Annotated in this window: 104 protein-coding genes (2 of these 104 only partly in view); 43 read left to right on the forward strand and 61 right to left on the reverse strand. The window is 59.6% G+C overall.

Annotation, left to right across the window (positions count from 1 at the left end):
* Window positions 1-306, reverse strand: partial view of an isovaleryl-CoA dehydrogenase gene (locus tag Z945_RS0117125; protein WP_025053319.1) — the start only. Its footprint begins 858 nt before the window's first position; only the first 306 of its 1164 coding nucleotides appear in the window; it begins with the start codon at window positions 304-306; its stop codon lies beyond the left edge, outside the window.
* Between the two features lie 183 nt (window positions 307-489).
* Between Z945_RS0117125 and Z945_RS0117130 the strand changes: the two genes are divergently transcribed.
* On the forward strand, window positions 490-966 hold the full coding sequence (locus Z945_RS0117130) for a pyridoxamine 5'-phosphate oxidase family protein (RefSeq protein ID WP_025053320.1): 477 nt from the start codon (window positions 490-492) through the stop codon (window positions 964-966).
* Window positions 967-1008: 42 nt separating this feature from the next.
* Here Z945_RS0117130 and Z945_RS0117135 read toward each other — a convergent pair whose 3' ends face one another.
* Window positions 1009-2202, reverse strand: a complete 1194-nt coding sequence (locus Z945_RS0117135) for a DegT/DnrJ/EryC1/StrS family aminotransferase (protein WP_025053321.1) — start codon at window positions 2200-2202, stop codon at window positions 1009-1011.
* A complete protein-coding gene (locus Z945_RS0117140) occupies window positions 2199-2873 on the reverse strand; it encodes an HAD-IA family hydrolase (RefSeq protein WP_025053322.1) in 675 nt (224 codons plus the stop codon). Before Z945_RS0117140 ends, Z945_RS0117135 begins: the two co-directional genes overlap by 4 nt.
* Window positions 2874-3012: 139 nt before the next feature.
* Between Z945_RS0117140 and glmU the strand changes: the two genes are divergently transcribed.
* From glmU to Z945_RS0117160, 4 genes are read left to right on the forward strand one after another with little or no spacing between them, the layout of a single operon-like run.
* Window positions 3013-4365 carry a bifunctional UDP-N-acetylglucosamine diphosphorylase/glucosamine-1-phosphate N-acetyltransferase GlmU gene (gene glmU / locus Z945_RS0117145; protein WP_025053323.1) on the forward strand — a complete coding sequence of 451 codons (1353 nt, stop codon included), beginning with the start codon at window positions 3013-3015 and terminating at the stop codon, window positions 4363-4365.
* A gap of 2 nt (window positions 4366-4367) precedes the next feature.
* Entirely contained in the window at window positions 4368-6188 is a 1821-nt protein-coding gene (gene glmS, locus Z945_RS0117150) for a glutamine--fructose-6-phosphate transaminase (isomerizing) (RefSeq protein WP_025053324.1), read from the forward strand.
* A 21-nt stretch (window positions 6189-6209) separates the two neighbouring features.
* Window positions 6210-6764, forward strand: coding sequence for a pyridoxamine 5'-phosphate oxidase family protein (locus Z945_RS0117155; RefSeq protein ID WP_025053325.1), 555 nt, complete (start codon window positions 6210-6212; stop codon window positions 6762-6764).
* The gene (locus Z945_RS0117160; RefSeq protein ID WP_025053326.1) at window positions 6757-7443 is read left to right on the forward strand and encodes a DNA alkylation repair protein; all 687 of its coding nucleotides are present in this window, start codon (window positions 6757-6759) and stop codon (window positions 7441-7443) included. Before Z945_RS0117155 ends, Z945_RS0117160 begins: the two co-directional genes overlap by 8 nt.
* Window positions 7444-7453: 10 nt before the next feature.
* Here Z945_RS0117160 and Z945_RS0117165 read toward each other — a convergent pair whose 3' ends face one another.
* Window positions 7454-7993 carry a hypothetical protein gene (locus Z945_RS0117165; protein WP_241434521.1) on the reverse strand — a complete coding sequence of 180 codons (540 nt, stop codon included), beginning with the start codon at window positions 7991-7993 and terminating at the stop codon, window positions 7454-7456.
* 60 nt (window positions 7994-8053) lie between these two features.
* Complete coding sequence (locus tag Z945_RS20975) at window positions 8054-8185, reverse strand: hypothetical protein (protein WP_277618921.1); 132 nt, start codon at window positions 8183-8185, stop codon at window positions 8054-8056.
* A 106-nt stretch (window positions 8186-8291) separates the two neighbouring features.
* Here Z945_RS20975 and moaA point away from each other — a divergent pair, with 106 nt between their 5' ends.
* Genes moaA through Z945_RS0117185 form a run of 3 tightly spaced genes read left to right on the forward strand, consistent with a single transcriptional unit; the run spans window position 8292 to window position 11642 of the window.
* Window positions 8292-9296, forward strand: coding sequence for a GTP 3',8-cyclase MoaA (gene moaA, locus Z945_RS0117175; RefSeq protein ID WP_025053328.1), 1005 nt, complete (start codon window positions 8292-8294; stop codon window positions 9294-9296).
* A 10-nt stretch (window positions 9297-9306) separates the two neighbouring features.
* Complete coding sequence (locus tag Z945_RS0117180) at window positions 9307-10590, forward strand: 3-deoxy-D-manno-octulosonic acid transferase (protein ID WP_025053329.1); 1284 nt, start codon at window positions 9307-9309, stop codon at window positions 10588-10590.
* Window positions 10587-11642 (forward strand): glycosyltransferase family 4 protein, encoded by a 1056-nt coding sequence (locus Z945_RS0117185; protein WP_025053330.1) that lies wholly within the window; start codon window positions 10587-10589, stop codon window positions 11640-11642. The genes Z945_RS0117180 and Z945_RS0117185 overlap by 4 nt, the downstream gene beginning before the upstream one ends.
* On the opposite strand, the gene Z945_RS0117190 is transcribed toward Z945_RS0117185, so the two are convergent.
* The 10 genes from Z945_RS0117190 to Z945_RS0117240 form a co-directional block, all read right to left on the reverse strand.
* Complete coding sequence (locus tag Z945_RS0117190) at window positions 11639-12802, reverse strand: M20 aminoacylase family protein (RefSeq protein ID WP_025053331.1); 1164 nt, start codon at window positions 12800-12802, stop codon at window positions 11639-11641. The genes Z945_RS0117185 and Z945_RS0117190 overlap by 4 nt on opposite strands.
* Window positions 12803-13023: 221 nt before the next feature.
* Window positions 13024-13620, reverse strand: a complete 597-nt coding sequence (locus Z945_RS0117200) for a hypothetical protein (RefSeq protein WP_025053332.1) — start codon at window positions 13618-13620, stop codon at window positions 13024-13026.
* Window positions 13621-13625: 5 nt separating this feature from the next.
* Window positions 13626-14150 (reverse strand): SMI1/KNR4 family protein, encoded by a 525-nt coding sequence (locus tag Z945_RS0117205; RefSeq protein ID WP_025053333.1) that lies wholly within the window; start codon window positions 14148-14150, stop codon window positions 13626-13628.
* 14 nt (window positions 14151-14164) lie between these two features.
* On the reverse strand, window positions 14165-15031 hold the full coding sequence (locus tag Z945_RS0117210) for a hypothetical protein (RefSeq protein ID WP_025053334.1): 867 nt from the start codon (window positions 15029-15031) through the stop codon (window positions 14165-14167).
* Window positions 15024-15413, reverse strand: coding sequence for a hypothetical protein (locus tag Z945_RS0117215; protein ID WP_025053335.1), 390 nt, complete (start codon window positions 15411-15413; stop codon window positions 15024-15026). Before Z945_RS0117215 ends, Z945_RS0117210 begins: the two co-directional genes overlap by 8 nt.
* A 172-nt stretch (window positions 15414-15585) precedes the next feature.
* Window positions 15586-16755 (reverse strand): M20 aminoacylase family protein, encoded by a 1170-nt coding sequence (locus Z945_RS0117220; RefSeq protein ID WP_025053336.1) that lies wholly within the window; start codon window positions 16753-16755, stop codon window positions 15586-15588.
* A gap of 16 nt (window positions 16756-16771) precedes the next feature.
* A complete protein-coding gene (locus Z945_RS0117225; RefSeq protein WP_025053337.1) occupies window positions 16772-18118 on the reverse strand; it encodes an NAD(P)/FAD-dependent oxidoreductase in 1347 nt (448 codons plus the stop codon).
* A gap of 48 nt (window positions 18119-18166) precedes the next feature.
* Window positions 18167-19330 carry an acetylornithine deacetylase gene (argE, locus tag Z945_RS0117230; protein WP_025053338.1) on the reverse strand — a complete coding sequence of 388 codons (1164 nt, stop codon included), beginning with the start codon at window positions 19328-19330 and terminating at the stop codon, window positions 18167-18169.
* A complete protein-coding gene (locus tag Z945_RS0117235; RefSeq protein WP_025053339.1) occupies window positions 19327-20031 on the reverse strand; it encodes an SDR family NAD(P)-dependent oxidoreductase in 705 nt (234 codons plus the stop codon). Before Z945_RS0117235 ends, argE begins: the two co-directional genes overlap by 4 nt.
* A gap of 4 nt (window positions 20032-20035) precedes the next feature.
* Window positions 20036-21868: an ABC transporter ATP-binding protein gene (locus Z945_RS0117240; protein WP_025053340.1), complete on the reverse strand. Its 1833-nt coding sequence runs from the start codon at window positions 21866-21868 to the stop codon at window positions 20036-20038.
* Between the two features lie 318 nt (window positions 21869-22186).
* Here Z945_RS0117240 and Z945_RS0117245 point away from each other — a divergent pair, with 318 nt between their 5' ends.
* The 4 genes from Z945_RS0117245 (at window position 22187) to Z945_RS0117260 (ending at window position 27354) form a co-directional block, all read left to right on the forward strand.
* Complete coding sequence (locus tag Z945_RS0117245; protein WP_025053341.1) at window positions 22187-23908, forward strand: peptide ABC transporter substrate-binding protein; 1722 nt, start codon at window positions 22187-22189, stop codon at window positions 23906-23908.
* A gap of 108 nt (window positions 23909-24016) precedes the next feature.
* A complete protein-coding gene (locus tag Z945_RS0117250; protein WP_025053342.1) occupies window positions 24017-25054 on the forward strand; it encodes an ABC transporter permease in 1038 nt (345 codons plus the stop codon).
* Window positions 25047-26045 carry an ABC transporter permease gene (locus tag Z945_RS0117255; RefSeq protein ID WP_025053343.1) on the forward strand — a complete coding sequence of 333 codons (999 nt, stop codon included), beginning with the start codon at window positions 25047-25049 and terminating at the stop codon, window positions 26043-26045. Before Z945_RS0117250 ends, Z945_RS0117255 begins: the two co-directional genes overlap by 8 nt.
* Window positions 26046-26280: 235 nt before the next feature.
* The gene (locus Z945_RS0117260) at window positions 26281-27354 is read left to right on the forward strand and encodes a YeeE/YedE family protein (RefSeq protein ID WP_025053344.1); all 1074 of its coding nucleotides are present in this window, start codon (window positions 26281-26283) and stop codon (window positions 27352-27354) included.
* On the opposite strand, the gene Z945_RS0117265 is transcribed toward Z945_RS0117260, so the two are convergent.
* Window positions 27290-28573: a DUF3422 family protein gene (locus Z945_RS0117265; protein ID WP_025053345.1), complete on the reverse strand. Its 1284-nt coding sequence runs from the start codon at window positions 28571-28573 to the stop codon at window positions 27290-27292. The two genes, Z945_RS0117260 and Z945_RS0117265, sit on opposite strands and share 65 nt — an antisense overlap.
* Window positions 28574-28770: 197 nt before the next feature.
* On the opposite strand from Z945_RS0117265, the gene Z945_RS0117270 reads away from it, so the two are divergent.
* The gene (locus tag Z945_RS0117270; protein ID WP_025053346.1) at window positions 28771-30186 is read left to right on the forward strand and encodes an MATE family efflux transporter; all 1416 of its coding nucleotides are present in this window, start codon (window positions 28771-28773) and stop codon (window positions 30184-30186) included.
* 466 nt (window positions 30187-30652) lie between these two features.
* Here Z945_RS0117270 and Z945_RS0117275 read toward each other — a convergent pair whose 3' ends face one another.
* The 3 genes from Z945_RS0117275 to Z945_RS0117285 all read right to left on the reverse strand — a co-directional run bounded on the left by Z945_RS0117275 (window position 30653) and on the right by Z945_RS0117285 (window position 34423).
* The gene (locus Z945_RS0117275; RefSeq protein WP_025053347.1) at window positions 30653-32167 is read right to left on the reverse strand and encodes an NAD(P)(+) transhydrogenase (Re/Si-specific) subunit beta; all 1515 of its coding nucleotides are present in this window, start codon (window positions 32165-32167) and stop codon (window positions 30653-30655) included.
* 12 nt (window positions 32168-32179) lie between these two features.
* Window positions 32180-33763 (reverse strand): Re/Si-specific NAD(P)(+) transhydrogenase subunit alpha, encoded by a 1584-nt coding sequence (locus Z945_RS0117280; protein ID WP_025053348.1) that lies wholly within the window; start codon window positions 33761-33763, stop codon window positions 32180-32182.
* A 159-nt stretch (window positions 33764-33922) separates the two neighbouring features.
* Entirely contained in the window at window positions 33923-34423 is a 501-nt protein-coding gene (locus Z945_RS0117285) for a methyltransferase family protein (protein WP_081781019.1), read from the reverse strand.
* Between the two features lie 124 nt (window positions 34424-34547).
* On the opposite strand from Z945_RS0117285, the gene Z945_RS19820 reads away from it, so the two are divergent.
* Complete coding sequence (locus Z945_RS19820) at window positions 34548-35117, forward strand: REP-associated tyrosine transposase (protein WP_025053350.1); 570 nt, start codon at window positions 34548-34550, stop codon at window positions 35115-35117.
* 2 nt (window positions 35118-35119) lie between these two features.
* Here the strand turns inward: Z945_RS19820 and Z945_RS0117295 are convergent, their stop codons facing one another.
* The 5 genes from Z945_RS0117295 to Z945_RS20735 all read right to left on the reverse strand — a co-directional run bounded on the left by Z945_RS0117295 (window position 35120) and on the right by Z945_RS20735 (window position 39325).
* A complete protein-coding gene (locus Z945_RS0117295) occupies window positions 35120-35896 on the reverse strand; it encodes a gamma-glutamyl-gamma-aminobutyrate hydrolase family protein (RefSeq protein WP_025053351.1) in 777 nt (258 codons plus the stop codon).
* A gap of 140 nt (window positions 35897-36036) precedes the next feature.
* Entirely contained in the window at window positions 36037-36462 is a 426-nt protein-coding gene (locus Z945_RS0117300; protein WP_025053352.1) for a GlcG/HbpS family heme-binding protein, read from the reverse strand.
* Window positions 36463-36546: 84 nt separating this feature from the next.
* The gene (locus tag Z945_RS0117305) at window positions 36547-38766 is read right to left on the reverse strand and encodes a malate synthase G (protein WP_025053353.1); all 2220 of its coding nucleotides are present in this window, start codon (window positions 38764-38766) and stop codon (window positions 36547-36549) included.
* An 88-nt stretch (window positions 38767-38854) separates the two neighbouring features.
* Window positions 38855-39001: a DUF2256 domain-containing protein gene (locus tag Z945_RS20400; protein WP_081781020.1), complete on the reverse strand. Its 147-nt coding sequence runs from the start codon at window positions 38999-39001 to the stop codon at window positions 38855-38857.
* Window positions 39002-39073: 72 nt separating this feature from the next.
* Entirely contained in the window at window positions 39074-39325 is a 252-nt protein-coding gene (locus Z945_RS20735; RefSeq protein WP_025053354.1) for a hypothetical protein, read from the reverse strand.
* A 97-nt stretch (window positions 39326-39422) separates the two neighbouring features.
* Between Z945_RS20735 and pepN the strand changes: the two genes are divergently transcribed.
* Genes pepN through Z945_RS0117335 form a run of 4 tightly spaced genes read left to right on the forward strand, consistent with a single transcriptional unit; the run spans window position 39423 to window position 43659 of the window.
* Window positions 39423-41978: an aminopeptidase N gene (pepN, locus tag Z945_RS0117320; protein ID WP_025053355.1), complete on the forward strand. Its 2556-nt coding sequence runs from the start codon at window positions 39423-39425 to the stop codon at window positions 41976-41978.
* A gap of 3 nt (window positions 41979-41981) precedes the next feature.
* The gene (locus Z945_RS0117325) at window positions 41982-42494 is read left to right on the forward strand and encodes a hypothetical protein (protein WP_025053356.1); all 513 of its coding nucleotides are present in this window, start codon (window positions 41982-41984) and stop codon (window positions 42492-42494) included.
* Window positions 42491-43228, forward strand: coding sequence for an SDR family oxidoreductase (locus tag Z945_RS0117330; RefSeq protein WP_025053357.1), 738 nt, complete (start codon window positions 42491-42493; stop codon window positions 43226-43228). Before Z945_RS0117325 ends, Z945_RS0117330 begins: the two co-directional genes overlap by 4 nt.
* On the forward strand, window positions 43225-43659 hold the full coding sequence (locus Z945_RS0117335) for a hypothetical protein (protein ID WP_025053358.1): 435 nt from the start codon (window positions 43225-43227) through the stop codon (window positions 43657-43659). The genes Z945_RS0117330 and Z945_RS0117335 overlap by 4 nt, the downstream gene beginning before the upstream one ends.
* A gap of 17 nt (window positions 43660-43676) precedes the next feature.
* Here the strand turns inward: Z945_RS0117335 and Z945_RS19825 are convergent, their stop codons facing one another.
* Window positions 43677-44477 (reverse strand): transglycosylase SLT domain-containing protein, encoded by an 801-nt coding sequence (locus Z945_RS19825; protein WP_241434522.1) that lies wholly within the window; start codon window positions 44475-44477, stop codon window positions 43677-43679.
* A 214-nt stretch (window positions 44478-44691) separates the two neighbouring features.
* Between Z945_RS19825 and Z945_RS19830 the strand changes: the two genes are divergently transcribed.
* Both Z945_RS19830 and Z945_RS20165 read left to right on the forward strand, forming a co-directional pair.
* Window positions 44692-45990 (forward strand): hypothetical protein, encoded by a 1299-nt coding sequence (locus Z945_RS19830; protein WP_241434523.1) that lies wholly within the window; start codon window positions 44692-44694, stop codon window positions 45988-45990.
* Between the two features lie 159 nt (window positions 45991-46149).
* The gene (locus tag Z945_RS20165) at window positions 46150-46911 is read left to right on the forward strand and encodes a lysophospholipid acyltransferase family protein (RefSeq protein ID WP_025053361.1); all 762 of its coding nucleotides are present in this window, start codon (window positions 46150-46152) and stop codon (window positions 46909-46911) included.
* A 31-nt stretch (window positions 46912-46942) separates the two neighbouring features.
* Here the strand turns inward: Z945_RS20165 and Z945_RS0117355 are convergent, their stop codons facing one another.
* Entirely contained in the window at window positions 46943-47491 is a 549-nt protein-coding gene (locus Z945_RS0117355) for a hypothetical protein (protein WP_241434524.1), read from the reverse strand.
* 229 nt (window positions 47492-47720) lie between these two features.
* Between Z945_RS0117355 and gatB the strand changes: the two genes are divergently transcribed.
* The 3 genes from gatB to Z945_RS0117370 all read left to right on the forward strand — a co-directional run bounded on the left by gatB (window position 47721) and on the right by Z945_RS0117370 (window position 50479).
* Window positions 47721-49232: an Asp-tRNA(Asn)/Glu-tRNA(Gln) amidotransferase subunit GatB gene (gene gatB, locus Z945_RS0117360; protein WP_025053363.1), complete on the forward strand. Its 1512-nt coding sequence runs from the start codon at window positions 47721-47723 to the stop codon at window positions 49230-49232.
* 112 nt (window positions 49233-49344) lie between these two features.
* Window positions 49345-49815, forward strand: coding sequence for a thioesterase family protein (locus Z945_RS0117365; RefSeq protein ID WP_025053364.1), 471 nt, complete (start codon window positions 49345-49347; stop codon window positions 49813-49815).
* Between the two features lie 157 nt (window positions 49816-49972).
* Complete coding sequence (locus Z945_RS0117370) at window positions 49973-50479, forward strand: hypothetical protein (RefSeq protein WP_025053365.1); 507 nt, start codon at window positions 49973-49975, stop codon at window positions 50477-50479.
* Between the two features lie 9 nt (window positions 50480-50488).
* Here the strand turns inward: Z945_RS0117370 and Z945_RS0117375 are convergent, their stop codons facing one another.
* The gene (locus tag Z945_RS0117375) at window positions 50489-50746 is read right to left on the reverse strand and encodes a BolA family protein (protein ID WP_025053366.1); all 258 of its coding nucleotides are present in this window, start codon (window positions 50744-50746) and stop codon (window positions 50489-50491) included.
* A 76-nt stretch (window positions 50747-50822) separates the two neighbouring features.
* Between Z945_RS0117375 and Z945_RS0117380 the strand changes: the two genes are divergently transcribed.
* The 6 genes from Z945_RS0117380 to Z945_RS0117405 all read left to right on the forward strand — a co-directional run bounded on the left by Z945_RS0117380 (window position 50823) and on the right by Z945_RS0117405 (window position 58419).
* A complete protein-coding gene (locus Z945_RS0117380) occupies window positions 50823-51449 on the forward strand; it encodes a DnaJ domain-containing protein (RefSeq protein ID WP_025053367.1) in 627 nt (208 codons plus the stop codon).
* 36 nt (window positions 51450-51485) lie between these two features.
* Window positions 51486-53153, forward strand: a complete 1668-nt coding sequence (locus tag Z945_RS0117385) for a tetratricopeptide repeat protein (RefSeq protein WP_025053368.1) — start codon at window positions 51486-51488, stop codon at window positions 53151-53153.
* Between the two features lie 114 nt (window positions 53154-53267).
* Entirely contained in the window at window positions 53268-54254 is a 987-nt protein-coding gene (gene cobS, locus Z945_RS0117390; RefSeq protein ID WP_025053369.1) for a cobaltochelatase subunit CobS, read from the forward strand.
* A 74-nt stretch (window positions 54255-54328) separates the two neighbouring features.
* The gene (cobT, locus tag Z945_RS0117395; RefSeq protein ID WP_025053370.1) at window positions 54329-56206 is read left to right on the forward strand and encodes a cobaltochelatase subunit CobT; all 1878 of its coding nucleotides are present in this window, start codon (window positions 54329-54331) and stop codon (window positions 56204-56206) included.
* A gap of 43 nt (window positions 56207-56249) precedes the next feature.
* On the forward strand, window positions 56250-58040 hold the full coding sequence (locus Z945_RS0117400) for an aminopeptidase P family protein (RefSeq protein ID WP_025053371.1): 1791 nt from the start codon (window positions 56250-56252) through the stop codon (window positions 58038-58040).
* Window positions 58041-58074: 34 nt separating this feature from the next.
* On the forward strand, window positions 58075-58419 hold the full coding sequence (locus Z945_RS0117405) for a DUF427 domain-containing protein (protein ID WP_025053372.1): 345 nt from the start codon (window positions 58075-58077) through the stop codon (window positions 58417-58419).
* Between the two features lie 114 nt (window positions 58420-58533).
* Here Z945_RS0117405 and Z945_RS0117410 read toward each other — a convergent pair whose 3' ends face one another.
* The 18 genes from Z945_RS0117410 to Z945_RS0117500 all read right to left on the reverse strand — a co-directional run bounded on the left by Z945_RS0117410 (window position 58534) and on the right by Z945_RS0117500 (window position 78875).
* Complete coding sequence (locus Z945_RS0117410; RefSeq protein ID WP_025053373.1) at window positions 58534-60426, reverse strand: calcium-binding protein; 1893 nt, start codon at window positions 60424-60426, stop codon at window positions 58534-58536.
* Window positions 60427-60587: 161 nt separating this feature from the next.
* Entirely contained in the window at window positions 60588-62273 is a 1686-nt protein-coding gene (locus tag Z945_RS0117415; RefSeq protein WP_025053374.1) for a chloride channel protein, read from the reverse strand.
* A 22-nt stretch (window positions 62274-62295) separates the two neighbouring features.
* A complete protein-coding gene (recN, locus tag Z945_RS0117420) occupies window positions 62296-63945 on the reverse strand; it encodes a DNA repair protein RecN (RefSeq protein WP_025053375.1) in 1650 nt (549 codons plus the stop codon).
* A 36-nt stretch (window positions 63946-63981) separates the two neighbouring features.
* Window positions 63982-64854, reverse strand: a complete 873-nt coding sequence (locus Z945_RS0117425; RefSeq protein WP_025053376.1) for an outer membrane protein assembly factor BamD — start codon at window positions 64852-64854, stop codon at window positions 63982-63984.
* A gap of 226 nt (window positions 64855-65080) precedes the next feature.
* Window positions 65081-66004 (reverse strand): UDP-3-O-acyl-N-acetylglucosamine deacetylase, encoded by a 924-nt coding sequence (lpxC, locus tag Z945_RS0117430; protein WP_025053377.1) that lies wholly within the window; start codon window positions 66002-66004, stop codon window positions 65081-65083.
* 204 nt (window positions 66005-66208) lie between these two features.
* A complete protein-coding gene (gene ftsZ, locus Z945_RS0117435) occupies window positions 66209-67876 on the reverse strand; it encodes a cell division protein FtsZ (protein ID WP_025053378.1) in 1668 nt (555 codons plus the stop codon).
* A 373-nt stretch (window positions 67877-68249) separates the two neighbouring features.
* Window positions 68250-69179, reverse strand: a complete 930-nt coding sequence (locus tag Z945_RS0117440; RefSeq protein WP_025053379.1) for an LpxL/LpxP family acyltransferase — start codon at window positions 69177-69179, stop codon at window positions 68250-68252.
* Between the two features lie 35 nt (window positions 69180-69214).
* The gene (gene ftsA, locus Z945_RS0117445) at window positions 69215-70549 is read right to left on the reverse strand and encodes a cell division protein FtsA (RefSeq protein WP_025053380.1); all 1335 of its coding nucleotides are present in this window, start codon (window positions 70547-70549) and stop codon (window positions 69215-69217) included.
* Window positions 70550-70578: 29 nt separating this feature from the next.
* On the reverse strand, window positions 70579-71457 hold the full coding sequence (locus Z945_RS0117450) for a cell division protein FtsQ/DivIB (protein WP_025053381.1): 879 nt from the start codon (window positions 71455-71457) through the stop codon (window positions 70579-70581).
* Entirely contained in the window at window positions 71445-72326 is an 882-nt protein-coding gene (locus tag Z945_RS0117455; RefSeq protein ID WP_025053382.1) for a D-alanine--D-alanine ligase, read from the reverse strand. The genes Z945_RS0117450 and Z945_RS0117455 overlap by 13 nt, the downstream gene beginning before the upstream one ends.
* A 119-nt stretch (window positions 72327-72445) precedes the next feature.
* Complete coding sequence (gene murB, locus Z945_RS0117460; RefSeq protein WP_025053383.1) at window positions 72446-73378, reverse strand: UDP-N-acetylmuramate dehydrogenase; 933 nt, start codon at window positions 73376-73378, stop codon at window positions 72446-72448.
* Window positions 73379-73409: 31 nt separating this feature from the next.
* Entirely contained in the window at window positions 73410-73694 is a 285-nt protein-coding gene (locus tag Z945_RS0117465) for a hypothetical protein (RefSeq protein WP_025053384.1), read from the reverse strand.
* Entirely contained in the window at window positions 73694-73957 is a 264-nt protein-coding gene (locus tag Z945_RS0117470) for a DUF2484 family protein (RefSeq protein ID WP_025053385.1), read from the reverse strand. Before Z945_RS0117470 ends, Z945_RS0117465 begins: the two co-directional genes overlap by 1 nt.
* Window positions 73954-74205 carry a DUF2484 family protein gene (locus tag Z945_RS0117475; protein ID WP_025053386.1) on the reverse strand — a complete coding sequence of 84 codons (252 nt, stop codon included), beginning with the start codon at window positions 74203-74205 and terminating at the stop codon, window positions 73954-73956. The genes Z945_RS0117470 and Z945_RS0117475 overlap by 4 nt, the downstream gene beginning before the upstream one ends.
* Before the next feature lie 319 nt (window positions 74206-74524).
* Complete coding sequence (murC, locus tag Z945_RS0117485) at window positions 74525-75946, reverse strand: UDP-N-acetylmuramate--L-alanine ligase (RefSeq protein ID WP_025053388.1); 1422 nt, start codon at window positions 75944-75946, stop codon at window positions 74525-74527.
* The gene (locus Z945_RS0117490) at window positions 75943-77043 is read right to left on the reverse strand and encodes a UDP-N-acetylglucosamine--N-acetylmuramyl-(pentapeptide) pyrophosphoryl-undecaprenol N-acetylglucosamine transferase (RefSeq protein ID WP_025053389.1); all 1101 of its coding nucleotides are present in this window, start codon (window positions 77041-77043) and stop codon (window positions 75943-75945) included. The genes murC and Z945_RS0117490 overlap by 4 nt, the downstream gene beginning before the upstream one ends.
* Window positions 77040-78209, reverse strand: coding sequence for a putative lipid II flippase FtsW (gene ftsW, locus Z945_RS0117495; RefSeq protein WP_025053390.1), 1170 nt, complete (start codon window positions 78207-78209; stop codon window positions 77040-77042). The genes Z945_RS0117490 and ftsW overlap by 4 nt, the downstream gene beginning before the upstream one ends.
* 141 nt (window positions 78210-78350) lie before the next feature.
* Window positions 78351-78875, reverse strand: a complete 525-nt coding sequence (locus Z945_RS0117500; protein WP_025053391.1) for a redoxin domain-containing protein — start codon at window positions 78873-78875, stop codon at window positions 78351-78353.
* 108 nt (window positions 78876-78983) lie between these two features.
* Here Z945_RS0117500 and Z945_RS0117505 point away from each other — a divergent pair, with 108 nt between their 5' ends.
* Window positions 78984-80162: a BaiN/RdsA family NAD(P)/FAD-dependent oxidoreductase gene (locus Z945_RS0117505; protein ID WP_025053392.1), complete on the forward strand. Its 1179-nt coding sequence runs from the start codon at window positions 78984-78986 to the stop codon at window positions 80160-80162.
* Here Z945_RS0117505 and murD read toward each other — a convergent pair.
* The gene (gene murD / locus Z945_RS0117510; RefSeq protein ID WP_025053393.1) at window positions 80149-81549 is read right to left on the reverse strand and encodes a UDP-N-acetylmuramoyl-L-alanine--D-glutamate ligase; all 1401 of its coding nucleotides are present in this window, start codon (window positions 81547-81549) and stop codon (window positions 80149-80151) included. The two genes, Z945_RS0117505 and murD, sit on opposite strands and share 14 nt — an antisense overlap.
* A gap of 66 nt (window positions 81550-81615) precedes the next feature.
* Between murD and Z945_RS0117515 the strand changes: the two genes are divergently transcribed.
* Window positions 81616-82539 carry a glutaminase gene (locus Z945_RS0117515; protein WP_037971142.1) on the forward strand — a complete coding sequence of 308 codons (924 nt, stop codon included), beginning with the start codon at window positions 81616-81618 and terminating at the stop codon, window positions 82537-82539.
* 100 nt (window positions 82540-82639) lie between these two features.
* Here the strand turns inward: Z945_RS0117515 and mraY are convergent, their stop codons facing one another.
* The 7 genes from mraY to mraZ are packed head-to-tail and all read right to left on the reverse strand — an operon-like array spanning window position 82640 to window position 90326.
* On the reverse strand, window positions 82640-83722 hold the full coding sequence (gene mraY, locus Z945_RS0117520) for a phospho-N-acetylmuramoyl-pentapeptide-transferase (protein WP_025053395.1): 1083 nt from the start codon (window positions 83720-83722) through the stop codon (window positions 82640-82642).
* 42 nt (window positions 83723-83764) lie between these two features.
* A complete protein-coding gene (locus tag Z945_RS0117525) occupies window positions 83765-85192 on the reverse strand; it encodes a UDP-N-acetylmuramoyl-tripeptide--D-alanyl-D-alanine ligase (protein ID WP_025053396.1) in 1428 nt (475 codons plus the stop codon).
* On the reverse strand, window positions 85189-86670 hold the full coding sequence (locus tag Z945_RS0117530) for a UDP-N-acetylmuramoyl-L-alanyl-D-glutamate--2,6-diaminopimelate ligase (RefSeq protein ID WP_025053397.1): 1482 nt from the start codon (window positions 86668-86670) through the stop codon (window positions 85189-85191). Before Z945_RS0117530 ends, Z945_RS0117525 begins: the two co-directional genes overlap by 4 nt.
* Window positions 86671-86686: 16 nt before the next feature.
* Window positions 86687-88477, reverse strand: a complete 1791-nt coding sequence (locus Z945_RS0117535) for a peptidoglycan D,D-transpeptidase FtsI family protein (protein WP_025053398.1) — start codon at window positions 88475-88477, stop codon at window positions 86687-86689.
* Entirely contained in the window at window positions 88474-88827 is a 354-nt protein-coding gene (gene ftsL, locus Z945_RS0117540) for a cell division protein FtsL (protein WP_025053399.1), read from the reverse strand. The genes Z945_RS0117535 and ftsL overlap by 4 nt, the downstream gene beginning before the upstream one ends.
* Window positions 88828-89817, reverse strand: a complete 990-nt coding sequence (gene rsmH, locus Z945_RS0117545; RefSeq protein ID WP_025053400.1) for a 16S rRNA (cytosine(1402)-N(4))-methyltransferase RsmH — start codon at window positions 89815-89817, stop codon at window positions 88828-88830. It lies immediately after the preceding gene.
* Between the two features lie 5 nt (window positions 89818-89822).
* Window positions 89823-90326: a division/cell wall cluster transcriptional repressor MraZ gene (gene mraZ / locus Z945_RS0117550; RefSeq protein WP_081781021.1), complete on the reverse strand. Its 504-nt coding sequence runs from the start codon at window positions 90324-90326 to the stop codon at window positions 89823-89825.
* Window positions 90327-91155: 829 nt separating this feature from the next.
* On the opposite strand from mraZ, the gene Z945_RS20170 reads away from it, so the two are divergent.
* Both Z945_RS20170 and Z945_RS0117560 read left to right on the forward strand, forming a co-directional pair.
* The gene (locus Z945_RS20170) at window positions 91156-92265 is read left to right on the forward strand and encodes a CAP domain-containing protein (protein WP_025053402.1); all 1110 of its coding nucleotides are present in this window, start codon (window positions 91156-91158) and stop codon (window positions 92263-92265) included.
* Window positions 92266-92368: 103 nt separating this feature from the next.
* Window positions 92369-93151, forward strand: a complete 783-nt coding sequence (locus Z945_RS0117560) for a hypothetical protein (RefSeq protein WP_025053403.1) — start codon at window positions 92369-92371, stop codon at window positions 93149-93151.
* A 37-nt stretch (window positions 93152-93188) separates the two neighbouring features.
* Here the strand turns inward: Z945_RS0117560 and Z945_RS0117565 are convergent, their stop codons facing one another.
* A complete protein-coding gene (locus Z945_RS0117565; protein ID WP_025053404.1) occupies window positions 93189-94262 on the reverse strand; it encodes an Mrp/NBP35 family ATP-binding protein in 1074 nt (357 codons plus the stop codon).
* A 504-nt stretch (window positions 94263-94766) separates the two neighbouring features.
* Here Z945_RS0117565 and Z945_RS0117575 point away from each other — a divergent pair.
* Window positions 94767-94988 carry a DUF1127 domain-containing protein gene (locus tag Z945_RS0117575; protein WP_025053405.1) on the forward strand — a complete coding sequence of 74 codons (222 nt, stop codon included), beginning with the start codon at window positions 94767-94769 and terminating at the stop codon, window positions 94986-94988.
* 242 nt (window positions 94989-95230) lie between these two features.
* Here the strand turns inward: Z945_RS0117575 and Z945_RS0117580 are convergent, their stop codons facing one another.
* Entirely contained in the window at window positions 95231-97648 is a 2418-nt protein-coding gene (locus Z945_RS0117580; protein ID WP_025053406.1) for an ATP-dependent helicase, read from the reverse strand.
* Between the two features lie 170 nt (window positions 97649-97818).
* Between Z945_RS0117580 and Z945_RS19845 the strand changes: the two genes are divergently transcribed.
* Together Z945_RS19845 and Z945_RS0117590 are read left to right on the forward strand one after the other, a co-directional pair.
* The gene (locus tag Z945_RS19845) at window positions 97819-98958 is read left to right on the forward strand and encodes an alpha-hydroxy acid oxidase (protein WP_037971144.1); all 1140 of its coding nucleotides are present in this window, start codon (window positions 97819-97821) and stop codon (window positions 98956-98958) included.
* A gap of 114 nt (window positions 98959-99072) precedes the next feature.
* Window positions 99073-102513, forward strand: a complete 3441-nt coding sequence (locus Z945_RS0117590; RefSeq protein ID WP_025053407.1) for a pyruvate carboxylase — start codon at window positions 99073-99075, stop codon at window positions 102511-102513.
* A gap of 166 nt (window positions 102514-102679) precedes the next feature.
* Here Z945_RS0117590 and Z945_RS0117595 read toward each other — a convergent pair whose 3' ends face one another.
* On the reverse strand, window positions 102680-103963 hold the full coding sequence (locus Z945_RS0117595) for a serine hydrolase domain-containing protein (protein ID WP_025053408.1): 1284 nt from the start codon (window positions 103961-103963) through the stop codon (window positions 102680-102682).
* A 325-nt stretch (window positions 103964-104288) separates the two neighbouring features.
* Here Z945_RS0117595 and Z945_RS0117600 point away from each other — a divergent pair, with 325 nt between their 5' ends.
* Both Z945_RS0117600 and Z945_RS0117605 read left to right on the forward strand, forming a co-directional pair.
* On the forward strand, window positions 104289-104669 hold the full coding sequence (locus Z945_RS0117600; RefSeq protein ID WP_025053409.1) for a VOC family protein: 381 nt from the start codon (window positions 104289-104291) through the stop codon (window positions 104667-104669).
* A 68-nt stretch (window positions 104670-104737) separates the two neighbouring features.
* On the forward strand, window positions 104738-105226 hold the full coding sequence (locus Z945_RS0117605; RefSeq protein ID WP_025053410.1) for a DUF2244 domain-containing protein: 489 nt from the start codon (window positions 104738-104740) through the stop codon (window positions 105224-105226).
* Window positions 105227-105344: 118 nt separating this feature from the next.
* Here Z945_RS0117605 and Z945_RS0117610 read toward each other — a convergent pair whose 3' ends face one another.
* Entirely contained in the window at window positions 105345-105803 is a 459-nt protein-coding gene (locus tag Z945_RS0117610) for a GatB/YqeY domain-containing protein (RefSeq protein ID WP_025053411.1), read from the reverse strand.
* A gap of 192 nt (window positions 105804-105995) precedes the next feature.
* Between Z945_RS0117610 and carA the strand changes: the two genes are divergently transcribed.
* Both carA and Z945_RS0117620 read left to right on the forward strand, forming a co-directional pair.
* On the forward strand, window positions 105996-107168 hold the full coding sequence (gene carA / locus Z945_RS0117615) for a glutamine-hydrolyzing carbamoyl-phosphate synthase small subunit (protein WP_025053412.1): 1173 nt from the start codon (window positions 105996-105998) through the stop codon (window positions 107166-107168).
* Between the two features lie 113 nt (window positions 107169-107281).
* The gene (locus Z945_RS0117620) at window positions 107282-109225 is read left to right on the forward strand and encodes a glycosyltransferase family 2 protein (protein ID WP_025053413.1); all 1944 of its coding nucleotides are present in this window, start codon (window positions 107282-107284) and stop codon (window positions 109223-109225) included.
* Here Z945_RS0117620 and Z945_RS0117625 read toward each other — a convergent pair.
* Window positions 109179-109832, reverse strand: a complete 654-nt coding sequence (locus Z945_RS0117625; protein WP_025053414.1) for a GntR family transcriptional regulator — start codon at window positions 109830-109832, stop codon at window positions 109179-109181. The two genes, Z945_RS0117620 and Z945_RS0117625, sit on opposite strands and share 47 nt — an antisense overlap.
* 102 nt (window positions 109833-109934) lie before the next feature.
* Here Z945_RS0117625 and Z945_RS0117630 point away from each other — a divergent pair, with 102 nt between their 5' ends.
* Window positions 109935-110582 (forward strand): pyrimidine 5'-nucleotidase, encoded by a 648-nt coding sequence (locus Z945_RS0117630; RefSeq protein WP_025053415.1) that lies wholly within the window; start codon window positions 109935-109937, stop codon window positions 110580-110582.
* Between the two features lie 9 nt (window positions 110583-110591).
* Window positions 110592-111788, forward strand: a complete 1197-nt coding sequence (locus Z945_RS0117635; RefSeq protein ID WP_025053416.1) for a UbiH/UbiF family hydroxylase — start codon at window positions 110592-110594, stop codon at window positions 111786-111788.
* A gap of 134 nt (window positions 111789-111922) precedes the next feature.
* Here the strand turns inward: Z945_RS0117635 and Z945_RS0117640 are convergent, their stop codons facing one another.
* The 3 genes from Z945_RS0117640 to Z945_RS0117650 all read right to left on the reverse strand — a co-directional run bounded on the left by Z945_RS0117640 (window position 111923) and on the right by Z945_RS0117650 (window position 114061).
* Entirely contained in the window at window positions 111923-113047 is a 1125-nt protein-coding gene (locus Z945_RS0117640; protein ID WP_025053417.1) for an aminotransferase class V-fold PLP-dependent enzyme, read from the reverse strand.
* Window positions 113048-113141: 94 nt separating this feature from the next.
* Window positions 113142-113609 carry an Lrp/AsnC family transcriptional regulator gene (locus tag Z945_RS0117645; RefSeq protein WP_025053418.1) on the reverse strand — a complete coding sequence of 156 codons (468 nt, stop codon included), beginning with the start codon at window positions 113607-113609 and terminating at the stop codon, window positions 113142-113144.
* Complete coding sequence (locus Z945_RS0117650) at window positions 113606-114061, reverse strand: Lrp/AsnC family transcriptional regulator (RefSeq protein ID WP_025053419.1); 456 nt, start codon at window positions 114059-114061, stop codon at window positions 113606-113608. Before Z945_RS0117650 ends, Z945_RS0117645 begins: the two co-directional genes overlap by 4 nt.
* A 134-nt stretch (window positions 114062-114195) precedes the next feature.
* Here Z945_RS0117650 and ilvC point away from each other — a divergent pair, with 134 nt between their 5' ends.
* On the forward strand, window positions 114196-115061 hold the 5' portion of the coding sequence (gene ilvC, locus Z945_RS0117655; protein WP_025053420.1) for a ketol-acid reductoisomerase. Its footprint extends 157 nt past the window's final position; only the first 866 of its 1023 coding nucleotides appear in the window; its start codon is at window positions 114196-114198; the stop codon falls past the right edge of the window.

A 115061-nucleotide genomic window follows, 5' to 3' on the forward strand; every position in this document is an offset into this window, starting at 1 on the left:
CTGGTTCACGCAAAGGTTGGAATGCGCGCCATAGGAGAGCGAGACGGAGGCCGATGCCCGTGCGATCTCCTCAACCGCGACGGTGTGCGCGACATAGCCCATGCCAGAGCCGCCGAATTCTTCGTCCACTGTCATGCCCAACAGGCCCAATTCGCCCATCTCGGTCCAGAGTTCGGATGGAAAGTCGTTCTTGCTGTCGATCTCGGCGGCCATCGGCTTGACGCGCTCTTGCGCCCAGCGGTGGACCATCTCGCGCATGGCTTCAACGTCTTCGCCCAGATCGAATTTCATGCTTGCTGTGAACATCCAGTTTCTCCCCAGAACCGATTTAATGAACGCTTGTTCATATTCTTACCTTTGCCCAACTCACCCGTCAACAGGCACGGCCCTGTCGCCCGTGAAGGCGACCCCGTGCAAAGCCAACTTGGAACCGCATGATACGGGCCAGCGTTAAGCTGGCAACACATCTTACACACAAGGTAGACCATCATGACCGATCACATCAAAAAAGAATTTCTCGACCGTCTTGAAGACACCCGCGTCGGCATGTTGTCCGCCGGAAATGCACGCGCAGTCCCGATGAGCCATTATTTCGACGATGATGATCCCAAGGCGACCTTGTGGTTCATCACCGCCAAACAGACCGATCTGTCACAAGTTGCTGCGACGGGTGCCGAGGGCACGTTCATCGCCAGCAGCAATAACGAGTCTCTTTACGCCCGCGTGAATGGCACACTGAGCGTCTCGCAGGACAAAGCCAAGCTCGATGAAATCTGGAACAAGGTCGCTTCGGCTTGGTTTGAGGGCGACCAACGCGATCCCGACGTTCAATTGCTCCGCTTTGACCCAAGCGAGGCCGAGGTTTGGATCACAGGTGGCAGTCTTAAGTTCATCTACGAGATTGCCAAAGCCAATCTGACAGGCAGCAAGCCCGATATGGGCGATCATGCAGTGCTTAGGTTCTGAACAGTTCAAAGAAGGCCTCCGATGAATTCACGGGCCTTCCTTTTACGCGCTTTGAAAGATCGCACCGACCTCTGCTTTGATAATCCGCGCAATCAGCGCACATTCATCAAGGCTGAGGGTCAGTGGCACACGCATATCCATGATCCCTGCCAGCACTGCATCACTTGCAGGCATGGGCGGGGCATCAACATACCGCCAAGAATCGTAGCGACTGGTAAAGCCCACGGGCTCAGCTGCGCCGAACCATTTCAATTCTACCCCGCGTTTCAGGCACCGGGCCAACACATCCTGGACGGACGATGCGGTCCAACCTTTCAGCAAAAACTGGATAGAAGAGCCGACGATGGTCTCCTCGGCAGGGCGTTCAATCACAGTTAGCCCCGGCGTATCGCGCAGCCCCGCCTCAACCGCACGATACCGCCCATTCCAGCGCTCCCGCTGTGCGTCAAGATTTCGCAGCTGCGGCCGAAGGATGGCGGCCCGCAGATTGTCCATACGGCCCGAGATATTCGGGGTTACAAATCGGATTGCTTCGAATGCCTCTTTCGGCGGTCCGGCCAGATGCTTTTCATACATCATATAAGAGCCGGACAGCATGACGGCCCGTGCCGCCACCTCTGCATCATCCGTCACAAGAAGGCCGCCCTCGCCTGCGTTCACATGTTTGTAGGTCTGGCAGGAATAGCAGCCGACTTTCCCCTGCGTGCCAGAGGGCACATCCTTCCAAGCGGCCCCCATGGTATGGGCGCAATCCTCGATCACGGTAATGCCTGCGCTATCACACAGCGCCATCAATGCTTCCATATCTACCAGATGCCCCCGCATATGGCTGAGCAATAGAACATCCGCCTGGTTTGCCTTGGCCTTGAGGTCATCCAGATCAATCACCAGTTGGTCGGTCACGCCCACAAAAATCGGTTCAGCGCCGACTGCCGCAATGGCCCCCGGCACCGGGGCCAGCGTAAATGCATTGGTCAAAACCTTGTCGCCGGGCTTTACCCCAATCGCCCGCAGGGCCGTCGCCATCGCGTAGCCGCCTGAGGCCACTGCAAGGCAGTATCTGGCACCGACCTGCGCGGCGAACTCCTGCTCCAACAGTACGGTTTCGGCGATCTCTCCGGGCGCGGTATTGTAACGGTGCAACCGGCCCGAGCGCATCACCGCCACCGCAGCCTCGATACCCTCTTCGGGGATCGGCTCTTGCTGGGTGAAACTGCCGGTGAAGACCTCTGTCATGCTGCCTTCCCGATCAGCTGCGCCACAAGACCGTCAAGATCATTGTAGTGGTTCAACAAGCCTTCCGGAGCCAGAGCAGCCATATCGCCGCCGGCCGGACCGAAGGTGACCAACACACAAGGTACACCTGCGGCGCGGGCAGTCCTGCGGTCGGTATCCGTATCCCCCACCAGCAGGCATTGCGCCGGATCACCACCCGCCCGGCGCGCGGTCTCGAACAGATGTTCGGGGTCGGGTTTGCGGATCGCCAGCGTATCGGCACCCAGCATCGCATCAAACGCATGCCGCACACCGAGCCGTGTCAACAACGTTTCCGCCAGCCCTTCGGGCTTGTTGGTGCAGATCGCGACGAAATAGCCGTCGGCTTTCAACCGCTCCACCGCCGCCATCGCACCATCATAAAGCACCGTATGCGTGTCGATATCACGGGCATAAGCCTCCAGCAGCTTGGGATAATAGGCATCAATCGTCGCCACATCCTGCGCACGGTTCAGCCGCTCCATCCCCAGCCGCAACATCGCACGCCCCCCGCGCAAGGCAGTTGCCGCGTCGGTGGCCGCCGACAGTTGATCCCCTGCGCCCATCTCGCGGAAACAGGCATTGGCCGCCGCTATCAGATCACCACTGGTGTCGGCCAATGTCCCGTCCAGATCGAATACCACTGTCTTCAAAGCCCGGTCTCCCCTGCCCTTATGCGCGGAACACCGCCCGCTGATGTTGCAACACGCAACCTAGTTTGATCCGGCCCAGTCTTGCGCCTTTGTGTTAACCGCGTAAAGAGGGGCCAACAAACGGTAGTACGAGCATCATATGAAAACCGCCCTGATCATCCTTGCCGCGGGCAAAGGCACACGGATGAATTCGGACCTGCCCAAGGTTCTTCACCCCATCGCAGGCGAGCCGATGTTGATCCACGCGCTGGAAGCGGGCGCATTGCTTGAGCCCGAACGCTCTGTCGTGGTGGCGGGCCATGGTGCCGATATGGTGCGGGATGCCACGCTGGCCTATGACATGGCCATCAAAGTGGTGGAGCAAAGCGAACAACTCGGCACCGCCCACGCCGTCGCCCAAGCCCGCGACGCCCTGAGTGGTTTTGACGGCACGGCGCTGGTCCTCTACGGCGACACGCCCTTTATCCGGCCCGAAACGCTTGAGGCAATGCAAACGGCGCTTTCGGCCAATGATGTGGTTGTTCTGGGGTTCGAGTCCGCAGATCCCGCCCGCTATGGTCGGTTGGTGATGGACGGTCAGCAGTTGGACCGCATCGTTGAATACAAAGACGCGTCAGACGACGAGCGCACAATCACGCTGTGCAATTCCGGCGTTGTCGCCTGCAACTCCGACCTGCTGTTCGATCTGATCGATGCGGTGGACAACAACAACGCTTCCGAAGAATACTATCTGACCGATATTGTGGGCCTTGCCCGCGCGCGCGGTCTTTCGGCCACCGCTGTCACCTGCGACGAGTGGGAGACGATGGGGATCAATTCACGCAGCGAGCTGGCCCGCGCCGAGGCCGAATTCCAGAGCCGCGCCCGCGCCGCCCTGTTGGAAGACGGCGTGACCCTGACTTCGCCTGAAACCGTGTTTCTGGCCCGCGATACGGTGATTGGCCGCGATACGCTGGTGGAACCCAACGTGGTCTTTGGCCCCGGCGTGACGGTGGAAAGCGGTGCGACGATCCGGGCCTTTTCCCATCTTGAGGGCTGTCATGTTTCACGCGGCAGCGTTATCGGCCCCTATGCCCGTCTGCGCCCCGGTGCCGAACTGGCAGAGCATGTGCGCATCGGCAATTTTGTCGAGGTCAAGAACGCCCAAATCGCCGAAGGGGCCAAGGTCAATCACCTGAGCTATATCGGCGATGCCACCATCGGTGCTGCGGCCAACATCGGCGCGGGCACGATCACCTGTAACTATGACGGCGTGATGAAGCACCAGACCCAGATCGGTGCTGGTGCCTTCATCGGGTCCAACACCATGCTGGTGGCCCCGGTGTCCGTGGGCGCAGGCGCGATGACCGGCAGCGGTTCTGTGATCACTTCCGATGTGGAGCCAGAGGCGCTGGCGCTGGCCCGCGCACCACAGGTCGAGAAACCGGGTATGGCGCGCAAAATGTTCGAAATGTTAAAGGCCAAAAAGGCCAAACAGCAGCGAGGCAGCTGAAAATGTGTGGTATTGTTGGTGTCTTGGGCGATCACGAAGTCGCCCCTATCCTTGTAGAAGCCCTGAAACGGCTGGAATACCGTGGCTATGACAGCGCCGGGATCGCCACAGTCAATGACGGCCAACTAGCACGCCGCCGCGCGGTGGGCAAGCTGGTGAACCTCTCCGATCTGCTGGTCCATGAACCACTGGCGGGCAAATCCGGCATCGGCCACACCCGCTGGGCGACCCATGGTGCGCCGACTGTGACCAACGCCCACCCGCATCAGGCGGGCAAGGTGGCGGTTGTGCACAACGGCATCATCGAAAACTTCCGCGAACTGCGGGCCGAACTGGCAACGGCGGGCGTGGAGTTTGTCACGGAGACCGACACGGAAACCGTCGCCCTGCTGACTCATCACTACATGAATGATGGCATGGACCCAGTTGCGGCGGCCAGAGAAACGCTCTCGCGGCTCGAGGGCGCTTTTGCGCTCGCCTTCCTGTTTGACGGACACGACGATCTGATGATTGCCGCCCGCAAGGGATCGCCGCTGGCCATCGGCTATGGCACCGGCGAGATGTTTGTGGGCAGTGACGCCATTGCGCTGTCGCCAATGACAGACCGTATCAGCTATCTGGAAGAAGGCGACATCGCCGTCATCACCCGCACCTCCGTCGAGGTGACGGACGCCAATGGCAGCATCGCCAACCGCGCCATTCGTCAAATTCAGGTGGATGCGACCCGCATCGACAAGGGCGGGCACAAGCATTTCATGGCCAAGGAAATCGCCGAACAGCCCGGTGTGATCGGTCAGGCATTGTCGCATTACCTGAGCGATAAGGGCGAGATCATCCTGCCCGATGGCGGCATGGATTTCAGCACCATTGACCGGATCACAATGGTCGCCTGCGGCACCGCGTCCTATGCCTGTCTGACTGCGAAATACTGGTTCGAACAGATCGCCCGCCTGCCCGTCGAGGTCGATGTGGCTTCCGAATTCCGCTATCGCGAACCGCCAATCCCGGCCCGCACCTTGGCCCTGTTCGTCAGCCAATCGGGCGAGACTGCCGATACGCTGGCCGCGCTGCGCTATTGCGATGGCAAGGCGCAGTCGATCCTTTCAGTGGTAAACGTGCCTGAATCCTCCATCGCCCGCGAAAGTGATCTGGCCTTGCCGATCTACGCCGGTGTCGAAGTTGGCGTGGCCTCCACCAAGGCATTCACCTGCCAGCTGACGGTCTTGTTCCTGCTGGTGCTGAAAGCCGCACGCGATCGCGGCGTGTTGGACGAGGAGGCGATCGCGGACCACATCAGCGCCCTGCGCGGGTTGCCTTCGGTCATCAACACGGCACTTGAAGCCAACAGCGCCATGCGGGACGCCGCTTACAAGCTTTCTACTGCACGCGATGTTCTGTTTCTTGGGCGCGGCCACATGTTCCCCCTCGCCCTTGAAGGTGCGCTGAAACTAAAAGAAATCAGCTACATACACGCTGAAGCTTATGCATCAGGCGAACTGAAACACGGCCCCATTGCACTGGTAGACGATGAAGTGCCTGTGGTGGTCTTTGCCCCCCGCGATGCGTTGTTCGACAAGACTGTCAGCAATATGCAAGAGGTCATGGCGCGCAAGGGCAAGGTCATTTTGATCTCGGACACCGAAGGTGTGGCGGAAGCAAGCCACGGCACTTGGGCCACCATCCAGATGCCAAAGATTGCCGATGCGTTAGGTCCGATCCTCTATGCCATCCCGGCACAATTGCTCGCCTATCATACCGCCGTCGCCAAAGGCACCGATGTGGATCAGCCGCGCAATCTTGCGAAATCTGTTACGGTAGAGTGATACGCCCGCGAAGGACCCCGAATGGCCAAGCAGTTTGAGCAGATCAACGACACTCACCGCCGCTTTATCGAAGCACAGCATATGTTTTTTGTTGGCACCGCTGCGGATACGGGCACCGTAAATGTCTCGCCCAAGGGCATGGACAGTCTGCGTGTCATAGGGCCAAACCGGATCATCTGGCGCAACCTGACAGGCTCGGGCAATGAAACCGCAGCCCATCTGGCGCGCATCAACCGCATGACGCTGATGTGGTGCGGGTTTGAAAGACAGCCTATGATCATGCGCGCCTATGGCACCGCCCGCACGCTCCATCCCCGCGATGCAGACTTTGAAGCGCTGAACGCGGATTTCCCCTCAAGCGATGGTGCCCGCCAAATCTATGATATGACGGTAGAAATGCTGCAGACCTCATGTGGATACGCGGTGCCTTTCTATGACCATCAAGGCCCGCGTGACGTGCTTGAGAAATGGGCAGAGGATAAGGGAGCGGAGGGGATCACCACTTATTGGAAAGAGCGTAATCAGACCACCATCGACGGGTTGCCAACGCATATCCTGGGCGATCCCGATGCATGAGGCCTATCTGGCCCAATTGTCCGATTGCGCGGACCCGGCCCGCGCCGTCGGGATGCGCAAGTACCACAAGGTGGACCGCGTCTATCTCGGCCTTGCCAATCCACAAATCGACGCGCTGACGAAAGAGTGGCGCAAAGAGTTGGATACCCCCGCCCGCGTCGCTCTCTCGGACGCGCTTTGGCGGACCAATATATACGAGGGACGTCTCGCTGCCGCCAAACTGCTGACCCAAGCCCGTATCCGGCCCGATGACAGCGCCGCCTGGGCGCTTATCGCGTCATGGACGCGCGATTTTGACAGTTGGGCGATTGCCGATCACGCTTGTATGGCGGGGCAAAAGCGATTGGTGGCTGACCCATCGCGGCTGGACGAGGTCGAGACATGGGTCGCTTCCGACCACCTCTGGACCCGCCGCGCCGCCTTGGTCAGTACTCTGCCATGGACCAAACAAAACCACCCCAAACCTGCAGAACTCGAGGCCCGCGCCCGCATACTCGGTTGGATCGAGACGATGGTGCCGGATCATCAATGGTTCATTCAAAAAGCCATCGGATGGTGGCTGCGTGAGTTATCGAAACACGATGCGCAGCCTGTGCGAGATTTTGTGGAGACACACGGAGAGGACATGCGCCCTTTTGCCGCGAAAGAGGCGCTGCGTTATCTGCGCAAGAAGACCTAGACCATGAGCCTCAGCCCTCTGACGTCACTTCAACCGGCGTCAAATCGGTCAGGGACGCCCCAATCAAACGCAAAGCCGCCAGCGACATGCGGCTACCTGCGGTGGCGGGCCCGTCCAGCGGAATCAAGGTGACCAGCGATGACTTGCCGTTCGCGGGGTTGGTCACACGGCCCTGCCCTTCGGCCTTGACCAGCGGTGTCTTCAACCACAATCCCGGCTCTGTCGGGCTGCCCAATGACACTACCGTACTGCCCAGCGCGTTGCTACGGGCCTCGGGTGCGGCCGGGGCTGCCGCAGCGGCGCGTTGTTCAGGCGTTGTCGTATCCAGCGCCTCGACCGTCCGCGCAGCGGGTACCGGCGGTGGTGCCGCAGTGGCCGGGGCCAGCACAGCGGTATGAACGGGCGCTTCCGCAGGGACAGTTGTCTGCGGTTGGGCTACCTCTGCCGATTGCTCGCGCTTGAAACCATCCGGCACGAACCGATCCATGCCCGCACAGCCAGACACCGTCCCCGCCAGGACGCACACCACCAAGACCCGTTTTATACTCACACTCATTACTCCGTTTGGTTTGGCCTGACTGATCAGCGCGACCGCTGCTTCACTCCGGCGCTATGTAGCCAATGGCACGCTCAGCGGCACGATCTCCGGCCCTGTATCCTCCGGCACCTCGGCAGGCGGTTCGGGTTCGGTACACCCGACCAATGCCGCCAACAAAACACCTGCAATCAAAAACGGTTTCATCAAATCTCTCCTTTTCCAATGGGACAACCCTATTCGGTGGCGGGCCTTGCATCAATCACCCAAATGCTGCTTGCCTGCATCTGGGCGGACCATTACCTATACTTGCATGAATGCACCTTTGATCGATCCTTTCGCCCGCGCCATTACCTATCTGCGCGTCTCTGTCACGGACCGTTGTGACTTCCGCTGTGTCTATTGCATGTCCGAAAACATGACCTTTTTGCCGAAAAAGGAACTGCTGACGCTGGAAGAACTGGACCGCATGTGTTCGACCTTTGTAGGCCTCGGCGTTCAAAAGCTGCGCATCACCGGCGGAGAGCCGCTTGTGCGGCGGGACATCATGACATTCTTCAACGGTATGACCCGGCATCTGGAGAGCGGTGCGCTCAAAGAGCTCACCCTGACCACCAATGGCAGCCAGTTGGAACGCTTTGCCGATCAACTGTATGCCGCAGGCGTGCGCCGCGTGAATATCTCGCTTGATACGCTTGATGAGGGCAAATTCGCCGAAATCACCCGCTGGGGCCGTCTGGCACAGGTGCTGCGCGGTGTGGATGCAGCGCAAAAGGCGGGCCTGCGGGTCAAGATCAATGCCGTGGCGCTCAAGGGGTTCAACGAGGAAGAGCTTCCGACGATCACCGCGTGGTGTGCAGAACGGGACATGGACCTGACCTGGATCGAAGTAATGCCGATGGGCGATCTGGGCAACGAGGACCGGCTGGGCCAGTACTGGTCGCTGAAAGACGTGCGCGCCCGCTATGCTGATCACTATACCGTCACCGATCTGGCCGAGCGGACGGGCGGCCCTGCCCGCTATGTGCGGCTTGAGGAAACAGGCCAGAAGATCGGCTTTATCACGCCTCTGTCCCATAACTTCTGCGAAAGCTGTAACCGCGTGCGGCTGACCTGCACCGGAGAACTGTATCTTTGTCTCGGCCAAGAGGACATGGCCGATCTGCGGGCCCCACTGCGGGCCTCCGATGACAACGGACCATTGGAAGAGGCCATTCGCGCCGCCATCAACCTTAAGCCCAAAGGCCATGATTTCGACTATTCCCGCCAGCGGCTGGACGGCCAGATGCCCCGCCACATGAGCCACACCGGCGGCTGAGCGGCCCCGCATGGCTGCCCCCCTTCTTTACCGCGCCTGGGTCGGTACCAGCATGCTGCTGGTGCCGTTTTTCGCCCGCAGCGAAGTCCGCAAATTGCGCCGGGCGGGCTTTACCGTGGTCAGGGCGCATGAAAAGCTTGGCCATGCGACAGAGCCACGCAAACCAAACGCGCCGCTGGTCTGGTTTCACGGCGCCTCGGTCGGCGAAAGCCTGTCGGTGCTAGCGCTGATCACCCGCATGGGCGAAGTGCTGCCCGACGCGCAGTTCCTGATCACCTCCGGCACGGCGACCTCTGCCAACCTGCTGGCCCGGCGCCTGCCGCCGCGCACGGTGCACCAGTTTGCCCCGCTGGACGCGCCGGGCCCGCTCAAGCGGTTTTTGAAACACTGGCACCCCGATGCAGCGATCTTTGTCGAAAGCGAGCTTTGGCCGCAGATGCTGCGCCGGACCCATGCCAGCGGGGCCAAGCTGGCGCTGGTTAATGCCCGCCTTTCCGAGCGCTCGCAAGCAGGATGGGCCAAGCGGCCTGCGCTATCGCGGCATGTGCTCGAGGTCTTCTCTTTGATCCTGACACAGAACGATGCGATGGCCAAATCCATGATTGCCATGCACGCCCCGCCAGACCGCGTGGCCCGTGGCATTAACCTCAAATCCATGTCCGCCCCCCTGCCGGTGGACGAAGACACCCTGTTCGAGGCCCGCGCATCGCTGGGTCACCGCCCCGTCTGGGTCGCGTCTTCGACCCATGAGGGCGAAGAAAAGACGGTGCTGGACGCGCATAAGATCCTACTGACATCGCACCCCGATCTGCACCTGATCCTTGCCCCCCGCCACCCTGAACGCGGGCAAGAGGTGATGAATCTGATTGCCGGTGCCAGCCTGAGCCTGACACGGCGCACGCGCGGCGATGTGCCGGGCGCGGAGGTGTTTCTGGCCGATACGATGGGCGAGTTGGGCACATGGTACGCGCTCACCGATGTTGTCTTTCTGGGCGGCTCCCTGCGGCCTATCGGCGGGCACAACCCGTTCGAGGTTGCGCAATCGGGTGCGGCTGTGCTCTCAGGCACCCATGTGACCAACTTCGCCGAAACCTACGCCGAAATGGAGGCCGCTGGGGCTGCTCGTCTGGTCGCCGACGCCGAAGACCTTGCCGAAAAGGTCGACGCGCTTTTGTCCGATAAGAATACCCGCGACAAGGCTCAGGCTGCCGCCCGCCGCTTCTCCCAAGACCAAAGCGACCGGCTGGGCAGCATCGCCGACCGCCTGGTCGCCGCATTGGAGCTAAAGCCATGAGCCGCGTTGATATCCGCAAGGTGCAGGTCATCGCGCCTAACTTCAAACGCCGTCTGTCGGGCGTGACCGCGACGGTGATGCGTCTGGTGCCTGTGCAGTCCCGCGAGATCACCATCGCCGCCACTGGTCCGGTGATCCCGCCCCATGTGCCCCAGATCCCGCTCGGCTCTCTGATCACCATGCCGCGCAACGGCCCCGATGGTCCTCGCGTCTGGCACGCCCGCCGCAACGTCGAGATGATTGGCGGCTTGGCCCTGAAATATCTGCTGGGCAAGCGGCTGAAACTGGTCTTCACCTCAGCCTCCCAGCGCAAGCAATCGGGCCTCACGCGCTGGCTTATCCGCCGCATGGACGCGGTGGTTGCCACATCGGAACGCACCAACGCCTATCTTGAAAACCCCGCGCAGGTGATCATGCATGGCATCGACACCGAAAGCTATGCCCCCGCCTCCGACCGTGCCGCCCTGCGCAGCCAACTGGGTTTGCCCGAAGGTCTGCTGATCGGTTGCTATGGCCGCATCCGCGCGCAAAAAGGCACCGACGCCTTTGTCGAGGCGCTGATCCCCGTGCTGCATGCCACGCCGCAAGCCTATGGGCTGGTCATGGGCCGCGCCACCGACCCGCACCGCGCCTATGAACAAAACCTCAAGGACCGCGCCGCCGCCGAAGGGCTGAGCGACCGCGTCCTGTTCCTGCCCGAAGTCCCGGTGGAGGATATGGCCGACTGGTACCGTGTGCTGGATCTTTATGTCGCGCCGCAGCGCTGGGAAGGTTTTGGCCTTACGCCGATCGAGGCGATGGCCTGCGGTGTGCCTGTGGTCGCCACCCGCGTTGGCGCATTCGAGGCGTTGGTGGTGGAAGACAAGACAGGCACGCTGGTTGATCCGGATGATATTCCGTTGCTGTCAGAGGCTGTCATGGCGGCCGTCACGACCCCCGACAGGCTGAACACATGGTCCGCCAACAGCCGCCCCCATATTCTTGCGCATTTCTCGATAGAGCGCGAAGCAACCTCACTCGTCGCGCTCTACCGCCGCTTGCTTGCCAACTAAGCCGCAGGCATCCTCTGCTCCACGATCCCGGCCCACCATGAACAGCCCGCCGGGATGGCTTCATCGTTGAAGTTATACATCGGGTGATGCACCGCAGCGCCGTCCCCGTTGCCGACCAGAATGTAGGCACCGGGACGTTCTTCGAGCATAAAGGCGAAATCCTCGCCACCCATCACCAGCGGTGCCTCGTCACACTGCCCCGAAATGCCACGCGCAACCTCGGCAGCGAATTCGGTCTGTTCATCATGATTGATCATCACCGGATAGTTGCGGGTGTAATCCACCGTGGCCTTCGCCCCGAAGGTCGCGGCGATGCCTTCGCAAATCTCGGTCACACGCTTTTCCGCCAAATCGCGCAGTTCATTGGACAGGGTCCGCACTGTTCCCATCAGGTTCACCCGCTGCGGGATTACGTTGAACGCCTTGGACGAGCTTTCGATTGAGGTGATCGAGACGACAATATTGCCAATCGGGTCCGCATTGCGGCTCACGATTGTTTGCAGCGCCGTGATGATGTGCGCGGTGACAACCATGGTATCAATGGTCTCCTGCGGTTTGGCGGCATGACCGCCCAAGCCTTCAACCTCGATCTTAAGCAAATCCGTCGCGGCAAAGAACGGGCCAGTACGGATGCCAAAAGATCCCGTCGGCATGCCGGGCCAGTTGTGCATGCCGTAGACTTCCTGGATGCCCCACCGCTCCATCATGCCATCGTCGCACATTTCCTTGCCGCCACCGCCGCCTTCTTCGGCGGGCTGGAAGATGACCACGCAGGTACCATCGAAATTGCGTGTCTCAGCCAGATATTGCGCGGCCCCCAGAAGCATCGCCGTATGCCCGTCATGCCCGCAGGCATGCATTGCGTCAGGCACTGTAGAGGCATAGGGCAGCCCCGTCTGTTCGGGGATCGGCAAGGCATCCATATCGGCCCGCAAGCCGATGACTTTGCCCGAGGCCTGCGTCTTGCCCTTGATCACGCCAACAACGCCCGTGCGCCCGATCCCTTCGACCACCTCGTCACAGCCGAAAGCGCGCAGCTTTTCGGCCACCGTGGCTGCGGTGCGGTGTGTCTCGAAAAGGATTTCGGGGTGCTGATGTAGATCCCGACGCCACGCGGTGATGTCATCATGAAGTTCAGCGAAACGGTTTTTGACCGGCATGGGGCTAATCCTTTTAGCGAAGATGATTTTAGTTGTCGTTAGCATCGGCGCGCAGGACCGTGAAGTCCGCAGCGTCAGGGCGCGTTGCCTTCTGGACGCCCAAGGCGACACAGGGAAACAGCGGCATTCGTCTGTTACATGGGTCTCTTAAGACCACCGCAAATCGGGATCGTCAATTCAGATCGCACGGGAGGTGCCGCGAAGTTGCGCGAGGCCAGAGCTCAGGGCAACGTGCAGGTGATGGCAAGGTCCTTGGGTCCGCGCAACAACGCGCTTTTGGCCGGGTTCAATTCGATCAGCCGAAGATCGTCATTTGGCATAAGCGCCACATCCGCCCTGAAACGCCCGGCAGAAACATGCTCTCTCATGCCGGCCCCGAACGCCTCAAGCGACTGGCGCAACCCATCGGTCAATGGCTCGCTCCGCGCCCCCCGCCAGACATAGGCATCCAGCTGCACGCGGTCAGGTGTGATCGACAGTTTGAACTCCGATACCTGCGAGAAATCTGTCCAGCGGAACAGGTAAAGCGCCAGCAGTGCGCCTTGTTCTGCAACCAGCCCCACAACGGCCCGTGCATTTGGGGTCAATGTCTCGATCAAACCTGGCAAATGCCCCATATCGCGCAGCAAGCCGCGTGGCAGGGCCTTCGGTCCCAGCTTGGCGAAAATCGGCGGATCAAGCACCGGAATAGCCGCAGGATCAAACGCAATCGCCAGGCCTTCGTCGGTCAGCTCATAGTCCAGATCGACGCGGCCCAAAAGCTCCGAGACCCCCAGCGCCCGCAGCGCCGGCGGCCATTCACGGTATTCCAGAAACAAGGCGCTCAGTCCTCCGGCGCGGGCTCTAGCCCGTTGATGAAATCATACATGTTCGGCGCGACCTGCCCCAAACGCGTGTTGTCTCCTTCTCCGAAAGGGTCATACGCCTCTTTCCAGAAGAAAATTCGGTCGTTCTGTCCGCCAAGCTCCAGCAAAATATAATCCTCTCCCGCGCTGCCAGCGATCGGCAACAGGAAGACGGGCCAAAAGGACGGACCCGCTTCGCCGGTCATATTGCGGTGCACGGTGATCGCACGGTCCACATCCATGACATACGCCACATCCCCGCGGTGCCGCTCTGTTCCCGCGGCACTGTCCACGGAATACCAGAACACGCTCTGAGCGGGCGGCAGGAAACTGACAAAACCGTGGTTGGTAATAAATTCAATGTAGGGTTCCGAAAGCGCCGTCTGAAGATCGGGCAGCGTTTCAGCGATATAGGCCCGCAGTTTATCAACGTCTTCCGGCGTGGCCTTGGGTTTGGGATAGACCGCCCATCCCTCGCGCATCTCGTCGGTGATCTCGAACATGGCTCGCCTCTCGTTTAGAATACGTCGTTGTTGATGATCGACTGGCCGCCGGAATGCGACGCGCCCTGCTGGCCCCGGTCATGAATGGTGCGTGGCACATAGCCGACCTGACCGTCCTCGAAATGGTGCAGGACCCAATCCGCAGGATCGGGCCGCGCCAGATCGGGGTTTTGCTGGTGCAAGCGGGTGGCATCGGTGCTGGCCGAACCCGAGACATCCCACAAATCATGCGTACCGTTATAGGTATTGCCCCTGAAATTCGGGAACCCGTCCTCATAATCTACGGATGTAACCGTGACCTGCTGCCCGTTTGCGTCCGTATAGGTCCGCGGGTTGTCAAAAGTGAAAGTCGCATTGCCGTCGGCGGGGGGCAGTCCGTCCGGCGTGTTCCAGGTCCCGTTGCTGCGTGCCATCTGCAATTGGCCAATCTTGCGGCAGATGCGGCTGTTGGGGTTCTGCCGACAGCGCAACATCGCTTCGCGCACCCGCTCCGCCGCGCGCCGCCGCGCTGCTGCCACCTGATCAAGACTGAACAGGCTTTCCAGATCGGCCCTGCGCATTGCCGCAAATTCATCCGCCCGCGTCAAAAGTGCCCGCATCATCCGCGCGGTTTCAGGCGCATAGCGCGATACTTTGGCTATTTTGCCCAGATCACCTACGTAAGGAATATACCCCAGAATAGACAGACCGGCCCCGACAAAATCCCCTTGAGCCAGCGAAAGCCCCGCGCCGATGGTGTCCGAAATCGGGGTTGGATCAAAGATGCCCGCGACATCCGCCGAGAAGGTCGCATAATCCAGCGGACTCAACTCGGCAGTGGCGCGTTGCCACATGTTCTGCTCAAGCGATTCCGAGAGCACGTCGTTAAACTCCTCAGCCATCCGTTACCTGCGTCCCTGCCTCGGCCAGCCAATAGGCGGAGCCGTCAAGCGCCTCGGCGGCATCCCAGATGTCGTCAAACGCGGGCGTGGCCAAGCGGTCGAACTTTTGCCGGTCGGTCATGGATTTGCTGCTGAGTACGGCGGCAATGTCCGGATGCGTGAAATACCCCGAGGAAATGCGCCATCGCAGATCAACAAAGAGCTTCAGGTGGCCCAAATCGGACAGCCCGAACCGGCTTCGGGCGATATGCAGGCTGTGGTCTATCAGCGAGCATAGATGACCCCGTGGATAAGCCCGAAGCACCAGTGGCTGCTCTGACGCCAGATGCGCTTCGATGTCCGCGATCAACCTGTCTTGCTGCGCCGCAACCGGTAAACCCATCTGTTCTTTAGAAAGCTTGAAACTCACTGTCGGATGTACCGGTCTGTTGATGTCTACTTTTGATAGAATTCGCATGGCGGGGTGTCAATGTCGGCTTCCCCGTCAGCACGGATCACCCCCCACCGACGTGGCCTAAGCGCGTTTTCGCCGCGTCTGTGGCCGGCGCAAAAACTCATTCCGCCGCCAATCTGTTATCCACCAGCTCAGCAAACCACGAGCACCCCGCAGGGATGGCATCGTCGTTGAAATCATACATCGGGTGGTGAACCGTTGCGCCCTCCTCTCCGTTGCCGATCATCATGTAATTGCCAGGCCGCGCGTTCAGCATATAGGAGAAGTCCTCACCCGCCATGATGGGCGGTGTATCGCGCCAGACCCCGGGGCTGACTTTCTCGGCCATATCGGCGGCGAAATCGGTTTGGGCGTTGTGGTTTACGGTCACGGGATAGCCGCGCTCGTAGTCGATCTCGGCGGTGCAATGATGCGCTGCTGCGGTATGGGTCACGATCTCGTGCAGGCGGGCTTCGGCCAGATCGCGCACGTTCTCATCCAGCGTGCGGACCGTGCCGCGCAGCTTGACGGTTTGTGGTAATACGTTGTGGCTATCGGTGTCCGACCGCACGGTACAAACCGAAACGACCGCCTGTTTTACGGGGTCCACATTCCGGCTAGCGATGCTTTGCAATGCGATCAGCACATGGGCGGCCCCCAGATTGGTATCAATCGCCTCGTGCGGGGCGGCGGCGTGACCGCCTTTGCCTTCGATGATAATATCGAACTGATCGGCAGCAGCCAGCAAGGCCCCCTTGCAGGTCGCGAACTGGCCCACCGGGTAGAAGGGCATGTTGTGCATGCCGTAGACCTCTTCGATGCTCCAGCGGTCCATGAGCCCGTCTTTGACCATCTCGTTGCCGCCGCCGCCGCCCTCTTCGGCGGGTTGGAAAATGAGCACGCAGCGCCCGTCAAAATTACGCGTCTCGGCCAGATATTGCGCAGCCCCCAGCAGCATGGCGGTATGGCCGTCGTGGCCGCAGGCGTGCATTTTACCGGGTGTTTTGCTGGCATAAGGCAGTCCCGTCGCTTCCATAATCGGCAGCGCATCCATATCGGCCCGCAGACCGATGGCGCGACCCGAGGTATTGCTGCGCCCTTCGATCACCGCGACAACGCCGGTCTGGCCAATGCCGGTGGTGATGTCGGTAATGCCAAAGCTGCGCAGCTTGTCTTCGACAAATTTCGCGGTCTCATGCACGTCGAATTGAAGCTCGGGGTGCTCATGCAGGTGCCGCCGCCATGCGGTGATCTCGGCGTGGGTCTCGGCAAAGCGGTTCTTGATCGGCATGTTGGCGGTCCTTGGGTTAAAGCGCGGTGCCCCGGCGGCGTGCGCTGCCATCGGCAAATCGCTCCATCCGGAAAGCTGTCAGATCATGACCCACCGGCGCGCCCGTGACCAGTGCGGCCAGCATACGGCCCAGTGCCGGGCCGATGCCAAAGCCATGACCGGACATGCCCGTGCCCACCACCAGACCGGGGATCGCCGCGCAGTGATCCACGATCGGGACAACATCGGGCATCGTGTCGATCATTCCGGCCCATGCGGTTTTGATTTTTGGGCGCGGCACATCGGGATAGAGTGCTGCAAAGTCGCGCAGCAGGCGGGCAAGCTGGCGATGATTGGGTTCAGGGTTCAAGACCCGCATCCGCTCGAACGGTGTTTCGCTGTCGCCGGTCCACTGGCGCGGCGTGCGCCAACTGTCCGGGAAGCCCGCAGGCGCTGCCGGCAAATAGGTCTGGCCAAAGGGATCGGCCCGCAGCTGCGGCAGATATTTAGGCAAGGCGCGAAAGGCATCCGGCCCGATAAAGAGCTCTGCCACCCCTGATGGGGCCAAAGTATAGCCGCCATCCATGCGCCGCCGGAAGGCCAGCCGTGCGGTGACCGCGGCGCCCGCATGAACCTCGGGGAGCGGCCCCGTCGCCAGCACGTTTTCGCGTACGGAAAGCTGTGGGATGCTGATACCGTGGTTGCGCAAGAACAGTGATGACCATGCACCCCCCGCCAAAACCACGCTGGAAGTTTTTATAAGACCCCGCTCGGTGATGACCCCTGCCACTCGGCCTGTCGCCAGATCGAGCTGTCGCACCGCACAGTTTTCGATGATTTGCACACCTGCGTTTTTTGCGATTCCTGCAAGCGCGGGCACGGCCAGCCAGGGCTCTGCCCGCATGTCCGAGGGTGTGACCAACGCCCCTTCCTGTTTTCCGGTCACGCCGGGGAACATCCGCGCTGTATCGCGGGCGCTCAACAATGTGGTGTCGACACCAAAAGCCGCCGCCTCGTCCAGCCAGGCAGCATAGCGCGCCAGCTGTTTGTGGGAGGCGGCCAGATAGCTGACGCCTGTCTGCCGCAGGCCAATATCCACGTCTGTCTGGGCCGCCAGTTCCTGCCAGCGGCCGATCGCCTCCATCATGATCGGCAATTCGGCCAGGTCGCGCCCCTGTTGGCGGATCCATCCCCAGTTGCGCGAGGATTGCTCTCCTGCAATGCGACCCTTTTCCAGGAGAACGACCGAATGCCCGGCCTCGGCCAGACAGTGTGCGGTGCAGACCCCGATAACCCCGCCGCCGATCACCACAACATCTGCCTCGGTGGGCAAATGTGCCGTAAAGCTCACCGGCGAATTGTCAGTGATAGGAAAGCCCTGCATCTAGTTGCCCTGCGGCGCGTGCAATGGGAACATCCTATGCACTGGCGTTCAAAGGCTAAGACGGTCGACCAGCTTGCGCATAAAGTCATGCCCCGCCTCGAACTGCGAAATCTCGATGTACTCATTGGGCTGATGCGCCTGGGCGATATCTCCGGGGCCGCAGATCACAGCCGAGTAGCCCGCTTCCTGAAATTGACCGGCCTCGGTGCCATAGCTGACCTTGTGGCTGGCGTTATCGCCGGTAATCTGGCGCACCAATGTCTCGGCCTCGCCCCCTTCCTCGGGCTGCAAGGCGGGGACGTCAAACCGTGGTGTCACGTCGATGCGGGTTTCTGGCACCACCGCCTGCATCTGCGCCTCGACCGCGCGGACCTTTTCCATATAGTCCAGCGCCCACTTGTCCTTGTCCTCTCCCGGTACCACGCGGAAATCCATTGCGAATTTGCAGTCCTTGGCGGTGATATTATGCGCAGTGCCGCCTTCGATCATGCCCACATGACAGGTAGTGAAGGGCGGATCGAACATCGCGGCCAGCTCTGTCGGCTTGGCCGCCATGTTTTCGGTGTTCATCTCGTTGGCCCATTCAATAAGCTTGGCACCTGCCATAATGGCGTTGACGCCGGTATGCAGCAGCGAGGAATGGACCTCGAAGCCCACGACATGTGTGTTGAACCCGGTACCGCCCTTATGACCGGTCACCGCCTGCATCGTTGATGGCTCGCCAATGATCGCGGCCGCCCCTTTGGGCAGAACAGGCTGCATGGCCTTGATCATGGGTGGTGCGCCGGTGCAGCCAATCTCTTCGTCAAAGCTGAGCGCGATTTGCAAAGGGCGCTTCACGCCTGCGTATTTCGCCTCGACCAGCGCCCAAAGCGCCAGACCGTCGAACCCCTTCATGTCACAGGTGCCACGCCCGTAGTATTTGCCGTCTTTCTCGACCACGCTGAAGGGATCGGTATCCCAGGGCTGGCCATCTACCGGCACCACATCCGTATGCCCCGACAGCACGATGGCCCCTTCTTCCCAAGGGCCGACATGGGCGAACAGCGCATGTTTCGGCTGATCGGGATCGACATAGCGATGGCTCTCGATGCCGTGGCTGTCCAGATAGTCGGCCACCCAGTCGATCAGCGGAATGTTCGTATCGCGCGAGACGGTGGGGAAACTAATCAGCTTTTCCATCAACTCGAAGGGGGTCAGTCTGGTCGTCATAGCCGGTATCCTCCAGATACGGTCAGCACTTCTCCGGTGATGCTGCCTGCCGCCTGTCCTGCCAGAAAGCGGACCGCCTCTGCAATATCCTGCGCGGTGGCAAGACGCCCGAGCGCCGTCATTTCCACAAATATCTGTGTCAGTTCCGCGTCACGGGGCTCTTCGGCGATGTTGACGGCACCGGGGGCAACCGCATTGACGCGTATGCCGCGCGGTCCCAGCTCCTTGGCCATCGCACGGGTCCACAGATCAAGTGCGGCCTTGCTCGCGCCATAGATCGCGGCACCTTTGGGCGGCAGGATCGCATTCACAGAAGAGATGTTCACGATTGCGGCCCCCTCACCCAGATACGGCAGTGCAGCCGCCAAAATCCCGTGCGGTGCCAATACGTTCACATCCAGCATGGTACGCAGAATTTCCTGCGCGTAGTCCTCGGCGGCGGACATCCCGATGACGCCCGCGTTGTTCACGATGACGTCCAGCCGTCCGAAACGCTCGATTACCGCCTCGACAACGCGCGCGGGGGCCTCAGGCTCTGACAGTTCGGCCGCAACGGCCAATGCGCCCTCGGGCAAGGCCTGCGGCGCGGTCCGGTTGTAGGTGATCGCCAGATCATAATCCCGCGCCAGATCCGCCGCAATGACGCGACCGATGCCGCGCGCACCGCCTGTTACCAACGCCACTTTGCGGCCATCGGTCATGCGCTCAATACCCGCTGTCGGTGATCAACAAATGATGGCCGGGGTGCACTTCGACGTATTCGGAAGGCTCGGCGGTGTACCTTGCAGGGTGAATTGGGGAGGGGATCGGTTTGAAATTGAGATCCTTCTCGTCCTTGCGCTTGCGTGGGTCGGCGATGGGCACCGCCTTCATGAGCGCCTGCGTGTAACTGTGCAGAGGATTCTCGAACACCTGCTGGCGGCTGCCAATCTCGACGATCCGGCCCAGATACATCACACCGACCCGGTGGCTAACCCGTTCGACCACCGCCATATCGTGGCTGATGAACAGATAGCTCAGGCCCATTTCCTCCTGCAATTCCATCATCAGGTTCAACACCTGCGCCTGTACCGATACATCCAAAGCGCTGACCGCCTCGTCCGCGATGATCAGCTTGGGGTTCAGCGCAAGCGCCCGGGCAATCGCGACACGCTGGCGTTGACCGCCCGACAGCTCATGCGGGAAGCGGCGCATGAAACTGCGCGGCAATTCCACACGGTCAAACAGCATCTCGACGCGCTCGGTCACCGCCTTGCCCTTGAGCGTGCCGAAATTATGGATCGGTTCGGCCACCTGATCGGCCAGCTGCATCTGCGGGTTGAGCGAGGCAAAGGGATCCTGGAAGATCATCTGCATATCGAGCCGCGCGGTGCGCAGATCGCGCTGGTTCAGCGCCATGATGTCCTTGCCGCCCAGGGCTATCTCGCCGCGCAACGGCTCCACCAGCCGCAGGATCGACCGGCCGGCGGTGGATTTGCCACAGCCGCTCTCGCCCACAAGACTCAGCGTTTCGCCTTTGCGGATGTCAAAGGAGATGTCTTCGACTGCATGAACATTCGCCACAGTGCGGCGGAAAAAGCCGCCCTTGACCGCAAACCGCGTGGTCAGGTTGCGCACGCTTAGCAGGACTTCCTCCGCGCAGCGGATCGGTTTGATTTCCTGATCCTTCATCCCGAAAATCTTCATCTTTTCGGGGCATTCCTTTCCGGTCATTTCGCCCAGCTTGGGCACCGCCGCCAAAAGCGCCTTGGTATAGGCGTGCTGGGGATTCTCGAAAATCTCCTCGACCGTGCCCTCTTCGACCTTGTTGCCGCGGTACATCACCACAACGCGGTCGGCCATTTGTGCGACCACAGCCATGTCATGGGTGATGAACATCACAGCCGTGCCGGTCTCGCGCTTCAACCGGTCCATCAGCGCCAGAATTTCTGCCTGAATGGTCACATCCAGTGCCGTTGTCGGCTCGTCCGCGATCAGCAGACGCGGCTCGCAAGCCAGCGCCATCGCAATCACCACACGCTGGCGCATGCCGCCCGACAGTTCGTGGGGATACTGCTTTAGCCGCCGTTCCGGCTCGGGGATGCGCACCTGCGTCATCAACTCCAACGCCCGCTCTTCAGCGGCGCGTTTGCTCATGCCTTTGTGCAGGCGCAGGCCTTCGGTCAGCTGCTTGCCCACGGTGAAGACAGGGTTCAGCGCCGTCATCGGCTCCTGAAAGATCATCCCGATCTCGTTGCCCCGGATCCGGCGCATGTCAGCCGCACCGGTCTGGGCCAGATCAATCTGATCGCCGTTAGAGCGGTCAAAAAGCATCCGCCCGCCCGCAATTTCACCACCGCCGTATTCCACCAGGCGCATCAGCGACAGAGACGACACTGATTTACCAGACCCGGATTCGCCGACCACACAGACCGTTTCGCCTGGATTGATGTCAAAACTGACATCCTCGACTCCTACGACGGGGCCATCCTTGGTCTGGAATTCGACCCGAAGCCCTTGAATTTGCGCAATTGGTGCCGCGCTTGTCTGATCCAGCATTTTGTCCCCAGTATCTCGGCAGTCGCTTTTTTCAGCGGTGATCGCACAAAGCTACGGGGATTGCCGGAACAGGTCAAACACCACCCGACAATCTGCATGGTTTTTGTGCAAGTGCCATCTCTATGCTTGCAATTCCTGCAAAAACTGATGGTATTACGCCCATGCGCTCTGGGGGTGCGCGACGAACGAAGCATTTATACCTAACGTTTACGGCAGGTTACGATTCGTTCTTAAAGCACCTCCAGATCGATCATACCCGATGGGCTGAGACTGCCCCAAAACACAGCATCCCCAAAGGATGCCAACAAGGAGAGTACAATGAAACTGAGAACCCTTTTGATGGGTGCGATTGCGACGACGGCTTTTGCCCCGTTGGCTATGGCTGACGGCCATTCCGGCGAGCGCGGTCGCGATGGCGAGGTCAAGATCATCTATTGGCAAGCGCCTTCGATCATGAATCCCTATCTGTCCGGTGGTACGAAAGATCTCGAAGCCGCGTCCCTCGTTCTGGAACCGATGGGCCGCTATGACGAGACCGGCGCATTGGTGCCCTACCTCGCAGCCGAGATCCCCACGGTCGAAAACGGTGGCGTATCCGAAGATCTGACCTCCATCACATGGAAGATCGCAGACGGCATGCAGTGGTCTGACGGCTCGCCCCTAACCTCTGCCGACCTTGTCTTTACAGCTGAGTATTGCATGCACCCCGAAGGGGGCTGTGCACAGGCGTCCAAGTTTGATGGCGTGTCGAATGTCGAAGCGGTCGACGACATGACCGTCAAGGTGACCTTCTCCGAAGCGAAGCCAAACCCCTACGGTCCTTTCATGGGCGCGCAGTCACCGATCCTGCAAAAGGCGCAGTTCGCCGAGTGCCTCGGTGCCAAGGCCCCCGAGTGTACCGAAGCCAACTTCAATCCCATCGGAACGGGCCCGTTCACTGTCACTGAATTCCGTCCAAACGACGTGATCACGATGGCTGCGAATGACAACTTCCGTGACCCAAGCAAACCTGCTTTTGCCACGCTGACCTTCAAAGGCGGCGGTGACGCGGTTGCAGCGGGTCGTGCGGTTATGGAAACAGGCGAATACGACTACGCCTGGAACATGCAGCTTGCACCTGACGTTCTGGCCAAAATGGCCGAAGCAGGCAAAGGCAAACCGATTTCTGCCTTTGGTACCCTGGTCGAGCGGATCGAGATGAACATGACCGATCCATCCCCAGACCTGCCCGAAGGCGAGCGGTCCACCGTGGCGCATCCACACCCGATCCTATCGGACTTCAAAGTGCGCAAGGCGCTTTCTATGGCGATCGACCGCGAACTGCTGGTCGAAGTGGGTTATGGTCAGGCCGGTCGCGCAACCTGTAATCTGGTCCCTGCGCCTGCCCTCTATGCATCCGACAACACAGAATGCCTGACGCAGGACATCGACGGTGCCAAGGCTCTGCTTGAAGAAGCGGGCTGGACCGATACCGATGGTGACGGCGTGCGCGACAAGGACGGCAAGAAACTGTCCTTGTTGTACCAGACATCCACAAACGCCGTGCGTCAGGACTTCCAGGCCCTGATCAAGGATTGGTGGAGCCAGATCGGTGTTGAAACCGAGCTGCGCAACCTCGATGCGTCTGTGTTCTTTGGTGGTGACCCGGGCTCCCCCGACACCTTCCAGAAGTTCTATGCGGACGTTGAAATGTACGCGAACAACTTCGACGGCACAGACCCACAGGCCTATCTGTCGGCCTACCGTTGCGGCAACCAGCCACGGCCCGAAAGCCAGTGGCAGGGTGAAAACATCAACCGTTTCTGCGACGAAGAGTACGACAGCTTGCTGGACGAGTTGTCCCGCACAGGTGAGCTCGACAAGCGCGGCGAAATCGCCAAGCGTCTGAACGAGATCATCACCAAGGACACGATGACCATCGTGCCACTGGTTGACCGTGGTCGCGTCTCGGCAGCGTCCAACACTCTGGGTGGTGTCATTTTGAACACCTGGGACTCCGAGCTTTGGAACGTGGCCGACTGGTACCGTATGAAAGAATAACCGGCTTCGGGCGGGGTTTACCTCCGCCCGATCCGTCCTGTAGGGCGGGGAAACTGCGCCCTACATTCTTTACCGATTCAGACTGCTTAACAAAGGCGATGGCCACCTATGCTGACCTTCACGTTCCGCCGCTTGATCCTGTCAATTCCGACGCTTTTGTTCATCAGTTTCATCATCTTCGGCCTGTTGCAACTGGCCCCCGGCGATCCGATGGCGCAGGTGCCCCTGACAGTACCGCCCGAAGTGAAACAAAAGATGCGCGAGGCGCTTGGCCTCGGGGCACCCTGGTATGTGCAATACTACAAATGGCTGATCCAGTTCTTCTGGATCGAACCCAAAATCTTCATTGATTACCTGACCAACACCAGCTTCCTGCTGGGCTGGCTCCCCGACACATCGCTCTATAACGGAGAATTGCGTGTTCTATCCTGGCAGACCCGTTCGCCGGTAATGGACATCGTGATGCAGCGCATGCCACAGACGCTTTGGGTTGTCGGTCTCAGCTATGTCGTCGGCATCGTGATCGCCATTCCCATCGGAATTTATTCGGCCTACCGGCATTATTCGGTCTTTGATCAGGCGGGTACCTTCGTCACGATGATCGGCTTCTCGATCCCGCCATTCTTTACCGGCCCCCTCCTCATCGTCATCTTCTCGGTCTATCTGGGCTGGTTGCCCTCGATCTATGACACCACCCATGTGGTAACAGATTGGGAAAGCTTCAAAGTGCAGTTCTTCCAGATGATCATGCCCGTCATGGTGCTGGCCTTGCAGACCACCGCACAGATCAGCCGCTATATGCGCGGTGCCATGCTGGATAACCTCAACCAGGACTATGTGCGCACCGCCCGCGCCAAGGGCTTGCGCGAGGGCGTGGTCGTCCTGGTCCATGTCCTGCGCAACTCCATGATCCCGGTGGTCACAGTGATCGCGCTTGGGATGCCTGCGATCTTTGGCGGGGCGATCATCACCGAGAATGTCTTCAAGGTGAACGGTATTGGCCAACTGCTGTTGACCGCCCTCTTTGCAAATGACCTGCCGATGGTGATGACGCTGACATTCATCTTTGCCATTCTCATCGTGCTCTTCAACCTGATTGCCGATGTCCTCTACGGGCTGCTTGACCCAAGGATCCGCTATGACTGAACAAGCCATTCCCGCGTCCCCCGTCGAGGCCGACATCGAAGTCTTCGGTGCGCTTACCGACAAGGAACCGCAAAAGCCGCCGCGCAGCCAGTGGAAGGACGTTTGGGACCAGTTCCGCAAGCACAAGGGTGCTGTGTTCGGTGGTGGTTTCCTGATTTTCATCACACTGGGCGTCATTTTTGGGCCATGGCTTTGGGACATTGATCCAAAGACCCTCGACATCCGGAACAAGAACTGGCGACCGGTCTATACGCTGCTATGGGATGATACCGCCAAAGCAGGCTGGCTGCATCCGTTCGGCACCGACCAGTTGGGCCGTGATATTCTGGCCCAAATGATAGCGGGCGGCCGTGTGTCCATGGCCGTAGGCTGGCTTGCCATGGGTCTGGCGCTGCTGATCGGCACCGCCATCGGCGTGCTCTCGGGCTATTTCAAGCGGCTCGACTTTCTGTTGATGCGCTTTACGGATCTGGTGCTGTCGTTGCCAATTTTGCCGCTGACACTTCTGGCTGTGACCCTGTTCCGCCAGCCGCTCAACTCGCGCTTTGGCCCCGAAGGCGGCATGTTTATCCTGATTGTCGGCATCATCGGCCTGACCTCGTGGATGCAAACCGCCCGGATTGTGCGAGGTGATATTCTGGCGCTCAAAGAGCGTGAGTTCATCCTTGCGGCCCGCTCCATCGGGACAAAGTCGGGCAAGATCATCCGGCGTCACCTGCTGCCCAACGTCATCTCCCCCATCATGGTGTCGGCCACGCTTGGTTTGGCGACAGCCATCATCACCGAAAGCGCGCTCAGTTTCCTTGGTGTGGGGTTCCCGTCTGACTATCCGACATGGGGTAAACTGCTGGCCGATGCGGTGCAGCGGATGCAGGATTACCCCGAACGTGTGCTCCTTCCCGGCATCGCCATCTCGCTCACCGTGTTGAGCGTGAATTACCTTGGCGACGGTTTGCGCGACGCGCTCGATCCGCGCATTCGCGGCAGATAAGGCTCTAGGGGTAGGCAGATGGCTTACCCTAGGGCAAATAAGGATCGACGCCTCGTTCTTCAGGGCGGAGAAGGTCGTGTGTTTCACTGGCGGGAAGGCATTGGAACACTTGTCCGGAAAAACTCGCCTGGAAAGAACGATATCCCGCTTGCAACCGGTCGACACCTGCGTTTGCCCCTTGATCAGCCCCCTACACCGCTCCAGATGAGAAATACGTTCTGCAAGGAGACGGATTATGTACGAGACCTTCGGTTTTGAAAATCTGACCGCACCACAAGCCGCTGTCTATTTCGCATTGGCCATCGGTGTCGTTTTTGGCGTGCTGGCGCAGGTCACCAAATTCTGTTTCCGACGCGCTCTTGTTGGCGAAGATCGCCGTGCGGCTGCCGGTGTCTGGTTCACCGCGTTGGCCGTGGCCGTGGTCGGCACACAGGCTGCTGTTGCTGCAGAGCTGATCACATTTGCAGATCACCGCTTTATGATCTCTGACCTGCCTGTACTCGCCATCGCGGTCGGTGGTCTTCTGTTTGGTGCCGGCATGGTGCTGACCCGTGGCTGTATTTCTCGTCTGACTGTCCTGACCGGATCGGGCAATTTGCGGGCGGCTGTCGTCGTCCTGATCTTTGCAGTGGTGGCGCATATGACCTTAAAGGGTCTGCTGGCCCCCGTTCGTACTGCACTGGGGTCTGTCACCGTTGATCTGGGCGAGAACATCTCACTGGCGGCCCTGCCCGGCGGCGCGCTGCTTTGTACCGCTGTCATCGCCCTTGCCGCTTTGGCCATCGCCTATCGGTCTGGCAACAGCATCTGGATGTTGGGTCTTGCCGCTGCGATTGGACTGCTGGCGCCGCTGGCATGGGTCGGCACCGGCTATATCCTTTACGACGACTTTGATCCTGTTGCGATGGAAAGCCTGTCGTTTACCTCTCCGGCTGCGGACACTTTGTTCTGGAGCATTGCCAGCACCTCGATCTCGCCCGGCTTCGGCAGCGGTCTGTTGGGCGGAGTGATTGTGGGCGCGCTGGCGGCCAGCCTGATCTTTGGCGGCTTCACATGGCAAAGCTTCTCTTCCCCGCGCGAAATGGGCCGTTACGCTTCCGGCGCGGTTCTGATGGGAGTGGGCGGTGTACTGGCAGGCGGTTGTACCTTGGGCGCAGGCCTGTCGGGCGTGCCGACCCTCTCGGTTGCAGCCTTGCTGGCCATTGTGATGATCGCCGTGGGGGCCAAGGTGACCCATGCGCTGCTTAGCCAAGGTGCTTCTTCAGACTCCGCCCCATCGCCCACACGCCACCCACTACCGGCAGAGTAACCAAAGCCAGCATAGTGCCTTTGTTCACCGCAAAGGCCTCTGCCACCGGATAGAGCAGATATCCCGCGAGCGAGACCGCGTAATAGCTGATCGCGACAACCGACAGTCCTTCCACCGTTTTCTGCAGACGCAGCTGAAGATCAGCGCGTTTGTCCATGCTGGCAAGTATATCCTGATTTTGGGCCGAGCGTTCTACGTCTACCCTCGTACGCAGCAACTCCGACGCCCGGATCGCCCGTGCCGACAAGGTTTGTAGGCGGGTGCCGCTGGATTCGACCGTGCGCATCGCAGGCTCGTATCGGCGCATCATAAATTCGGCAAAACCCTGACGGCTGATAAACCGCTCCTCGCGCAGCGCCTCGATCCGCTGGTTGACGATGGCGCGATACGCCCCCGTTGCCCCGAACCGGAAGGCGGTTTTTACCGCAAGTGTTTCCAGTTCCACCGAGATGTCCAAGAGAGCATGCAGCGTATCTTCGGCTTTGGCCGCAGACCCGCGCATCTGCACCATCAGCTCTTCAAGCTTGGCATCCAGATCATTCAATTGTGGTGCCATCCAGCGCACCATCGAGAACCCCAGCATGGAAGCACATTTATAGGTTTCGATCTCGCACAGACGTTGCACGATCCGGCCTGTGCGCCGGTCGCCTGTCTTGGAATCCTTGAAAATCGCGATTCGCAAATGGCCCGCTGAATCGATCCGGAAGTCGGACGCAATAACCGCCGCGTCGTCCAGTACGGAGGCCACTGCGAGGCTTTCGGGTACAAACCAATCCGACAGCTTCGCTTCGATCACGGCATCATCCTGCGGACGCGGTATGAGCCGGAGTAGCGCCGAGGTGATCCGCCCACCTGGCGCATCCTCCAGCCAATAGTCCGGAAAGACGTCGAACTCTGACGGATCAAAGGCGCGTTCGCTTAGGTCGTCGCGGAACACGGTGTAGGTTACCAGCTCCGTATGCTGTTCCCACTTAAGCCAGTATTTCCCCATCTCGCCGTAGTAGTGCGTGGCACTGGGATCGGGCCGTGGGCCCCCGTAGTGATCCAGTAGCGCACTCAAATGGGCCAGATCAGCAGACTTGTCGCGATTGGCCGCATCATCAGGTTGTTTGATCGCCAGAAATACGGCTGTCGAGGGCGCTTTGAGTGACGGGAACGGCCGCGCGTGCAGCTCGCCTGTCAGCGCGTAGCGTTGCGGATAGTCTTTGATTGGAGCCATCTTTGGTTCTGCCTTGCCTTGGTCATGCTCCTATACATAGCGGTTCTGCGCCAATCAAAACAGAGAAAATATATACTTATCAAATAGTTGAGTGTGTACCTTGGTATACCGCGCTGGTCCAAACCGCCGCTGTCACTGGTAAATTGCATTCCGGGGGCTACCTCACGCCAGCACTTCATTCAGCCAAAGGTCACACCTTGCCAGATCAAGCCCACTCCGACAGCGACAACAAATCCAACCGCGATCTGACGCAAGGGCCGATTTGGCGGGCGCTGGCCAGTATGTCCGCGCCGATGAGCTTTGGTATCTTTGCGGTGCTCAGCGTCGGGCTGGCGGATGCCTATTTTCTGGGCCAGATCGGAGGCGCGGCACTGGCTGCGGTGGGATTTATCTATCCGGTCACGACCGCCATCACCTCGCTCTCAATCGGGCTAAGTGCGGGGGCCAACGCGGCCCTCAGCCAAGGGGTCGGGCGTGGCGATGGAGCGGATGCAACGCGCCGGCTGGGCCTGCATGCCATCGGCCTGGGCCTTGGCCTGTCGATCATCGTGGCGCTGCTTGTCTGGGCCACCTACCCTCTGGTCTTTGCCGCGCTTGGTGCGACAGGTAGCGTCGCCGATAACATTGCCGCTTACATCCCCGTCTGGGCGCTCAGCTTTCCGTTTCTGGTGGTCATGATGATCACCAACGCCGTGTTTCGCGCGCACGGGGACAGCTTGACCACAGCCGCCATCATGGTGCTGGCCGCCGTCATTAACGTAGGTCTCGATCCGCTGTTGATCTTTGGCCTTTGGGGATTGCCCGAACTTGGCATGACAGGTGCCGCATTGGCCACGCTGATCGGCAGGGTGGTCGCTGTCGCGCTGGCGCTTTATCTCGCGTGGCACCGGGGGCTTTTGGGTTGGGGTGGCAGCCTTTTTGACGGGCTATGGACATCCACCCGCAAGATCCTGAACGTCGGCCTGCCTGCCGCTTTCTCCAATGCCATCAACCCTGCAGGCATGGCTCTGGTTACCGCCGCTGTGGCCACCGTGGGCGAAGCTGCCGTGGCGGGCTTCGGGGCGGCGACGCGCATCCAGTCGATGGCACTGGTGCCCCTACTCGCCCTTTCGGCTGGCATCGGCCCGGTGATCGGGCAGAACTGGGGTGCGGACAAGCGCGACCGGGCGCAGGGGGCAACAGCCGCCGGTTTCTGGTTCTGCGTGGGCTATGGCACACTGCTGGCTTTGGTGCTCGGCTTTTTCGCAGAGCCGCTGGCGGCAATTTTTGCGTCGGGCGAGGAAGATGCCGCCTTTGCTGCCACCTATTTGCGCTACGTCGGCCTGTCGCTTTTTGGCTATGGCTTGGTAGTCACCGCCAACGCGGCCATGAATGCGCGGGACAAGGCGATCTGGTCGATGGGACTGAGCCTTGGTCGGATCTTTGCGCTGTACCTGCCCTTGGCATGGCTGGGCGCACTGACACTGGGCTTTCCCGGTATCGTCGCCGCCGCTGTTGCGGCCAATGTGATTGCGGGCTGGGCGGCGCTCGTCTCTGCAAGGGGGACCGGGCTTCTGAAGACTGATATTGCAGCGCTCACTACGCCGCTCAAGTCTTTCGGGAAAGCGGTCTGAGTTGCATCAAGATCGAGTTGGGATATGCACCTGTTCGGCTGTCCACTACCTGCCTTGAGGCGTGGTCTGACACATCGGTAGAGCCAGTATCGCGAAATGAGCCGCAGACGGCCGCAGTCCCTTTGGAAGAACGGGAAGCTCGACTTCGTATTTGGCGTATGATGAGCGCAACCACCTCTCAGGTGGGCACAAATCTGCGTAAAGGCAAGGGTCATCGACATCGGCACGCCATGGGCATTACCAGCGAGTTGAAGGGGTTGCTTCCAGAAGGTCAGACGGGTCGTTTCGTCCTTGGTCGCGCGCTTATGTAAATCATTGGTTTGTATGGGCGATATGCACTGCTCTGCCGCTGATCAATTACAAATGACACCCTCTCGAACGCGAAACGCCCCACCGTTGCCGGCAGGGCGTTTGATCTTTTGGGCTGAGACGTGAGGCGCAAGCCTCTGCGCCTCAAAGCGCCGGATCAGTCGATCATTGGCAGCAGTTTGTCCAGTGACGCTTTGGCATCGCCATAGAACATCCGCGTGTTGTCCTTGAAGAACAGCGGGTTCTCGATACCGGAGTAGCCTGTGCCCTGCCCGCGTTTGGAGACGAACACCTGCTTGGCCTTCCAGCATTCCAGCACCGGCATGCCGGCGATGGGGCTGTTGGGATCATCCTGTGCGGCAGGGTTCACAATGTCGTTCGAACCGATGACAATCGCCACATCCGTGGACGGGAAATCATCGTTGATCTCGTCCATCTCCATCACGATGTCATAGGGCACCTTGGCTTCGGCCAACAGCACGTTCATGTGCCCCGGCAAACGCCCCGCAACGGGGTGAATGGCGAAACGCACGTTCTTGCCCTTGGCGCGCAGCTTCTTGACCAACTCGGACACAGCGCCCTGCGCCTGTGCAACCGCCATACCATAACCCGGGATGATGATAACTGAATCAGCCTCGTTCAGCGCCGTGGCAACACCGTCCGCATCAATCGCGATCTGCTCGCCTTCTACGGCCATCTGCTCGCCTGCAGGGCCGCCAAAGCCGCCAAGGATCACGGATACAAAGGAGCGGTTCATCGCCTTACACATGATGTAGGACAGGATCGCACCCGAGGAACCGACCAGCGCGCCGACCACAATCAACAGATCGTTGCCAAGGCTGAAGCCGATCGCAGCCGCCGCCCAGCCGGAATAGCTGTTCAGCATGGACACGACGACGGGCATATCCGCCCCGCCGATCCCCATGATCAGGTGATAGCCGATGAACAGGCCTGCAATCGCCAGCAAGACCAGCGCCCAGGATCCGCCACCCGAGAGGTAGACGATCAACAGCAGTACCGACAGCGCCGCAGCACCCGCGTTCAACAAATGACCACCCGGCAACTTTTTCGCGCCTGTGTCGACCGCGAAAGGCAGCATCGAGGAAGAGCCTGCCAGTTTAGCATAGGCGATGACCGAACCCGTAAAGGTGACTGCACCGATCCAGATGCCCAGCACCAGTTCAACCCGTAGAATACCAATTTCGACGCTCGACTTCTTGGCAATCAGCTTACCAAAGGAAGACAGACCCTCGTAAATCTCCTTTGACAGGCCGATGACAACACCGTCGTCGCCGACCACACCCAGGACCTGCCCTTCGGTCGCGTAGATGTCGCTGATGTAATTGATCATGATATCGGCGTTGAACCCGACAAAGACCGCCGCCAGACCAACGAGGCTGTGCATGATGGCCACGAGCTCGGGCATCTGCGTCATCTCGACCTTGGTGGCCAGTTGATAACCGACAGCAGCGCCGCCCGCGATCAGGACAAGCGAGGCCAGCCACAGACCGGAACCCGGCCCGAACAGCGTGGCCAAGACGGCAATGGCCATGCCGACGATACCGTACCAAACAGCCCGCTTGGCGCTTTCCTGCCCCGAAAGACCGCCCAGCGACAGGATGAAAAGAATGGCTGCGACCACATAGGCCGCGATGGTGAATGCGTTTTCCATGTGTCCCGCTCCTTAAGATTTCTGGAACATGGCGAGCATGCGCCGTGTCACGAGGAAACCACCGAAAATATTGACGGAGGCCATGAAAATACCCAGACCCGCAAGGATCGTGATCAACGCGCTGGAGGATCCCACCTGAATGAGCGCCCCCAGAATGATGATGCTTGAAATCGCGTTCGTCACCGCCATCAGCGGCGTGTGCAGGCTGTGCGCCACGTTCCAGATGACCTGGAAACCGATGAACACACTCAGTACGAAGACGATGAAATGTTGCATAAAGCTCGCGGGCATGCCTGGGATAAGGCCCACGCCCAGCACCAGCGCACCCCCGGCAGCCAGCAATGTCATCTGGCTCTTGGTTTGTGCCTTGAACGCGGCCACTTCTGCGGCCCGCTTTTCTTCCGGCGTCAATTCTTTCGGCGCGGCAGGCTTGTTTTTCTGCTGCGCTATCGCGTTCACCTTGGGGGGTGGCGGCGGGAAGGTGACCTCATTGGCGTGGGCAATCGTGGCCCCGCGAATGACGTCGTCTTCCATGTTGTGATTGACCACACCGTCCTTTTCCGGCGTGAGGTCGGTCATCAGGTGGCGGATGTTGGTTGCATAAAGCGTCGAGGCCTGCGCCGCCATCCGGCTGGGGAAGTCGGTGTAGCCAATGATTGTGACACCGTTATCGGTGACAATCTTCTGATCCATCACGGTCAGTTTGCAGTTGCCGCCCTTTTCCGCTGCAAGATCGACGATGACAGAGCCTGGCTTCATCGCCGCAACCATGTCTTCGGTCCACAACTCGGGCGCTTCGCGGTTCGGGATCAGCGCGGTGGTGATGACGATATCAACCTCGGGGGCCAATTCACGGAACTTCGCCAGCTGTGCTTCGCGGAATTCGGGTGAGGAAACAGAGGCATAGCCTCCTGTGGCGGCACCGTCCTGCTGCTCTTCCTCGAAATCGAGGTAGACAAACTCGGCCCCCATGCTTTCGACCTGCTCGGCCACTTCGGGGCGTACATCAAAGGCCAGCGTGATCGCGCCAAGACTTGTCGATGTACCGATCGCGGCCAGACCGGCAACGCCAGCACCGACGACCAGAACCTTGGCCGGGGGCACCTTGCCCGCTGCTGTGATCTGGCCTGTAAAGAACCGGCCAAAGTTGTTGCCCGCCTCGATGACCGCGCGATAGCCCGCGATATTGGCCATCGACGACAGCGCATCCATCTTTTGCGCGCGCGAGATGCGCGGGATCATTTCCATCGCAATGACCGTGGCACCTTTGGTCGCCGCGGCTTTCATCTTGGCTTCATCGGCAACAGGGCTGAAGAACGAGATCAAGGTCTGCTCTGCCCGCAGCCTTTTCATCTCGTTTGCATCGGGCGCACGCACCTTGGCAACGATATCGGCCGCTTTCCACAGGGCAGCTGCGGTTTTGACCACTTCCACACCGGCAGCGGTATAATCTGCATCGGAGAAGCCGGCAGGCACACCTGCCCCGGTCTCGATCAAGCACTCATGCCCCAGCTTCTGAAGCTGCGTGGCAGACTCCGGCGTCAGCGCGACGCGGTTCTCCCCCTCAAAAATCTCTTTTGGCGTTCCGATCTTCACTCGGTCATCCCCCCTGTGTTGTCACCCGACAAACGCCACCCGTATTGGATCACGTTTCTTTGCGTTCGCCCGAAGTAGCGCGGTGGCACATTATCTACAAGCGCAGCTCAGTGTAAAAGACTGCAAGCCCATACAAAAAGGCCTTTTTCGCCGTTTATTTCAGATCCAACGTGGCGTTTTTTGTGCAAAGGCTGTGAAATCGGGGCCGAAATTTTCTTTCATGCATGCTTCTTCAGGCGCAATAAAGCGTCGCTTCAGAATTATGACGAACAAGGGAATCAGTGCAAACGATGGCACCGCACCAAACCAGACCACAGCCCCCAACAGCACCAACACATCGCCCAGATAGATCGGGTTGCGGCTTTGGGTAAACGGACCGGTCGTAATGATGTGCTGCGGCGTCTGGTGCGGCATCACCGGCGTTTGGTGCAATCTGAACACGGCAATCGTCCACAGCATCAACAGGATCCCCAGACAGATGATCACAGCACCCGTTGTCCGTGCCAGATCGAAATCAAAGGTCAGCAGTGGCAGATACCGCGCCTGCGCCCAGACGAGCATCAGGAATAGCGCCAGCCAGAGCGGAGGGACATCAATCATCTGGCGAACTGTCATGCGATCCGTGCCACGCCAAGTGTTCATCTGCATTTCCTCAGTCATGTGCGTTCCGATATCACTACCCTAGATTGCATATTCCCACGCTGAAAGACAAGATCACGCATCAGGTACGAATTAAATGCGAGGTTTAACCCGGCATTAACCTCGATTTGCCAGACAGAAAGGCATGTCACACAGCATTTGCCCCAAAGCGACCGGCACAACCCACTTTCTGACGATCAGACTGGCCGACCGGCAGAGCGATCTACTTGTGCGCAGGATCGATCAATTGCGCCAGGCTATGCGAGCCACCTTGGCAAAGCACCCATTCCGCATCGACGCGATTGCAATCCTGCCCAATACGATCCACGCGCTCTGGACCATGCCGGAAGGTGATCCGCGCTGTGACTGCCGCGTTGCTTTGCTGAAGTCCCGCTTTTCACGGATGCAGCCGGCACCTATGGGGCGCAATCTGGCAAAGGTCAAACGCGCCGATAAGGGCATCTGGCAACGATACTGTTGGGTGCACCCTATCAGTAACCGGGCAGATTTCGAACGGCACCGTAATCTGATCTACCTTAGTCCTGTGCAGTCAGGCCTTTGCGCGCAGCCTCAGGACTGGCCCCACAGTTCTCTCCACAGGGATCGGCAGCTTGGCCAAATGAAACCGCCGATGTTTGCGCCAGCGGCGGATCACCAGACGTCTGAACCAAAGACGCCCTATGCGTTTTCGCCTGCAGACGCGGTCCTATCTTAGGGTCAAACCGCTTTCAGTGCGGGCTGCCTGCGCTGTGCCGCCCAATCCCGAACCGCATCGCCAAAGCTGCTGAACAAGGGGCGGGACACAGGATCGGCTGCAGCGTTCCATTCGGGATGCCATTGCACTGCAAGAGTGTAACCGGGCGCACCTTGCACATAGATCGCTTCCGGCGTGCCGTCTTCGGCGTGTCCGTCGATGACAATCCTCGAACCGGCCTCTTTGATGCCTTGCCCATGCAGCGTATTGGTCCGCACCGATTGCTGGCCCATAACCCCATGGAAAACGCCACCTTCGGTAAAGGTAACGTCATGGCGCAACTCGAATTTCTCTTCCATCGTGCCGTCGGGCGGCATCCGATGGTTCATACGCCCCGGCAACTCGCGAATTTCGGGATAAAGCGTACCGCCCATGGCCACGTTGACCTCTTGGAAGCCCCGACAGATACCAAGGAAAGGTTGCCCCCGCTCCACACAGGCGCGCACCAGCCCGAGTGCCACAGCGTCGCGACCGCGGTCAAAGGCCCCATGCGCAGCCGTTTCAACCTCGCCGTATTCCTCGGGATGGACATTGGGCCGCCCCCCGGTCAGCAAAAAGCCGTCACAGATGTCCAGCAGCTCTGACACACTGACAAGGCCCGGATCGGTTGGAATGATCATCGGCAAACAGCCCGAAACCGACGCCACCGCCTCGGAGTTCATTTGACCTCCGGCGTGGACGGCATATTGTTCGTTGATCAAATAGGAATTGCCGATAATACCGACGACCGGACGGGCCATAACGCACCTGCACTTGCCTGAAGTTGCCCTCTTATAAGGCAGCATGCCCAAGGCCTCAAGCACCACACCCGGTATCAGGGGCCGCGCCGGTCCCAGAAGACCGGCACCGCCCAAAATTTAAGACAGGTCTGACAAGGCCGTTAGGCTTCCCCTGTCAAACCGGCCGCCTCGATGCCAGCCATCGCGGCGATCACATCATTATCAGAAGTATCGCCGGTGACGCCCACGGCACCGATCACGGCACCTTTTTTGTCACGCAGCAAAAGACCGCCCGGCACAGGGATCACCTGACCGCCGTAAACGCCGTTCACCGCCGCCATGAAATAGGCCTGATCTTCTGCGCGTTTCATCTGCGCCGTGCCCGCCATGCCCAACATCACCGAGCCGTAGGCCTTGCCATGTGCAATCGCAAAACGCCCCGGCGCTGCACCGTCATCCCGCTCGAAGGCCTGCACATGTCCACCCGCGTCCAGCACGACAGCCGATAGCGGTTTGAACCCCAATTCTCTTCCTTTTTCCAATGCCTTACGGATAATTGTCCGTGCTTTGCGCAATGATATTGTCATCGGTCCCTCTTTTCTCTTTTTGGCCTTATATACCGTAGTGCACCCTCGGCCGCCTGGGCCAAGGGATGCGTTCGTTCCTGCCCCTCAGCCAGCCGCTTTCAACTCCAGCCGCCGCCGGTGCAACACCGGCTCTGTATAGCCTGAAGGCTGCTCACGCCCCTCAAACACCAAATCACAAGCCGCTTGAAAGGCGATGCCGTCAAATCCCGGTGCCATCGGTGTATAGAGGGGGTCGCCAGCATTCTGACGGTCCACCACTGCGGCCATTTTTTGCATCGCGGCGCGTACCTGATCGGCGTTCACCACCCCGTGGTGCAGCCAGTTTGCCAACCCCTGCGCAGAGATACGACAGGTGGCGCGGTCTTCCATCAGGCCCACATCATTGATGTCCGGCACTTTGGAACATCCCACACCCTGATCCACCCAGCGCACTACATAGCCAAGGATGCCTTGCGCGTTGTTCTCAATCTCGCGAGTGATTTCTTCGTCTGACAGATTGCGGCCATCCAGCACGGGGATCGTCAGCAAATCTTCCAAGGTGCCGCGCGCGCCCCCTGCCTTGAGCTCATCCTGTCGCGCCAATACATCTACCTTGTGGTAATGCATCGCGTGCAATGTCGCTGCCGTGGGGGATGGCACCCAGGCGCAGGTTGCACCGGCCTGTGGATGGCCGATTTTGGTGGTCAGCATCTCTTCCATCCGGTCCGGCATCGCCCACATGCCCTTACCGATCTGCGCACGGCCTTTCAGACCACAGGCCAGACCGATATCGACATTGCGATCTTCATAGGCTGCAATCCATGCGGCATTCTTCATATCACCTTTCGGCACCATCGGCCCCGCTTCCATGGAGGTATGTATCTCGTCCCCCGTGCGGTCCAGAAAACCGGTGTTGATAAAGGCGACCCGCGACTTCGCTGCGCGGATACATTCCATCAGATTGACAGACGTCCGGCGCTCCTCGTCCATGATTCCGATCTTGACGGTGTTAGGGGCCAGCCCCAGGACCTTTTCGACATGTGTAAAAATCTCATCGGTAAAGGCCACCTCTTCCGGCCCGTGCATCTTGGGCTTCACGATATAGACAGATCCTTTTACGGAATTCCCGCCCTCGCGGGTAAGATCGTGCTTGGCGATCAGCGTGGTAATCATTGCGTCCATCAGCCCCTCGCCCACTTCCAAACCGTCGCGATCCAGCACGGCAGGGTTGGTCATCAGGTGACCAACGTTGCGGATCAACATGAGCGACCGCCCCTTCAGCCGAAGCTCTTTGCCGTCCGCGCCCATGAACACCTTGTCAGGGTTCATGGCCCGTGTGATCTCTACGCCACCCTTCTCAAAGGTTTCGGACAGATCACCCTTCATCAAGCCCAGCCAGTTGGCATAGGCCCCGACTTTGTCTTCAGCATCCACCGCCGCAACGCTGTCCTCGCAATCCATGATGGTGGACAACGCGGATTCGAGAATGACGTCAGAAACATGCGCCGGGTCGTCCTTGCCAATCGAATGGCCGGCATCGATCTGGACGATGATGTGCAGACCGTTGTTCTTGAAAACAACCGCAGTGGGGGCTTCGGATGTCCCCTGAAAACCGGCAAACTGTGATGGGTCGTCCAGTCCGATCCCGTTCAGCACTTCCGGCGTGACCCCTTTGGGGGCTGTTGTCGTTGGGGGTGTGTCGCGGTGGTCATTGCTGTTCAGCAAAACCCCTTCGAGGGCTCCGTCCACGATCCGGTACCCGACAAGTTGCGTATGGCTACCGGAAACAAGGGGCACAGCTTCATCCAGGAACGCCTTGGCCGCGGCCACGACACGCGCACCACGGGCCTTGTCATACCCGCCGCCCGCCGGCAGATCGCCCAGCGCATCGGTGCCATAATAGGCATCATAAAGGCTGCCCCACCGCGCATTTGCCGCGTTCAGCGCAAACCGGGCGTTGGTAATTGGCACAACAAGCTGCGGGCCGGGCATTTCGGCAATCTCTGGATCGACAGCGCCTGTTTCGATCTTGAAAGGCGCACCTTCGGGCACTAGATACCCAATCTCCTTCAGAAATTCGGTATAGGCCGCAGAATCATGGGACTGGCCAGCGCGTGCCTTGTGCCAATCGTCGATCATTCCCTGCAATGTCGCGCGCTCGTGAAGCAACTGGCGGTTTTTAGGGCCCATGTCATGCACCAGTGCCGAAAAACCGTCCCAGAATGCCTCGGGTGAAACCTCGGTCCCCGGAAGAGCTTCTTTCTCAATGAAATCTACGAGTTGGGGGGCAACCTGCAATCCGGCTTTGTCGATTTTCTGGGTCATGAGACGCTCCGCTAATGTTTCCTTTCGGAAACACTTAGAGCCTAAAGAGATCAGTCACAAGCAGCTTTGGTCAGGTTATATTACCAAATCAGCCGGCCTTTTCTCTACTGCATCGAGTAGAGCAATATTTCACTTCTTCCCAAACTCTGGCCCATTTCTTGCGCCAGATAAACGGCCGCCCACAGGTCACGCATGTCTTTTGGGGCAGATCGGTTTTCTTGCGCATCTTCGCCATGTTTGCCTTCACATAAAAAAGCGGCGGCGAAAAGTTCACCGCCGCATTCGGCTAGGTATAGGTGTATTGGTGTCAGTTGCTTTCGTTTGTGCCCGGTTCTACCGGATCGAGGGTCACCCCTGCTGCACCATTGTTCATCGCGCCGTCCGTTTGCTCTTCGTTCCCGATGACGGTGTCCTCGGTAGGCGTTTCCCCACGCATCACGGTAAAGATGACCATAAGGATTATCATCGCGGCACCGAACAACACGGCACCTTTGATCCCGAACAAAGATGGCTTGTGCTTGGCTTCCTGTCGTTCAACATTTGTGTCTGGCGCGGACATGTGGTTCTCCTGAAATAGTGTTGTCACCCCGTTGAGGGTCTTTCGTTGGAGAGATAACGTGGGACAACTTCATTTGTTCCCAACAAGAGGTGCTTCCATGCGCGATGCCGCTCCCAAGACGATCTATCTTGCTGATTACACACCTTATCCCTGGACCGTCGAAAGCGTGGATCTGCACTTCACACTTGCTCCGAATGCAACCCGTGTGCGTAGTGTGATCCGCTTTGCGCCCAACCCCAATGCCAGTGCCGAAGACGCGATGTTCCTGCATGGTGAAAAGCTCAAGCTGATCTCGGCGGCGATTGACGGTGCGCCCGTCACACCAGATTTGAGCGATGAGGGCCTGCAGGTCGCCGTTCCCTCGGGGGCTTTCACCTTTGAGGCGGAGGTCGAAATCGACCCCGCGAACAACACGGCGCTTGAAGGGCTTTATATGTCGAATGGCATGTATTGCACCCAATGCGAGGCTGAAGGCTTCCGCAAGATCACGTTCTACCCCGACCGTCCCGATGTGATGAGCGTCTTTACCGTGACCGTCGAAGGTCCGCATCCTGTGCTTCTGTCCAACGGCAACCCGGTGCTGACGCAAAACCACCTCGCTAAATGGCACGATCCCTGGCCCAAACCTGCGTATCTCTTTGCACTGGTCGCGGGCGATCTGGTCGCCCATTCAGATACATTCACCACCATGTCCGGCCGCCACGTCGACCTGAACCTTTACGTCCGGCCCGGTGACGAGGGCAAATGCGCCTTTGGCATGCAGGCGCTAAAGGCCTCGATGAAATGGGACGAAGAGGTTTACGGACGTGAATACGATCTGGACCTGTTCAACATCGTCGCTGTGGACGATTTCAACATGGGCGCGATGGAGAACAAGGGCTTGAACATCTTCAACTCCTCCGCCGTGCTGGCCTCGCCCGAGACCTCAACGGATATGAACTTCGAGCGGATCGAGGCGATCATCGCGCACGAGTATTTCCACAACTGGACCGGCAATCGCATCACCTGCCGCGACTGGTTCCAGCTGTGTCTCAAGGAAGGCTTGACCGTCTACCGCGACAGCCAGTTCACCTCCGACATGCGCTCGGCCCCCGTGAAACGCATTAGCGACGTGATCGACCTGCGCGGACGCCAGTTTGCCGAAGATCAAGGCCCGTTGGCGCATCCCGTAAGGCCTGAAAGCTTTCAGGAGATCAACAACTTCTACACGGCGACCGTCTACGAAAAAGGGGCCGAGGTCATCGGCATGCTCAAGACGCTGGTGGGGGATGAGGCTTATTATCAGGCGCTCGACCTTTATTTTGAACGTCACGACGGCGATGCGGCCACCATCGAGGATTGGTTGAAAGTGTTCGAGGACACCACGGGCCGCAATCTGACACAGTTCAAACGCTGGTATGCGCAGGCAGGCACACCGCGTGTGACGCTCGAGGAAAACTTTGAGCTGGACACACTGACGCTGACTTTCACCCAGCACACACCGCCCAGCGCTGCCACACCTGACCCACAGCCGCAGGTGATCCCCATCGCCGTGGGCCTGATCTATCCTGACGGAACCGAGGCGCTGGAAACCCGCGTGCTGGAGATGACCAAAGCCGAGCAAAGCTTCCGCTTCACCGGGTTGGAGGATGAACCCGTGGCATCCGTCCTACGAGGCTTCTCGGCCCCCGTTGTGCTAACTCAGAACCTGTCTGATACCGACCGCGCGCACCTTCTGGCCAACGACACCGACACTTTCAACCGCTGGGAACAGGGCCGCACATTGGCGCGGGGGTCCCTGTTGTCGATGATCCGTACAGGGGCCGCTCCCGATGCGAAATATCTGGCGGGCATACACGCTGTCGTGACCGACACCTCCCTTGACCCGGCGACCCGCGCGCTGATGCTAGGCCTGCCCAGCCAGTCTGACCTTGCCACAACGCTCCATGATGCAGGCGAGACACCGGACCCTGCCGCGATCTACGCCGCATCCGAGACTATGCGCGAAGCCTTGGCCGATACATTCTCATCCGATGCAGCGGGTCTTTATGCTGCCAACACCGTCACCGCGCCCTACGATCCGGGGGCGGAACAGGCGGGCAAGCGCAGCCTGTCGAACGCCATGCTCTCGCTCATCACCCGTCGCGATGGCGGGGCTGCCGCACAGGCGCAATATGATGCAGCTGACAACATGACCCAACAGCTCAGCGCCTTGGCCAACCTCATCCGGGCGGGCAAAGGCACGGCTTCGCTGACAGCCTTCTACGACCAGTGGAAAGACGACCGGTTGGTGATGGACAAATGGTTCGGCCTGCAAGTGATGGAGGCCGCTCCTGAGGATGCCGCCGCCACCGCGGAAGCCCTCACCCGGCATCCTGACTTCAACCACAAAAACCCCAACCGTTTCCGCGCGGTCTTTGGCGCGCTGGTCATGCATCATGCAGGCTTCCATCACGCCAGCGGTGCCGCCTACACGCTATTGGCCGATTGGCTGATCACCCTTGATCCGCTCAACCCGCAAACCACGGCGCGGATGTGCAGCGCCTTCCAGACATGGAAACGCTATGACGCCCACCGCCAGCGCATGATCCTGGCGCAGGTGGACCGCATCCTTGCCACCCCGAACCTCAGCCGCGACACGACAGAGATGCTGACCCGCATTAGAGGGGCCTGAGCCATGGAAGAGGAAGAAGTAAAAAGGCTCAAGTTGGAGTTAGCTAAATCAAACCATGAGCGGCTTGATAGGTTTATCTCAGAAAAAGCTGCCACAGTAGATGAAAAATCTTCTGCGGCGATCAAGTCAGTTTTTCTCTTGAACGGTGGTGCAAGTGCTGCAGTACTTGCTTTCGCTTCTGCATCGTTAACTAGTTCTTCAAAGCTCGCTCACACTTCTTTTGAAAGCCTCCTCTATTTTTCGGTAGGCCTAGTATTTGCTGTATTATGTGCCAGCTTTGCTTATCTGACCGAATACGGCTATATGTGCAATGGACACTTTAAAGAACGAAAATGGGAGCATCCATTTTTTACCGACAATCGCAAGTCAACTTTTTGGAAGTGGTTTGGCATCCTGTTCCATATCTTAGCTGTTCTTAGCCTAGTTATCTCTATTTCCTTATTTTTGTTCGGTGTTTGGTACATCAAAGACCAAGCACTAGAAATACTTGATCAAAATGGGGTAGCAGTAAAATGAAACATGTCTGCCTGATCACCGGTGCCTCGGCGGGCATCGGTGCCGCCTGCGCCCGCCTTGCCGCCCAGCGCGGTTATGATCTGGCGCTGACCTATAATTCCGATCCCAAAGGGGCCGAAGACGTGGCGCGAGCCGCGGATGAGGCCGGCGCGAAAACCCATATCATTCAATGCGATGTGGCCGATCCCGCCGCGATCGAGGCAATGTTTGCCGAAACCGACAGCCATTTTGGCCGCCTTGACGCGCTCATTAACAACGCGGGTATCGTCGATCAGGCCGCCCGCGTCACGCAGATGTCCCACGCCCGTCTGGCCCGCATGTTCGACGTGAACGTCATCGGGGCCATTCAGGTGGCACAGGGCGCTGTCAGCCGGATGGAGACCGCAGGCAAAGGCGTCATCATCAACATTTCCTCTGCTGCCGCCCGCCTCGGGTCTGCGGGTCAATACGTCGATTACGCCGCCTCCAAAGCGGCCATTGACACCTTTACCAAAGGGCTGTCCGACGAAGTGGCCGGCAAAGGCATCCGCGTCATGGGGGTGGCACCGGGGCTGATCGATACGGACATCCACGCCAAAGGCGGCGATCCCGACCGCGCTGCACGACTGGCGCATATGGTGCCGATGGGGCGTACCGGATCAGCGGATGAAGTCGCCAAGGCGGTGCTGTGGCTCATGTCAGACGAGGCTTCTTATATCACCGGATCGACCCTTAACGTCACTGGCGGCAGATGAGCGATAGCTTCAGCTATCACGCAGAGGGGCGCAAATGGGGCACGGGGCTGACGGTGCTGGGCATTTGGCTCGCGCTGCTGGGCATTTGGCTGGGACTTGAGGCACATCCGCTGATCGTCCTCTTTCTGGGGCTCTTCACCCTGCCCGCCTGCTCGGACTTTCTGCACAATCCGGTGAGCGGCCTGACCCTCACCCCCGACACTCTCACTTGGCACAGTGGCAAACGCCGCGCTGCCGTTTCACTGGACGAGATCGATACCGTGCACCTGGACACGCGGCTCGACTTCTCGGTCAAGGCGACGCTGGTGCTGCATACCGGTGCCAAAATCCGCCTGCCCTTTGAATGCACCCCGCCACATCAGCAATTTGAAGATACCCTGAATGCCCGCGGCCTGAAAACCCGCCGCACGCATTTTCAACTGATGCAATAGTCATTTAATTTAGGGACTTAAGGTCGCCCTTTGGGCCGTGTCGCGTTGATGGGCTTGCAGTAGGTCTGCCGCTTGAGCCACCTTGCCATATCGCGCCGTTTTGCGCTGGAATGCATCGGCCCCCAGTCCGCCGTGACGCCCTGTCCCCTGCGGCCCTTGTAGCCGTGAATCACCCCATCGCGGGGCACCGTATGCGCCATGATGCGCACCGCGCAGCTGAGGTTCGCGGCCCCGTTTTTAAGCGCCTCGCCCGTGCCCACGTTGCACTTGTACCCCCGCGCCGTGCTCGGCAGAATTTGCAGCAGCCCATACCATTTGCCACCGCCGCCCACGGCCCAGGGTTTGTAGGTGCTTTCATGCTTTGCCAGAGCGGACAGAAAGCCAACCCAGAAGGCCCGTCTTTCGGCATCATCGGCTTGCGGGTATTTCGGGCACCAATCGGTCACATCCGCGGGCACCAGATTGACCAAGGGCTGGCCATGGTCCTTGAGCGCTGCGAGGGCCGCACGGGTCCAGAGCGCATGGCCGCTCATGTGCTGCCATCTTGTGCGGGGCAAATTGCCACGTCGTGCCGGTGGGCGGAGGGCTGTGGTGAAGACAGCTTGCGCTGCATTGATCCGCGCTTCTCCGGTGCCCAGCGCTGCGGGGGCTTCCGACGTGCCACCAGCTTGCACCGTGTCGAGGGAAACAGCACGGGGCTGCGGCCGCAGAGGTTCCTCTGCATGCAGCCCAGAGCCAGCCCAAACCACTGACAGACCACAAAAAAGAGCCAGAATTTTCATCGACAGATTATGCAAACGAGTAGACCCGTTTTGCAAGTGTTTCGGCTTTCTTCCGCCAATCCAAGAAACAATGGTGACACGCGCCCCCATCCGTTCTCGCATCTATAACAGTATCCCCTTTATCGTTAACCATTGCGGCAATCACGCCCACTAGTTGTATTTTGAACGCGATATCTTCTTGGCGCTGCCACGCTTCGGCCCAATTGCGCAGACATATCTGAGCCTGGAAATCGAGCTGGGATCAAATTGCATGACATTGCTAGGCGCCTTCATTCAAAAGCACATTCTGCCCTTTGCCACGGGTCAAGGCGCCCCTGTCAGCGCCGAACAAGATACAATGCCGCCCCCTGAACCGCTGATCCGCCGCCGTGCGCCGCGCACGGTGATGCAAAACCTGCCGCAGGACGTTCTGCACATCGCCTGCCCCGATCCCACTGCCGAAGAAGCGATGCGCGACAAATATTTGAATGCGGCGCAGCATCTGGTCCGGCAAGAGCGGTGGGACGAATTGATCTCGGCCATCGAGGTCGCAGATGCCAAGCACCACATGACGCCCGGCACCATGCCAATTGCCGAGCTGATGTCATTCGGCGCACGTGCCGATGTAATCTACGCCGCCGAACATGCGCTGATGGATGGCCGCCCGGCCAAAGGCGCACCGATCCTCGCCGGGATCGAAGCGCTGGAACATGTTCTGGTCGAGTATCCTACCTCTTATGTGGTGGCCTGTGTCGTTGCACAGGCACATATGGATATCGCATGGGCCTGGCGCGGTACCGGATGGGACATTGAAATCCCGGGCCCGAATCGTGAAGCCTTCACCGCCCATTTCGACCGCGCTGTCGAGATTCTGGCCCCGTTCCAAAGCAATGACATAGGCTCCGCCCTTTTGGCCGCGACCGGTTGCGCCCTACTTGGCGGTGCTGCTGACAGCAAAAAGAAAATTGCCGACCGCTATGAAGCATTGATCGACCTGAACCCTGCTAATCCCCGCCCAATGCGGGCGATGGGCAACCATCTGCTGCCGCGCTGGTACGGCTCTTACGAAGCGCTCGAGCTTGAAGCGCGGCGCACCGCGTCCCGTACCCAGCCCATTTGGGGTGCAGGCGGCTATACCTGGGTGCAATTCGATGCAATCTCATGTGATGACGAAGCCTGCGCCCGGCTTGATCTGGGCTTCTTTGTTGAAGGTCTGCGGGATATTCTGAACCGCCGTCCCGATGCCTATACGGCAAACCTGCTGGCCGCCTATTGCTCCAATTCCATCGGTCAAAGCTTTTCCGGCAATGATCAGGCCGATCAGGTCCGCAGCCAGATCGCCAACTGCGCCCAGTGGATCGTGCGTGAGCATCTGACGGAATTGCACCCAATGATCTGGGCCCATGCAGCGCGCGGGTTCGACAACAATCTGCGCATCCATTCGCCAAGCCGCTTTGCGGCATCCGGGCGCGACGATGCCATGCGGATCATCACCTCGATGTTCAGCAGCGAAATCGCCGCAGGCAAGCGCATTGTCTTTACCGATGCAGGCCCGGTCGCTCAGGCCTGAGTCTGCTTCAGATCGCCCTGCCCCGGCGTCAACATAGGCGTTGAACATAGCGTGTGCATGCGTGATAGAGGAGCGTGGCCGGCAGCAGTCGTGTTGCGCTGCTTTACCCCCTACGCTTTTCATGGTGCCCGCCTGAAAAGGGCAATCTGATAGGACCCCATGGAAAACGGAAGCCCCGCAACCAGAGCCATTGATCCGCACCCGGTACAATGGTGCAAGCGCATCCTGCTCGTTCTGCTTGGGCCGATCTATTTCCTGCTTGTAGGTTTTGTTCCCCTCCTCTGTGCCCGCCGTCCCGGCTTTCGCGGATGGTACTGGCGGCTGGTCAAGCGCGCCTGCTCGCGGCTGTTGTGGCTGCTGAGCGTGCGGGCCGAGATGTCGGACGCCGATAAGGCCAGCCTTGCCGCAGATACTGGCAGCATCATCGTGATCAATCATCGCAGCCATCTGGACGGCTTTGCACTGATGCATGTCGTGCCGGATGAAAAGTGGTTCACCTTTGCGGCCAAGAAAGAACTTTGCGATGCGCGCTTGCTCAGCACCGGGTTTACCGGCGCGGGGCTGGTGCCGATCAACCGCGCCTCGGGCAAGGACGCTATGGCCACCCTGACGCAAGCCGTCCGCGACATGCCCGATCGCCGGTCGGTTGTGCTGTTTCCTGAAGGCACGCGCACCAAGACCGAAAGCCTTGGCGCGTTCAAAGCGGGCGCAGTCGTGGTCGCCCGCGAAACCGGGCGGCACATCCTGCCCATCGTCATTCACGACAGCGACCGATTGCTGCCACGGGACAGGTTTATGCCGAAAAGTGGCACGATCCGGATCGAAGTGCTTGCCCCGTTTCACTGCGACCCAAACGCCCCCGTTGAACACGACGTGCAGCGGTTGCGTGACGCGATGATTGCGGTTTTCGAGGGCTGTTAGACCTTTACCACCCTCTGTCGTTGTCAGGCCGTTATTCTGCCGTCAAAAACGTAGACACCTGCCGCCCGATTTCGCCGTTGCCAACGCTTTGATAATCAAGCTTCAGCCCACCTTCCGACAATGTCCGGTCAAACTGCTGGATTTCGTATCCCCCTTCGGCGGTCACAAACAGCGAATAGACCGTCATGGTATCGCCCAAAATCCGTGCCCATACGTATGGTTCGCCCTTCATCGGATCCAGCGGTACTTCTTTGCCAAAGACATTGCGCTGCATTTCGGCGCTGAACACCTGATCGCGCTCGGAAGGGGCGAAATCAATGGAATAGCTTTTGACATTCGAGGTGCCGTCAGCGCGACGGGTTGCGGTGGTCCAAGCTACGGTAAAGCCCTTCTTTCCTTCGGTGATTTGCACAGACATATCCCGCATCACAGGCGTGCCTTCATTGCCGATGATTTCGGCAGATCCGGTGTATTTCCCCACAAAATCGCTGATGTCGGCGGCCATCGCTCCTAGGCTGAGGGTGGCCCACAGGCCCAAGGCCGCAGTCAATCGTCCTGTCCATCGGGTTCCGGTCTGCATCTCTACGCGCTCCACATTGGCTGGGACTCGCCGGATGCTGTCGCTGTCATACCGGCAAGGACAACGGTAGGCTGTTTTGCAAGCGATGTTAAGCGGTTCCATCTGACGCGTGCGTGAACAATTGGCGGTTTTCCCACGCAGCACGATACGATCGGCGGCTTCACGCTCTTGCAGCACACCGCCCCCTGTCCTAAACCTCGGCCCAAGACACCCGCGCAGGAGCCGCCCCATGCTTGATCTGACTTATGAGACACCGAAACCCCGCGTGATTGCTGGCGCTCAGCACGATTGGGAGCTGGTCATCGGCATGGAGGTCCATGCGCAGGTCTCCTCGAATGCCAAGCTCTTTTCAGGCGCTTCCACCCAATTCGGCGCGGAACCCAACAGCAATGTCGCCTTTGTGGACGCCGCCATGCCCGGCATGCTGCCCGTCATCAACGAATACTGCGTCGAACAAGCGGTGCGCACGGGGCTTGGCCTGAAGGCCGAGATCAACCTTAAATCCGCCTTTGACCGTAAGAACTACTTCTACCCCGACCTGCCGCAGGGCTATCAGATCAGCCAGCTTTATCACCCCATCGTGGGCGAAGGCGAAGTGCTGGTGGAAATGGGCGACGGCACCGCACGCCTGGTCCGCATAGAACGCATCCACATGGAACAGGACGCAGGCAAAAGCATTCACGACATGGACCCCAATATGTCCTTCGTCGACCTGAACCGCACCGGTGTCTGCCTGATGGAGATTGTCAGCCGCCCTGACATTCGTGGCCCCGAAGAGGCCGCCGCCTATCTTGCAAAACTACGCCAGATCCTGCGCTATCTCGGCACCTGCAATGGCGACATGCAGTCCGGTGCCATGCGCGCCGATGTGAACGTGTCGATCTGCCGTGTCGGTCAGTACGAGAAATACGTCGAGACTCAGGATTTCGCTCACCTCGGCACGCGGTGCGAGATCAAGAACATGAACTCCATGCGCTTCATCCAGCAAGCGATCGAGGTCGAGGCGAAACGCCAGATCGCCATCGTTGAGGGCGGCGGCGAGGTCGTGCAGGAAACCCGCCTGTTCGACCCCGACAAACAGGAAACCCGCTCCATGCGCTCCAAGGAAGAAGCGCATGATTATCGGTATTTCCCCGACCCCGACCTGCTGCCGTTGGAGATAGAACAGGCTTGGGTTGACGAAATCGCCGCTAATCTGCCCGAACTGCCGGACGCCAAGAAAGCGCGATTTATCGCGGATTTTGGCCTGTCGGACTATGATGCCTCGGTGCTCACAGCCGATCTGGACAGTGCCGGATATTTTGAAGCCGCCGCCAAAGGCCGCGATGGCAAAGCCTCTGCCAACTGGGTGATCAACGAATTGTTCGGCCGTCTGAAGAAGGACGAAAAGGACATTTCCGAAAGTCCCGTCAGCCCCGAGCACCTTGGTGCCATCGTGGACCTGATCGCCTCTGATGCGATCTCTGGCAAAATTGCCAAGGACGTCTTCGAGATCAGCTACACCACAGGCCGCGACCCGGCCGAGATCGTCGAGACCGAAGGCATGAAACAGGTGACCGACACCGGTGCCATCGAAGCTGCGGTGGACGAGATTATCGCCGCCAACCCCGATCAGGTTGCCAAGGCGCAGGCCAACCCCAAGCTGGCAGGCTGGTTTGTCGGTCAGGTGATGAAAGCGACGGGCGGCAAGGCCAACCCCAAAGCGGTGAACCAGATTGTTGCAAAGAAGCTCGGCGCGTAAGCGTCCGCTATTTTGCTTTGATCATGGCGAGGCAGCGTATCCGCAGGATGCGCCCTCGCGCCCCTCTCAGAACAAGCGCGCCACGCGCCACTAGCCTAAAGGCCCTACCGACATGCAAATGCCCTTCCGCTCCAGCCTCATGACCGTGAAACCGGAATGGATCGACATCAACGGCCACCTCAACATGGCTTACTACAACGTGCTCTTCGATTCCTCGGTGGACGAACTCTACCCGCATATCGGCTTTGGCGAGGCCTATATCGCGGCAACAGGCTGCACCACATATGTCGCTGAATGGCACATCCGCTACCTGCGCGAACTGCACGAGGGCAACGAGGTCTACGCGCTGTTCTATCTGGTAGGTTTTGACGAGAAACGCTTTCACAGCTATTCGGAATTGTATCACAAAGACGGCTGGCTTGCCGCGACAGCAGAAGGCCTGACCCTGCATGTCGACCAGTCCGGGCCGAAAGTCGCACCCATGCCACAGAATATTCAAGACGCGCTGGGAGCCTACAAATCGGCGCAGATCGAGATGCCGGATGCCGCGAATATCGGGCGTAGGGTCGGGTTGAAGCGCTGACGCACAGCCATCCGCATTTAGCTGGTTTGCGCCTGCACACGCGGTGCAGATCCGGTCGACAGTATGCGACAATTCACCCTGCTCGGACCTATCACCCCGTTCCCTTTCGCAAAGTCATGCGCTAGAACGCCCTCGACCCAGAAGCCGGAACATCCACATGCCCCGTTACGAATATAAAGTCGTCCCTGCCCCGCAAAAGGGCCTTAAAGGAAAAGGTGTCAAAGGGGCTGAGGCGCGGTTTGCGCATGCTTTGCAGGAACTGATGAACGGGCTGGCGGGCTATGGCTGGGAATACCAGCGCGCAGAAACCCTGCCCTCTTTGGAACGCTCCGGTCTGACCTCTACAACAACCGAATGGCGCAATGTGCTGGTTTTTCGCCGCCTGCGTGAACATGACGCAGAAATCTTTGCGCCCGAACTGCTGCCGCCGCCCGAGGCCGTTGGTGATGAACCCGGCACTGCGGGGTCCGAAACAGCCGAAACGAAGATCAATACACAGGAAGATATCGATGATGCGGACGGCGATGCCGAACCCGCAGCGGCAGAGAAAATCAACGCTACAGACTTTGACAACGGCGTAGAGGATACTGACGATGTCGAGGGTATCGGATCGACACTTGAAAAACTGGCGGCGACCAGAAAGACAGACAAAACAACTGATTAAGGCGTGACCTTAAACGTCTAGATCAAGAGCCAAGGCGTGAATACGTCCCATCAGCTCTGGTCCGATCGCGCCATGCACCGCGCGGTGTCGCGCCAATCGGTTCATGCCCTTGAAAGCCTCCGCACGCAGTCGCACATTGAAATGGCTTTCGCCACCTTCCTGAAATCCCGCATGACCCCGGTGGCTTTCGCTGTCATCCACCACCTCGATCTCTCTCGGAGCCAGCGCTGCCCGCAGCCGCGCCTCAATCTCTTCTGCTTTCGACATATTTTTTCGCCCCGCCCCCTTCTATCTCGCCCCACAGCGTCTAAACTCACCTGCCTGAGTCGGAAAGGTCTAACCCATGAGCAAATCTGATCCCTTCGGTTTCGATATGTCCGTATCGTCTTCGAAAAAGAAAAACCCCCGTGGTCGTCGCGGCATGTCCGGCGCGTCCGAGACATCAACACGGGTCTGTGACCATGACGGCTGTGAAGAGGCAGGCAAGTACCGCGCGCCCAAGGCACCCGATGTACTCGACGATTATTTCTGGTTCTGCCAGCAGCATGTGCGTGAATATAACCTCAAGTGGAATTTCTTTGACGGCACTACCGAAGCCGAGATGAATGCGCAGTTGTCCGAGGATAAAGTGTGGGAGCGCAAGACCAAGCCGCTGGGTGATCCTGAAGCGCGGGCCTGGGCACGGCTGGGGATCGAAGACCCGCATCAGGTGCTTGGCAAAAACGCCACCCAGAACCCCGGCAAGGGGCCGCAAGCGGGCAAGCGCCTGCCCCCCACCGAGCGCCGCGCGGTCGAAATTCTGGAGGTCAAGGATAACATGACCAAGCCCGAGATCCGCAAGGCTTACAAGTCGCTGATCAAGGTGCTGCACCCCGATATGAATGGCGGCGACCGCAGTCAGGAAGACCAGTTGAACCTCGTCATGTGGGCCTGGGACCAGATCAAGGGCAGCCGCAGCTTCAAGGATTGATGCGCTGGATGAAAACGCCAGGGCAAGGTGGGCACGATGGACTATCCCTATGATCTTGGGGCATTTTCGCGAAAAGTGACCAGCGGGAACGCTGAGGCGCAGATGTGGTTTGATCGCGGGCTGAACTGGCTTTACGGATTCAACCACAAGGAAGCCATTGCCTGTTTCAAACGCGCCGCCGCTGCCGATCCTGCTTGCGCTATGGCCCATTGGGGCCATGCCTATGCGGCAGGTCCAAACTACAACATGCCTTGGGTACTCTACGATTCCAAAGGCCTCGGCGAGGCCTTGTCCGAGGCCTATGATGCCACCCAAGCGGCCCTTGCGCTGATAGACAAGACGTCAGCGCCGGAAGCCGCGCTGATCACAGCGCTTACCGTCCGCTATCCCCAGCGCGTTCCGGTTGAAGATATGGCCCCGTGGGATCACGCTTTTGCAGATGCCATGCGCGACCTCACAACCGCCCACCCCGATGACGCCGACATCGCCACCCTATTTGTCGATGCGCTGATGAACCTCACACCTTGGGCGATGTGGGATTTGCCCTCGGGCCAGGTCGCCAGCGGAGCCGCCACCCAGGAAGCCCGCGCAACGCTGGAACGGCACATGGACCTGCCCGGCGGCATGAGTCACCCCGGTTTGCTGCATCTCTACGTCCATCTGATGGAGATGTCGCCGTTTCCGGAAAAAGCCCTCAAGGCGGGCGACGTTCTACGAACACTCGTGCCGGATGCGGGCCATCTGGTGCATATGCCCAGCCATATTGACGTCCTTTGCGGGCACTACGAAAATGTCGTGCGCTGGAACGAACGCGCCATCACGGCGGACTTGAAGTACTATGAGGCCGAGGGCGCCTTCAACATCTACACCGGCTACCGCCAGCACAATTACCACTTCGTGATCTACGGCGCGTTGTTTCTGGGCCAGTTTGAACCTGCCATCCGTGCGGTGCGCGGCATGGATGCGACCACGCCTGATGCCATGCTCGAAATCAAATCCCCCCCGATGGCTGATTTTTTCGAGGCCTATCTCAGCATGGAGCCGCATGTGCTGATCCGTTTCGGCATGTGGGAAGAGATCCTCGAGATGCCACTGCCCGAGAACATCGAAATCCGCTGCACCAAAGTCGCCATGATCGAATACGCCAAGGCGCTGGCCCTCTCCGCATTGGGTCGCGTGCCGGAGGCGGAGGCACAATATGCTGTCTTCGCTGATGCCAAAGCACGCGTGCCCGACAGCCGCCTGTTGCATAATGTCCGCGTTGTCGATTTGCTGGAGATTGCAACCGCGATGCTGGATGGCGAACTGGCTTACCGCAAGGGCGACTATGGCACGGCCTTTGCCCGCCTGCGTGATGCTGTCGCACTGGATGATGCCCTGCCCTATGATGAACCCTGGGGCTGGATGCAGCCGACGCGCCATGCGCTTGGCGCGCTGCTTTTTGAACAAGGCCATCACTTTGAGGCCGAGAAAGTGTTCCGGCAGGACTTGGGTCTTGAGCCGGGTTTACCCCGCGCCTGCCAACACCCTGATAACGTTTGGGCGTTGCGCGGCCTTTATGACTGTCTGATCGCGCAGGGCAAAACAACTGATGCCCCTCATATCAAGCTGCGCCTTGATCTGGCAGAGGCCCGCGCCGACCGCCCCATAAAAGCGGCCTGTGGCTGCGCACAGGTTGCCATGAAATCGGGCCGCGCCATATAACTGGGCGTAACGGGGAATAAACCCACGGGCCCGCCCTTGCAGGGCCGGACGAATTGTAGCACCACTGGGCGGACTTTAGTCTCCTCACCGGAGCATGAATGAAAGGACGACCCTATGGCCGACGGCGCGCTGGATATTGACACACACCCGACGAAAGAAATCAGCGTGCGCGAGGTCTTTGGCATCGACACGGATATGGTCGTCAAAGGCTTCGAGCAGCGCACAGATCGTGTGCCGGAGATGGACAGCACCTACAAGTTTGATCCCGACACCACACTGGCGATCCTTGCGGGATTTAGCCACAACCGACGCGTTATGATCCAGGGCTATCACGGTACGGGTAAATCGACCCACATCGAACAGGTGGCATCGCTGTTGAACTGGCCCTGTGTGCGCGTCAACCTCGACAGCCACATCAGCCGGATCGACCTGATTGGGAAGGACGCGATCAAGCTGAAAGACGGTGTGCAGGTCACGGAATTCCAGGAGGGCATCCTGCCCTGGGCGCTGCGCAACCCCACGGCAATCGTGTTCGACGAATATGATGCGGGCCGCGCCGATGTGATGTTTGTCATCCAGCGTGTGCTGGAAGTGGACGGCAAGCTGACGCTTCTCGATCAGAACCAGGTGATCGAACCGCACCCCCACTTCCGCATTTTCGCCACCGCCAACACCGTGGGTCTGGGCGACACGACGGGGCTTTATCACGGCACCCAGCAGATCAACCAGGGCCAGATGGACCGCTGGTCGCTGGTGGCCACGCTGAACTATCTCAGCATTGATGCCGAAACCTCGATCGTTCTGTCCAAGAACCCGCATTACAACACCGAGAAGGGCCGCAAGACGGTCAAGCAGATGGTGACGGTCGCGGACCTGACGCGCACAGCCTTCATGAATGGCGAATTGTCGACCGTGATGAGCCCCCGCACCGTGATTGCATGGGCCCAAAACGCCGAGATTTTCCGCAACGTCGGCTACGCCTTCCGCCTGTCGTTCCTGAACAAGTGCGATGAATTGGAGCGCCAAACGGTTGCCGAATTCTATCAGCGTCTGTTTGACGAGGAACTGCCTGAGTCAGCGGCAAGTGTAAGCATGGGCTAAGGGCGCAAATTTCTGACAGAGAAATTTGGCAAAACCTTTGAAAGGTTTTGAACCAGCACCGGGGGAAGACTGAGTTGAGCAAACCATCCGACAATCCCGCAGATGCGTTCAAGAAAGCCTTGGCCGAGGCCTCCAAGGTCATGGCCAACGATCCCGAATTGAACGTCAGCTATTCCGTCGATCCTTCGGGACTGTCCGGCGACAGCATGCGGCTGCCGCAGGTGTCGCGCCGCATGACCCGCGAAGAGGTGCTGATGGCACGCGGCACAGCCGATGCATTGGCTCTGAACCGGCGCTATCACAACGGCCAGACCCACGCCCGCTATCAGCCGCAGGGCGAGATGGCCCGCGATCTTTATGAGGCGATGGAAACCGCCCGCTGCGAGGCGGTTGGCGCGCGAGACATGCCGGGTACCGCCACGAATATTGACGTCAAGATCAAGCACGAAGCCCTGCGCAAGGGCTATGATCAGGCCAAACAGGCCAGCGATGTGCCGCTGGCAACTGCAGCTGGCTATCTGGTGCGCCATCTTGCCACGGGCCGCGATCTGCCTGCGGGTGCCGAAAACGCGATGGAGTTGTGGCGCGGCTTTATCGAAGATCAGGCCGGAGGCACGCTGGACGACATGAACGAGATCCTTGACGATCAATCGGCCTTTGCCCGTTTTGCGCGGCAAATGATCACCGATCTGGGCTATGGCGATCAGTTGGGCGATGACCCCGATGCGCTGGATGAGGATATGGAGGACGATGCCGAAGAAGGCGCTGAGGAGGAGCAAGACCCCGATAGCACCGGCGAGGATGATCAGGACGAGGATGATGCCGAAGGCTCTGCCGAGCAGTCCCAAGAAGACCAGCAGGACAGCGCCGAGGCGCAGGTCAGCATGGACGACATGGCGGAGCAGGAACTGGGCGACGAGGCAGAAATGCCCGAAGGCGACGCCCCGATGGAGCCACCTGCCCCGCAGCCTGTCTCGGACGCCGACCCCAATTACTTGGTCTATCAGGACACACATGACGAGGTTATCGGTGCCGAAGACCTCGCCGATGCGGTCGAATTAGAACGCTTGCGCGCCTATCTCGATCAGCAGTTGGAGCCTTTGAAGGGCGCGGTCAGCCGTCTTGCGAACAAGTTGCAGCGCCGTTTGCAGGCACAGCAGAACCGCTCCTGGGAATTCGATCTGGAAGAAGGCACGCTGGATGCGGGCCGTCTGGCGCGGGTTGTTGCCAACCCCACCACGCCGCTGTCGTTCAAACAGGAAAAAGACACCGAGTTCCGCGACACCTGTGTGACGCTTTTGCTGGATAACTCCGGTTCCATGCGCGGGCGCCCCATCTCCATTGCCGCGATCTGTGCCGACGTACTGGCCCGCACGCTGGAACGGTGCAACGTCAAGGTCGAGATTCTTGGCTTTACCACCCGCGCCTGGAAAGGCGGACAGGCCCGCGAGGCCTGGCTGAACGAAGGCCGCCCGGTGCAGCCCGGTCGCCTGAACGATCTGCGCCACATCATCTATAAATCCGCCGACGCGCCTTGGCGGCGGACCCGTGATAATCTGGGTCTGATGATGAAAGAGGGTCTGCTGAAAGAAAACATCGACGGTGAGGCGCTGGAATGGGCGCACCGCCGCATGATGGCCCGGCACGAAGCGCGCAAGATCCTGATGGTGATCAGCGATGGTGCGCCGGTGGACGATTCCACCCTGTCGGTGAACCCTGCCAACTACTTGGAAAAGCACCTGCGTGACGTGATCGCGATGGTCGAAAAGCGCCGCGCGGTGGAACTGCTGGCCATCGGTATCGGGCACGATGTGACACGCTATTACGATCGTGCCGTGACGATCACTGATGTGGATCAACTGGCCGGGGCGATGACCGAACAGCTTGCAGCGCTATTCGACAGCGACCCACGGGCACGGGCGCGCGTCATGGGCATGCGTCGCGCAGGCTGACGGGACGGTGTCGGGTATTTGAAAAAGGGTGAAGGTGTTGGCGATGTTCCAGAGTTTCGAGGTAACCGCGAGGCCGGAACAGGGGCCGCCCCGCCTGCAAGCGCTGCGTACTGAATTGGCCGCAGAAGGATTAGACGGTTTTCTGATCCCCCGTGCAGATGCCTATCAAGGTGAATATGTGGCACCCCATGACGATCGGTTGGCGTGGCTTACAGGCTTTACCGGTTCGGCCGGATTTTGCTGTGCTTTGCGGGATGTATCGGGCGTGTTCATCGACGGGCGATACCGCACGCAAGTCAAAGCGCAAGTGGCGGCCGAATTTACGCCGGTGCCGTGGCCCGAAATCTCGCTCGCCACTTGGCTGTCAGAGCAATTGCCGCAGGACGGCACCGTGGGGTTTGACCCGTGGTTGCACACACCCGGCCAGATTGCCCAGACCGAAGCCGCATTGGCAGGTAGCGGCGTGGTGCTGAAACGCTGCGCCAATCTTGTGGACCGCATCTGGACCGATCAACCGCCCGCGCCGATGGAACCTGTCAAGATCCATCCGCTGGAATTTGCCGGCGAAAGCCACGCCGCGAAACGCGGGCGTCTGGCCCAAGGATTGAAAGATGCAGGCGAGAAAGCCGCAGTAATCACCCTGCCCGACAGCCACAACTGGCTATTGAACATTCGGGGTGCCGATATTCCGCGCAATCCTGTGGTACACGGGTTTGCCGTGCTGCACGACACAGGTGCGGTTGATCTGTTCATGTCGCGCCCGAAACTCGCCCCTGTTGCCGAGCATCTAGGACCCGAAGTTTCCACCTATGAACCTGACCAGTTCCTCAGCTTTCTCGAGGGGCTCGAAGGTCCGGTCCGGCTGGACAAGCAAAGCGTTCCCGTGATCGTAGCCGACACGCTAGGGGACCGCGCGAGCTGGGGCGAGGATCCCTGCTCCCTGCCCAAGGCTTGCAAGAACGAGGCCGAGATTGCAGGCTCCGTTGAGGCGCATCTGCGCGACGGGGCCGCCTTGTGTGAACTGCTCGCCTGGCTGGACGCGCAGGCACCGGACACAGTGACGGAAACCCAGGTGGTCAGCAAACTCGAAGGCTTCCGGCGCACCAGTAACGCGCTGCAGGACATCAGTTTCGATACCATCGCAGGCAGCGGCCCGAATGGTGCGATCATGCATTACCGGGTTACGACCGAGACCGACAGCGTCTTGGAGGACGGCCAGCTCTTGGTGCTCGATTCCGGTGGGCAATACCTTGACGGCACCACCGATATCACCCGCACCGTGGCCATCGGTGCCCCGCCCGCAGAGGCCTGTGCTGCCTTTACCCGCGTGCTTGCGGGCATGATCGCCATGAGCCGCCTACGCTGGCCTGCCGGGCTCGCGGGAAGTCATATCGAAGCAGTGGGCCGGATGCCGCTATGGCTTGCAGGACAGGACTTTGACCACGGGCTGGGCCACGGGGTTGGTGCCTATCTGAGTGTGCACGAAGGGCCGCAACGGTTAAGCAGGATCAGCACGGTGCCCCTGCGCCCCGGCATGATCCTGAGCAACGAACCGGGCTATTACCGCGAAGGAGCTTTCGGCATCCGCATCGAGAACCTGCTTGTGGTGCGCGACGCGCCTGCGCTGCCCGGCGGCGACGATCACCGCGCCATGCTGCACTGGGAAACCCTCAGCTTTGCTCCCATCGACAAACGTCTGATTGATCCCGCCTTGCTGGACCCCGCTGCACGCGACTGGCTCAATACTTATCACGCCGAGGTGGCACGGAAGATCGGCCCACGGGTATCGCCCGCCACAAAACTGTGGTTGGATGCGGCAACTGAACCACTGTAGGTTCGGAACAGCGTATTCGAGGGAGAGCAGACAGATGGCTAGTCATATCAAGGTGGCGAAAGCGCCGGGCACATGGACCGTTCGCGCAGGCGGGGCCGTATTGGGCGAAAGCAGCAATGCGCTGGAATTGACCGAAGGGGATTACCCGCCGGTCATCTATTTCCCGCGCGGCGATATTGCGATGGCGTTTCTTGATGACAGTGACGAGACCAGTCATTGTCCGCACAAAGGCGATGCGCGATATTTTTCTGTGGTCACCAAGAGCCGGACACTTACGAATGCGGTGTGGTCTTATGAAGACCCGAAAGACGACGTGGCCGAGATCAAGGATCACCTTGCGTTCTATGCGATGGAAGAGATCACCGTCGAACAAATTTAGGCAGGTAAGCCTTGGCGGCTGTCACTACATCGCAGTCACTAAAAAGCAAAAACCGGAGCCAACTGGCCCCGGTTTTTTCGTTATCGTCACCTGCTGACGGATCCGCAGGGTGCCTCAGGCGATTTCGCCGCGCGCATCCACCGGATCCACAGCCTCGGAAGCAGCCACTACCGGATCCACGGCGATCTCTGGCTCAGCAACCGGAATGACAGGCTCCACAACCGGCTCTACCGGAAGCGGCACTGCCTCGGCGAAGATCGGGTTGCCCAGCCATGCCCGGTCGGCCGACAATGCTGCGGTATCGGTGTTTTGCAGGATCGCCATCACCTGACCGTCATAGACGACTTCGGTTTCGTTTGCGTTGTCGCCGGCACGGATCACCAGATTATCCAGGTTCAATGAAGCAACTTCACCTGCGCCGTCACGCAGCAACAGCACGTCGTCGGCTGGATCAAAGTCAGTCACGGTGACCGCGTCCTGCCCCGCCAGCCCAAGGCCAACCACGCTGATGCTGTCATCGCCTGCGCCACCGGTGATCACGTCGCCATCATTGCCGGTGATTGTGTCGTTGTTGATCCCGCCATCCAGCGTATCGGCGGCGCTATCGGTTGAGCCAAGCGGCACGTTGTTGAGGCTGTCGTCATAGCCTGTGATGACATCGCGCCCGTCCTCGCCATTGGCGACATCAGCGCCGTCGCCGGTCTGCAAGACATCATTATCGTCGCCGCCGTTCAGCGTGTCATCGCCGTCACCGCCCAAAAGAGCGTCGATGCCGCGTCCACCGTTCAGCACGTCATTGCCCGGATCGCCGCGCATGACATCATTGCCGTCACCACCTTCAAGCGCGTCATCACCGCTGAGGCCCCAAAGCGTATCAGCACCTTCCTCGCCGAGCAGAGCATCATCATCCGCACCACCGATCAGGAAGTCATCACCCGTGCCGCCGCTTACCTTGTCGTTCGCACCAAAGCCGCGAATTTCGTCGTTGCCGTCGCCACCTGTGATCGCATCAGCGCCACCTGTGCCGGCAAGCGTATCATCGCCCGCTGTGCCATCAATCTCGGTAACTGGTGGCTCGCCCTCGATGTTTCCGAACCATGATGTGTCAGCCAGCAAGTCCGCCGCGCTGGTATTCTGCAATACGGCGATCAGGGTCTCTTCGAAAAAGACGTTCGTATCGGCTCCATTTGCATCCTGCACGATACTGATGCGCGGGTCATCCGCCTCAACAGTGGCATCAGGTCCGACGCTGGAGGCCATCAGCAGCACGTCTTCGGCTGGGTCAAAATCAGTGACCACAACACCGCCACCGTTTTCTTGGTCAAAGCCGATGGTGCGGATCAGGTCCGCGCCTTCCCCACCGGTGATGATGTCGCCCAGATTTCCGGTGATCGTGTCATCACCCGTCCCGCCGTTCAGTTCATCGGCAAGCAGATCATCTTCGCCCGCCAGGATGCCGTCGGCCACCGGAAGACGGTATCCAGTGATGCGGTCATCGCCATTGCCACCAAAGACAGTGTCTGCGCCATTGCCCGTTTCAATCAGATCATTACCGGAGTTGCCCAGCAAAGCGTCATCGCCCGGCCCGCCCAAGAGCGCGTCATCCCCGTTGCCACCGCGCAGCACGTCGTCGCCGTTGTCGCCGCGCATCGTGTCGTCGCCGTTGCCGCCATTCATACGGTCGTCGCCGTTGCGGCCCCAAAGCGTGTCGTCGCCATTGTTGCCCTGCATGGAATCGTCACCATCCCCGCCGACGGCAAAGTCATCGCCCGGTCCGCCAAGGATCGTATCGTCGCCGCCATAGCCGCGCAGTTCGTCGTTGCCTTCCAGCCCGCTCATCAAATCGCCGCCGCCCGTGCCGATCAAATTATCCGCACCATCTGTTCCCTCAAAATCCTCAGGTGGTGTCTCGGTTACCGGCTGGTTGTCATCGTCATTGTCATCGTCGTCAAATATGGCAGCGATCAATCCGAGGCCCAGCAAGGGCAAAAGTACATAGGCGAGCATGGCAGCACGGCTCCTTTTTGAAATTTACTGTTTCCAGCATATCCCCTTGCCTTTGAAATGCCACAGTTTCTCGGGCCGATTTCATCACCATTGGTGCGCTATGCGAAACAGTACTATGGCGGCCGGGTGGATTGCACAGCCGGTGGCAACACATCCCACTACTACGAGTGTTCTTCGGCCGCCGTTGCAGCCAGAGCGCGATTATACGCTTTGAGCGCATCCACATGAAAAAGTGCACCCAGAAGCTCGGGTGGCGCATCAGCCACTAAGGTCACCACGGGGATATACCGCGCACCGCTGCTGTCGAAAATCGGCATCGCTTGTTCAAGTGTGGCAGCGCTGTCGATGTAGGTGCCGGCGTTGATCAATTCCCAACAGGTATCAGCGTCAGCGGCCCTCGGGTCATCCGACGCGCGCATGATCCGCGCCACGGTGAACATCCCCAACAGATAGGCCTGCGGACCCGCAGCCAAGTGGATGCCCCGCCGTTCGATCTGGGTAAGGAAAAAGCTGCGATCGACGATCCGGCTGGACAAAGCGGTGGACATCGAAACCGCCACCATTACTGCCAATCCCGTTTGCCAGTCGCCTGTCAGTTCGAACACAATCAAAGTGGTCGAAATCGGCGCGCCCAGTACGGCTGCGGCCACGGCCCCCATGCCCGCCAGTGCATAAAGCGAGGAGGAACCCGAGACATCCGGCAAGAAACCCGTGGCGATCAAGCCGAACCCGAGCCCCGTCAAAGCGCCGATCATCAGCGAGGGCGAAAACACACCGCCCCCCATGCGCCCACCCAGCGTGATCGCCACCGCAGCGACCTTGAGCACTGCAAAGATCACGGCCTCGTGCAGGACCAGTTCCCCGGTGAGGGCCAGCGAAACGGTCTCGTAACCAACGCCGATGATATGCGGGAATTGCAGCGCGATGACGCCCAGCAAAGCGCCTGCAACCGCAGGGCGCAACCAGCGCGGCCAGCCCGTGCGGTTTTGCAGATAATTACCGAAATCCTCTGCCCAGAAAATGCTGCGCATCAGGGCTACGGCCACCAGACCACAGGTCAGTCCCAGCAGCAAAAATGCAGGCAATTCGACGTAAAATTGCAAATCTCCGTAGGTCGGCAAGGTAAATTCGGTGACGCCGCCAAACTCGATGCGGTTGATCACGGTCCCCGCAACGCTGGCGATGACAATGGGGGCAAAAGCATGGACGGCAAAATGGCGCAGCACCACTTCAAGCGCGAAAAGCGCACCGGCGATGGGGGCGTTAAAGCTGGCCGAAACGCCCGCCGCCACTGCGCAGCCCAAGAGGTCACGCCCGGTAATGCCATCCGCATTAATCCGCTCGCAAACCCAGGTCGAGATCACTCCCGCCAGATGGACCACCGGTCCTTCACGTCCCGAAGACCCCCCCGTGCTGAGGGTGATCATGGAAGCCAGTGTCGAAGCGAGACCGGCTTTGGTTTCCACCCGACCATCGTGCAGCGCCGCACCTGTGATGACATCCGCCACCGACCGCGCACGCGCATCCGGCGTGAAATGGTTCAGGATCAAACCAACGGTCAGCCCGCCCAATGTCGGGATCAAAACGATCCAGTACCACTCCAACCCCGACAGGAAACTATGCAGCGTGTTGACGTCTTCGGTGCCGTACAGCGTGGATTGTAACCAGTTGATGCCTTTGCGAAAAAACAGGGCCGCGAAGCCTGCCGAAATACCAATCAAAAGCGCTATAAACCAAAAGGTAACCTTGCCCGGTCCCTTGTGGCGCAGCACCTGCCAACCGGTCTTGCACGAGGTCAGCGCAAGGGTCATTTGCTGGTTCACGAAAGAGGGGTGCGGATCGTTCATCTTATGCCCTCCCGCGGCGCGATCATCCCGCCAGTAGCGCCTCGGCGGCAGCGCGGGCGGCGTCTGTCACCTGATCCCCCGCCAGCATCCGCGCAACCTCGTCTACCCGTTCGCCAGCATCAAGAGGCACGACGGTTGAGGTCGTCATGCCCTTGCTCACTGATTTCTGCACCCGCCAGTGATGGCCACCAAGGGCTGCGACCTGCGGGGAATGGGTCACCACCAATACCTGACCATCTGTGGCCAATGCCTGTAGCCTGCGGCCCACCGCATCGGCAGTGGCCCCGCCTACGCCCCGGTCGATTTCATCGAATATCATTGTCAGTCCGGTTTGGCCTTTGGTCAGACAGACCTTGAGCGCCAGCAAGAAGCGGCTGAGCTCCCCGCCAGACGCGATCTTGCCCAGTGGACCTGCGGGCGCACCGGGGTTTGTCGCCACTGTAAAGCTGACCGCATCCCGGCCATCCGGGCCGGGTGTTTCGGGGGTGATCTGGGTCTGGAATACCGCGCGATCCATCTTGAGCGGAGCAAGCTCTGCAGAGACAGCCTGGTCCAGCTTGCCCGCCGCCTTTTGCCGTGCTGCCGTCAAAGCTTCTGCGGCCATATCGTAGTCGGCCTGCGCATCGCGCACCGCTTTTTCGAGCCCGGCCTGTGCAGCCTCGCCCGCATCCAGCGCTTCCAGCTTGCCGCGCAACACGCTTGCAAAACCGGCCAGATCATCGGGGGCTACATCGTGTTTGCGGGCCAAGGCGCGGATCGCAAAGAGCCTTTCTTCCGCCTCTTCCAATTCCAGCGGATTAAATGACATTTGGTCAATGGCATCCGCCACACCAGACAGGGCATCGTCCAACTCCACCATCGCGCGGCCAAGAGCGGCCATCGGTGCTTCCAACGCGCCTTCGGCCGCGCCTGCGGCCCCGTCCAGCCAGCGCAATGCATCACTCATATGACGCTCTGCGCCGTTCTGGCCCATCATCTCGTAAGCGTTAACCACATCGCCGCGTATTTTCTCCGCCGATTGCATCATCCGGCGCTTGGTATCAAGGCTGGCTTCCTCGCCCTCCTTCGGATCAAGCTTGTCCAACTCGGCGACCGCGTGGCGCAAAAAGTCTTCTTCGGCCTTGATCGCCTCCCGCTCGGCCGCTGCTGCTGCCGCCGCCTTGCGGGCGGCACCCAGCGCCGACCATGCGCTGCGCACTTTGGCCTGCGCTGCTGCATTCCCGGCGAATTCGTCCAGAATTGCGCGATGCCCCTTGGGATTCAGCAAGCCGCGATCATCATGCTGGCCGTGCAATTCCACCAGCGTATCCGATAGCGCGCGCAACACTTCGCCCGAACATCGGCGGTTATTAACCCATGCAGTCTTGCGACCGTCGGCGCTGTTCACCCGGCGCAGGATCAACTCGTCCTCGACGGGCAGACCGGCCTCTTCCAGCACTTGCCGTGCCGGATGATCGAGGGTCAAATCGAACCACGCCGTGACCTCGCCCTGTGCCGCACCCTGCCGCACCAGATCGGCCCGACCACGCCAGCCCAGCACAAACCCCAGCGAATCCAGAAGGATAGATTTGCCCGCCCCGGTTTCACCAGTCAGCACGTTCAGACCCGGCTGGAACCCGAGTTCCAACCGGTCAATGATCAGCATGTCAGAGATATCGAGCCCGCGCAGCATCAGATCAGCCTGTCGGGTGGGGCATTACCCCACCTGTTAAATCCACTCGCCCTTGATCGTCTGGCGGTAAAGAGCGGCCAGCCAATTGTCCTTGAAGAACGCAGGCTCCAGCCCCTGCCCGGTCAACAGCTTATAGCTGTCTTCGTACCATTCGGTGGATTGGAAGTTGTGCCCCAGAATGGCCCCGGCGGTCTGCGCCTCGCGTGTAAGGCCCAGTGACAGATAGCTTTCCACCAGACGGTGCAGCGCCTCTGCGGTATGGGTCGTAGTCTGGAAATCCTCGACCACCACACGAAAGCGGTTGATCGCGGCGGTATAGTGGTCCCGCCGCAAGTAGTAGCGCCCGATTTCCATCTCCTTGCCCGCCAGATGATCGAAGGCGAGATCGAACTTCAGAATGGAGGACTTCGCATATTCGCTGTCGGGATAGGTCTCGATCACGGTGCGCAGCGATTGCAACGCCTGAAAGGTCAGCCCCTGATCGCGGCCCACTTCGTCGATCTGGTCATAATAGCTTAACGCCAGAAGATATTGCGCATAAGCGGCATCGTCATCTTCGGGATAGAAATCAATGAACCGCTGCGCTGAAGAGCGGCTATTTTCATAGTCCTGATCGCGGTGATAGGCAAAGGCCTGCATGATCAACGCCCGGCGCGCCCAGTCGGAATAGGGATACAGACGTTCAATCTCGGCAAAGAAAAACGCCCCTTCGCCCGGCTGATCACGGGACAGTTCGTATTCGCCCCGCTCGAATATCTGTTCGGCGGAATATGTCTCAAGCGGGATGTCCTGAGGGTTAAAGAAGCTCCCCCCCACAAGACCTGCGTTTCTGTTGCCACCACAGGCCGCAAGGCCGGACAATACAAGCACGGTACAGATCATCCGTACGGCTGAACCCCTGTCGCTCATCCCTGAACCTCTTGCATCTATACACCTTTGGTCTTGGCGACCCTTTGTTGTGCTCTTGCTAGCACATTATTCTGCAATGCAAAACGCCGATTGCCCCGAATTTCGCAGGGTAGCGAAAATGCGGATGCAGGTCAGTGCCTGAATGCTTTGACAAGAAATTACTACGGCGGGGAGAGAGGATCAATGGGGCCCGAAGCGTATCATCAGAGCGCCGCAAAACGGGCCCTCAGGCAACTTCGGGAATTTCATCCCAGACGAGACCGTATCCCGGCAAACGCTGCGCCATGTCGCGGTCACATTCCACCATGCGCACCGCACCGGGCGTGGCAAAAAGCTTGCGCAGCAGCGTGTTAGTCAATGAATGACCCGCACGCACGCCCGTGTAATGCCCCAGAAGCGGCGCACCGGCCAATGCCAGATCACCCAATGCATCCAGCATCTTGTGGCGCACAGGCTCATCTGCATAGCGCAGACCACCGGGGCTGACGACTTTGTCACCGTCAAAGACCACGGCGTTTTCGCCGGAATTGCCGCCCAAGGCCAGACCATTGGCCTGCATCGCGTCCACGTCCGCCTTGCGGCAGAAAGTGCGGCTGTCTGAGAGTTCGCGCGCGAAGGAGCCGTTGTTCATCACCAAAGATTTGCTCTGACGGCCAATGGCTTCGTCCACGAAATCAATTTCGAAATCAATCCGCAACGTGTCAGAAGGTGCCAGCGTCGCTGATGCGTCGCCTTCCGATACTGTAACCGTTTCCAGCACTTCGAATGCCATGACAGGCGCGGGCAGCACGCGGATGCCGCGCTGCATGAAGCCGCGCACGAATGGCACGGCGGATCCGTCAAGGATTGGCACTTCGGGACCATCAAGTTCGATCAGCGCATTATGGATGCCACACCCTGCAAGGGCCGCCATCAGATGCTCTACCGTAGACACCGATAGGCCCGCCGCGTTTTCAAGCTTTGTGCACAAAGGCGAGCGGTTCACCGCATCCCATCGCGCAGGGATCATACGATCGCCTACCATAACGTCCGTGCGTTTGAACCAAATGCCATGGTGCACGCCTGCCGGGCGCACGGTTACCGTTGCTGGCAAGCCGGAATGCAGGCCTTTGCCGTCGAAACTGATCGGTGTTTTGATCGTAGTCTGCACTTTGTTAACCTCGGGTTCATAGATCGCTGTCTAGATTGAGTGTGATCTAGGACGCGGGGTGGTGACACTCAACTCAATCTTTGCAACCGACTGAAACATGGCTGTAACAAAACGGCGCGATCATGCCTGCCCGGCCCTAAGGGTATGTGCCAAAACGAAAAAAGGCCGCCCGAAGGCGACCTCTTTTGTCACAAATGTGACTGATTAATTTGCCTGACGGCGCAGGAATGCCGGAATTTCGATGCGATCCTGGTCGGCATCCTGCTCTGGCTTTTGCTGCGGTGCAGCAGCAACACGGGGCTGCGGCGCAGCTGCGGGCTGCTGCTGAACCGGTGGTTGCTGGCGCGCCGGGCGCTGCTGTGGCTGAGCTTGGGCCTCGCCTTCTGCATGGCCTGTCATACGGTTGATCAGGGAGTTGATCCCGAAACGAGGCTTGTCGCCACCGGCCTGACCACCTTCAGCCGCAGGCTGGCGCTGCTGCGCGGGCTGGGCCTGTGTCGGGCTGGTTTTCTGCGCAGCGGCACGCAAACGGGCCAACGCCTCTGGCGATGGCGTGCCTGGTGCCGGCGCACGTGGCGCGACATAGGCTTCGGGCTGCGCTTCAAGGTCTTCCTCACGGCGTGGCTCGAACGCTGCGACCTCGGGCTGGTATGCCGGTGGCGGCAGATCATCGGCGGCATCTGCGGTTTCTTCCTCCGCAAAGATATCCTCGGCCTGTTCCTGTGCGGCGGTGCGCTGCACATCCATATCTTCGAACAAGGTTGGCGCGTTTGTCTCTTCTTGCTGCGGTGCCGCTGTTGCGGCTGTTGCAGATACTGCGGCGGCTGCTGCAGGTGCTTCAAACGACTGCTGCGGCAAAGGCTGGCTCATGGAGCGACGCGGTACCGGCATTTCGGTGTTCACATCCATCGCATCGATGCCTGTGGCCACAACGCTGACGCGCATGAGACCACCAAGACCTTCGTCCAGTGTCGAACCAACGATGATGTTGGCCTCCGGGTCCACTTCCTCGCGGATGCGGTTGGCCGCTTCGTCCAGTTCGAACAGCGTCAGATCGGCACCGCCAGTGATGTTGATCAGAACACCCTTCGCGCCACGCAGGCTGATTTCGTCCAGCAGCGGGTTCGCAATGGCCTTCTCGGCGGCCTGAATGGCGCGATCTTCGCCCTCGGCCTCGCCTGTCCCCATCATCGCCTTGCCCATCTCGTCCATCACGGCGCGGACATCAGCAAAGTCGAGGTTGATCAGGCCCGGACGGACCATCAGGTCGGTCACGCCTTTGACACCTTGATAAAGCACGTCATCCGCCATGGAGAATGCTTCGGTGAAAGTTGTCTTTTCGTTTGCCAGACGGAACAGGTTCTGGTTCGGAATGATAATCAGCGTATCGACAACCTTTTGCAGCGATTCAACGCCGTCCTCGGCCTGACGCATGCGCTTGGCACCTTCAAACTGGAAGGGCTTGGTCACAACACCAACGGTCAAAACACCCAGCTCGCGGGCGGCTTGCGCGATGATTGGCGCGGCCCCTGTCCCGGTGCCGCCGCCCATGCCGGCAGTGATAAAGCACATATGCGCACCAGCCAGATGATCGACAATCTGTTCGATTGATTCTTCAGCAGCGGCGGCACCCACGGAAGCCCGCGCACCCGCGCCAAGACCTTCGGTTACCTTGATACCCAGCTGGACGCGGTTTTCCGACTTGGCCTGCTGGAGTGCCTGCGCATCCGTGTTCGCCACGACAAACTCGACGCCATCCAGTTGTTTTTCGATCATATTGTTGACCGCATTACCACCGGCACCACCCACACCGAAAACGGTGATCCGTGGCTTGAGGTCTTCCTGACCGGGCATCGAAAGATTGAGTGTCATGTGCTGTCCGCCTGTTGTTAAGCCCACGTCCCATGAGCGCATTATCGTCAAATATTTATGCAACATTAACGGTACTGTCCCGCCACGTCACCTATAAATCACCGATTTCCTACCAAATATGGCGCAAACTTGGCAAGCAACACGCGAGATTTCGCCTAAACCGCCAAATCTGGTGAGAAATGTGAAACACACCACAAAACACGGCTCGGCCCGCACCCAACCAGGGCGGGAAAAACGACTCAATTCTGTTTAGGTCCTGCTCGACCCGCGCGTGTCTTTTGGTGTGGCTCTCAAACTGGCCTCGACACTTGTCTCATCATAGAACGGCGGGAGACGCTTGTCACCCAAATTCAGAGCGCCGCGGCCCCTTCCCTTACGTGCCTTGGTCCGTTCCACGCAGGGCTTTTGACCAATGCCGATCCAGCGCAAAGGTCCATTCGTCAGGATGCGCAATGTTCAGCTGCTCCAGTGCATCGACCCAGGCCTGCGTTGTGCCCAGAAGATCGGGGGTCGCGTCGACCGCCGGCCCCATCTCAAGCGTAATTGTTGAACTGCTCTGCACCACGGTGGCCGCGACAATCGGCACGCCTGCTTTCTCCGCAAAACGCGCAGGCCAGCTTGCAATGCCTACGGGTGCGCCAAACGACGTGACCCGCACCACGTCATTCGAGATATCTACAGGGTCGTCCGCTGGCGGCGTTGTGCGCAAACGATCGGCAATCGCGACCACCAACTGCCCTTTCTTCAGCGCAGTCAGCACCTGCCGGGCGACAACCGTCGGGTTTTCCAATTGGATATCAAGGAACTTGCAGCCGAGGTTCCGATAAAGCCCCAACTCTGATGCCGCGCGCCGTTTGTCTGCGGTGGACCGGACCAGCGCCAGATAGGGATAGTGCCGCGACAGCCCCCGTCCCATCGCCAGCGTGGCATGGGCATGGGGCACCAACAACAGCACCCCACCTTGGCTGAGCATCGCGTCCAACCGTTCTTGATCCGGAATACGCAGCATTGCGTCGATCGCATCGGTACGCCCATGCCGCACCTGTTCGATACGGTCAAACCCGCGCAAAAAACCGCGGACATAACGGTGAAACAGCCGCAAGGATGATGCCCAGCCGACATGGCGTCTCAGGGCGGCGAAGGTGGCCCGCACCTTGCTGCCCGGCACCAGATAGGCGATCCAAAGCACCACGCCAAAGACGCCGTATCCCAATTTGCGCACAGGCCGCGAACGCCGCGCCAGCCAAGAGGCGCCCGCATCATAGTAGACCCAGATGCGGTCCTTTGTGTCTTTGAAACTCATGAGGTCTGTCTAGCCGAAGCCGCAGCAAGCGCAAACTACCAGTTGTCCTTGAACCACTTCACCGCACGTTTCAGCGAACGTGCCGGGTATTTATCTGCCGGAATATCGAAGTCCCACCATTCATCCTGTGGATGTGCGGCAAAGAGCGATAGCCCCACGGCAGAGGCAAAGCCCGGCCCCGTCGCCGCCTGTGGCAATCCATGCACGCGAAGTGGCCGCCCCAGACGCACCTGTTGGCCCAGAATTTTGCTGGCCAACCCGTCAAGGCCGGGGATCTGGCTGCCGCCACCGGTGAGCACGATCTGTTGGCTGGGCAGATGGTCAAAGCCTGCCGCATCCAGACGCACGCGCACTTCTTCCAGGATTTCTTCGACCCGTGGTCGCATGATGCCGATCAGCTCCGCGCGGCTGGCGGTGCGGCGGTCATGTTCGTAGTCGCCGGTATCGCCGCCGATCTCGATCATTTCGCGGTCGTCCATGCCCGTGGCGTGCACGCCGCCATAAAAGGTCTTGATCCGTTCTGCATTCGCCGTTGGCACCTGAAGTCCCAGCGAGATATCCTGCGTGACGTGATCGCCCCCTATGCGCACGGTATCCGCATAGATCATGTGTTTCTTGATGAAGATCGACAGGCCGGTGGCACCGCCCCCCATGTCGATACAAGCGGCACCCAATTCCTGTTCGTCCTCGACCAACGTCGAGATGCCGGAGACATAGGCCGAAGATGCAATCCCCGCCAGTTCCAGATCACAGCGTTTGATGCAATGCGCCAGATGCTGCACGGCGGCGGCATCGACGGTCAGCATATGCATGTCCACTGAAAGCATCTGCCCCATCTGGCCCCGCGGATCGCTGAGACCGGAGCGGTGATCAAGCGCAAAGTTCACCGGCTGGGCATGGAGGACTTCGCGGTCCTCGCCATATTCGGGAACTTCACATTCGGCGAGCACACGAGCCACATCGTCTTCGGCCACGGTTTCCCCGTCCAGATCAATTTGCGCATCAAGCCCGTAGCTGCGCGGCTCGGCGCCGGAGAAACAGGCGATGACCTGATCAACGCGGATACCGGCCATTTTTTGCGCGGCTTGCAAAGCGGTGCGGATGGCGCGTTCGGTTTCGCCCATGGCGCAGATCTCGCCAAATTTCACGCCGCGCGAACGGGTCGTCGCGGCACCGATTACGCGAAAACCGCTTTGCCCCGCCAGCGAGCCGATCGTGCCCTCGTCATTCAGCGTATCACCACCGTCAAAGCGCAGAACCAGGCATGCGATCTTGGAACTGCCCACATCCAGAATGGCCACCACGCCCCGCTGCATGGCAATCTTGCGCATATGGCGCATGGATCTTTGGCTCTCGTATAGATCGTTCATTGCTGCTCTGCCTTTATTGTCCGGATCATTTATTGATCCTTGTCTTGTTTGATTTGCCACCAAGCCTCGGTCGCATCGGCGGTCATTCTGATGGTCGGCCGCTGGGCCAGCCGCATGTCGACCCGTGCCACATCGCGGGTCAGCACCTCTTGGGCGCGGTCCAGCGCGATCACGCGTTCCAGCGCGGGCAGCGGATTGGTTTCGGGCAGCATGATCCGCTGATCACGGTCCAGCACCACATCCCAGCGGCGGTTGCCCATGCGCACAAGGCCGCGCACCCGGCCGCCCAAAGCCTCGGCTACGTTCATCAGGGTCAAGGCTTCGGGCACATGCCGTGCCGCACCCTCCCCCGCAATCAAAGGCAGGTCGGCGTGGTCGCTGCGCGCCTCTACATCAGCCACCGAAGCGCCCCCCTCGTCCAGCAGCAACAAACCGTCATCATTGCGCCAGACCGCGACAGGTTTGCGTGGCGTGATATCGACATGCAGGATACCGCCCGGACGGATGCGCACATTCGCGGCACGCACACCGGGCAAGGCGATGATCTTTGATCGCAGAACCGGAAGATCAAGGTCAAAGGAGCTTTGGGGAAATTCAATGGCGACGGCGGTGCGGATGTCGGCGGCCAGCCGTCCTTCGGCACCATCCACGGCCATCAGCTTGACCATGAACTCGGGCCGTTCCTGAATGCTGGCACGTGCATCGGCCACCGCTTGAGTGATCGCACCGCGCCGCCCCTCGTCGCTCAGATAGATCGTGCCTGCCATCAACGTCAGGCAAAACGGCACGCCCGCCCGCAGCGCCAACCGAAAGCCCGGTGTCAGCATCAGGCGCTGCATCCGCCATGCCCAGCGCGATGGTGCCGGATCGGATTTGAGCGGCTTTTTGCGCGGGATCAACGATCGCATGAGGCGTCCTCCACCATCCAGGCACAAAAATCAGGAAAGGAGATGCCGCAGGCCTGTGCCTGTTCGGGCGACAGCGATGTGGCAGTCATGCCCGGTTGCGTGTTGGTTTCCAGCAAAATCAGCCCGGCGGCTCCCTTGCTTTCGTCCCAGCGGAAATCCGTGCGGCTGACACCACGACAGCCCAAAGCCTTATGCGCCGTCAGCGCGTATTCCATGCACAGATCGAAAATCTCTTGTGGAATGTCGGCGGGCACCACATGGCTTGATCCGCCTTCTTTGTATTTCGCATCGTAATCATACCAACCGGTGGTGATGATATCGGTCACGGTCAGGGCGCGGTCGCCCATCACCGTCGTCGTCATCTCGCGGCCCGGCGCAAAGGCTTCGACCATAACGGTCTCGGGCATCTGGTCATCCAGCTGCGGCGGACCCTTGGCCGCATCTTCCACCAGATAGACTCCGACACTTGATCCTTCGTTATTGGGCTTCACCACGTAAGGTGGCGGCATCACATGCCCGGCGATCACATCCGCTTTGGCGACAGTCATGCTTTGCATCACCGGCAATCCGTGCGCCTCGAACACTTCCTTGGTGCGCTGTTTGTCCATCGCGAGGGCCGAGGCCAGCACGCCCGAATGGCTATAGCGCAGCCCCATCCACTCCAGCATGCCCTGCACGCAGCCATCCTCGCCCCAACGGCCATGCAGACAATTCAGCACCGCGTCAGGTTTCAGGTCGCCCAGAACGGCACAAAGGTCGGGGCCTGCATCGACCTCGATCACGCTATAGCCTTGATGTTCCCGCAGGGCCTCGGCGCAGGCGCGCCCGGTTGACAGTGACACCTCGCGTTCCGCCGAGGGGCCACCCATAATCACCGCCACTGTCGGGGTTTGTCTGCTCGACGTACCCACTTAACTGCCTTTTTCCCGGACCTTTTGCGGTCCTTTTTGTTGGTCTTTGCCGATTTTTCCGGCTTGTTTTACGCGCTTCAGGCTCCGGTAACGTCACCAACGCGCATAATTTCCCACTTTAGTCTTATCCCGCAGGAATCGTAAACCTTTTTTCGCACCTCTTCGCCCAATCCTTCAAGGTCTGCAGCGGTGGCCGTGCCGGTGTTGATCAGGAAATTGGGATGTTTGGGCGACATTTGTGCGCCGCCAAGCGTAGCCCCGCGCAGGCCAGCCTCGTCGATAACCTTCCACGCCTTCAGGTCATGCACGTCATCCGCCTGCCCCGTCGATGAAAATCCGGCAGGATTGCGAAAGGTGCTGCCCGCGCTGCGGTCCTTGGTGGGCTGGGTCGCATCGCGTTTGGCCAGTTGATCGGTCATGCGGTTATGTAGAGCATCGGAATCTCCTGCAGGAGCTGCGAGCCGCACGGAGACGATCACCGCGCCTTCGGCCAGATCGCTTTGGCGGTAGGCGAAGTTCATATCCTCTGCCGTTAATGTTACTAGTGACCCGTCGCGCAGCACAGCTTGCGCCGAGACAAAATGATCGGCCAGATAGCTGCCATAGCAACCCGCGTTCATCCGCACCGCCCCACCGATGCTGCCGGGAATGGTGCGCAGGAAGGTCAGGTCCAACCCTGCATCCGCCGCCTTGCGGGCCACATGGGCATCAAGTGCTGCTGCACCAGCGGTGACATGGCCCTTTTCGATCTCGATCCGGTTGAAACCCCGGCCCAACCGGATCACGACTGCCCGCAACCCGCCATCCCGCACAATCAGATTGGAACCGACTCCCATCGGAAAGACCTGCACGTCCTGTGACAAAGCAGTCAGGAAATCTTGCAAATCCTCCAGATCCGCCGGCTGGAACACCCAATCTGCAGGCCCGCCAACGCGCAACCATGTCAGATCGCTGAGTGGTTTTTGTGGTGTCAGTGTGCCGCGTACGGGGGGAAGGGTCATATCCGTCATGGCCTCTGTGTCATCCGCATTGCAGCCGCCGTCAACCCAGCGGGTCAGACACGCGGCTGTCGCGCCAAGCCCGCGCAATGCGACCCGCAAAACCACCAATGAAAAAGGCGCAGACCCCATAGATCAGCGCCGCGGTCAGCGCCATTAATACATTTACCTCGAAAGGATGCGCCTGCAAGCCAAAGACCATCCACGACAAATTTAGTGCAAGTCCGGCCAAAAGCACGCTTAAGAAACGCAGATACCGCCGCGTGAAACCGCAGGCGGCACAGGCGAGCATCCAGACCACTAGGATGCCAAACAGCAGTAAACCCATTATTCCGCGGGTCCACGAAAAGGAGTCTTGGACCGTAGCCAGCGTCCCAGATAGATCACCGGCCAGCGCAGGATCGAACAGCCCCCCGCCAGCATCAGCAGCCCGATCCAGGGACCATGCTGCACCGTGACATACCCCAACAGCGGGATGCCAAAGGCGATCAGCACATAGGCATTGCGCCAGTGGTTGTCGCGACTGGGCGTCATCGCCAATAGATTGGCAATCACCGCCCAGAAACAAGCCAGTGTCAGAGATAGGCTCACTGAGGCACCTGCGGATTTTCACCGCGCAGCTTGGCCCAGATGAACATCAGCGGATTGCGGAACATCGACCCGAAAGCGGCCAACGCCAGAAGCGCCATGAACCAGCCCACTTGAAAAGCGATCAGCACGATCAGTACCGGTGCCGCCAGCAGCAGGAAGCTGCCCGGCAAGTACTGCTGTCGCATCGGTAGCATCGCCACCCCGGCGGATGCGAACACCCATAGAATGCAGATTAATAGAAGCGTCATGCCGTCTCCTTTCGAGAGTGGTCCCAAACTGCGCGTGATAGAGTCCCCACAACCAGTCCGACGAGAGACCATTGGAGGATAGGCCAGGCAATCGTCAGGATGGGCGGCGTTGTCACGGAGACAAGAGCGAACACAGGGCCGACCTCGTATCCTTCGACCACGGCCCGCAAGACGAAATAGACGTAGGGCAAACAAATCGCGAAAAGCGTTACGGTGACCAACAAGATCGCGGCCTTTGCAGGGCCTGCAAAGATCGAAACACACAAACTCATTATAGGAACCGCAACTAGCGCGACCGCGACTATGACCGCGACAAAATTCACGCCGCAGCGCCCTTGAGTGCCGCCAGTTTTTCGGGGAGGCCGTTGGCCCATGCGCTGATTGTACCGGCACCCAGACAAACAACCATGTCGCCCGGCCCCGCCTGTTCGCGGACCAGCCGCGCCAGATCGGCCTCATCGGTGACAGCGCGGGCATGGCGGTGGCCATGGCGGATTAACCCTGCCACCAGATCGTCGCGCGATGCGCCTTCGATCGGATCTTCGCCAGCGGCAAAGACCTCGGCAATGCCCACCACGTCGGCATCGTTGAAACAGGCGCAGAATTCGTCGAAGTGATGGCTTAGCCGCGAATAGCGGTGCGGCTGATGTACCGCAATCACACGACCTTCGGTAGCCTGCCGTGCGGCCTTGAGTACGGCGGCAATTTCAACCGGGTGGTGGCCGTAATCGTCGATGATGGTTACGCCTTCGACCTCGCCCACCCGGGTGAAACGGCGGTTGACCCCGCCAAAAGCCGCGAGGGCCGCTTTGATCTCTTCCAGCTTCATGCCCAGATGCCGTGAGACCGCCACAGCGGCCAAGGCATTCGATACGTTGTGATCGCCAGGCATCGGCAGGGCGCAGCCTTCGATCACTTTGTCTTCGGACTGTAGATGAATGTCGAAATGCGCGATGCCGTTTTTGTAGTGCAGGTCCTTGGCCCGCACATCTGCTTGCGCGTTAAAGCCGTACGTCATCACGCGGCGGTCGGTGATCTTGCCCACCAGCCGCTGCACCTCTTCGTGGTCGGTGTTGCACACGGCCAAACCGTAGAAAGGAATGTTGCTGACGAAATCCAGAAAGCCCTGTCGCAGTGTGTCAAAATCGCCCCAATGCTCCATATGCTCGGGGTCTATGTTGGTCACGATGGCGATGGTTGCGGGCAAGCGATTGAAGGTGCCGTCGCTCTCGTCGGCCTCGACCACCATCCATTCGCCCTGCCCCATCCGCGCGTTCGAGCCATAGGCGTGAATGATCCCGCCGTTCACCACCGTTGGGTCGATGCCGCCCGCCACCAGCAGTTCCGCGACGAGCGTCGTCGTCGTGGTCTTGCCGTGGGTGCCAGCGATCGCAATGTTCGACTTCAGGCGCATCAGCTCGGCCAGCATCTCGGCCCGGCGTACGATGGGCAGACCGGCCAGACGGGCGGCGTCCAGTTCTGCGTTACCGGGCTTGATCGCTGACGAAATGACGATCACCTCAGCACCTTCGATGTTCTCGGCCCGCTGACCTTCGAACACCGTGGCACCCAATTTCTTTAGCCGATCGGTGATCTTGCTTGCCTTCAAGTCGGACCCCTGAACCGTATAGCCGTGGTTCAGCAACACTTCGGCGATGCCCGACATGCCGATCCCGCCGATGCCGACGAAATGAATGGGGCCCACATCCGTGGGCAGTTTCGTGGCCGCCGCTGCGTTCATGTCGTCTTTCCTTTCTCTGCCAAAGCCTCGACCATGCTGGCCAAAGCCTCTGCCGCTTCGGGCTTGCCTACCGACAAAGCTGCATTTGCCATCTGCAACGCCCCTTTGGGATTGCTCAGTATCAATTCGATTTGTGCCGCCATCGCCTCTGGCGTAGCGGTATCCTCGGGCATCAGCACTGCGGCATTGGCATCTACCAGCCCGCGGGCATTCGCTGTTTGCTCATCCCGGATCGCAGCCGCCAGCGGGATCAGGATCGACGGGCGCCCGATGACCGACATATCAGCAACGGTGGAAGCCCCGGCCCGTGTTATGACCAGCTGCGCTTCTGACATGCGGCGCGGTACATCGTCAAAGAAGGGCTGCACCTCGGCGCGGATGCCATTTTCGTTGTAAAAGGCGGTCACACGTTCGGCGTCCTCATCGCGGGCCTGATGACTAACTTTGATGTTTTTCAGCATATCCATCGGCAAGGCGGCAATCGCAGGCGGCACCACATCGCTGAGGATACGCGCGCCCTGAGAGCCGCCCATCACCAACAGGTCCATCGGATAATCGCCCGGCGGAATATATCCGGCACCTGCCCGTTCCAGGATCGAACCGCGTACCGGGTTGCCCACATGAACGCCGTCGACACCGTCAGGCAAAGCCGTTGGCCAAGTGCCGCAGGCCACCTGATCGACGCGCTTGGCGAAAAGCTCGTTTACCCGGCCCAATACGCCGTTTTGCTCGTGGATCATGCGCGGGATGCGCAGCAGTGTTGCCGCCCCAAGCGCCGGGATCGAGGGGTAGCCGCCAAAGCCCACGACAACGCTGGGCTTGTCCCGCAGCATCCGCCAGATGGCCCCCAGTGTGCCCATTGCAATGCGCGGTGCGACCATCGCCTTGGCCAGCAATCCGCCCCGTGCAAAGGTCGCTGAATTCACTTCCACAATCTCGACTGCATCGGGGAAACTGCCAGTATAGCGCGCGCCTCGGGCATCCGTACTGAGCCGCACGCGCCAACCGCGCTGCAACATCACTTCGGCGAGCGCCTGAGCAGGGAACATGTGCCCGCCGGTGCCGCCTGCCGCGATGATCAAAAGAGGGGCTTTCATCTCATCCGTCCCCGACCGAGAAGATCCGAAATCTGACCTTGAGGCCGCGAGCGGGTAAAGGCCAGCAGCATGCCCACGGCAATGCCACTGGCAATCACAGAGGAGCCACCATAGCTGACGAATGGCAAGGTCATGCCCTTGGCTGGCAAAAGGCGCACGGCCACACCCATGTTGATCATCGCCTGCACACCGAACATGCAGGCAAGGCCGGTACCGGCCAGCCGGATAAAGGGATCACGCTCGCGCACCAGTCGAAGAAGCGACCGCACGACAACAGCTGTGTAAAGCGCGATGATGCAGATTACCAAAACCATGCCGTATTCCTCGGCGGCCACGGCGATGATGAAATCGGTATGCGCATCGGGCAAAGACCATTTCACTTCGCCTTCGCCCACGCCTACCCCGAACAAGCCGCCTTCGCGGATCGCGTTGGTGGCATAGCCAAGCTGTGTGGTCGGATCGACATCGGGCGAGAGAAAGCCGTCGATACGGCGGGCGAAGTGTTCGGAGTTGGCATAGGCAACCGTCCCTGCAACCACGACCAATGCCGCCATGCCCACAAGCAAAACCATCGGCGCGCCGGACACAAAATACATCACGCCCCAGCCAAAGAGCACAAGACAGGCCTGTCCGAAATCGGGCTGCAAGGCCAGCATCAACACAATGGCGATACACAGCGCAAAGGACCACGCCTTGCCAGGCGGGCCGTTGATCTCAAGACTGGCAGCCATCATCCAGCCCGCAGCCACGACAAAACCGGGTTTCAAAAATTCGGACGGTTGGATGGAGGCAAAGCCAAGCGAGTACCACCGCGTGGCCCCTTTGCCGAAATCAGTCCCGAAGAAGGGTAGCAAAGCCAAACCTACAAAGGCCACGAGGAAACCGATCACCGCCAAGCGGCGGACCACAACCGGCGACATCATCGAGGTCAGCAGCATCGCCATGATTGCAAGACCGCCAAAAACCGCCTGTCTTTGGACATAGTGAAACGGCTCAAAACCATTGCGCTCGGCCAAAGGCACAGAGGCCGCAAGCCCCAAAAGCAATCCGACGCTGAACAACATCAACACGCAGGACAACGCCCAACGGTCTACCGTCCGCCACCATTTTGGAAGAATAGGTTCACCGTCCTGTACCGGAACGGTGCCATGCGCCATCGCTGTCATGACTGATCTGCCTTACACTGCCTCGAATGCCCCAAAGGGCGCCCCCTTCTGGAGGTCTATCCGCGTAGCGTAGACGATTATTGGACCGCAATCCAGCGATTTCCGCCGCAGATCGGCACCTGCGGCGGACTGGCCTGCCGCCTATGCGGCCTGGTGTGTGCCCCGCACGGGGTAGTCATTGGCCCGAACGAACTTGATCCCGTTCGCAAGGCTTTGCAGATCGGGCCGCGCAAAAGGTGCGTTGGACACATCCAAAATCTGGATGTTGCCCTGCCCGTTCACGACAAACACCGCCGGTTCAGCAAACGGCCGATCTGTTTCCTTCGGGCTGCGCGGATCGCTAATGTAGAGGCCAAGCTGTCGCATCTGCGCGATGCTCAGATCATAACCCATCGCAAGCGACAGGTCTTTTTCCTCGGTCATCGCTTGCGCCTTGTCCTGCGGATCGCCCGAGACCACCACCACATCGACACCCTGATCGGTAAATTCTGATGTCATTCCATCGAGTTCTGCGAGGTACTTCTTGCAGATCGGACAGTGCAATCCACGGTATACAACTACCAATTGCCAGTCATGCCCGTTTTGAGGCACCCCCAAGGTGAGTGAGCCGCCGCCCAGCTTTGCGACTTCAATGCTCGGGAATGCTGAGCCTGCTGTGAGTGTCATGTCGATATCCTTTCTATTGCTTGTAAGGTACATGTGCCCCGCCACCCGCGGCAGCAAGTCCGCTCACGCCAACTTGACCCTCGTGTCAGGGCATGGGATGCCGCGCGGATGCAATATGATACCGTGATCATAGGGGCCGGTGCCGCCGGCATGATGTGTGCTGCCCATGCGAAAGGCCGCGTGCTTGTGGTGGATCACGCAAAGGCACCGGGCGAAAAGATCCGCATTTCCGGCGGTGGTCGGTGCAATTTCACCAACATGTATTGCGCGCCTGAAAATTTTCTCTCCGCCAACCCGCATTTCGCCAAATCCGCGCTGGCCCGCTACACCCAGTGGGATTTTATCGAACTGGTGGACCGCCACGGCATCCCCTGGCACGAAAAGACGCTGGGACAGCTTTTCTGCGACACCTCGGCCAAAGACATCATCGCCATGCTACGCCGCATGATGGAAGATGCGGGCGCAGAGCTGCGCCTCAACACTGGCGTGAACCGCATCGAAAAGCGCGCGGGCGGGTTTAGCATCGCACTGCAATCCGCTGATAACGTGCAAGAAGTCAAAGCAGTTAATCTTGTCATCGCAACGGGTGGCAAATCCATCCCCAAGATGGGCGCGACAGGCTTTGCCTATGACATCGCGCGTCAGTTCGACATCCCTGTGACCGACACCCGTGCCGCCCTCGTGCCGTTCACCTTCGCCGAAGGCCGCTTTGCCGAAATTTCCGGGACTGCTACTCCCGCCAAAGTCACCGCAGGCGGCACGACTTTTGAAGAGGCGCTGCTGTTCACTCATCGCGGCCTCTCCGGCCCGGCCGTCCTGCAAGCCTCGAGCTATTGGCGCGAAGGCGAAGCCGTAACGGTCAACCTCTGCCCCAAGGGCGATCTACTCGACAAATTGCGCGACCAACGCCAAACGGCAGGCCGCAAGAATTTCACCACCGAGCTGGCCCGCCACCTGCCCGCCCGACTGGTCGATCACCTGAGCACCCAAATGGACCTCAGCGGCAATCTGGCCGATTGGAGCGATACACGGCTGACTGCGCTGACCGATACACTCGCCGCATGGGAACTGCACCCCAGCGGCACCGAAGGATACCGCACCGCCGAAGTCACCCTTGGTGGCATTGACACCGATGCGCTATCGTCCAAAACGATGGAAAGCAAATCTGTCCCCGGCCTCTATTTCATTGGCGAAGCGGTTGATGTCACCGGCTGGCTTGGCGGGTTCAACTTTCAATGGGCGTGGTCATCGGGCGTGGCCACCGCCCGCGCGATCAACGGGCAGTAACCTTGGCCACCTGTGCGGCGAAATCTTCGCCGCGCCGCTCGAAACTGTCATATTGATCAAAGCTGGCCGCTGCGGGGGCCAGCAGTACCACATCCCCGGCCTCTGCCTCAGCCACCGCACGGGCGACAGCCTGCTCCATCGTGCCACATACCTCTGCCTCGACCTCCAGCTGCATGGCAAAGCCTGCGGCCTCGCGCCCGATCACATAGGCTTTGCGCACCGACCCTACGGCCCCTGCCAACCCTTCCAGCCCACCTTCTTTTTCCAGCCCGCCGCAAATCCAGCGGATGTTCTGGAATGCCGCCAGCGCTTTGGCGGCGCTATCCACATTGGTGGCCTTGCTGTCATTGACAAAGCGCACGCCACCCATCTCTGCAATGGTCTGCGAACGGTGCGGCAAACCGCCAAAACTGTGGAATGCCGCCTCGATCACTTTGGGCGCAAGCCCCAAGGTGCGGCAGGCCGCATAGGCGGCACAGGCGTTCTGGTGGTTGTGTGACCCCGGCAGCCCCGCGACGGTGCGCAGATCAATCGACGCAATCTGTTTGCCCTTGCGCACCTCGGCTAAAAACCCCTTGCGAGCATAAACCTGCCAGCCAGCCCCGGTCAATTTGCGATCAACAGAAACACGGATCACCCGGTCGTCCGCCGGTCCCTCGCTTAACTGACCGGCCAGAAAACGCCCCTCAGGCTCATCCACCCCGATGATGGCACGGTCCGGACCTCCCTCAGCAAATAACCTGCGCTTGGCAGCGAAATAGCCACCCAGCCCGTGGTGCCGGTCCAGATGATCGGGGCTGAGGTTGGTAAAGACTGCCACATCCGGCGTCAGGTTACGCGCCAGATCGGTTTGATAGGACGACAGCTCCAACACCACGACCTCGCCGTCGATGGCCGGGTCCAGATCCAGCACACCGCGCCCGATGTTGCCCGCCAGTTGGCATGGCCGCTGCACATGGCTGAGAATATGATGGATCAGCGCCGAAGTTGTGGATTTACCGTTTGACCCCGTGACCGCGACAACTCTTGGCATAGTCTCGAAACTGTTCCACGCCCCCGTGGCAAAGCTTTGAAAGAACAGGCCGATGTCATTGTCCACCGGTACACCAGCCTCCACTGCGGCGGCGACCACAGGGTTTGGTGCGGGATAGAGATGCGGAATACCGGGGCTCACGATCAAACGCGCGATCCCATCGAAATCCGCAGCAGAGCGGAACGGCATAGTGGTAAACCCTTCGGTTTCAGCCCGCGCCCGCGCCTCTGGGTTGTCATCCCAACACAGCGCCTCCGCGCCGCCTTCGCGCAGGGCCCGTGCCGAACTTAGCCCCGAACGGCCCAGCCCCAGAACAGCAACGCGGCTTCCTTGCAAACCCTGTACTGGAATCATCACGCACCCCCTGCTAAGTGTCCGGCGCACAATGGCGGCACAGGCCCCCCTTCACAAGGCACAGACATGGCAATTTCCGATCTTCAAGAGCGGCTTACCGATCTCGATGCCTTTCAGCGGGCCACCGGCGATTGGGGCATACCCGCCAATTATATCCCCGAACTGGCCAGTATCGACACCGAGCAGTTCGCCATCACCGTCGCCACAGCGGATGGCCAGATCTTTAGCGCAGGCGACGCAGACACCCGGTTTTCTGTTCAATCCATCACCAAGATTTTCACCCTCGCCATCGCATTGGGTCGGGTGGGCGATCAGTTGTGGAACCGGGTCGGGCGCGAACCCTCGGGTCGAGCCTTCAACTCCATTGTGCAGCTTGAGCAGGAACGCGAACAGGGCCGCCCGCGCAACCCTTTCATCAACGCAGGCGCCATCGTCACCACAGACGAGATCCTCTCGGGCCGCGCCCCCCGCGATGCGCTGGCCGAGATCGTGCAGTTCGTGCGCACCGCCGCCGAAGACGATGACATCCACATCAACAACATCGTCGCCGCCTCCGAAATCGAACACGGCCATCGGAACTTTGCGCTCGCGCACTTTCTCGCAAGTTGCAATAATCTCAAGAACCCGCCGGAAATGACGCTTGGCACCTACTTCCACCACTGCGCCATCGAAATGACCACCCAGCAGCTGGCCATGGCAGGCCGGTTCCTGATGGATGCCAACTGTGGGCCGCGCCTGCTGTCAACCGCACGCATCCGGCGGCTGAACGCCCTGATGCTGACTTGTGGGCACTACGACGGATCGGGCGATTTCGCCTACCGCGTGGGCATCCCCGGCAAATCCGGTGTGGGCGGCGGTATCCTGGCCATCGTGCCAGGGCAGGCCTCGATCGCCGTCTGGTCGCCGGGGTTGAACCGCTATGGCAACAGCCAACAAGGCACCGAAGCACTGGCCCGTCTGGCCAGTCAAATGAACTGGTCGATCTTCTAGGCGGCACCCTCGACAAGAAGCAAAAAGCTCCCTTTCTCTTTTTGGCCCTATATCCCGCGGAGGTCTGGAGGCAGAGCCTCCAGAGGCGCATCTGCGCCTGCTACCGCACTTTCAGCGTAGCCAGACCGATCATGGCGAGGATCAGCGAGATGATCCAGAACCGGATCACGATCTGCGGCTCTGCCCAGCCCTTTTTCTCATAGTGGTGATGGATCGGGGCCATCAGAAACACCCGCTTGCCGGTGCGCTTGAAATAGAGCACCTGAATGATCACGCTCAACGCTTCTACAACAAACAAACCGCCCACAATCGCCAGCACCAGTTCATGTTTGGTCGCCACGGCAATGGCCCCAAGCGCGCCGCCAAGCGCAAGTGAACCCGTGTCGCCCATGAACACAGCCGCAGGCGGTGCGTTGTACCACAGAAACCCGAGGCCCCCGCCAAAAAGGCCTGCGGTAAAGATCAGAATTTCACCCGTCCCCGGCACATAATGCACATCGAGGTATTCGGTAAAATCGACGCGCCCCACAGCATAGGAAATCACGCCCAGCGTACCCGCCGCGATCATCACCGGCATGATCGCCAATCCGTCCAGACCATCGGTCAGGTTCACCGCATTGGCAGACCCGACGATGACAATGACCGCAAACGGCACGAAGAAATATCCCATATTGATGAGTGTGTCTTTAAAGATCGGCAGCGCCAGCTGGTACTGCAAAGCCTCCGGATGATAGGCCGCGGCCCAGAACCCTGCTGTCGCTGCAATCAGAAAACCCAGCAAAAGCCGCAGCTTGGAGGAAACACCCGTGGTATTCTGTTTGCTGACCTTCGCATAGTCATCGGCAAAACCGATGGCTGCAAAGCTCATCGTCACAAAAAGCACCAGCCAAACAAAAGGGTTATCAAGCCGCGCCCAAAGCAGCGTCGAGGTCAAGAGCGCCCCGACGATAAGTAATCCGCCCATCGTAGGCGTGCCTGCCTTGACGAAATGCCCTTCTGGACCATCGTCACGAATGGGCTGACCCTTGCCCTGCCGCCGGCGCAACACAGCGATGAGCGGCTTGCCAAACAGAAACCCGAACACCAAAGCCGTCAGAAACGCACCGCCCGCCCGAAAGGTGATATAGCGGAAAAGGTTAAAAAAGTCGCCGCCATCCGACAGCAGGGTCAACCAATAGAGCATTCAATGCGCACCTTTACATCATCTTGTGGGCCGCACACCCATCTATCCATTCGCACTGCGATGGCCCATTTTGCGGATGGCGTCAACGATTGAGCCGAGTTTCATCGACAAAGACCCTTTTGCCAACACCACGTCGCCGCTGTCCAAATGCCCCCGCAAACCTTCGACCATCTCTTGCGAGGTTTCTGTCCAGCGCCCGCGTTGATGCTCTGGCAGCAGGTCATAGAGCGCCTGCATTTCCGGTCCGATGCAATGCACCACATCCAACGCCTTCAACGCATCAAGATGCGCCAAGCCCGCATGCAGGGCTTTAACTTCCGGTCCCAACTCTTTCATATCGCCGAGAAAAGCAATCCTGCGGCCCTTGCTGACACGCCCTATATCATGGGTCACGGCAGAGGCGGCCAGCACCTCAAGTGCGGCAGCCATCGAGGTGGGGTTGGCATTATAGCTGTCGTCAATCAGATCCAGCGTCAGATCGGTTTCAACCTCATCCAGAATGATCGTCTCGCGCACCCCGCGTCCCTGATAAGGCGACCAGCGGCCCAACGACCCTGCGGCCAGCGCCAGGTCACCGCCCAGTGCCTGCACCACGGCCAAGGCCCCCAGACCATTCATCGCGAAATGCCGCCCCGGTGTCGCGATTTTGAAAAGCAATGGCGTGCCATCCGCATCGGCCTGAACAACCGTTGCTTCCGCTTGAACATCTACACTCAACAGCTTGAAGTGAAAGCCATGTTCCCCAAACTCAATCTCGCGCAGGCGGCGGTCTACCGCCTTGGCCATCAGGATAGCGGCATGTTCGATATCGGCATTGATCACCGCGACACCGCCGGGGTTGACCCCCTCAAAGATCGAGGCTTTCTCGACAGCAATCCCCGCCACATTTTCAAACGCTTCCAGATGCGCCGCCGCCACAGTCGTGACCATAGCCACATCTGGTGCCGCCATCCGCGCCAGCGGGGCAATTTCGCCGGGATGGTTCATGCCGATCTCGATCACCGCATATTCGGTATCCGAAGGCATCCGCGCCAGCGTCAGCGGCACGCCCCAGTGATTATTGTAGCTGGCCACCGATGCGTGGGTCCGCCCTTGATCGCCCAGCATTGCCAGCAGCATTTCCTTGGTCGAGGTTTTGCCGACGCTGCCGGTCACCGCCGCCACTTTGGCCGATGTCCGCGCCCGCGCCGCCAGGCCCAAAGCTTCAAGCCCCGCCAGCACATCTTCGACAATCAACAAAGGCGCATCCGCCGGCACGCCATCGGGCACATACGCGACCAACGCCGCCCCTGCCCCTTTTGCCAATGCCTGAGCGACAAAATCATGCCCATCGCGCACGTCTTTCAAAGCCACGAACAAATCACCCGGTTCCAGCGTGCGCGTATCAATGGATACGCCATCACAAGTCCAGTCGCCCTGCGCCTGTCCGCCCGTAGCCTTCGCCGCCTCCGTATGAGTCCACAAGCTCATGCCAGTCTCCCGTCCAGCGCCGCCACCGCAACGCTTGCCTGTTCCACATCATCAAAAGGCAGCACATCATCCCCGATGGTCTGACCGGTTTCGTGCCCCTTGCCCGCCACCAACAACGCATCGCCCGGACCAATGGCATCAACCCCACGCAGGATCGCTTCGGCGCGATCGCCGACCTCCGTGGCGTCCGGCGCACCTTCCATTACGGCTGCACGGATCGTGGCAGGGTCTTCGGAGCGGGGGTTGTCATCCGTCACGATCACCAGATCGGCATGTTCAGCCGCAGCCGCCCCCATTAGAGGTCGCTTGCCTGCGTCCCTGTCACCGCCCGCACCGACAATCGCCACCAGCCTACCCATCACATGCGGCCGCATGGCTTGCAGCGCGGTGGCAACGGCATCCGGCGTATGGGCATAATCAACAAAGACCGCAGCCCCGTTGTCGCGGGTCGCGGCCAGTTGCATCCGGCCCCGTACCGTCACCAGATGCGGCAGTGTATCGAACACATGCGCCGGATCGGCACCGCAAGCGATCACCAGCCCGCAGGCCAGCAGCACATTCTCGGCCTGAAACCCACCAATCAGATCCAGCCGCTTTTGATAGTCCTTGCCACCATAGGAGAACCGCAGATCCTGCCCCGTCGCATCAAAGCGTTGGCCCTTAAGATGCAGATCACCGCCATCACGACCCACAGTCATCACCGCACAGCCCCTTGCGCGGGCAATCGCCGTCATGTCCACGCCTTTGGGATCGTCGATGTTGATGACGGCCGTGCCGTCTTCGGGCAAGACGCGGGCAAACAGCCCCGCCTTGGCATCAAAGTACGCCTCGAAGGTCGCGTGGTAATCCAGATGGTCTTGTGTGAAGTTCGTGAACCCGGCAGCTTTCAAGATCACGCCATCAAGCCGCCGCTGGTCGAGCCCGTGTGAGGAGGCCTCCATCGCGGCATGTGTGATGCCATTGCTCGCCGCTTCCGCCAAAGTCCGGTGCAGGGTGATCGGTTCGGGCGTGGTATGGGCCAGCGGCGCGGTCCATGCGCCCTCAACCCCGGTGGTGCCCAGATTGACCGCTGACACGCCCATCTCGATCCAGATTTGACGCACAAAGGTCGATACGGAGGTTTTGCCGTTAGTGCCTGTCACCGCCACCATCGTTGAAGGCTGCGCGCCAAACCACAAAGCGGCAGTGCGCGACAAAGCCTCGCGGGGGGTGTCGCTGATCACGACGGTGGTCCCTGCCTCGGCCATCACATCACGGGCAATCTCGGCCCCGGCTGCATCGGTCAGCACGGCCACCGCCCCCATGCGCACAGCATATTGAATGAACTCGGCCCCGTGCATACGACTGCCCGGCATGGCGGCAAAGAGAAACCCCGGCTTGACCGCACGGCTGTCCACCGCCAGCCCGGTGATCTGGGGATTCCCGCCGCCGCGACCCGTAAGCCCAAGCGAAGAAAGCGAAACGGAAGGGCTGCTCATGGGCGTTGTCTTTTTATCAGTTACTGCTGCTGGTCAGCGTTACCATAGTGGGGTTCACAGGTTCAACAGTCGGTCTGAGCCCCAAGAGCGGTGCCACCCGCCGGATCATCTCTGCCGCGACGGGCACTGCGGTCCAGCCTGCCGTGCGGCGCGGCTTGTCGCCCGAATTCTCGGAGGGCTCGTCGAGCGTGACAATCAGCACATATTTCGGGTCATGCGCCGGAAAGATCGAGGCGAAGGTCGCCAAGGTCTTGTCCTTGTAATACCCGCCGCGCGGCTTGGGCTTATCGGCTGTGCCGGTCTTGCCGCCCACGAAATACCCCGGCACGCGGGCAAAGCTGGCGGTGCCCTTGCTCACCACGGCCCGCAGCATGGCACGACCATCGCGCGCGGCCCGGTCCGACATCACCCGTGGGCCCTGGACAGGCGCGTCCTGCTTGAGCAGCGTCGGCGTCACCTTGAACCCCCCATTGGCAATCGCCGCATAGCCAGCGGCCAAATGCATCGGCGAGGTCGACAGCCCGTGGCCATAAGAAATCGTCACCGTTGACAGCTCCGTCCAGCGTTTCGGCAACAGCGGCTTGCCGCCTGATGCCTCGACAATCTCGAACGGGGTGACGTCGAGAAAGCCAAGCCCGCGCAGGAAGTCCTGCTGCCGCTTGGCCCCGATCTGAAGCGCCATGCGGCCGGTGCCGCGGTTCGAGGATTTGACGATGATGTCGCTGACCGACAGTGGCCCGTAGTTCTTGTTCCGGAATTCACCGATCTTGAACCCGCCGACCTTGAGCGGTCCCGCCGTGTTGATGACCGTGTTGGCATTCACCAGCCCCAGTTCGATCGCCTGTGCGGCCGTGAAAATCTTGAAGACCGAGCCAAGCTCGTAGACGCCCTGCACAGAACGGTTGAACAAGGGGCTGTCTGATGCGTCGCCCGTGGTTGCGGGGCGGGGGCGGTTGTTTGGATCGAAGGTCGGCAATGAGACAACCGAGATCACCTCGCCTGTTTTGACGTCCATCAGCACGCTGGTCGCACCTTTGGCGTTCATCAGCTTCATCCCACCCCAAAGCACCCGTTCAGCGGCGGCTTGGACCGTCAGATCAAGCGAGAGCTGCAACGGGTTGTTGCCATTGGCCGGATTACGCAGGTAGTCGTCGAAGTATTTCTCGACCCCCGCCACGCCGATAACTTCGGCCCCGTGTACGCCTTCCTTGCCAAAAGATGCACCGCCCATGACATGCGCGGCCAAAGAGCCGTTGGGATAGAGCCGCATGTCACGCGGCGCAAACAAGAGCCCGGGATCGCCGATATCATGCACGGCCTGCTGCTGCTCTGGGCTGATTTTCTTTTTGATCCATAGGAACTTACGTTTGCCGGTGAAATCCTTGACCAGTTTATCGCGATCCAGATCGGGAAAGACTTTGACCAGGCCATCAGCCGCCGCAACGGGGTCGACCATATGCCGCGGCTGCGCGTAAAGCGCGTGGGTTTCGAAATTTGTGGCCAGGATGTTGCCGTGGCGGTCCACGATATCGGCCCGGCTGGCGCTGATCACGGCACCCGGCGCATGGGCGCGTGGTTCCACCGGGTCGGTGGTCGCCAGCATCCCCATGCGTGCCCCTACAACAGCGAAGGCACAAAAGAAAAACGCGCCCAGCACCAGCAAGCGTCCTTCGGCCCGCAGGCGCGCCTGATCGCGCATCTGTTCGTGACGGATACGCTTGTTCTCGCGTTCGATCGCATCGGGGTTTTCACCTTTTTGGCGAGCCTCAAGGATACGGGCCAGCGGGCGCAGGGGGGTGCGGATCATAGCGGGTCCTCGTCATCTGCGGCGGATGACACATCCACCGGATTGGTGATCGGCAACAGCGGAGCTATCGGGAATGCAACCTCGTCCACGCGGCCAAATTGATCGGGGTGCAGAGGCAGCAATCCGAGCCGTTCAAAGTTGATCTCGGCCAGATCGCGCAGCCTGTCGGGCCGGTTCTGATAGGCCCACTCGGCCTTGAGCACCGCCAGCCGCGCATGGGCCGCGCGGATGTTCTGGTGCAATTTGTCGGCCTCGCTCAGCGCTTGCTGGGTCGCGTAGTTTTCGCGGTAGGCCCAGAATGCCAGACCTATCACCGCGATTGTTGTCAGAATATGAAGCACTGCGCGCATCTAAAGCCCCCTGACCATCGGCATCCCGATGGATTTTGCGTCAATCTCGCCCGACGGCGCATCGGTGCGGATCGCGACCCGCAGTTTGGCCGAGCGCGACCTTGGGTTTTCATCCAGTTCCTGCGCGTCCGGCCCTATGGCCTTGCGCTTTTTTACCTCGAATTGCGGGGCCTCGCGCTGGGCTTCGGGCGCAAAACGGTTGGCATTGCCACCGCCGCCGGACCGGGCAGTAAGGAAGCGTTTGACCATCCGGTCCTCGACCGAATGAAACGTCACAACGGCCAGCTGCCCGCCGGGTTTCAGCGCCCGCTCTGCGGCCATAAGACCTTGAAATAGCTCACCGTATTCATCATTCACCGCAATTCGCAGTGCCTGAAAACTGCGCGTGGCTGGATGGCTTTGCCCCGGCTTGGAACGCGGCAGACAGCTCTCGACCAGCCGTGCAAGTTCCAACGTCGTTGTGATGGGTGCCTCATCACGGGCGCGCCCGATGGCCTTGGCAATCCGTCGCGATGCCCGCTCTTCGCCGTATTGGTATAGGATTGAAGCGACCACATCTTCTTCGGCGTTGTTCACAATATCCGCTGCTGATGGCCCGTCCTGCGACATGCGCATATCAAGCGGCCCGTCGCGCATGAAGGAAAAGCCGCGTTCAGCCAGATCAAGCTGCATAGAAGACACGCCGAGGTCCAGCACCACCCCGTCAAGGTCGCTGGCATACCTGTCCATTTTGGAAAAGACGCCCTGTTGCATGGTGATCCGGTCGCCGTAGTCCGCGGCCCAATCCTCGGCCATCTCGAAAGCGAGCGGATCACGGTCAACAGCAATCACCCGTTCGGCACCGGCATCCAATAGCCCACGTGTGTAGCCGCCTGCCCCGAAAGTTCCGTCCAGCCAGACCCCTTCAACGGGCGAAACTGCGTCCAGCAAGGGGCGCAGCAGCACAGGCGTGTGGGGAGCAGAAGGAGTGGAGGGGGCCGCAGCAGCCATAGCGCCTATTCCCCCGGCGGGCCGTCAAGGAACGCCATCGGATCGAAATCCTCTGGCAGTTCGTCCAGCCATTCTTCTTCTCTGGCCCGCTCGACAGTGTCATACGTCTCGGGCTTCCAGATCTGGAATGTATCCCCTGCGGCGATGAAAAACGCCTCGTTCTCGAGGTCGATCTTCTGACGCAGCTTTGCCGGCAGGACCAGGCGACCTGTTTCATCAACGGTGGTGGGAAAGGACTGGCCGTGGAACAGGCGCTGCAACATCTTGCGCTCCATGCTGCCACGGGGAAGCGCGTCGATCTTGGCATCCACCTCGTCGATCGCGTTCATTGTATAGCATTCCAGATAGGACCGGCGGTGATCGCCATACACAATCACCAACTCCGGGTTTTCGCCGCTTTTCCAGTTCGGGTCGCCCGCCTCCAGCACACGCCGAAAAGAGGCCGGGATAGACACCCGCCCCTTCGTATCGACCTTGTGGTGGCTTTCGCCTCTGAACCTGCGGCTCACTGTACTTACGTCCTACTCGCAACCTTGCGTCTTGTTGTCCGTCCCACCGGAAAACCGGGTGTTAGATGTGGAAACGGCGGGTTTGATCTGCTGCCACTGATCAACCCGCCGTTTCTGTCCCGCTTTGCGGGGAAGTCCGACTGCGCGCGCCACCTGGGGGGATGTCTGCTCGCCCGCGCGCCGGATCTCTTGGTCTGATGAAAGCGAGGTGCCTGTATGAAACCTGCTAGGTTTTATTTTTATTTGGGGTCGTTTGGTGCCCCGTGTTCCCGTTCTCATCCGATGAACAATGAATGGCATGGGAATTCATGGGCGTCTACAAATTTTTTGGGAATTACCCCCAATATCTTGTTTTGCACAGGCCCTGAAAACAAGATGTAGCTACGAATTTCCTTAAGTTTTTAGCACTTCTCGCCGTTAAGGAAAAAAATACCACCATATATAGTGCATCAAAACGACCACCCAAAATCTCCCATGAATTCCCAAGTTTTTTCGCACACAGAGTTATCCACAGGAAGTGTTCCGCACTTGTTCTCCAAACTCAAACCGATTTCAAGCGAGAATCAAGGGAAATTCCGAATTTGTGATTCGGATTCGTCTGTTTTTAGCCGATTCACATCGCAGAGCGGCCTGATCATCCCACAAATTCCCACATCACCACCTATGTCGTCCCATCATTCCCAGTCAGGCCCATGTCTGCCCCCCTGCCCGGCCCGAAAAGTTCGCCTAAAATGCAACTTTCAGGTCAAAGCGCTGCCGCAGCACCCACATATTCCCGCCACAGTACCTGCGTTGAACGGCAGCGAATTAAGCAGAGAAAAGGGAAGTCATGGCTTTTGCATCGTTTCTTGAGGCCTACATGCGCAATCTGGTGAACGGGGCCCGCGCCGCCGAAGGTCTGCCGCCGCTGGCATTTGAATGGAACCTTGGCCGCACGGCCGACGCTCACAGCCTGTGGATGTCGCAGGCCGATAGCTTCAGCCACACGGGCGCCGATGACAGTTCCGCCCATGACCGCATCGCCGCATCAGGCTTTGATCTTGCGGGCAGCTGGTCCACCGGGGAAAACATCGCGGCAATGACCCTTGGGGGTGAGGACGGCTTTCGCGACGAAGTGGCCGCTTTGCATGCGGGCCTGATGAACAGCCCAGGCCACCGCGCCAACATCCTGAACCCCGACTTCACCCATATCGGCATCGGGATCATCGAGGGCACCCTCAGTTATCCCAGTGGCGCAGACCGCCCCTCGATCCTTATCACCCAGAATTTCGGAGCCACGGGCGGGCTGGTTGATACCGACCTAATGGGCACCAACACCCATGATACAGTCACCGGTGGTAGCGGTGATGATGCAATCCGTGGATTCGGAGGCGATGATCTGCTTTCTTCCGGGCATGGGCATGACAGAATCAACGGGGGGTTGGGTGACGACACGGTGTTCGGCGGCAACGGCAATGATCTGATGCATGGGCTTCAAGGACAGGATGTGCTGCATGGGGAGGACGGTCAGGACCGTATCATCGGCGGGCGGGGCGATGACATCATCGACGGGGGTAACGCCGCGGACCGACTGTTCGGGGGCACCCAGAACGATCGCATTCTTGGCGGGTCCGGCAATGATACCATTCTGGGTCAGGGCGGATTTGACACCATTGACGGGGGCAGCGGTAATGATGTGATGCGCGGTGGTTTCAACGCTGATCTCTTTATCTTCGCAGGCGACTTTGGCAGAGACCGTATCGTTGATTTCGACGCGGGCAACCGGCACGAACGCATTGATCTGAGCGGTGTCGCCACAATCATCGACTTCAACGATCTGACCGAGAACCATCTGAGCGCAGAGGGGCGGCATGTCCTGATCGACGCAGGCGACGGCAACAGCATTCGGCTTGATGCGGTGGGCATTTCAGACCTGACAGAGGATAACTTTATCTTCTAACGTCTTCTTTAGCATTACTTCTTCTTTCGACGACTTCCCGTGGTGCCTTGCGTCTTCTTGCGCAAAACGCGCATAAGGAGGCGTTAACGAAGGGAGAAGGATCATGAGTACGGCAGTCGCTATTCTGGCTCATGCCCTTCGGATGTTGTTTTTCGAGACATCCACGACGTTACGGGTGCTGATGCCTGCCATACTGATGGTGATGGGCTGCGGATTGGCGATGAGCGTGCTGGCGCCGGATACGCTCGCTGCGTTGCGCGCCTCCGAACCTGAAACAATGATGCCAAGCGCCTCCAGCCTTCTATACTTTAGTATAATCGGGCTGGTGGGCCTGCTTGCCTATGCGTTGATGGCAGTGTTGTGGCACCGGCATGTGCTGCTGAATGGCGCCGAGGATACCGAAGTGCTGCGCCCCGCTCCGTCAGTCTATCTGGGTTATATCTGGCGGGCCATCGTGGTGGGGATGGTGCAAATTCTTGCGGTCCTGCCCCTGACCTTGGCGATTGCGCTGTTGGGGGGTGCCGTGGTGTCGGCGGGAGCAGGCGGCCTGCCTGTCAGCGTGATCGGTGTGCTGGGCAGCGTCATTTTCATTTGGATCGCCCTGCGGTTCAGCGTGGTTTTGCCCGCCGCTGCCATCGGAGAGCGCATGGCCGTGCTGGAAAGCTGGCAGATCACCCGCGCAGTTTCTGCCGAGCTTTGGGGTGTGGCGGCCATGATCACGGGGATCAACACGCTGTTCTACACCCTATCCCTGATCCTGCCAGAAGCGGGTGTATTGCCAATGCTGGCGCAGACGGTGATCCTTATCATCGAAGGACTGATGTTCATCTCGGTCCTGACAACTCTCTATGGCCATCTGGTCGAAGGGCGGTCACTGGGACAATAGAAGTCCTAACGGTCCGCCCCACCACAGGCCTTTGGCCTCAGGCCATACCCCCGTCAATCAACCCTTTGGCGATACGGCCATAGGCCTCTGCCATTGCGCTATCTCCTGCGGCAATCGGTGTGCCTCCGTCGCCGGCAAGACGCGTTTCAAGATCAATTGGCAAAGCTCCCAAAAGCGGCACTCCCATCTTCTCTGCTTCGTCCCGAACACCACCGGTGCCAAAGATCTCGTGCTGCGACCCGCAGTCGGGGCAGACAAAAAGCGACATGTTTTCGATCAGGCCCAGAACCGGTGTCTTGAGTGTGGCGAACATATCAAGCGCCTTGCGCGCGTCGATCAGTGCAACATCCTGCGGCGTGCTGACAACAATCGTGCCGGTCAGCTCGGACTTGGTACAAAGCGTCAGCTGCACATCGCCCGTGCCGGGTGGCAGATCGACCAGAAGGACATCCAGCTCGCCCCACTCCACCTGCCCCAACATTTGCTGCAAGGCACCCATCAGCATCGGCCCGCGCCAGACCACGGCTTTGCCCTCCTCCATCATGAAACCGATGGACATCAGGGTGACCCCATGGGCGTGCAGGGGAATGATCGTCTTGCCGTCAGGACTGGCCGGTTTCTTGTTTACCCCCATCATGCGCGGAATGCTGGGCCCGTAGATATCGGCATCCAGCAGACCCACCTTGCGTCCTGCCCGTGCCAGCGCCACGGCCAGATTGGTACTCACGGTGGACTTGCCCACCCCGCCCTTGCCGGAGCCAATGGCGATGATCCGCTGCACACCCGAAGGTTTGGTTGGCCCTTCCTGCGGCTTGGGATGCCCGCCAATTTTCAAACTGGGCGGTGCGGCCGGTTTTGCGGCAGGCCCATGCGCCGTCAGCGCCACGTTTGCCTGGGTCACGCCCGGCAACTCTGACACCACCTTTTCGGCAGCATCGCGCAACGGACCCATCTGCCGTGCCACATCGGCATTAGGTGCTTCGATTACGAATCGTACCACAGTGCCGTCCACGGTGAGCGCGCGCACCAGATCATGCGCCAAAAGGCTTCGTCCGTCCGGCAGAGTGACCCGATCCAGCGCGGCTTGAATATCTTCTTTTGTCACGGACATTGGCGGCGGCCTTCTACTGAAGTGTTGTCAGACTGACACCACAGTTTCGACCTTAGACGCAAGGGGGCGCGTCCATTTGCCTAATTCTTCATCACACCGCTCAGGAATGGACCACGCGCACCATGTTTTCGCTGCATAGCAGCATTGCAAACAAAAACATTGTGCACCTGCAGCAAATCGGGCAAATATATAGACATCGAAACGACGCAAGTTGTTTCAAACAGAAGACCAGACAAGTTCATCCTCCTCCCGAACAAGTCTGTTTTTGGCGGCGACATCTTCCTCCTCCCTGATGTCGCCGCCCTTTTTTTACCTTACATCTGAAAAAGTTGCGGTCCGCTTTAATCGGTCCCTTGTTTTCGCATCAGAAACAATCTGTTGACCCAACGTCCCCTATGCAATTGCTGCATAGCGGCATTGCCAATGCGAGCCGTTGTTTAAGCGCAAACAAGGCGTATATGAGCCTCAACCGAAACGACGAACAAGAACAAATGAGAGGCCACTATGGCATACCTGAATACATCGATCGCATCCGGCAACGGCCTGACGCAGCGCTTGAGCCAGTTCTATCACGCGGGCATTTTGCGCCTGCAGCAATATCGCAGCTACCGCGAGACATTCGACGGGTTGAACGCCCTGACGAACCGCGAATTGGCCGATCTGGGCTTGACCCGTTCTGAACTGCCTTATGTGGCACGTCAGGCGTCCAAGAACGTCACATTGTAATTCCCATCGGGTGTGCGGCACCTCCCCCGCAGTGCACCTGAGCCGTGAAAGGCTGACCTCCTCCTCCCTGAGGGATCACTTTTCACGCACAGACCCGAAGCCCGTCCTCCCCGACGCTTCGGGCCGACCAAAGAGCAGCCGCAGCTTCCTCCCAAGCTGCGGCTGTTTCTTTATTCAAGGGGCCTCTTTCAGACTGCGCTGACGTCGCCTCATCAGAACAACACCGCATTTCCATCAGCGTCTTAGAATGGCACGTCGTCACAGCCTGTCAAAAAGCGTGATACAACCTTTTTGGTGCCAGCTTTCTCGAATTCGACTTCAAGCTTGTCCCCTTCGATGCCGATCACAGCGCCATAGCCGAACTTCTGGTGAAACACCCGCTCGCCCATGGTAAAGCTGCTGACGGCGTTCATATCAATCGTGACATTCCGCGCTTCGGACGGCTGCGATACCCCCCGCGTGCCGGAACGGGATTGCAGCCGCCGCCAGCCGGGTGAGTTATAGACGTTCGCCTCTGCCGCCGCATCATGCAAGGTGCTGGTCGGCATCGCCGCGCCAAACCCACCGCCGTAAAGCCCCGGTGGTGTCAGCACCTCCACGTGCGCCTCCGGCAATTCGTCAACAAAGCGCGAAGGCATGGAAGATTGCCATTGTCCGAACACACGCCGGTTTGCCGCAAAGCTGATTGTACAGATCGCCTCGGCCCGCGTGATGCCCACATAGGCCAGCCGCCGCTCTTCCTCCAACCCTTTGATGCCGCTTTCATCCATAGAGCGTTGCGAGGGGAACAGGCCATCCTCCCAACCAGGCAGGAAGACCGCAGGAAATTCCAGCCCCTTGGCCGCGTGCAATGTCATGATGCTGACCTTCGCGCCCCCGTCGTCGCTTTCATTGTCCATGATCAGGCTGACATGCTCCAGAAACCCTTGCAGGTTCTCGAACTGCTCCAGCGCCTTCACCAATTCCTTGAGGTTCTCAAGCCGCCCCGGTGCCTCGGGTGTTTTGTCGTTCTGCCACATGCCGGTATAGCCGCTCTCGTCGAGGATAATCTCGGCCAGCTCCATATGGCTGATTTCCGGCGGCCCGAATTCTTGCCGCACCGGCCCGCTTTCATCATCCAGCACAGCATTCTCGACATCGACAGGCATCGCAGGCCCGCGCAGTTTGCCGTTCCAGCGCTCGATTCCGTCGATCAGCAAACGCAACTGCGCCGCCCCTTTGCCGGTCAGCCCGCCCTCGCTCAGCAATATCCGCGCCCCGTCCACAAGGTTCACCCCATGCTGGCGTGCGGTCATTTGGATTTTCTGCTGCGCCTTGTCACCCAAACCTCGCTTGGGCGTATTCACGATCCGCTCGAACGCCAGATCGTCGTCGGGGCTGGTCACGACACGGAAATAGGCCATGGCATCGCGAATCTCCATCCGCTCATAGAATCGTGGCCCGCCGATCACGCGGTACGGCAGTCCGATGGTCAGGAACCGGTCTTCAAACGCCCGCATCTGGTGCGACGCCCGCACCAAAATTGCCATATGATCCAACGACATCGGATCAAGCCCGCGTGTGCCACGCTGCATTGCTTCGACTTCATCGCCAATCCAGCGCGCTTCTTCTTCACCGTCCCAATGACCGATCAGGCGCACCTTCTCGCCCTCTTCACGGTCCGTCCACAGCGTCTTGCCCAACCGGCCCTGATTGCCGGCAATCACACCCGAAGCGGCTGCCAGAATATGCGGGGTAGAGCGGTAATTCTGCTCCAACTTCACCACATGGGCGCCGGGGAAATCCGTCTCGAATCGCAGGATGTTGCCCACTTCCGCCCCGCGCCAACCATAGATCGACTGGTCATCATCGCCCACGCAGCAGATGTTCTTGTGACCCTGCGCAAGCAACCGCAGCCAAAGATACTGCGCCACGTTGGTGTCCTGATACTCGTCCACCAGAATGTATTTGAACCAGCGCTGGTATTGCTTCAGCACATCCTCGTGGGTCTGGAAGATTGTCACCATATGCAACAACAGGTCGCCAAAATCTGTCGCATTCAGCTCGATCAGCCGCGCCTGATAGGCTGCATAAATCTTTGGCCCCAGATGGTTATAGGCCCCCGCATCCGCTGCCGGCACCTTGTCGGGCGTGATCGCGCGGTTCTTCCAGCCGTCGATGATCCCCGCCAGCATCCGCGCAGGCCAGCGCTTGTCGTCGATCCCTTCGGCGGCCACCAGCTGCTTCAACAGCCGCAGCTGGTCGTCCGTATCCAGTATCGTGAAGTTGCTCTTCAACCCGACCAGTTCCGCATGACGCCTGAGAAGCTTCACACAGATCGCGTGGAAGGTGCCCAACCAGGGCATCCCTTCGACATGTTGGCCCAACATGGCACCCACGCGGTTCTTCATCTCCCGCGCCGCCTTGTTGGTGAACGTCACCGCCAAAATCTCATTCGGCCGCGCGCGCCCTGTCTGCATCAGGTGCACGATGCGGGTCGTCAGCGCCTTGGTCTTGCCCGTACCCGCCCCCGCCAGCATCAAGACAGGCCCGTCCATCTGCTCAACGGCGGCCCGTTGTGCGGGGTTCAACCCCTCCAAATAAGGCTGAGGCCGCGCCGCCATTGCACGCGCGGACAGCGATGCACCTTCAAAGGCGTCCATCTCATCAAAATCGCTCATCCCATCAATCTAGCCAATCGCGGGCTAAAGGAAAACCCATGTTCGCCACATGTTCCCCTCTCTTTTTGGCCCTATATACCGCAGCGGACGATCTGCCACGGGGCCATCGGTTGTGTTCACACAAAACGCCTGCCGCTGGACAATCCAACATCAACCCGCGCAAATAGCCTATGGACTTGCACAGCACATATCCCGCCCTTTCCGATCTGCGCACCCGTGCCCGCCGCCGAATCCCGAAATTCGTCTGGGAATACCTCGACAGCGGCACGGGCAATGAGACCACCAAAGCCCGTAACCGCACCGCGCTGGACAAAATCGGCTTTGCCCCATCGATCCTGCACGGCGAAATCACGCCTGATCTGTCCACGACTTTTCTGGGCCACCGGATGCCCCTGCCGTTTGGTATCGCGCCCATCGGCATGTCTGGTCTGATCTGGCCGGGTGCCGAAGGCCACCTTGCCCGCGCAGGCAAGACCCACAACATCCCCTACACCATCTCTACCGTGGCCACGCAAAGCCCCGAAGACGTGGCACCGCATTTGGGTCAACACGCGTGGTTCCAGCTCTATCCGCCGCGCGATCCCGACATTCGCATCGACATGCTGAACCGCGCCAAGTCTGCGGGCTTCAACGCGCTGATCCTTACGGTCGATGTGCCCACCTCTTCGCGGCGCGAGAGACAAGTCCGCTCTGGCCTGACCAACCCGCCGACGATCACGCCGCGCATCCTTGCGCAGATCGCCACCTGCCCCACTTGGGCGCTGGAAATCGCCAAACGCGGCATGCCCTATATGCGCGGGATCGACAAATACACCTCTGCCGCGACCAAGGGCATGTCGCCCACCGCCCATGTCGGCTACCTGCTGCGCACATCACCCGATTGGGACTATGTCACCTGGCTGCGCGACAACTGGGATGGACCGCTGATCGTAAAGGGCGTGATGCGCCCCGAGGATGCCACCAAACTCGAAGGGTACGGCGTAGATGCGCTTTGGGTTTCGAACCACGCAGGCCGTCAGTTTGATGGCGCGCTGTCCTCCATCGAAGTGCTGCCCGACATCCGCGCCGCCACCAAGCTGCCGCTCATCTTCGACAGCGGCGTCGAATCCGGTCTCGATATCCTGCGGGCCATCGCGCTGGGGGCCGATTTCGTCATGCTGGGCCGCGCGTTTCACTTTGCCCTCGGGGCCTTGGGCGCGAAAGGGGCCGACCATTTGATCGACATTCTGGCAAAGGACATGGCCGCGAACATGGGCCAGATCGGTGCTGCAAATCTCGCCTCGCTGCCCCCGCCGCTGACGCTCGACTAGGCGGCAAAGTCGCCGCTTACCCTGTTTCATCTGTTCCAGTGTCCGCTGAACTAAGTATTGCGCCGCACCGCAGCATCCCTAAACTGAACCTGAAACCAGTTGCCCGGAGGCCCCATGCCTGACTTTAAAAAGATCCTGATCGCCAACCGTGGCGAAATTGCGATCCGCATCATGCGGGCTGCCAACGAGATGGGCAAAAAGACGGTCGCGGTCTATGCCGAAGAGGATAAACTGGGCCTGCACCGTTTTAAAGCCGATGAAGCCTACCGCATCGGCGAAGGCCTTGGTCCGGTTGCGGCCTACCTCAGCATCCCCGAAATCATCCGTGTCGCCAAAGCCTCGGGTGCCGATGCCATTCATCCCGGCTATGGCTTGCTGTCCGAGAACCCCGATTTTGTGGACGCCTGCGAAAACAACGGGATCACGTTTATCGGTCCCCGCGCCGAGACCATGCGCGCGCTGGGAGACAAAGCTTCCGCCCGCCGGGTCGCGGTTGAGGCGGGCGTGCCGGTGATCCCCGCCACCGAAGTGTTGGGCGACGATATGGAAGCGATCCGAGCAGAGGCCAAAGAGGTCGGCTATCCTTTCATGCTCAAAGCCTCATGGGGCGGTGGGGGGCGCGGGATGCGACCGATCTACGAAGAATCCGAGCTTGAGGAAAAGGTTCTCGAAGGCCGCCGCGAGGCTGAAGCCGCATTTGGCAACGGCGAGGGCTACCTTGAGAAAATGATCCTGAAAGCCCGCCATGTCGAAGTGCAGATCCTCGGCGACAAACACGGCGAAATCTATCACCTGTTTGAACGCGACTGCTCCGTCCAACGCCGCAACCAGAAAGTCGTTGAACGTGCACCCGCGCCCTACCTGACCGAAGAACAACGCGCGGAAATCTGCGATCTGGGCCGCAAGATCTGCGCCCATGTGAACTACGAATGTGCGGGTACCGTGGAATTTCTGATGGATATGGACAGCGGTGAATTCTACTTTATCGAAGTGAACCCCCGTGTGCAGGTCGAACATACCGTCACCGAGGAAGTCACCGGAATTGACATTGTACGCGCGCAGATCCTGATTGCCGAAGGCAAGACTTTGGCCGAGGCAACCGGCAAGGCATCGCAATCCGAAATCACGCTCACGGGCCACGCCTTGCAAACCCGCGTCACCACCGAAGACCCGCAAAACAACTTCATCCCCGACTACGGCCGCATCACGGCCTATCGGTCTGCCACCGGTATGGGCATCCGCCTTGACGGCGGCACCGCCTACGCCGGCGGTGTCATTACGCGCTATTACGACAGCCTGCTGACCAAGGTGACGGCCAAAGCTCCCACGCCTGAGATGGCCATCGCCCGCATGGACCGGGCCTTGCGCGAATTTCGGGTGCGCGGGGTGTCGACGAACATCGCCTTTGTCGAAAACCTGCTGCGCCATCCCAGCTTTCTCGACAACACCTACCACACCAAGTTCATTGACGAGACGCCAGAGCTCTTCCAGTTCACGAAGCGCAAGGATCGCGGCACGAAGGTACTGACTTACATCGCGGATATCACCGTGAACGGCCACCCGGAAACAAAGGGCCACCCGCGCCTGCCCGCCTCCGTGCGTCAACCAAAGCCGCCGGAAAGCCGCGCAGAGCCCATGATGGGCACGCGCAACCTGCTGGAACAAAAAGGCCCGCAGGCTGTCGCCGATTGGATGCAGGCACAACAGCAACTGCTGATCACCGACACCACCATGCGCGACGGGCATCAGTCGTTGCTTGCCACACGGATGCGCAGCCATGATATGATCAAGGTCGCCCCCGCCTATGCCGCAAACCTGCCGACGCTCTTTTCGGTCGAATGCTGGGGCGGTGCGACATTCGATGTGGCCTACCGGTTCTTGCAAGAATGTCCCTGGCAGCGTCTGCGCGACTTGCGCGAACGCATGCCCAACATCATGACGCAGATGCTGCTACGCGCCTCTAATGGCGTAGGTTACACCAATTATCCCGACAATGTGGTACAGTTCTTTGTGCGTCAGGCCGCCGAAAGCGGTATCGATGTTTTCCGCGTCTTCGACAGCCTCAACTGGGTGGAAAACATGCGCGTGGCGATGGACGCCGTGATCGACGCAGGCAAGGTCTGTGAAGGCACGATCTGCTATACCGGTGATATCTTTGACCCTGCACGCGCGAAGTACGATCTGAAATATTATGTCGCCATGGGCAAAGAGCTGAAAGCCGCCGGTGCGCATGTGCTCGGTCTCAAGGATATGGCGGGCTTGTTGAAACCTGCCCAGGCCCGTGTCTTGGTCAAAGCGCTGAAATCCGAAGTGGGCTTGCCCATTCATTTCCACACCCACGACACCGCAGGCATCGCGAGTGCCACGATCCTTGCTGCAAGCGAAGCGGGTGTGGATGCTGTCGATTGCGCTATGGACGCGTTCAGCGGGAACACCTCTCAGGCTACACTCGGCTCTGTGGTCTCGGCCCTGCAACACACCGACCGCGACACCGGGCTGGACATGGATGTGGTCCGCGAAATCTCGGATTACTGGGAAGAAGTCCGCCATCAGTATGGTGCCTTCGAAACCGGCATGCAGGCCCCCTCCTCCGAGGTCTATTTGCACGAAATGCCCGGTGGCCAGTTCACCAACCTGAAAGCGCAGGCCGCCTCGCTTGGCCTTGAAGAACGCTGGCCCGAAGTTGCCCGCACCTATGCGGATGTGAACCAGATGTTCGGCGATATCGTCAAAGTCACCCCCTCCTCCAAGGTCGTGGGCGACATGGCATTGATGATGGTCAGTCAAGGTCTGACCCGCGCTGACGTCGAAGACCCCGACACCGATGTCGCCTTTCCTGACAGCGTCATCGACATGATGCGTGGCAACCTTGGCCAGCCTCCCGGCGGCTTCCCCGAGACGATTTTGAAAAAGGTGCTGAAGGACGAAAAGCCCAACACCGAACGCCCCGGCAAACATCTCGCGCCTGTTGATCTGGAAGCGACCCGCGCGGAGCTGTCCAAGCAGTTGGACGGCATTGAAATCGACGATGAAGACCTCGCCGGGTACTTGATGTATCCGAAAGTCTTCCTCGACTACATGAAGCGGCACATTCAGTACGGTCCCGTACGGACCCTGCCGACGCAGACATTCTTCTATGGCATGGAAGCCTCCGAAGAAATCACAGCTGAGATTGATCCCGGCAAGACCCTTGAAATTCGCATGCAGGCCGAAAGCGAAACGAACGAGGACGGCGAGGTGAAAGTCTTTTTCGAATTGAACGGCCAGCCCCGCGTGATCCGCGTGCCCAATCGTCTGGTCAAAGCGTCGACCGTCAGCCGCCCCAAAGCTGAACCCGGCAATGAAAACCATATCGGTGCTCCTATGCCCGGCGTGGTCGCCTCTATCGGGGCGGTGGTCGGCGCAAAGGTGAAAGCGGGTGATCTGTTGCTGACCATCGAAGCGATGAAGATGGAAAGCGGCATCCATGCCGAGCGCGACGCGGTGGTCAAAGCGGTGCATGTCAGCGCAGGTGGACAGATCGACGCAAAGGATCTGCTGGTCGAGTTGGAGTGAGTTTTGATGGGGATATGCGGCGACTAAAGGGTGCCGTGCACCCATCCGAATACTTCAAAGTCGTTCGGTTCAGAACTGCCTTTGTGCAGGTGAGGACGACTGAATCCTAAGGCATGTGGAAAAACGCGGCAGGCCCCGCAGATAGCGGCGCGGGGCCTGATGCAAGTTAATCGTCGAGGTGGCTCTCCGCGATTGTTGGATAGATCAGGTTTCTGAAGATCAGGCGCAGGGGACCACGGTTCTTGGGGGACTGGATCATCAGCAAGGCGATCATGTCCTCTTTGGGATCCGTGTAATAGGCCGTACCAGCGGCCCCACCCCAGTTGAATTCACCCTCGGTGCCGAAAGACGGCGCATTGCCATTCTCAAGACGCACAGCATAGCCGAGGCCAAAACCATAGCCGGGACCCGGCAGATAGTATTTTCCGGGCTGGATGCCGCCCATATGGTTCGACGTCATCAGTTGCACGGTTTTCGGTGACAGCAGACGGACACCATTCAACTCGCCCCCGTTCAACATCATCTGCGCAAATTTTGAATAGTCGTGGACCGTCGACATAAGTCCACCGCCCCCTGACAGGTTCGGCTTGCGCACGCGGGGGTCAAAGATGCCACGATCTCCAAGCTGCGCATGTTCGGCAAAGGGCTCCGCAATGCGCGCATGATCGGCTTCGTCATCAACGTAGAAAGCTGTGTCGGACATGCCCAGCGGCTCGAATACCCGTGCCGTCATGAACTCTTCGAGGTTTTGGCCGGTCACCGCTTCGACAACTGCGCCAAGCACATCTGTCGATCGGGAATATTCCCATTTTGTGCCTGGATCATGCTCGAGTGGCAGGCTGGCCAAAAGATTTGCCTGTTCGATCCCTGTGTTCTCGGGGTTGCTTACCTCTGCGGCTTTATAGGCTTCTCGCGCGGGTCCAGCACCGAAAAAGCCGTACGTCAGGCCCGAGGTATGCCGCATGAGATCAAGAACCGTCATCGTGCCTTTGGCGGGTCGGGTCGCCGGATTGCCTTCGGCGTCTTTTTCGCCGGTCACCACGGTCAATTCTTTGAAGGCCGGCAGATATGTCGACACGGGCGCATTCAGGATCAGCCGCCCCTCTTCGACCAGCATCATCGCCACAGCAGTGGTGATCGGTTTGGTCATGGAATAGATGCGAAAGATCGTATCTTCCGTCATCGGCTCGCCGTCCGGTGTGCGTTTGCCCATCGTCGACAGATGCGCGATTTTGCCATCGCGGATCAGCATGATGACAGCACCGGGTGTCATGCCTTTGTCAACAAGCGCACCAAATGTCGCATCCATCCGCGCCAAGCGCTCCGGATCAAATCCCAGTTCTTGTGCGTCGCCTCGTGGCAATTCTTCGGCCCTAACGGCACCGATGCTGGTAAGCGCCGTACTCAGCGCAAATGCCCCAACGGCCAAGCCAAATTTCAATCTGTTCATTCTTCGTCCTCCCAATTGATGTAGCACCTAGGCGCTACAATCGCAGGTTAGGCAGCGGGTTTGTGGGCTGACAAGAGCAGGAGACCCTGTATTCGCCGCGCTTTGCAGTTTGACGCTGGGTCACTATGCCGACGGGCCGGTTTAAACGAATATCGAACTTGGGAATAGCGTATTTCTGGTGCTGGAAAGAGAGTGAGCCAAGGTTGGTCTGGTACCATCACGCCCAGGGTGTCAGTCTCTAGGCGCAAGACATCAACTTGCACCCACACCCAACGATTATTGAACCGCGCCAAAGAAGGCATAGCCCCGCCTCAGGATCACCTAAATGCACCTTTCCGCTCTTACCCTCATCATTCCTGACTACGACGAAGCCATTGACTACTACACACGCACCCTTGGCTTTGCCCTGATCGAGGACATCAACCAAGGGAGCAAACGTTGGGTCCGCATCGCGCCGGCACCTGATGCACAAACCGGGATCATCCTCGCCAAAGCCTCAAACCCGGCGCAAACCAAAGCAATCGGCAAACAAGGCGCTGGCCGGGTCTGGCTTTTCCTCGAAACCCAAAATTTCGCCGTGGATCATGCCAGACTGATCGCTGCGGGGGTTCAGTTCGAAGAACAGCCGCGTCAGGAGCCTTACGGTACAGTTGCCGTCTTTATTGATACATACGGCAATCGCTGGGACTTGATCGAATATTCCTGACCCGATGCAACCTGTCGCATTGCTCCCTCTGCCCAAACGGCTATTTTGCCCTCAAACAGGATACCGCTATGCCCTACCAATGGACCACACAACAGGACAAACCCTGCCAACAGATGCGCTTGTGGCCGCATCAATCCTTGCCCGCGCGGGGGTTCGCGGCCTTTATCCTGACCACGTTCACCCTGATCCTCATCCCCACGATGGCGCTATTGGGGACAGTACTGCTTTGGGGTTTGCTGCCCTTTGTGCTGATGGCGGTCGCGGGGATGTATTTCGCGCTTCAACACAATCACAAATCCCGCTTGATCGAAGAGGTGCTCACTTTGGATGGCTCCAGTGCCCATCTGGTGCACCGCACGCCCAAGGGCGAAGTCAAGGAATGGCAATGCAACCGGTACTGGACCCAAGTGATGAAATACGAACGCGACGGGCCGGTGCCGCAGTATGTCACCCTGCGCGGCGAAGGCCGCGAGGTCGAGATTGGCGCGTTCCTCAGCGAAGAAGAGCGGGTGGAACTCTATGACGATCTGCAACGCAGTTTGCAGCGCGAAGCCTAAGGCAACCGATCAGTAGGGACCTGTGCAAATCGCACCCATAAGGGCGATTGGGTCGAATATGGGAGCGTCTTACTTAACGAATGATGTAAGACGCTCCTGCTCAGAGCTTTCGACCTGCTCAGCTTAATCGTTCTTTAACAGTTGGCCCGACTTTGCCAAAGTCCATCTGTCCGGTGTACTTTGCCTTGAGTGCCCCGATTACTTTACCCATGTCCCGGATGCTGTCGGCGCCGATCTCGGCAATGGCGGCATCAACGGCCGCTGCGGTTTCATCCTCGGACAATTGGCGCGGCAGGTATTCCTCTATGATTTCGATCTCGGACCGCTCGCGCTCTGCAAGGTCCAACCGCCCGCCTTCTTCATAGGCGCGGGCCGATTCCATCCGCTGTTTGGACATTTTTCCAAGGATCGCAAGTACTTCGGCCTCGGGCACGCCGTCATCGATGCCCTTGGCACGGGCGTCGATATCCCGGTCCTTGATTGCAGCGTTGATCAGACGCAGTGTCGACAGCCGTGCGGCGTCCTTGTCTTTCATCGCCTGTTTCAAAGCGTCAGAGATGCGCGTACGCAGGTCCATAAGAAGGGTTCCCGTTCCGTTATGGTCAAGTTGCCCTTCATAGACAATGTGCCACGGACAGGCAATGGGGACAAAGAAAGCTAACCCATTGATACACCACAATATCTCATTTCCCTTCTGCCCTTGACCAGATGAGCCGCGGGCAGTAGTTACTGCATCGTTTATCCATTCACATCTGCCGGAGACTGCCCCATGTCCGCACCGTCCGCGCCCAGTCGCCCCACCGCCTGCCTTGCTCTGGCGGATGGTTCCCTGTTCTATGGTATGGGCTTTGGAGCCACCGGCCTGACGGTCGCGGAGTTGTGCTTCAACACCTCGATGACCGGTTACCAGGAGATCATGACCGACCCCTCCTATGCGGGCCAGGTCGTGACCTTTACCTTTCCGCACATCGGCAATGTCGGCACCAACCCGCAAGACGATGAAACCGGCGATCCGGTGGCCGCAGGGATGGTGGTCAAGTGGATGCCGACGGACCCGTCGAACTGGCGCAACGTCCAGCCCCTGTCAGAGTGGTTGGCCTCACGCGGACGGATCGCCATCGGCGGCGTCGACACCCGTCGCCTGACCCGCGCCATCCGCCAGCAAGGCGCGCCGCATGTGGCGCTGGCCCATGATCCTGAGGGCAACTTCGATATTGAGACTTTAATCAACGCGGCACGTGGCTTTGCCGGGCTCGAAGGCATGGATCTGGCCAAAGACGTGACCTGCGCACAATCATACCGCTGGGACGAGATGCGCTGGGCATGGCCTGATGGCTTCCCGCAACAGACTGATCCAAAACACAAAGTTGTCGCAGTGGACTATGGTGCCAAGCGCAATATCCTGCGCTGTCTTGCCTCTGCGGGTTGTGAGGTGACGGTTTTGCCCGCTTCGGCCACTTACGACGATATCATGGCCCACAATCCCGACGGGGTCTTTTTGTCCAACGGTCCGGGCGATCCCGCGGCGACCGGCGAATACGCCGTGCCGATGATCCGCGATGTGTTGGACAAAACGGATCTGCCAGTGTTTGGCATTTGCCTTGGCCATCAAATGTTGGCGCTCACGCTTGGAGCCAAAACCATCAAGATGAGCCACGGCCATCACGGTGCCAACCATCCGGTCAAAGACAACGACACCGGCAAGGTCGAGATCACCTCGATGAACCACGGCTTCGCCGTCGATGCGCAAACTCTGCCCAAAGGCGTTGTGGAAACCCATGTCTCGCTCTTTGACGGCTCCAACTGCGGCATCCGTATGGAAGACCGCCCTGTTTGGTCCGTACAGCACCATCCGGAAGCCTCGCCCGGTCCGCAGGACAGCTTCTATTTGTTCGAGCGGTTCGCTGAAGCAATGGCGAAGCGCGCAAAGAGTGATGTGTAAACCTGCGTTGGATTAATGGCGGGGAATCCTCGATTAGGGGCGATCATGTTAACCGCCCATTAACTGCCTTTACATAAATCTGGCCTTACACCCTTTCTGTAAGGCCATTTTTTATGAGTAACCTGCGGCTTCACTTATCTGATCCGCAAATCGCACGCTCCCCGCCTGCCCCCATGCCGATCGGGCGGCATCTGGTGGCTGCGGGTGCAATCAGTACTAGCGATCTGATGCACGCGCTGGATCTTCAACGGCACGTCGATGCACCTTTGGGTGAAATTCTGATTGCTGAAGGTCTGGCATCACGGAGCGATGTCATGAACGCGCTGGCGCTCCAGCATCATGCGCAGTTGGTTGATTTGGACGATGATCCGCCCCCGATCAACCTCACACGGCGTCTGCCCTCCGGGTTGTGTCTGGAATACCGTGCGGTGCCCTGGATGGATATGGCGGGCACCTTGCTGGTCGCCACCAGCCGACCGCATCAGTTTGACGATCTGCGCCGCGCACTTGGGGTGAAGGCGCATCATATGATCCCCGTGATCGCGGATGAATTGCAGATCAAACAACAAATTTCGCGGCTGTATGGCGCGGAATTGGCGCAAAGGGCCGCAACCCGTGTCCCTGCTGCCATCAGTTGCCGGACCTGGGATATCGCTGGCAAAGGGCGGATCATCTGGGCCTCTGCGGTATTGGTCTGCCTCATCTCGGCGCTGATTGCCGCGCCCTTGTGGACTTTGACCTTAGCGATTCTCTGGGCGGTGATAACTTTGGCCATGACCACTGTGCTCAAGGCCTGCGCTCTCTGGGCGCAGGTGATGAACAAATCACCGGATGATATCACCCCGGCACTCGCCCATCGCTCCATGTCCTACCGATTGCCCCGCGTGTCCATGCTGGTACCCTTGCTGAAGGAACGCGAGATTGCCGGTGCGCTGATCGCGCGGCTGACACGTCTTACCTATCCCAAATCGCTATTGGACGTGGTGCTGGTGCTGGAAGAAGGCGATCGAACCACCAGGCAAACGCTGGCAAAGACCGATCTGCCACCTTGGATCAGTGTGATCGAAGTCCCCGAAGCCAATCGGCTGACCACGAAGCCGCGGGCGCTGAACTATGCGCTGGATTTTTGTCAGGGCAGTATCATCGGTGTCTGGGACGCCGAAGACGCGCCCGAGGTCGATCAGATTGAACGCGTCGTCAGCCGGTTTCAGAAAGCCTCGGCGAAAGTGGCCTGCCTGCAAGGGGTGCTTGATTACTACAACCCGCGCGCCAACTGGCTATCGCGTTGTTTTACCATAGAATATGCCGCGTGGTGGCGGGTTCTGCTGCCCGGTGTCGCACGGCTGGGTCTGGTAATACCGTTGGGTGGAACGACCCTGTTTTTTCGCCGCAGGACCCTTGAAAAACTGGCAGGCTGGGATGCGCATAACGTCACCGAAGACGCCGATCTGGGCGTGCGTCTCGCGCGGGCGGGCTATGTGACCGAGCTGTTGCCCACTGTGACCTATGAAGAGGCGAACTGTCGTTTGTGGCCTTGGGTGCGCCAACGCTCGCGCTGGCTCAAGGGGTTTCTGGTGACCTATTGTGTGCACATGCGCCATCCGGGTCAATTGCTGTCCGATCTGGGGTGGGTGCGGTTTATCGGCCTGCAAACGATGCTGTTGGCGACCGTCAGTCAATTCGCCTTTGCACCGTTCTTATGGTCGTTCTGGCTGGCGGTCTTCGGCCTCTCGCATCCGATTGAGCACACCCTTGGCACACCGGTTTTGTGGTCGATGGTGGGATTGTTCATCCTGTCTGCCACGCTGAACCTTGGCATTTCGATCACGGCGGTGGCAGGCAAGGATCACCGGCATCTGATGTGGTGGGTGTTCACCACGCCGTTCTACTATCCGCTGGGGGCCCTAGCCGCGGCAAAGGGATTGCAGGAGTTCGTTGTCAGCCCGTTTTTCTGGGACAAGACGCAACACGGGGTGACCCCGTCGACCGACGACCTGACACCAGCCGAGGTCAGCCCGCCTGCTCGGACCGCGCAGCGACTTGCTTCAACCGGGTGACGAAGGCCACCGAGATATGGGCGCGCAACGCCTCTTCGGCACCGGCTTCGTCCCGCGCTTCGATCATCGACACAATCCGCAGGTGTTCGGCCTGCGCGATTTCACCGCGCCCTTCGGCAGCCAGTGACGTCGTCGCCATGAGCGCCATAGAGCGGTAAACAAGGTCGAGCTGTTGCACCAGATACCGGTTGTGTGACGCCAGATGGATTTGTTTGTGAAACCGCCGGTTGCTGCGCGCCAAGGCCGCAGGGTTATCGACGAGCGCATCATCCGCCAGCACCATTTCGCGCAGAACGCGTACTTCCTCGGCCGTGGCGTGGCGGGCAGCCAGACGCGCCGCCAAACCCTCCAGCTCGCCCCGCACCACATAAAGCTCTGCGGTTTGATTGTGATCCAGCGAAGCCACAATCAGGCTACGCCCTTCGCGCGCCAGCAGGGACTGAGTCTCGAGCCGCTGCAGCGCTTCGCGAATGGGGGTGCGTGACACGCTGAACCGCTCGGCCAATTCGCTTTCGACAAGCCGGTCGCCAGGGCGGAAGATACCGGCATCAATCGCGTCAAGGATCAGCGAATAAGCATCGGTCGGGCCGGGTTTGGGCGCAGGCATGGCAGTTCCTTTTGATCGCGTCACTTTACCCGTCGCTTGCAATTGCGCAAGCGTCACCGCAGGCGCTTGCGCCCCTGCCCCGCCCGGCTTAGGCACGGGGATATGACACGCGATGCTTTTTCCCATGTGGATGCCTGGGTCTTTGATCTGGACAACACCCTCTACCCGCCCGAGGCACGGCTTTTCGATCATATCGAAGTCCGGATGACCGCCTGGGTGATGCAAGTCCTTGGTGTGGACCAGCCCGAGGCCGATCGCCTGCGTCTGCACTATTGGCAGACACATGGTACCACTTTGGCCGGGCTGATGCGCGAGCATGATGTCGATCCAGATCCCTATCTGCTAGATGTGCATGATATACCGATGGACAGCCTGACCCCTGATGCAACCCTTGCCGCCCGCATCCGCGCCCTGCCCGGTCGGCGGATCGTCTATACCAACGGTACCGCGCCCTACGCGGAACGGGTGTTGGCCGCGCGTGGGCTTTCCAATCTCTTTGACGCGGTCTACGGCGTTGAACATGCGGGCTTTCTGCCCAAACCCGATCGTGCCGCGTTTGACCGTGTATTTGCGCATGACGGCATCACCACAGCCCGCGCGGCGATGTTCGAGGATGATCCGCGCAATCTGGCCGCACCCCATGCAATGGGCATGCGGACCGTGCATGTGGCGCCCGAACCGGTGGCGCAGGCGCATATCGAATATCATACGGACGATTTGTCCCGTTTCCTTGGCGCGTTAAGAGACTAACTAGACGTCATGACATATGATTTCGATATTCTCATTTCCGGCGGTGGCATCGCGGGCCTGACCGCCGCCGCTGCCTTTGGTAGCGCTGGCTTTTCTGTCCTCTGCGTTGACCCGACGGCCCCGGTGACCGAACGGGACGCCGAAGGCGCGGACATGCGATCAACCGCAATGTTGCAACCGGCACGTACCGTTCTGGAAGATGCAGGTGTTTGGGAGGCACTCGCGCCCCATGCCTCACCGTTGCAGGTCATGCGCGTGGTCGATGCGGGCGGCGAAGTGGCGGAACCGCGCGTGATACGAGAGTTCAATGCCCGCGAGATCTCGGACCAGCCCTTTGGGTGGAATTTTCCCAACTGGTTGTTGCGGCGCGAATTGGTCGGGCGGCTGAAAAGTTTGGAAACCGTGGATTTCCGTCCCGGTATCGGGACAACCTCGTTGTTCACCCGCACTGCCTCGGCCAAGGTGAGTCTGACGGACGGCACCAAGATCACCACGCGATTGGTTATCGCCGCCGATGGGCGCAACAGCCCGATGCGGCAGGCGGCAGGTATTGACGTACGTACCAGACGATACGGCCAGAAGGCATTGGCCTTTGCCGTGACACATCCGGTGCCGCATGAGAATGTCTCTACCGAAATTCACCGCACCGGGGGGCCGTTTACATTGGTTCCACTGCCAGATCGCGACGGATTACCTTCTTCCGCCATCGTCTGGATGGACGATGCAGCCGCGACCCAAGCCCGCGCCGAGGCACCTGTGGCCGCTTTTGAAGCGGAGATGTCGGAGCGGTCGTGCCATCTGTATGGCCCATTGACGCTGGCCAGTGCACGCAACGTTTGGCCGATCATCACCCAGTATGCAGAAAGACTGAGTGCAGAACGCGTGGCTTTGATCGCGGAGGCTGCCCATGTGATGCCACCCATCGGGGCGCAGGGGTTGAATATGTCACTGCAAGACGTGGCAACACTGTTGCAACTGGCGCAAGCGGATCGCAACGCACTGGGGGATGCCATGATGCTGGAGCGTTTTCACAAGGCGCGGTACGGCGATATCCAATTGCGGATCAATGGGATAGATATGCTGAACAGGGTTTCGCAAGCCAGTCATCCACTGGCACGGGATGCGCGGGCAAAGGGTCTTGATGCGCTTTATGCCATGGCCCCGGTTCGCAAGATGCTGATGCAGATGGGTCTTGGGGTGAAGTAAGCGCTTTGTCGCGATCGCCCTAATCGCCGTGGCTGTTGTGCTACGGTATATAAGGCCAAAAAGAGAAAGAGGATGGGGCAGCGTATTTACGCTGCCGCCTTCTGTGTTTTGCATCTTCTAAGCGTTGCGTGGGCTCAAAGTACCTCATCCACGACAGGTGCGAGACGGCCCAGGGTGCCATCCACATCATAGAGTTTATCGAGCCCGAACAGGCCGAGACGGAAGGTGCTGAAGCCGTCGGGTTCGCCTACTTGCAAGGGCACACCGGCGGCGATTTGCATGCCTTTGGCAGCGAACTTTTTACCGTTCTGGATCTGCGGGTCTGACGTGTAACCCACCACCACGCCCGGTGCGCCATAGCCTTCGGCCGCGACCGAGCCGACACCCTTGGCTGCCAGCATTTTGCGCACACCATCGCCCAGCTTCCACTGCGCCTCTTTCAGACGCTCAAAGCCGAACTCGCGGGTTTCCAGCATTGTATCGCGGAACATGCGCAGCGCGTCAGTGGGCATTGTGGAATGATAGGCGTGCCCGCCGTCCTCATAGGCCTTCATGATCGCGCGCCATTTCGCCAGATCGAGGGAGAAACTGTCTGATTGGGTTTCAGCCAGTCGCGCTTCGGCCCGTTCAGACATCATTACCAGCCCGGCAGACGGCGTAGCCGACCAGCCTTTTTGTGGCGCAGAGATCAGAACGTCGATACCAAGGCTGCGCATGTCGACCCAGATGCAGCCCGACGCGATACAGTCGAGCACCATGAGCGCACCGACTTCATGAGCCGCATCGGCCATCTGTCTGATATAGGCGTCGGGCAGGATCACGCCTGCGCTTGTTTCAACATGCGGGGCAAAGACCACCTGCGGTTTCTCGGCGTGAATGGCCTCGACCACATCCTCGATCGCGGCGGGCACAAAAGGCGACGTCGCGGCGTTGCCCTGCTGGCGTGCCTTCAACACAGTGGCCTTGGCGGTCAATCCACCGGTTTCCATGATCTGGGACCAGCGGTAGGAGAACCAGCCGTTGCGCACCACCAACGCATCCGCGCCGCGGGCAAACTGGCGTGCGACGGCTTCCATGCCAAAGGTGCCGCCACCGGGCACCACAGCCACCGCATCGGCCTGATAGACCTCTTTCAACATCTCGGAGATGTCGCGCATCACCTGTTGAAAGCTGCCGCTCATGCTGTTGAGCGAGCGGTCGGTGAAAACCACCGAAAATTCTTCAAGCCCTGTCGGGTCTACCGTATCTAGCAATGCCATGGGTCATCTCCTCCTCGTGGATACCTGTGCATAAAAGCCCACCTCAGGATGTGCAAAGTCTATCTTGGCATACCAGTCATGCAAAGTGCCGCGACTACCGGATATCACCGATGGGCCCCGGCAGACGCTCTTCGCTCAGCAGAACATTGGCCTCGACCTCGCCAGCCCCCGGCAGCGTCATGATCCGCCGGCGCAGCACCCGCTCGAAATCAGGCAGATCACGTGCAACAACCCGGAGACGGTAATCATATAGTCCCAGCACATGCTCTACGGTCTGCACCTCGGGAATGGCGCTGACGGCGCGCTCGAAGTCTTCCAGTGACACGCCCCCCTTTCGCGCCAGCTTGATCCCCAGAAACACGGTAACGCCAAAGCCCAAACGCTCCGCATCCAGCCGCAACCGGCGGCCTGCCAGAACGCCCGCTTCTTCCAGCCGTCTGATGCGCCGCCAGGTCGCCGGCTGTGACAGGCCAAAGCGTTTGCCCAATGCGCTGGCCGATTGCCGCGCATCCCGCGCCAAGGCCAAAACCAATTGGCGGTCCAGATCATCCAGAGCGATCATAGCGGCAAAGTCTCTTCGGCTTTGATCCGCGCCACATGCATCAACGCTTCGATATCCGCGATATGCGGCAGCGACAGGATCCGCCTGCGGTAGATCTCCTGATAATGTGCCATATCCCGCGCGATCACCGACAGGCGCACATCGACCCGGCCCAGAAAGGTCTGAACCTCGATCACCTCCGGCACCCGCCGCGCCTCTGCCAGAAAGCTATCGAACGCGGTGCTCTGCGTCTTGTCCAGTGTCACCCGCAAGGATACTTCGACCGCATAGCCAAGGGCGGCCCAATTCACCACGGCAGCGACCCCCTGCACCACGCCGGTCTCTTCCATACGCGCCAACCGCCGCGCGGCCTTTCCGCTGGACATGCCGCAACGGTCTGCCAGTTCGCCGGGGCTCAGGCTCGGCTCCGCCTGCCAGTAGCGCAACAGTCGGCGGTCCATATCATCAAGCATGATTTTTCCAATTTTTGCAGCAACGGCGCATAACTATATTCAACCTTTTAAAAATACTATAGAAATCACACTGGCCCCGCCGGCGAACTTCCCTATGGTGCACCGCAGAGAACATTCAACCAAAGGACAAACCAATGCGCGTTTATTACGACCGTGACTGTGATGTGAACCTGATCAAGGACAAGAAAGTCGCCATTCTCGGCTATGGCTCCCAAGGCCACGCCCATGCGCTGAACCTGCGCGATTCCGGTGCCAAGAACCTCGTTGTCGCCCTGCGAGAAGGCTCCGCTTCCGCGGCCAAAGCCGAGGGTGAAGGCCTCAAGGTTATGGGCATTGCAGAAGCCGCCGCCTGGGCTGACGTCATCATGTTCACCATGCCCGACGAACTGCAGGCAGAGACGTACAAGAAGTACGTGCACGACAACATCCGCGAAGGTGCGGCGATTGCATTCGCCCACGGCCTGAACGTGCACTTTGGCTTGATCGAGCCGAAAGAGGGCATCGACGTCATCATGATGGCCCCCAAAGGCCCCGGCCACACTGTACGCGGCGAATACACCAAAGGCGGCGGCGTGCCTTGCCTCGTGGCGGTAGACCGTGATGCGTCCGGCAAAGCGTTGGAAATCGGTCTGTCCTATTGCTCCGCCATCGGCGGTGGCCGCTCCGGCATCATCGAGACGAACTTCCGCGAAGAATGCGAGACCGATTTGTTCGGTGAGCAGGCGGTTCTTTGCGGTGGCTTGGTCGAGCTGATCCGCATGGGCTTTGAGACGCTGGTCGAAGCGGGCTATGCGCCCGAGATGGCCTATTTCGAGTGCCTGCACGAAGTGAAGCTGATCGTGGACCTGATCTATGAAGGCGGTATCGCCAACATGAACTACTCGATCTCCAATACGGCTGAGTACGGCGAATACGTTTCCGGCCCGCGGATCCTGCCTTACGACGAGACGAAGGCGAAGATGAAAGCGGTACTGACCGACATTCAGAACGGCAAATTCGT

Origin of the sequence: Sulfitobacter noctilucae, assembly GCF_000622365.1 — a bacterium.
Lineage (GTDB): Bacteria > Pseudomonadota > Alphaproteobacteria > Rhodobacterales > Rhodobacteraceae > Sulfitobacter > Sulfitobacter noctilucae.

Excerpts from the sequence above, each read along its gene's own strand:
- Z945_RS0117130 (WP_025053320.1), top strand. The coding sequence starts at position 490 with ATGACCGATCACATCAAAAAAGAATTTCTCGACCGTCTTGAAGACACC.
- Z945_RS0117135 (WP_025053321.1), bottom strand. The coding sequence starts at position 2,202 with ATGACAGAGGTCTTCACCGGCAGTTTCACCCAGCAAGAGCCGATCCCC.
- glmU (WP_025053323.1), top strand. The coding sequence starts at position 3,013 with ATGAAAACCGCCCTGATCATCCTTGCCGCGGGCAAAGGCACACGGATG.
- glmS (WP_025053324.1), top strand. The coding sequence starts at position 4,368 with ATGTGTGGTATTGTTGGTGTCTTGGGCGATCACGAAGTCGCCCCTATC.
- Z945_RS0117155 (WP_025053325.1), top strand. The coding sequence starts at position 6,210 with ATGGCCAAGCAGTTTGAGCAGATCAACGACACTCACCGCCGCTTTATC.
- Z945_RS0117160 (WP_025053326.1), top strand. The coding sequence starts at position 6,757 with ATGCATGAGGCCTATCTGGCCCAATTGTCCGATTGCGCGGACCCGGCC.
- Z945_RS20975 (WP_277618921.1), bottom strand. The coding sequence starts at position 8,185 with ATGAAACCGTTTTTGATTGCAGGTGTTTTGTTGGCGGCATTGGTCGGG.
- moaA (WP_025053328.1), top strand. The coding sequence starts at position 8,292 with ATGAATGCACCTTTGATCGATCCTTTCGCCCGCGCCATTACCTATCTG.
- Z945_RS0117180 (WP_025053329.1), top strand. The coding sequence starts at position 9,307 with ATGGCTGCCCCCCTTCTTTACCGCGCCTGGGTCGGTACCAGCATGCTG.
- Z945_RS0117185 (WP_025053330.1), top strand. The coding sequence starts at position 10,587 with ATGAGCCGCGTTGATATCCGCAAGGTGCAGGTCATCGCGCCTAACTTC.
- Z945_RS0117190 (WP_025053331.1), bottom strand. The coding sequence starts at position 12,802 with ATGCCGGTCAAAAACCGTTTCGCTGAACTTCATGATGACATCACCGCG.
- Z945_RS0117205 (WP_025053333.1), bottom strand. The coding sequence starts at position 14,150 with ATGTTCGAGATCACCGACGAGATGCGCGAGGGATGGGCGGTCTATCCC.
- Z945_RS0117210 (WP_025053334.1), bottom strand. The coding sequence starts at position 15,031 with ATGGCTGAGGAGTTTAACGACGTGCTCTCGGAATCGCTTGAGCAGAAC.
- Z945_RS0117215 (WP_025053335.1), bottom strand. The coding sequence starts at position 15,413 with ATGGGTTTACCGGTTGCGGCGCAGCAAGACAGGTTGATCGCGGACATC.
- Z945_RS0117220 (WP_025053336.1), bottom strand. The coding sequence starts at position 16,755 with ATGCCGATCAAGAACCGCTTTGCCGAGACCCACGCCGAGATCACCGCA.
- Z945_RS0117225 (WP_025053337.1), bottom strand. The coding sequence starts at position 18,118 with ATGCAGGGCTTTCCTATCACTGACAATTCGCCGGTGAGCTTTACGGCA.
- argE (WP_025053338.1), bottom strand. The coding sequence starts at position 19,330 with ATGACGACCAGACTGACCCCCTTCGAGTTGATGGAAAAGCTGATTAGT.
- Z945_RS0117235 (WP_025053339.1), bottom strand. The coding sequence starts at position 20,031 with ATGACCGATGGCCGCAAAGTGGCGTTGGTAACAGGCGGTGCGCGCGGC.
- Z945_RS0117240 (WP_025053340.1), bottom strand. The coding sequence starts at position 21,868 with ATGCTGGATCAGACAAGCGCGGCACCAATTGCGCAAATTCAAGGGCTT.
- Z945_RS0117245 (WP_025053341.1), top strand. The coding sequence starts at position 22,187 with ATGAAACTGAGAACCCTTTTGATGGGTGCGATTGCGACGACGGCTTTT.
- Z945_RS0117250 (WP_025053342.1), top strand. The coding sequence starts at position 24,017 with ATGCTGACCTTCACGTTCCGCCGCTTGATCCTGTCAATTCCGACGCTT.
- Z945_RS0117255 (WP_025053343.1), top strand. The coding sequence starts at position 25,047 with ATGACTGAACAAGCCATTCCCGCGTCCCCCGTCGAGGCCGACATCGAA.
- Z945_RS0117260 (WP_025053344.1), top strand. The coding sequence starts at position 26,281 with ATGTACGAGACCTTCGGTTTTGAAAATCTGACCGCACCACAAGCCGCT.
- Z945_RS0117265 (WP_025053345.1), bottom strand. The coding sequence starts at position 28,573 with ATGGCTCCAATCAAAGACTATCCGCAACGCTACGCGCTGACAGGCGAG.
- Z945_RS0117275 (WP_025053347.1), bottom strand. The coding sequence starts at position 32,167 with ATGGAAAACGCATTCACCATCGCGGCCTATGTGGTCGCAGCCATTCTT.
- Z945_RS0117285 (WP_081781019.1), bottom strand. The coding sequence starts at position 34,423 with ATGACTGAGGAAATGCAGATGAACACTTGGCGTGGCACGGATCGCATG.
- Z945_RS19820 (WP_025053350.1), top strand. The coding sequence starts at position 34,548 with ATGTCACACAGCATTTGCCCCAAAGCGACCGGCACAACCCACTTTCTG.
- Z945_RS0117295 (WP_025053351.1), bottom strand. The coding sequence starts at position 35,896 with ATGGCCCGTCCGGTCGTCGGTATTATCGGCAATTCCTATTTGATCAAC.
- Z945_RS0117300 (WP_025053352.1), bottom strand. The coding sequence starts at position 36,462 with ATGACAATATCATTGCGCAAAGCACGGACAATTATCCGTAAGGCATTG.
- Z945_RS0117305 (WP_025053353.1), bottom strand. The coding sequence starts at position 38,766 with ATGACCCAGAAAATCGACAAAGCCGGATTGCAGGTTGCCCCCCAACTC.
- Z945_RS20400 (WP_081781020.1), bottom strand. The coding sequence starts at position 39,001 with ATGGCGAAGATGCGCAAGAAAACCGATCTGCCCCAAAAGACATGCGTG.
- Z945_RS20735 (WP_025053354.1), bottom strand. The coding sequence starts at position 39,325 with ATGTCCGCGCCAGACACAAATGTTGAACGACAGGAAGCCAAGCACAAG.
- pepN (WP_025053355.1), top strand. The coding sequence starts at position 39,423 with ATGCGCGATGCCGCTCCCAAGACGATCTATCTTGCTGATTACACACCT.
- Z945_RS0117325 (WP_025053356.1), top strand. The coding sequence starts at position 41,982 with ATGGAAGAGGAAGAAGTAAAAAGGCTCAAGTTGGAGTTAGCTAAATCA.
- Z945_RS0117330 (WP_025053357.1), top strand. The coding sequence starts at position 42,491 with ATGAAACATGTCTGCCTGATCACCGGTGCCTCGGCGGGCATCGGTGCC.
- Z945_RS0117335 (WP_025053358.1), top strand. The coding sequence starts at position 43,225 with ATGAGCGATAGCTTCAGCTATCACGCAGAGGGGCGCAAATGGGGCACG.
- Z945_RS19830 (WP_241434523.1), top strand. The coding sequence starts at position 44,692 with ATGACATTGCTAGGCGCCTTCATTCAAAAGCACATTCTGCCCTTTGCC.
- Z945_RS20165 (WP_025053361.1), top strand. The coding sequence starts at position 46,150 with ATGGAAAACGGAAGCCCCGCAACCAGAGCCATTGATCCGCACCCGGTA.
- Z945_RS0117355 (WP_241434524.1), bottom strand. The coding sequence starts at position 47,491 with ATGCAGACCGGAACCCGATGGACAGGACGATTGACTGCGGCCTTGGGC.
- gatB (WP_025053363.1), top strand. The coding sequence starts at position 47,721 with ATGCTTGATCTGACTTATGAGACACCGAAACCCCGCGTGATTGCTGGC.
- Z945_RS0117365 (WP_025053364.1), top strand. The coding sequence starts at position 49,345 with ATGCAAATGCCCTTCCGCTCCAGCCTCATGACCGTGAAACCGGAATGG.
- Z945_RS0117370 (WP_025053365.1), top strand. The coding sequence starts at position 49,973 with ATGCCCCGTTACGAATATAAAGTCGTCCCTGCCCCGCAAAAGGGCCTT.
- Z945_RS0117375 (WP_025053366.1), bottom strand. The coding sequence starts at position 50,746 with ATGTCGAAAGCAGAAGAGATTGAGGCGCGGCTGCGGGCAGCGCTGGCT.
- Z945_RS0117380 (WP_025053367.1), top strand. The coding sequence starts at position 50,823 with ATGAGCAAATCTGATCCCTTCGGTTTCGATATGTCCGTATCGTCTTCG.
- Z945_RS0117385 (WP_025053368.1), top strand. The coding sequence starts at position 51,486 with ATGGACTATCCCTATGATCTTGGGGCATTTTCGCGAAAAGTGACCAGC.
- cobS (WP_025053369.1), top strand. The coding sequence starts at position 53,268 with ATGGCCGACGGCGCGCTGGATATTGACACACACCCGACGAAAGAAATC.
- Z945_RS0117400 (WP_025053371.1), top strand. The coding sequence starts at position 56,250 with ATGTTCCAGAGTTTCGAGGTAACCGCGAGGCCGGAACAGGGGCCGCCC.
- Z945_RS0117405 (WP_025053372.1), top strand. The coding sequence starts at position 58,075 with ATGGCTAGTCATATCAAGGTGGCGAAAGCGCCGGGCACATGGACCGTT.
- Z945_RS0117410 (WP_025053373.1), bottom strand. The coding sequence starts at position 60,426 with ATGCTCGCCTATGTACTTTTGCCCTTGCTGGGCCTCGGATTGATCGCT.
- Z945_RS0117415 (WP_025053374.1), bottom strand. The coding sequence starts at position 62,273 with ATGAACGATCCGCACCCCTCTTTCGTGAACCAGCAAATGACCCTTGCG.
- recN (WP_025053375.1), bottom strand. The coding sequence starts at position 63,945 with ATGCTGCGCGGGCTCGATATCTCTGACATGCTGATCATTGACCGGTTG.
- Z945_RS0117425 (WP_025053376.1), bottom strand. The coding sequence starts at position 64,854 with ATGAGCGACAGGGGTTCAGCCGTACGGATGATCTGTACCGTGCTTGTA.
- ftsZ (WP_025053378.1), bottom strand. The coding sequence starts at position 67,876 with ATGACACTCAATCTTTCGATGCCCGGTCAGGAAGACCTCAAGCCACGG.
- Z945_RS0117440 (WP_025053379.1), bottom strand. The coding sequence starts at position 69,179 with ATGAGTTTCAAAGACACAAAGGACCGCATCTGGGTCTACTATGATGCG.
- ftsA (WP_025053380.1), bottom strand. The coding sequence starts at position 70,549 with ATGAACGATCTATACGAGAGCCAAAGATCCATGCGCCATATGCGCAAG.
- Z945_RS0117450 (WP_025053381.1), bottom strand. The coding sequence starts at position 71,457 with ATGCGATCGTTGATCCCGCGCAAAAAGCCGCTCAAATCCGATCCGGCA.
- Z945_RS0117455 (WP_025053382.1), bottom strand. The coding sequence starts at position 72,326 with ATGGGTGGCCCCTCGGCGGAACGCGAGGTGTCACTGTCAACCGGGCGC.
- murB (WP_025053383.1), bottom strand. The coding sequence starts at position 73,378 with ATGACGGATATGACCCTTCCCCCCGTACGCGGCACACTGACACCACAA.
- Z945_RS0117465 (WP_025053384.1), bottom strand. The coding sequence starts at position 73,694 with ATGGGTTTACTGCTGTTTGGCATCCTAGTGGTCTGGATGCTCGCCTGT.
- Z945_RS0117475 (WP_025053386.1), bottom strand. The coding sequence starts at position 74,205 with ATGACGCTTCTATTAATCTGCATTCTATGGGTGTTCGCATCCGCCGGG.
- murC (WP_025053388.1), bottom strand. The coding sequence starts at position 75,946 with ATGAACGCAGCGGCGGCCACGAAACTGCCCACGGATGTGGGCCCCATT.
- Z945_RS0117490 (WP_025053389.1), bottom strand. The coding sequence starts at position 77,043 with ATGAAAGCCCCTCTTTTGATCATCGCGGCAGGCGGCACCGGCGGGCAC.
- ftsW (WP_025053390.1), bottom strand. The coding sequence starts at position 78,209 with ATGACAGCGATGGCGCATGGCACCGTTCCGGTACAGGACGGTGAACCT.
- Z945_RS0117500 (WP_025053391.1), bottom strand. The coding sequence starts at position 78,875 with ATGACACTCACAGCAGGCTCAGCATTCCCGAGCATTGAAGTCGCAAAG.
- Z945_RS0117505 (WP_025053392.1), top strand. The coding sequence starts at position 78,984 with ATGCAATATGATACCGTGATCATAGGGGCCGGTGCCGCCGGCATGATG.
- murD (WP_025053393.1), bottom strand. The coding sequence starts at position 81,549 with ATGATTCCAGTACAGGGTTTGCAAGGAAGCCGCGTTGCTGTTCTGGGG.
- Z945_RS0117515 (WP_037971142.1), top strand. The coding sequence starts at position 81,616 with ATGGCAATTTCCGATCTTCAAGAGCGGCTTACCGATCTCGATGCCTTT.
- mraY (WP_025053395.1), bottom strand. The coding sequence starts at position 83,722 with ATGCTCTATTGGTTGACCCTGCTGTCGGATGGCGGCGACTTTTTTAAC.
- Z945_RS0117525 (WP_025053396.1), bottom strand. The coding sequence starts at position 85,192 with ATGAGCTTGTGGACTCATACGGAGGCGGCGAAGGCTACGGGCGGACAG.
- Z945_RS0117530 (WP_025053397.1), bottom strand. The coding sequence starts at position 86,670 with ATGAGCAGCCCTTCCGTTTCGCTTTCTTCGCTTGGGCTTACGGGTCGC.
- Z945_RS0117535 (WP_025053398.1), bottom strand. The coding sequence starts at position 88,477 with ATGATCCGCACCCCCCTGCGCCCGCTGGCCCGTATCCTTGAGGCTCGC.
- ftsL (WP_025053399.1), bottom strand. The coding sequence starts at position 88,827 with ATGCGCGCAGTGCTTCATATTCTGACAACAATCGCGGTGATAGGTCTG.
- rsmH (WP_025053400.1), bottom strand. The coding sequence starts at position 89,817 with ATGGCTGCTGCGGCCCCCTCCACTCCTTCTGCTCCCCACACGCCTGTG.
- Z945_RS20170 (WP_025053402.1), top strand. The coding sequence starts at position 91,156 with ATGGCTTTTGCATCGTTTCTTGAGGCCTACATGCGCAATCTGGTGAAC.
- Z945_RS0117560 (WP_025053403.1), top strand. The coding sequence starts at position 92,369 with ATGAGTACGGCAGTCGCTATTCTGGCTCATGCCCTTCGGATGTTGTTT.
- Z945_RS0117565 (WP_025053404.1), bottom strand. The coding sequence starts at position 94,262 with ATGTCCGTGACAAAAGAAGATATTCAAGCCGCGCTGGATCGGGTCACT.
- Z945_RS0117575 (WP_025053405.1), top strand. The coding sequence starts at position 94,767 with ATGGCATACCTGAATACATCGATCGCATCCGGCAACGGCCTGACGCAG.
- Z945_RS0117580 (WP_025053406.1), bottom strand. The coding sequence starts at position 97,648 with ATGAGCGATTTTGATGAGATGGACGCCTTTGAAGGTGCATCGCTGTCC.
- Z945_RS19845 (WP_037971144.1), top strand. The coding sequence starts at position 97,819 with ATGGACTTGCACAGCACATATCCCGCCCTTTCCGATCTGCGCACCCGT.
- Z945_RS0117590 (WP_025053407.1), top strand. The coding sequence starts at position 99,073 with ATGCCTGACTTTAAAAAGATCCTGATCGCCAACCGTGGCGAAATTGCG.
- Z945_RS0117595 (WP_025053408.1), bottom strand. The coding sequence starts at position 103,963 with ATGAACAGATTGAAATTTGGCTTGGCCGTTGGGGCATTTGCGCTGAGT.
- Z945_RS0117600 (WP_025053409.1), top strand. The coding sequence starts at position 104,289 with ATGCACCTTTCCGCTCTTACCCTCATCATTCCTGACTACGACGAAGCC.
- Z945_RS0117605 (WP_025053410.1), top strand. The coding sequence starts at position 104,738 with ATGCCCTACCAATGGACCACACAACAGGACAAACCCTGCCAACAGATG.
- Z945_RS0117610 (WP_025053411.1), bottom strand. The coding sequence starts at position 105,803 with ATGGACCTGCGTACGCGCATCTCTGACGCTTTGAAACAGGCGATGAAA.
- carA (WP_025053412.1), top strand. The coding sequence starts at position 105,996 with ATGTCCGCACCGTCCGCGCCCAGTCGCCCCACCGCCTGCCTTGCTCTG.
- Z945_RS0117620 (WP_025053413.1), top strand. The coding sequence starts at position 107,282 with ATGAGTAACCTGCGGCTTCACTTATCTGATCCGCAAATCGCACGCTCC.
- Z945_RS0117625 (WP_025053414.1), bottom strand. The coding sequence starts at position 109,832 with ATGCCTGCGCCCAAACCCGGCCCGACCGATGCTTATTCGCTGATCCTT.
- Z945_RS0117630 (WP_025053415.1), top strand. The coding sequence starts at position 109,935 with ATGACACGCGATGCTTTTTCCCATGTGGATGCCTGGGTCTTTGATCTG.
- Z945_RS0117635 (WP_025053416.1), top strand. The coding sequence starts at position 110,592 with ATGACATATGATTTCGATATTCTCATTTCCGGCGGTGGCATCGCGGGC.
- Z945_RS0117640 (WP_025053417.1), bottom strand. The coding sequence starts at position 113,047 with ATGGCATTGCTAGATACGGTAGACCCGACAGGGCTTGAAGAATTTTCG.
- Z945_RS0117645 (WP_025053418.1), bottom strand. The coding sequence starts at position 113,609 with ATGATCGCTCTGGATGATCTGGACCGCCAATTGGTTTTGGCCTTGGCG.
- Z945_RS0117650 (WP_025053419.1), bottom strand. The coding sequence starts at position 114,061 with ATGCTTGATGATATGGACCGCCGACTGTTGCGCTACTGGCAGGCGGAG.